Annotated in this window: 106 protein-coding genes, 1 tRNA gene and 1 other RNA gene (2 of these 108 running past the window's edge); 42 read left to right on the forward strand and 66 right to left on the reverse strand. The window is 56.6% G+C overall.

The window, feature by feature from the left end; genetic code table 11:
- The 3 genes in view from gshB to rsmI are tightly spaced (at most 59 nt apart) and all read right to left on the reverse strand, a layout consistent with a single transcriptional unit that may run on beyond the window.
- Positions 1 to 734, reverse strand: partial view of a glutathione synthase gene (gene gshB, locus V6N04_RS01955; protein WP_371168432.1) — the 5' portion only. 208 nt of this gene lie to the left of the window's left edge; the window shows 734 of its 942 coding nt (coding positions 1-734); the start codon lies at positions 732 to 734; the stop codon falls past the left edge of the window.
- Between the two features lie 59 nt (positions 735 to 793).
- Positions 794 to 1,147: a YraN family protein gene (locus V6N04_RS01960; RefSeq protein ID WP_371168433.1), complete on the reverse strand. Its 354-nt coding sequence runs from the start codon at positions 1,145 to 1,147 to the stop codon at positions 794 to 796.
- Entirely contained in the window at positions 1,144 to 2,001 is an 858-nt protein-coding gene (rsmI, locus tag V6N04_RS01965; RefSeq protein ID WP_371168434.1) for a 16S rRNA (cytidine(1402)-2'-O)-methyltransferase, read from the reverse strand. The genes V6N04_RS01960 and rsmI overlap by 4 nt, the downstream gene beginning before the upstream one ends.
- An 81-nt stretch (positions 2,002 to 2,082) precedes the next feature.
- Between rsmI and V6N04_RS01970 the strand changes: the two genes are divergently transcribed.
- The 3 genes from V6N04_RS01970 to murJ are packed head-to-tail and all read left to right on the forward strand — an operon-like array spanning position 2,083 to position 7,563.
- Positions 2,083 to 3,255, forward strand: a complete 1,173-nt coding sequence (locus V6N04_RS01970; protein WP_371168435.1) for a penicillin-binding protein activator — start codon at positions 2,083 to 2,085, stop codon at positions 3,253 to 3,255.
- Positions 3,215 to 6,025, forward strand: a complete 2,811-nt coding sequence (locus tag V6N04_RS01975) for a [protein-PII] uridylyltransferase (protein ID WP_371168436.1) — start codon at positions 3,215 to 3,217, stop codon at positions 6,023 to 6,025. Before V6N04_RS01970 ends, V6N04_RS01975 begins: the two co-directional genes overlap by 41 nt.
- On the forward strand, positions 6,025 to 7,563 hold the full coding sequence (gene murJ / locus V6N04_RS01980; protein WP_371168437.1) for a murein biosynthesis integral membrane protein MurJ: 1,539 nt from the start codon (positions 6,025 to 6,027) through the stop codon (positions 7,561 to 7,563). Before V6N04_RS01975 ends, murJ begins: the two co-directional genes overlap by 1 nt.
- Positions 7,564 to 7,627: 64 nt before the next feature.
- Here the strand turns inward: murJ and V6N04_RS01985 are convergent, their stop codons facing one another.
- A complete protein-coding gene (locus tag V6N04_RS01985) occupies positions 7,628 to 8,314 on the reverse strand; it encodes a rhomboid family intramembrane serine protease (protein ID WP_371168438.1) in 687 nt (228 codons plus the stop codon).
- 99 nt (positions 8,315 to 8,413) lie between these two features.
- Between V6N04_RS01985 and trpS the strand changes: the two genes are divergently transcribed.
- The 4 genes from trpS (at position 8,414) to V6N04_RS02005 (ending at position 11,536) form a co-directional block, all read left to right on the forward strand.
- Positions 8,414 to 9,433 (forward strand): tryptophan--tRNA ligase, encoded by a 1,020-nt coding sequence (gene trpS / locus V6N04_RS01990; RefSeq protein WP_371168439.1) that lies wholly within the window; start codon positions 8,414 to 8,416, stop codon positions 9,431 to 9,433.
- 140 nt (positions 9,434 to 9,573) lie between these two features.
- Positions 9,574 to 10,215 (forward strand): CDGSH iron-sulfur domain-containing protein, encoded by a 642-nt coding sequence (locus tag V6N04_RS01995; protein ID WP_371168440.1) that lies wholly within the window; start codon positions 9,574 to 9,576, stop codon positions 10,213 to 10,215.
- A 106-nt stretch (positions 10,216 to 10,321) separates the two neighbouring features.
- The gene (locus V6N04_RS02000) at positions 10,322 to 10,843 is read left to right on the forward strand and encodes a hemerythrin domain-containing protein (protein WP_371168441.1); all 522 of its coding nucleotides are present in this window, start codon (positions 10,322 to 10,324) and stop codon (positions 10,841 to 10,843) included.
- Positions 10,844 to 10,894: 51 nt separating this feature from the next.
- The gene (locus V6N04_RS02005) at positions 10,895 to 11,536 is read left to right on the forward strand and encodes a DUF2461 domain-containing protein (protein WP_371168442.1); all 642 of its coding nucleotides are present in this window, start codon (positions 10,895 to 10,897) and stop codon (positions 11,534 to 11,536) included.
- Between the two features lie 18 nt (positions 11,537 to 11,554).
- On the opposite strand, the gene hisG is transcribed toward V6N04_RS02005, so the two are convergent.
- From hisG to hisS, 3 genes are read right to left on the reverse strand one after another with little or no spacing between them, the layout of a single operon-like run.
- The gene (gene hisG / locus V6N04_RS02010; RefSeq protein WP_371168443.1) at positions 11,555 to 12,253 is read right to left on the reverse strand and encodes an ATP phosphoribosyltransferase; all 699 of its coding nucleotides are present in this window, start codon (positions 12,251 to 12,253) and stop codon (positions 11,555 to 11,557) included.
- Positions 12,250 to 13,353, reverse strand: a complete 1,104-nt coding sequence (locus tag V6N04_RS02015; RefSeq protein WP_371168444.1) for an ATP phosphoribosyltransferase regulatory subunit — start codon at positions 13,351 to 13,353, stop codon at positions 12,250 to 12,252. The genes hisG and V6N04_RS02015 overlap by 4 nt, the downstream gene beginning before the upstream one ends.
- Positions 13,346 to 14,821: a histidine--tRNA ligase gene (gene hisS, locus V6N04_RS02020; protein WP_371168445.1), complete on the reverse strand. Its 1,476-nt coding sequence runs from the start codon at positions 14,819 to 14,821 to the stop codon at positions 13,346 to 13,348. The genes V6N04_RS02015 and hisS overlap by 8 nt, the downstream gene beginning before the upstream one ends.
- A 158-nt stretch (positions 14,822 to 14,979) precedes the next feature.
- Between hisS and V6N04_RS02025 the strand changes: the two genes are divergently transcribed.
- Positions 14,980 to 15,174 (forward strand): SlyX family protein, encoded by a 195-nt coding sequence (locus V6N04_RS02025; protein ID WP_371168624.1) that lies wholly within the window; start codon positions 14,980 to 14,982, stop codon positions 15,172 to 15,174.
- A 66-nt stretch (positions 15,175 to 15,240) separates the two neighbouring features.
- On the opposite strand, the gene dnaE is transcribed toward V6N04_RS02025, so the two are convergent.
- Positions 15,241 to 18,756: a DNA polymerase III subunit alpha gene (gene dnaE / locus V6N04_RS02030; protein ID WP_371168446.1), complete on the reverse strand. Its 3,516-nt coding sequence runs from the start codon at positions 18,754 to 18,756 to the stop codon at positions 15,241 to 15,243.
- A gap of 48 nt (positions 18,757 to 18,804) precedes the next feature.
- Positions 18,805 to 19,164 (reverse strand): VOC family protein, encoded by a 360-nt coding sequence (locus V6N04_RS02035; RefSeq protein ID WP_371168447.1) that lies wholly within the window; start codon positions 19,162 to 19,164, stop codon positions 18,805 to 18,807.
- Between the two features lie 232 nt (positions 19,165 to 19,396).
- Here V6N04_RS02035 and xdhA point away from each other — a divergent pair, with 232 nt between their 5' ends.
- The 9 genes from xdhA to V6N04_RS02080 all read left to right on the forward strand — a co-directional run bounded on the left by xdhA (position 19,397) and on the right by V6N04_RS02080 (position 30,581).
- Positions 19,397 to 20,764: a xanthine dehydrogenase small subunit gene (gene xdhA, locus V6N04_RS02040; RefSeq protein ID WP_371168448.1), complete on the forward strand. Its 1,368-nt coding sequence runs from the start codon at positions 19,397 to 19,399 to the stop codon at positions 20,762 to 20,764.
- Entirely contained in the window at positions 20,761 to 23,037 is a 2,277-nt protein-coding gene (gene xdhB / locus V6N04_RS02045) for a xanthine dehydrogenase molybdopterin binding subunit (protein ID WP_371168449.1), read from the forward strand. Before xdhA ends, xdhB begins: the two co-directional genes overlap by 4 nt.
- Positions 23,034 to 24,026 (forward strand): xanthine dehydrogenase accessory protein XdhC, encoded by a 993-nt coding sequence (xdhC, locus tag V6N04_RS02050; protein WP_371168450.1) that lies wholly within the window; start codon positions 23,034 to 23,036, stop codon positions 24,024 to 24,026. The genes xdhB and xdhC overlap by 4 nt, the downstream gene beginning before the upstream one ends.
- 4 nt (positions 24,027 to 24,030) lie before the next feature.
- Positions 24,031 to 25,512 carry an ABC transporter ATP-binding protein gene (locus tag V6N04_RS02055; RefSeq protein WP_371168625.1) on the forward strand — a complete coding sequence of 494 codons (1,482 nt, stop codon included), beginning with the start codon at positions 24,031 to 24,033 and terminating at the stop codon, positions 25,510 to 25,512.
- Positions 25,509 to 26,594 (forward strand): ABC transporter permease, encoded by a 1,086-nt coding sequence (locus V6N04_RS02060; RefSeq protein WP_371168451.1) that lies wholly within the window; start codon positions 25,509 to 25,511, stop codon positions 26,592 to 26,594. Before V6N04_RS02055 ends, V6N04_RS02060 begins: the two co-directional genes overlap by 4 nt.
- A gap of 11 nt (positions 26,595 to 26,605) precedes the next feature.
- Complete coding sequence (locus tag V6N04_RS02065) at positions 26,606 to 27,529, forward strand: ABC transporter permease (RefSeq protein WP_371168452.1); 924 nt, start codon at positions 26,606 to 26,608, stop codon at positions 27,527 to 27,529.
- Positions 27,530 to 27,538: 9 nt separating this feature from the next.
- Complete coding sequence (locus tag V6N04_RS02070; protein ID WP_371168453.1) at positions 27,539 to 28,327, forward strand: ion transporter; 789 nt, start codon at positions 27,539 to 27,541, stop codon at positions 28,325 to 28,327.
- Between the two features lies 1 nt (position 28,328).
- A complete protein-coding gene (locus tag V6N04_RS02075; protein ID WP_371168454.1) occupies positions 28,329 to 29,408 on the forward strand; it encodes a BMP family ABC transporter substrate-binding protein in 1,080 nt (359 codons plus the stop codon).
- An 81-nt stretch (positions 29,409 to 29,489) separates the two neighbouring features.
- Entirely contained in the window at positions 29,490 to 30,581 is a 1,092-nt protein-coding gene (locus tag V6N04_RS02080) for an NAD(P)/FAD-dependent oxidoreductase (RefSeq protein ID WP_371168455.1), read from the forward strand.
- Here the strand turns inward: V6N04_RS02080 and V6N04_RS02085 are convergent.
- From V6N04_RS02085 to V6N04_RS02125, 9 genes are all read right to left on the reverse strand, one after another.
- Positions 30,578 to 31,501, reverse strand: a complete 924-nt coding sequence (locus V6N04_RS02085) for a histone deacetylase family protein (RefSeq protein WP_371168456.1) — start codon at positions 31,499 to 31,501, stop codon at positions 30,578 to 30,580. The genes V6N04_RS02080 and V6N04_RS02085 overlap by 4 nt on opposite strands.
- Before the next feature lie 21 nt (positions 31,502 to 31,522).
- Positions 31,523 to 34,204, reverse strand: a complete 2,682-nt coding sequence (locus tag V6N04_RS02090) for a bifunctional acetate--CoA ligase family protein/GNAT family N-acetyltransferase (RefSeq protein ID WP_371168457.1) — start codon at positions 34,202 to 34,204, stop codon at positions 31,523 to 31,525.
- Between the two features lie 114 nt (positions 34,205 to 34,318).
- A complete protein-coding gene (cueR, locus tag V6N04_RS02095; RefSeq protein WP_371168458.1) occupies positions 34,319 to 34,711 on the reverse strand; it encodes a Cu(I)-responsive transcriptional regulator in 393 nt (130 codons plus the stop codon).
- Entirely contained in the window at positions 34,708 to 37,167 is a 2,460-nt protein-coding gene (locus V6N04_RS02100; RefSeq protein WP_371168459.1) for a heavy metal translocating P-type ATPase, read from the reverse strand. Before V6N04_RS02100 ends, cueR begins: the two co-directional genes overlap by 4 nt.
- A 141-nt stretch (positions 37,168 to 37,308) precedes the next feature.
- The gene (gene oppF / locus V6N04_RS02105; RefSeq protein ID WP_371168460.1) at positions 37,309 to 38,295 is read right to left on the reverse strand and encodes a murein tripeptide/oligopeptide ABC transporter ATP binding protein OppF; all 987 of its coding nucleotides are present in this window, start codon (positions 38,293 to 38,295) and stop codon (positions 37,309 to 37,311) included.
- Complete coding sequence (locus V6N04_RS02110) at positions 38,292 to 39,266, reverse strand: oligopeptide/dipeptide ABC transporter ATP-binding protein (RefSeq protein WP_371168461.1); 975 nt, start codon at positions 39,264 to 39,266, stop codon at positions 38,292 to 38,294. The genes oppF and V6N04_RS02110 overlap by 4 nt, the downstream gene beginning before the upstream one ends.
- 12 nt (positions 39,267 to 39,278) lie before the next feature.
- On the reverse strand, positions 39,279 to 40,175 hold the full coding sequence (locus tag V6N04_RS02115; RefSeq protein ID WP_371168626.1) for an ABC transporter permease subunit: 897 nt from the start codon (positions 40,173 to 40,175) through the stop codon (positions 39,279 to 39,281).
- Positions 40,176 to 40,233: 58 nt separating this feature from the next.
- On the reverse strand, positions 40,234 to 41,157 hold the full coding sequence (gene oppB, locus V6N04_RS02120) for an oligopeptide ABC transporter permease OppB (RefSeq protein WP_371168462.1): 924 nt from the start codon (positions 41,155 to 41,157) through the stop codon (positions 40,234 to 40,236).
- 181 nt (positions 41,158 to 41,338) lie between these two features.
- Positions 41,339 to 42,964 (reverse strand): peptide ABC transporter substrate-binding protein, encoded by a 1,626-nt coding sequence (locus tag V6N04_RS02125; protein WP_371168463.1) that lies wholly within the window; start codon positions 42,962 to 42,964, stop codon positions 41,339 to 41,341.
- Between the two features lie 335 nt (positions 42,965 to 43,299).
- On the opposite strand from V6N04_RS02125, the gene deoC reads away from it, so the two are divergent.
- Together deoC and V6N04_RS02135 are read left to right on the forward strand one after the other, a co-directional pair.
- The gene (gene deoC / locus V6N04_RS02130; protein WP_371168464.1) at positions 43,300 to 44,319 is read left to right on the forward strand and encodes a deoxyribose-phosphate aldolase; all 1,020 of its coding nucleotides are present in this window, start codon (positions 43,300 to 43,302) and stop codon (positions 44,317 to 44,319) included.
- Positions 44,320 to 44,329: 10 nt separating this feature from the next.
- Entirely contained in the window at positions 44,330 to 46,681 is a 2,352-nt protein-coding gene (locus tag V6N04_RS02135; RefSeq protein WP_371168465.1) for an aldehyde dehydrogenase family protein, read from the forward strand.
- 64 nt (positions 46,682 to 46,745) lie between these two features.
- Here the strand turns inward: V6N04_RS02135 and V6N04_RS02140 are convergent, their stop codons facing one another.
- From V6N04_RS02140 to V6N04_RS02175, 8 genes are all read right to left on the reverse strand, one after another.
- Positions 46,746 to 47,426, reverse strand: coding sequence for a DUF1523 family protein (locus V6N04_RS02140; RefSeq protein WP_371168466.1), 681 nt, complete (start codon positions 47,424 to 47,426; stop codon positions 46,746 to 46,748).
- A gap of 8 nt (positions 47,427 to 47,434) precedes the next feature.
- Positions 47,435 to 47,707 carry a hypothetical protein gene (locus tag V6N04_RS02145; protein WP_371168467.1) on the reverse strand — a complete coding sequence of 91 codons (273 nt, stop codon included), beginning with the start codon at positions 47,705 to 47,707 and terminating at the stop codon, positions 47,435 to 47,437.
- A gap of 2 nt (positions 47,708 to 47,709) precedes the next feature.
- On the reverse strand, positions 47,710 to 49,071 hold the full coding sequence (locus V6N04_RS02150) for a DUF6638 family protein (RefSeq protein WP_371168468.1): 1,362 nt from the start codon (positions 49,069 to 49,071) through the stop codon (positions 47,710 to 47,712).
- Complete coding sequence (locus tag V6N04_RS02155; protein ID WP_371168469.1) at positions 49,068 to 49,517, reverse strand: hypothetical protein; 450 nt, start codon at positions 49,515 to 49,517, stop codon at positions 49,068 to 49,070. The genes V6N04_RS02150 and V6N04_RS02155 overlap by 4 nt, the downstream gene beginning before the upstream one ends.
- A 143-nt stretch (positions 49,518 to 49,660) precedes the next feature.
- Positions 49,661 to 49,873 carry a hypothetical protein gene (locus V6N04_RS02160; RefSeq protein ID WP_371168470.1) on the reverse strand — a complete coding sequence of 71 codons (213 nt, stop codon included), beginning with the start codon at positions 49,871 to 49,873 and terminating at the stop codon, positions 49,661 to 49,663.
- The gene (locus V6N04_RS02165) at positions 49,870 to 51,807 is read right to left on the reverse strand and encodes an ATP-binding protein (protein WP_371168471.1); all 1,938 of its coding nucleotides are present in this window, start codon (positions 51,805 to 51,807) and stop codon (positions 49,870 to 49,872) included. Before V6N04_RS02165 ends, V6N04_RS02160 begins: the two co-directional genes overlap by 4 nt.
- Positions 51,808 to 51,822: 15 nt before the next feature.
- The gene (locus V6N04_RS02170) at positions 51,823 to 52,992 is read right to left on the reverse strand and encodes a hypothetical protein (RefSeq protein ID WP_371168472.1); all 1,170 of its coding nucleotides are present in this window, start codon (positions 52,990 to 52,992) and stop codon (positions 51,823 to 51,825) included.
- A gap of 246 nt (positions 52,993 to 53,238) precedes the next feature.
- Positions 53,239 to 54,315 (reverse strand): coiled-coil domain-containing protein, encoded by a 1,077-nt coding sequence (locus V6N04_RS02175; protein ID WP_371168473.1) that lies wholly within the window; start codon positions 54,313 to 54,315, stop codon positions 53,239 to 53,241.
- A 198-nt stretch (positions 54,316 to 54,513) separates the two neighbouring features.
- Between V6N04_RS02175 and V6N04_RS02180 the strand changes: the two genes are divergently transcribed.
- Entirely contained in the window at positions 54,514 to 55,794 is a 1,281-nt protein-coding gene (locus V6N04_RS02180) for an acetylornithine deacetylase/succinyl-diaminopimelate desuccinylase family protein (protein WP_371168474.1), read from the forward strand.
- A 173-nt stretch (positions 55,795 to 55,967) separates the two neighbouring features.
- Here the strand turns inward: V6N04_RS02180 and panC are convergent, their stop codons facing one another.
- Together panC and panB are read right to left on the reverse strand one after the other, a co-directional pair.
- Entirely contained in the window at positions 55,968 to 56,804 is an 837-nt protein-coding gene (gene panC / locus V6N04_RS02185) for a pantoate--beta-alanine ligase (protein ID WP_371168475.1), read from the reverse strand.
- A complete protein-coding gene (panB, locus tag V6N04_RS02190; RefSeq protein WP_371168476.1) occupies positions 56,801 to 57,628 on the reverse strand; it encodes a 3-methyl-2-oxobutanoate hydroxymethyltransferase in 828 nt (275 codons plus the stop codon). Before panB ends, panC begins: the two co-directional genes overlap by 4 nt.
- Positions 57,629 to 57,781: 153 nt before the next feature.
- On the opposite strand from panB, the gene V6N04_RS02195 reads away from it, so the two are divergent.
- Positions 57,782 to 59,251: an ABC transporter substrate-binding protein gene (locus V6N04_RS02195; protein WP_371168477.1), complete on the forward strand. Its 1,470-nt coding sequence runs from the start codon at positions 57,782 to 57,784 to the stop codon at positions 59,249 to 59,251.
- A 44-nt stretch (positions 59,252 to 59,295) separates the two neighbouring features.
- On the opposite strand, the gene V6N04_RS02200 is transcribed toward V6N04_RS02195, so the two are convergent.
- From V6N04_RS02200 to V6N04_RS02210, 3 genes are all read right to left on the reverse strand, one after another.
- A complete protein-coding gene (locus V6N04_RS02200; protein ID WP_371168627.1) occupies positions 59,296 to 60,204 on the reverse strand; it encodes a DMT family transporter in 909 nt (302 codons plus the stop codon).
- 92 nt (positions 60,205 to 60,296) lie between these two features.
- Positions 60,297 to 61,037 carry a YebC/PmpR family DNA-binding transcriptional regulator gene (locus V6N04_RS02205; RefSeq protein ID WP_371168478.1) on the reverse strand — a complete coding sequence of 247 codons (741 nt, stop codon included), beginning with the start codon at positions 61,035 to 61,037 and terminating at the stop codon, positions 60,297 to 60,299.
- Positions 61,038 to 61,118: 81 nt separating this feature from the next.
- Positions 61,119 to 61,571, reverse strand: coding sequence for an Lrp/AsnC family transcriptional regulator (locus tag V6N04_RS02210; protein WP_371168479.1), 453 nt, complete (start codon positions 61,569 to 61,571; stop codon positions 61,119 to 61,121).
- Positions 61,572 to 61,642: 71 nt separating this feature from the next.
- Here V6N04_RS02210 and V6N04_RS02215 point away from each other — a divergent pair, with 71 nt between their 5' ends.
- On the forward strand, positions 61,643 to 62,236 hold the full coding sequence (locus V6N04_RS02215; RefSeq protein ID WP_371168480.1) for a LysE family translocator: 594 nt from the start codon (positions 61,643 to 61,645) through the stop codon (positions 62,234 to 62,236).
- Between the two features lie 32 nt (positions 62,237 to 62,268).
- Positions 62,269 to 64,050, forward strand: coding sequence for an SLC13 family permease (locus V6N04_RS02220; protein ID WP_371168481.1), 1,782 nt, complete (start codon positions 62,269 to 62,271; stop codon positions 64,048 to 64,050).
- An 82-nt stretch (positions 64,051 to 64,132) separates the two neighbouring features.
- Here the strand turns inward: V6N04_RS02220 and V6N04_RS02225 are convergent, their stop codons facing one another.
- The 4 genes from V6N04_RS02225 to mgtE all read right to left on the reverse strand — a co-directional run bounded on the left by V6N04_RS02225 (position 64,133) and on the right by mgtE (position 68,824).
- Positions 64,133 to 65,911: an SLC13 family permease gene (locus V6N04_RS02225; RefSeq protein ID WP_371168482.1), complete on the reverse strand. Its 1,779-nt coding sequence runs from the start codon at positions 65,909 to 65,911 to the stop codon at positions 64,133 to 64,135.
- Positions 65,912 to 65,997: 86 nt separating this feature from the next.
- Entirely contained in the window at positions 65,998 to 66,819 is an 822-nt protein-coding gene (locus V6N04_RS02230; protein ID WP_371168483.1) for a TIGR00282 family metallophosphoesterase, read from the reverse strand.
- A 50-nt stretch (positions 66,820 to 66,869) separates the two neighbouring features.
- The gene (locus V6N04_RS02235) at positions 66,870 to 67,430 is read right to left on the reverse strand and encodes a 5-formyltetrahydrofolate cyclo-ligase (protein ID WP_371168628.1); all 561 of its coding nucleotides are present in this window, start codon (positions 67,428 to 67,430) and stop codon (positions 66,870 to 66,872) included.
- A gap of 8 nt (positions 67,431 to 67,438) precedes the next feature.
- Entirely contained in the window at positions 67,439 to 68,824 is a 1,386-nt protein-coding gene (gene mgtE, locus V6N04_RS02240; RefSeq protein WP_371168484.1) for a magnesium transporter, read from the reverse strand.
- 128 nt (positions 68,825 to 68,952) lie between these two features.
- Here mgtE and guaD point away from each other — a divergent pair, with 128 nt between their 5' ends.
- Entirely contained in the window at positions 68,953 to 70,239 is a 1,287-nt protein-coding gene (gene guaD / locus V6N04_RS02245) for a guanine deaminase (protein ID WP_371168485.1), read from the forward strand.
- On the opposite strand, the gene V6N04_RS02250 is transcribed toward guaD, so the two are convergent.
- The 4 genes from V6N04_RS02250 to V6N04_RS02265 form a co-directional block, all read right to left on the reverse strand.
- Positions 70,229 to 70,540, reverse strand: a complete 312-nt coding sequence (locus tag V6N04_RS02250) for a 5-aminolevulinate synthase (protein ID WP_371168486.1) — start codon at positions 70,538 to 70,540, stop codon at positions 70,229 to 70,231. The two genes, guaD and V6N04_RS02250, sit on opposite strands and share 11 nt — an antisense overlap.
- 110 nt (positions 70,541 to 70,650) lie before the next feature.
- On the reverse strand, positions 70,651 to 71,982 hold the full coding sequence (locus tag V6N04_RS02255; protein ID WP_371168487.1) for an 8-oxoguanine deaminase: 1,332 nt from the start codon (positions 71,980 to 71,982) through the stop codon (positions 70,651 to 70,653).
- Positions 71,983 to 72,100: 118 nt separating this feature from the next.
- Positions 72,101 to 72,868: a histidinol-phosphatase gene (gene hisN, locus V6N04_RS02260; protein WP_371168629.1), complete on the reverse strand. Its 768-nt coding sequence runs from the start codon at positions 72,866 to 72,868 to the stop codon at positions 72,101 to 72,103.
- A 96-nt stretch (positions 72,869 to 72,964) separates the two neighbouring features.
- A complete protein-coding gene (locus V6N04_RS02265; RefSeq protein ID WP_371168488.1) occupies positions 72,965 to 73,333 on the reverse strand; it encodes a helix-turn-helix domain-containing protein in 369 nt (122 codons plus the stop codon).
- A gap of 331 nt (positions 73,334 to 73,664) precedes the next feature.
- Between V6N04_RS02265 and V6N04_RS02270 the strand changes: the two genes are divergently transcribed.
- The gene (locus V6N04_RS02270) at positions 73,665 to 74,636 is read left to right on the forward strand and encodes an NADPH:quinone oxidoreductase family protein (protein WP_371168489.1); all 972 of its coding nucleotides are present in this window, start codon (positions 73,665 to 73,667) and stop codon (positions 74,634 to 74,636) included.
- Here the strand turns inward: V6N04_RS02270 and V6N04_RS02275 are convergent.
- On the reverse strand, positions 74,633 to 75,487 hold the full coding sequence (locus tag V6N04_RS02275) for a LysR family transcriptional regulator (RefSeq protein WP_371168490.1): 855 nt from the start codon (positions 75,485 to 75,487) through the stop codon (positions 74,633 to 74,635). The genes V6N04_RS02270 and V6N04_RS02275 overlap by 4 nt on opposite strands.
- A gap of 124 nt (positions 75,488 to 75,611) precedes the next feature.
- Here V6N04_RS02275 and V6N04_RS02280 point away from each other — a divergent pair, with 124 nt between their 5' ends.
- The 3 genes from V6N04_RS02280 (at position 75,612) to V6N04_RS02290 (ending at position 77,486) form a co-directional block, all read left to right on the forward strand.
- Positions 75,612 to 75,824: a DUF1127 domain-containing protein gene (locus V6N04_RS02280; protein WP_371168491.1), complete on the forward strand. Its 213-nt coding sequence runs from the start codon at positions 75,612 to 75,614 to the stop codon at positions 75,822 to 75,824.
- Positions 75,825 to 75,940: 116 nt separating this feature from the next.
- On the forward strand, positions 75,941 to 76,714 hold the full coding sequence (locus V6N04_RS02285; protein ID WP_371168492.1) for a Bax inhibitor-1/YccA family protein: 774 nt from the start codon (positions 75,941 to 75,943) through the stop codon (positions 76,712 to 76,714).
- A 67-nt stretch (positions 76,715 to 76,781) separates the two neighbouring features.
- On the forward strand, positions 76,782 to 77,486 hold the full coding sequence (locus V6N04_RS02290) for an SGNH/GDSL hydrolase family protein (RefSeq protein ID WP_371168493.1): 705 nt from the start codon (positions 76,782 to 76,784) through the stop codon (positions 77,484 to 77,486).
- A gap of 72 nt (positions 77,487 to 77,558) precedes the next feature.
- On the opposite strand, the gene rpmG is transcribed toward V6N04_RS02290, so the two are convergent.
- The 8 genes from rpmG to V6N04_RS02330 all read right to left on the reverse strand — a co-directional run bounded on the left by rpmG (position 77,559) and on the right by V6N04_RS02330 (position 83,017).
- Positions 77,559 to 77,726 carry a 50S ribosomal protein L33 gene (rpmG, locus tag V6N04_RS02295; protein WP_012179442.1) on the reverse strand — a complete coding sequence of 56 codons (168 nt, stop codon included), beginning with the start codon at positions 77,724 to 77,726 and terminating at the stop codon, positions 77,559 to 77,561.
- A gap of 185 nt (positions 77,727 to 77,911) precedes the next feature.
- Positions 77,912 to 78,304: RNase P RNA component class A (rnpB, locus tag V6N04_RS02300), an RNA gene on the reverse strand.
- Between the two features lie 12 nt (positions 78,305 to 78,316).
- The gene (locus V6N04_RS02305) at positions 78,317 to 79,003 is read right to left on the reverse strand and encodes an N-acetylmuramoyl-L-alanine amidase (protein WP_371168494.1); all 687 of its coding nucleotides are present in this window, start codon (positions 79,001 to 79,003) and stop codon (positions 78,317 to 78,319) included.
- Positions 79,004 to 79,726 carry a hypothetical protein gene (locus V6N04_RS02310; RefSeq protein ID WP_371168495.1) on the reverse strand — a complete coding sequence of 241 codons (723 nt, stop codon included), beginning with the start codon at positions 79,724 to 79,726 and terminating at the stop codon, positions 79,004 to 79,006.
- A gap of 41 nt (positions 79,727 to 79,767) precedes the next feature.
- Positions 79,768 to 81,249 (reverse strand): Asp-tRNA(Asn)/Glu-tRNA(Gln) amidotransferase subunit GatA, encoded by a 1,482-nt coding sequence (gene gatA / locus V6N04_RS02315; RefSeq protein ID WP_371168496.1) that lies wholly within the window; start codon positions 81,247 to 81,249, stop codon positions 79,768 to 79,770.
- Positions 81,249 to 81,536: an Asp-tRNA(Asn)/Glu-tRNA(Gln) amidotransferase subunit GatC gene (gatC, locus tag V6N04_RS02320; RefSeq protein WP_371168497.1), complete on the reverse strand. Its 288-nt coding sequence runs from the start codon at positions 81,534 to 81,536 to the stop codon at positions 81,249 to 81,251. The genes gatA and gatC overlap by 1 nt, the downstream gene beginning before the upstream one ends.
- A gap of 106 nt (positions 81,537 to 81,642) precedes the next feature.
- The gene (locus V6N04_RS02325; protein ID WP_371168498.1) at positions 81,643 to 82,560 is read right to left on the reverse strand and encodes an AEC family transporter; all 918 of its coding nucleotides are present in this window, start codon (positions 82,558 to 82,560) and stop codon (positions 81,643 to 81,645) included.
- Between the two features lies 1 nt (position 82,561).
- Positions 82,562 to 83,017, reverse strand: a complete 456-nt coding sequence (locus V6N04_RS02330) for a nucleoside deaminase (protein WP_371168499.1) — start codon at positions 83,015 to 83,017, stop codon at positions 82,562 to 82,564.
- Between the two features lie 72 nt (positions 83,018 to 83,089).
- Between V6N04_RS02330 and V6N04_RS02335 the strand changes: the two genes are divergently transcribed.
- Entirely contained in the window at positions 83,090 to 84,124 is a 1,035-nt protein-coding gene (locus tag V6N04_RS02335; RefSeq protein ID WP_371168500.1) for a pseudouridine synthase, read from the forward strand.
- Positions 84,125 to 84,136: 12 nt separating this feature from the next.
- Here V6N04_RS02335 and xseA read toward each other — a convergent pair whose 3' ends face one another.
- Both xseA and V6N04_RS02345 read right to left on the reverse strand, forming a co-directional pair.
- Positions 84,137 to 85,642 carry an exodeoxyribonuclease VII large subunit gene (gene xseA / locus V6N04_RS02340; RefSeq protein WP_371168501.1) on the reverse strand — a complete coding sequence of 502 codons (1,506 nt, stop codon included), beginning with the start codon at positions 85,640 to 85,642 and terminating at the stop codon, positions 84,137 to 84,139.
- A gap of 1 nt (position 85,643) precedes the next feature.
- A complete protein-coding gene (locus tag V6N04_RS02345; protein WP_371168502.1) occupies positions 85,644 to 86,279 on the reverse strand; it encodes a glycine-rich domain-containing protein in 636 nt (211 codons plus the stop codon).
- 60 nt (positions 86,280 to 86,339) lie between these two features.
- Between V6N04_RS02345 and purD the strand changes: the two genes are divergently transcribed.
- On the forward strand, positions 86,340 to 87,602 hold the full coding sequence (purD, locus tag V6N04_RS02350; RefSeq protein WP_371168503.1) for a phosphoribosylamine--glycine ligase: 1,263 nt from the start codon (positions 86,340 to 86,342) through the stop codon (positions 87,600 to 87,602).
- A gap of 107 nt (positions 87,603 to 87,709) precedes the next feature.
- Here purD and V6N04_RS02355 read toward each other — a convergent pair whose 3' ends face one another.
- From V6N04_RS02355 to V6N04_RS02375, 5 genes are all read right to left on the reverse strand, one after another.
- Positions 87,710 to 88,387, reverse strand: a complete 678-nt coding sequence (locus V6N04_RS02355; protein ID WP_371168504.1) for a VCBS repeat-containing protein — start codon at positions 88,385 to 88,387, stop codon at positions 87,710 to 87,712.
- A gap of 29 nt (positions 88,388 to 88,416) precedes the next feature.
- Positions 88,417 to 88,740, reverse strand: coding sequence for a 2Fe-2S iron-sulfur cluster-binding protein (locus tag V6N04_RS02360; protein WP_371168506.1), 324 nt, complete (start codon positions 88,738 to 88,740; stop codon positions 88,417 to 88,419).
- Positions 88,741 to 88,960: 220 nt separating this feature from the next.
- The gene (locus tag V6N04_RS02365) at positions 88,961 to 89,305 is read right to left on the reverse strand and encodes a hypothetical protein (RefSeq protein WP_371168507.1); all 345 of its coding nucleotides are present in this window, start codon (positions 89,303 to 89,305) and stop codon (positions 88,961 to 88,963) included.
- 112 nt (positions 89,306 to 89,417) lie between these two features.
- Positions 89,418 to 90,287: a 50S ribosomal protein L11 methyltransferase gene (locus V6N04_RS02370; protein ID WP_371168508.1), complete on the reverse strand. Its 870-nt coding sequence runs from the start codon at positions 90,285 to 90,287 to the stop codon at positions 89,418 to 89,420.
- 79 nt (positions 90,288 to 90,366) lie between these two features.
- A complete protein-coding gene (locus V6N04_RS02375; protein ID WP_371168509.1) occupies positions 90,367 to 91,602 on the reverse strand; it encodes an MFS transporter in 1,236 nt (411 codons plus the stop codon).
- Positions 91,603 to 91,734: 132 nt separating this feature from the next.
- On the opposite strand from V6N04_RS02375, the gene V6N04_RS02380 reads away from it, so the two are divergent.
- Entirely contained in the window at positions 91,735 to 92,808 is a 1,074-nt protein-coding gene (locus V6N04_RS02380; protein WP_371168510.1) for a YeeE/YedE family protein, read from the forward strand.
- Here the strand turns inward: V6N04_RS02380 and V6N04_RS02385 are convergent.
- Entirely contained in the window at positions 92,773 to 93,957 is a 1,185-nt protein-coding gene (locus V6N04_RS02385) for an MFS transporter (RefSeq protein ID WP_371168511.1), read from the reverse strand. The genes V6N04_RS02380 and V6N04_RS02385 overlap by 36 nt on opposite strands.
- 234 nt (positions 93,958 to 94,191) lie before the next feature.
- On the opposite strand from V6N04_RS02385, the gene V6N04_RS02390 reads away from it, so the two are divergent.
- The 6 genes from V6N04_RS02390 to V6N04_RS02415 all read left to right on the forward strand — a co-directional run bounded on the left by V6N04_RS02390 (position 94,192) and on the right by V6N04_RS02415 (position 101,187).
- Positions 94,192 to 94,647 (forward strand): SRPBCC family protein, encoded by a 456-nt coding sequence (locus V6N04_RS02390; RefSeq protein WP_371168512.1) that lies wholly within the window; start codon positions 94,192 to 94,194, stop codon positions 94,645 to 94,647.
- A gap of 212 nt (positions 94,648 to 94,859) precedes the next feature.
- Complete coding sequence (locus V6N04_RS02395) at positions 94,860 to 96,581, forward strand: sensor histidine kinase (RefSeq protein WP_371168513.1); 1,722 nt, start codon at positions 94,860 to 94,862, stop codon at positions 96,579 to 96,581.
- Positions 96,582 to 96,586: 5 nt separating this feature from the next.
- Positions 96,587 to 97,927 (forward strand): sigma-54-dependent transcriptional regulator, encoded by a 1,341-nt coding sequence (locus tag V6N04_RS02400; protein ID WP_371168514.1) that lies wholly within the window; start codon positions 96,587 to 96,589, stop codon positions 97,925 to 97,927.
- Positions 97,928 to 98,054: 127 nt separating this feature from the next.
- Positions 98,055 to 99,065, forward strand: coding sequence for a C4-dicarboxylate TRAP transporter substrate-binding protein (locus tag V6N04_RS02405; protein WP_371168515.1), 1,011 nt, complete (start codon positions 98,055 to 98,057; stop codon positions 99,063 to 99,065).
- A 77-nt stretch (positions 99,066 to 99,142) separates the two neighbouring features.
- On the forward strand, positions 99,143 to 99,784 hold the full coding sequence (locus V6N04_RS02410; protein ID WP_371168516.1) for a TRAP transporter small permease subunit: 642 nt from the start codon (positions 99,143 to 99,145) through the stop codon (positions 99,782 to 99,784).
- A gap of 2 nt (positions 99,785 to 99,786) precedes the next feature.
- Positions 99,787 to 101,187 carry a TRAP transporter large permease gene (locus V6N04_RS02415; RefSeq protein WP_371168517.1) on the forward strand — a complete coding sequence of 467 codons (1,401 nt, stop codon included), beginning with the start codon at positions 99,787 to 99,789 and terminating at the stop codon, positions 101,185 to 101,187.
- A gap of 236 nt (positions 101,188 to 101,423) precedes the next feature.
- On the opposite strand, the gene V6N04_RS02420 is transcribed toward V6N04_RS02415, so the two are convergent.
- The 8 genes from V6N04_RS02420 to V6N04_RS02455 form a co-directional block, all read right to left on the reverse strand.
- Positions 101,424 to 101,498 (reverse strand) — tRNA-Gln (locus V6N04_RS02420).
- Between the two features lie 196 nt (positions 101,499 to 101,694).
- Entirely contained in the window at positions 101,695 to 103,146 is a 1,452-nt protein-coding gene (locus V6N04_RS02425; protein WP_371168518.1) for a phosphomannomutase/phosphoglucomutase, read from the reverse strand.
- Positions 103,146 to 103,976: a 3-deoxy-8-phosphooctulonate synthase gene (kdsA, locus tag V6N04_RS02430; protein WP_371168519.1), complete on the reverse strand. Its 831-nt coding sequence runs from the start codon at positions 103,974 to 103,976 to the stop codon at positions 103,146 to 103,148. Before kdsA ends, V6N04_RS02425 begins: the two co-directional genes overlap by 1 nt.
- A gap of 1 nt (position 103,977) precedes the next feature.
- Positions 103,978 to 105,678: a KpsE/RkpR family capsule polysaccharide export protein gene (locus V6N04_RS02435; protein WP_371168520.1), complete on the reverse strand. Its 1,701-nt coding sequence runs from the start codon at positions 105,676 to 105,678 to the stop codon at positions 103,978 to 103,980.
- Positions 105,656 to 106,315 carry an ABC transporter ATP-binding protein gene (locus tag V6N04_RS02440; RefSeq protein ID WP_371168521.1) on the reverse strand — a complete coding sequence of 220 codons (660 nt, stop codon included), beginning with the start codon at positions 106,313 to 106,315 and terminating at the stop codon, positions 105,656 to 105,658. The genes V6N04_RS02435 and V6N04_RS02440 overlap by 23 nt, the downstream gene beginning before the upstream one ends.
- Positions 106,316 to 106,529: 214 nt before the next feature.
- Positions 106,530 to 107,828 carry a Na+/H+ antiporter NhaA gene (locus tag V6N04_RS02445; protein WP_371168522.1) on the reverse strand — a complete coding sequence of 433 codons (1,299 nt, stop codon included), beginning with the start codon at positions 107,826 to 107,828 and terminating at the stop codon, positions 106,530 to 106,532.
- 146 nt (positions 107,829 to 107,974) lie between these two features.
- Entirely contained in the window at positions 107,975 to 109,033 is a 1,059-nt protein-coding gene (locus V6N04_RS02450; RefSeq protein ID WP_371168523.1) for a permease, read from the reverse strand.
- Positions 109,026 to 109,367 carry an ArsR/SmtB family transcription factor gene (locus tag V6N04_RS02455; RefSeq protein ID WP_371168524.1) on the reverse strand — a complete coding sequence of 114 codons (342 nt, stop codon included), beginning with the start codon at positions 109,365 to 109,367 and terminating at the stop codon, positions 109,026 to 109,028. The genes V6N04_RS02450 and V6N04_RS02455 overlap by 8 nt, the downstream gene beginning before the upstream one ends.
- A gap of 98 nt (positions 109,368 to 109,465) precedes the next feature.
- Between V6N04_RS02455 and V6N04_RS02460 the strand changes: the two genes are divergently transcribed.
- Positions 109,466 to 110,077: a uracil-DNA glycosylase family protein gene (locus tag V6N04_RS02460; RefSeq protein ID WP_371168525.1), complete on the forward strand. Its 612-nt coding sequence runs from the start codon at positions 109,466 to 109,468 to the stop codon at positions 110,075 to 110,077.
- Positions 110,074 to 110,862, forward strand: a complete 789-nt coding sequence (locus tag V6N04_RS02465) for an SseB family protein (protein WP_371168526.1) — start codon at positions 110,074 to 110,076, stop codon at positions 110,860 to 110,862. Before V6N04_RS02460 ends, V6N04_RS02465 begins: the two co-directional genes overlap by 4 nt.
- Before the next feature lie 86 nt (positions 110,863 to 110,948).
- On the opposite strand, the gene V6N04_RS02470 is transcribed toward V6N04_RS02465, so the two are convergent.
- Positions 110,949 to 112,508 (reverse strand): alkaline phosphatase PhoX, encoded by a 1,560-nt coding sequence (locus V6N04_RS02470; protein WP_371168527.1) that lies wholly within the window; start codon positions 112,506 to 112,508, stop codon positions 110,949 to 110,951.
- A gap of 124 nt (positions 112,509 to 112,632) precedes the next feature.
- On the reverse strand, positions 112,633 to 112,884 hold the full coding sequence (locus V6N04_RS02475) for an accessory factor UbiK family protein (RefSeq protein ID WP_371168528.1): 252 nt from the start codon (positions 112,882 to 112,884) through the stop codon (positions 112,633 to 112,635).
- Positions 112,885 to 112,976: 92 nt separating this feature from the next.
- Between V6N04_RS02475 and lgt the strand changes: the two genes are divergently transcribed.
- The 3 genes in view from lgt to pgeF are tightly spaced (each overlapping or abutting the next) and all read left to right on the forward strand, a layout consistent with a single transcriptional unit that may run on beyond the window.
- Positions 112,977 to 113,885, forward strand: coding sequence for a prolipoprotein diacylglyceryl transferase (gene lgt, locus V6N04_RS02480; RefSeq protein WP_371168529.1), 909 nt, complete (start codon positions 112,977 to 112,979; stop codon positions 113,883 to 113,885).
- Positions 113,882 to 114,970 carry a class I SAM-dependent methyltransferase gene (locus V6N04_RS02485; protein ID WP_371168530.1) on the forward strand — a complete coding sequence of 363 codons (1,089 nt, stop codon included), beginning with the start codon at positions 113,882 to 113,884 and terminating at the stop codon, positions 114,968 to 114,970. Before lgt ends, V6N04_RS02485 begins: the two co-directional genes overlap by 4 nt.
- Positions 114,967 to 115,343 carry the 5' portion of a peptidoglycan editing factor PgeF gene (gene pgeF / locus V6N04_RS02490; RefSeq protein WP_371168531.1) on the forward strand. 382 nt of this gene lie beyond the right edge of the window, so only the first 377 of its 759 coding nucleotides appear in the window; the start codon lies at positions 114,967 to 114,969; its stop codon lies off the right edge, out of view. Before V6N04_RS02485 ends, pgeF begins: the two co-directional genes overlap by 4 nt.

Raw genomic sequence — 115,343 nt, forward strand, 5'->3', positions numbered from 1 at the left:
CCAATCTTTTCGGGCCGCCCGCCAACATGCATATTGGATCGTGTCTCACCGGCGGCAGGTACACGGTTGATTGCCCCTACGGGTTCACCATCAACTAAGATGATCCGCTTATCGCCATTGGACACATCGGGCAGAAACTTCTGCGCGATCAACGGCTCGCGGTTAATGCCGGCAAACAGCTCGTGCAACGAGGCAAGGTTGCGATCATTTCGATCAAGTCGAAACACTCCTGCACCACCATTGCCATAAAGTGGCTTCAGGATGATGTCTCCATGCTGTTCCTTGAAAGCCTTAATAGTCTCCAAGTCGCGCGCAATCATTGTCGGTGGCGTCAAGTCCTGAAACTGTAACACCAGCAATTTCTCGGGATAATTCCGCACCCAGAACGGATCATTCACAACAAGCGTGTCGGGATGAACCATGTCCAACAAATGCGTGGTGGTGATATAGCCCATATCGAATGGCGGATCCTGACGCAGCCAGACCACATCCATGTCCGCCAGATCGACATCGGTCAGATCGCCAAGTGCGAAGTGGTTTCCTTGCTCGCGCCGGACAGTCAGGGGCCAACCACGCGCCATCACCCGACCTTCACGGTAGCTTAGTTGATCCGGCGTGTAATAAAACAGCGAATGGCCACGGGCTTGCGCCTCTTCGGCAATACGAAACGAGCTATCGGCATTGATATCGATGTGATCAATCGGATCCATCTGGATAGCGACTTTAAGCGACATGGCACATTCTCCTGACTTTTCCCTTACATGGGACAGAGAAGTCGAATGCGCAATGGGCTTCAATATGCCATCGCGTTCTCGATGATATAAGTCTCACCCTGCGCGTTAACCAACGCCACGTCAAAGCGACTTGGGGTCAACTGGCCTTCCGGTTCAGCTTCAAGAAACTCACATGCAGTCGCATAGATACGCTCTAGCTGAGATTTCGTGATCCGCTCTGCCGCGCGCAGAAAGTCACGCGATCTCTTGACCTCAACGAACACGACCGTGTCACCCTCGCGAGTGATCAGATCGACCTCTCCGTGACGACCGCGCCACCGGCGCGCGGTCACTAGATGCCCGCGACGTGTATAATCTGCCTCCACGCATTGTTCAGCCGCTTGCCCCGACAGATAGGACTTAAGGCCGCTCATTTTGCCTTACCTAGCTCAAGAGCTGCTTGATAAACTTTGCGGCGTGGAAGTCCCAACGCATTCGATACCGCGTTCACCGCGTCTTTCATCGACATGTCCTGCATCGCGTGTTTCAACATATCCTCCATCGCGCCTTCATCCTGCACCTCTGCTGCGCGGTTCAGAACAACCACGATTTCGCCTTTGATTGGGTTCTTTTCCAGCCCTTCAGTCAATTCGGCAACCGTTCCACGCTTCACTTCCTCAAACTTTTTGGTCAGTTCGCGGCAAATCGCTGCTTGGCGTGTGCCTTGCCCAGACGAACACAATTCACCTAACAATTTCTGAATGCGTTTCGGACTTTCGAAGAATACCAACGTCGCCGGTATTGGCAAAAGTTCGGCCAACCATTTGGCGCGGGCACCTTTTGTTGAGGGTGGGAACCCCGCAAACAAGAACCTGTCTGTTGGAAGCCCAGACAGGCTGAGCGCAGCCAGTGTCGCCGAGGGGCCGGGGATAGCCGTCACCATATGCCCTTGCGCCACCAGCTCGCGTGCCAAAGCAAACCCTGGATCGGCAATCAATGGGCTGCCCGCTTCGCTAACATAAGCCACGGATTTACCGTCAGAGATCAGCTTCGCGATCCCGGCGCGCGCTGCTTGACTTGAGTGATCATGGTAGGGGATCATCTTTCGCCCACTCAGTGCAACTCCATGAATATCCATCAATTTTCGAGCTGTTCGCGTGTCCTCGGCGGCGATCACATCGGCGGAGGCAAGCGTATCGAGGGCACGCAAAGTAATATCACGAGCGTTGCCGATTGGTGTCGCCACCAGATAAAGGCCTGCATCAAGCGGAGCGGTTTGGGGTTTCACACTGGACCTGTCTGTTGTTGAAGCTATGATACCGGGGTCTGTTAACGCAGTATTGTACCGCGCCCGGGAAAGGATTTTATTATGTTCTCCGTTTTCACTCGTACTCGCAAGGCGTTGGGGGCAGTTACTGCCTCGCTAACTCTGACAGCTCTTGCAGCGTGCGGCATCCAAGGCCCTCAAACCGGGCAGAACATCAATCCTGGCAAACCGATTCCCGTGGCTCTGTTGGTGCCCGGCGGGTCTGGGTCGGCCAATGACGCCAGTCTCGCGGCCTCGTTGGAAAATGCAGCCCGTATGGCGATGTCCGAATTGTCTGGGGTCGAGATCGATCTGCGCGTCTACAACACCGCCGGAAATCCGACGATTGCGGCCAACAAAGCGGCTGAAGCGGTTCAGGACGGTGCTAAAATCATCCTTGGGCCGGTATTCGCACAAAGCGCCAACTCTGCTGGTCTTGCTGTCGCCAGCCGGAACGTCAATGTGCTGAGCTTTTCGAACAATCCAGATATCGCGGGTGGCAATGTCTTTGTGCTTGGAAACACGTTCCAAAACACCGCGAACCGCCTTGTCCGTTATGCCGCACGCAGCGGCAAGGGTCGTATCATGATCCTGAACGGCAATGATCAGGCTGAGAACAAGGGGCGTGCAGCCATCGAATCCGCGATTGCAAATTCAAGCGCAACACTTGCTGGCACGGCATCCTACGAACTGACACAGAATGGGATCGTGAATGCGCTACCGACGATCAGCTCGAAAGTGAAATCCTCTGGTGCGCAATCGGTGTTCATCACCTCCGGCACATCTGGAGCACTTCCGTTCCTTGCCGGGTTGTTGCCGGAAAATGGCGTGAGCCCAGCCACCACCCAATTTATCGGATTGCAGCGTTGGGACATCCCGGCAAATGCGCTTGCGCTGCCTGGCATCCAAGGCGGATGGTTTGCGTTGCCTGATCCGGGCCTGTCAAATCGCTTCGCCAGCCGTTATCGCGCCCAGTACGGCGCGGCACCTCATCCGATTGCCGGGCTGGCCTATGACGGCATCGCTGCGATTGGTGCGCTTGCGAAATCCGGACGCTCGAATGCTCTGACAAGCACCGCGCTTACTCAATCTCAAGGGTTCGTTGGTGTGAACGGCATCTTCCGCTTGCTGCCCAATGGCACCAACCAACGCGGTCTGGCCATTGCCCAAATTCAAAACAATCAGGCCGTCGTGATTGACCCTGCACCCAGAAGCTTTGGCGGTGCCGGGTTCTGAACCCAGCCGGGAGGCTTTTGCCCCGGTCCCGGACCTGATCTGCGCGGCGTCGGATATTTTCGACGCAGCCGTGCTTTGGAAACAGCTAAATGTCGAATTCGAGGATGCCAAAGATGCAGCTGCCGTGCGCAACTGCACGGTCGCAGCACTAAAAACCGCACTTAACTCCGGGCGGGAACGTATTGCCACCGCCCTGTCCGAGCATCCCTTGCAGGCCTATCCCGCCATCGCGTCCTATGCCTATCTGACTGATTGTGTTGTGACCTTTGTCTATCGGGTCGCGGTGGAAAAACTGCATCGCATATCAAACCCCACCGCATCCGAACGGATCGCGTTACTAGCGGTTGGTGGATATGGACGAGGCGAAATGGCGCCGCAATCGGATGTCGACCTGTTGTTCCTGACGCCCTACAAAATCACCCCTTGGGCTGAGAGCGTGATCGAAAGCATGCTTTATATGCTGTGGGACCTGCGCCTGAAAGTCGGCCATGCGTCACGTACCATCGATGACTGTCTGCGTCTGGGTCGCGAGGATTTCACCATCCGAACGGCTCTGCTGGAAAAACGCCCCGTTTGCGGAGACGGCGACCTTGCGCAGGAACTCAGCGACCGACTTTGGTCCGATCTGTTCAAGAACACGCTGCCCGAGTTTATCGAAGCAAAGCTGGCCGAGCGTGATGCACGCCACAAAAAGCAAGGTAATCAGCGGTATCGGGTTGAGCCCAATGTGAAAGAGGGCAAGGGGGGATTGCGCGACCTTCAAACGCTCTTCTGGGTAGCCAAGTACCAACATCCAGTAGCGAGACCTGAGGATCTGATTTCGAAGGGCGTGTTCACGGAAGATGAATTTGCGACCTTCCGTGCGGCCGAAGAATTCTTGTGGGCCGTCCGCTGCCAGCTTCACCTTGTTACACGCCGCCCATCAGACCAACTGACCTTCGACCTTCAGGTCGAAGTGGCTGACAGGCTGGGCTTCAAAGACACGGAAGGCAGACGCGGGGTTGAACACTTCATGCAGGCCTATTTCCGCCACGCCACGCAGGTGGGTGATCTGACGCGTATCTTCCTGACAGCGCTTGAGGCCGCACACCTGAAGAAAGAACCCGCCCTGATGCGCCTTTTGAAACGGCGCAAACGGGTGAAGGCGGGTTACGTGGTCAAACATGGCCGACTTGCCCTGACCAATGACGCGAAATTCCTGTCCGACAAGCTGAACATCCTCCGACTGTTCGAGGAAGGACTGCGCACGGGCATGTTGATCCACCCAGATGCCATGCGGCTGGTGTCTGCCAATCTTGATCTGATTGATGACGAGATGCGCAACGACAAGGAAGCCAACCGGATTTTCCTGGACATGCTGCTGAAACACGGCAACCCCGAACGCGCGCTGCGCCGGATGAATGAACTTGGCGTATTGGGGGCGTTTATTCCTGAATTTGAGCCCATCGTCGCAATGATGCAATTCAACATGTATCACTCGTACACTGTGGACGAGCACACGATTCAGGTGATCTCGAACTTCACGCAGATCGAACGGCATGAGCTTGGGGAAGAGCTGCCCATCTCGACCGAGATCATGGAGCGTGGCGTCAATCGCAAGGTACTGATGGTGGCGATGCTGTTGCATGATATCGGTAAGGGCCGCCCGCAAGATCATTCGATCCTTGGGGCGCAGATCACGCGCAAAGTAGCACCTCGGCTAGGACTGAGTGCCAAGGATTGCGAAACCGTTGAGTGGTTGGTGCGATATCACCTCTTGATGTCGGATATGGCCCAGAAACGCGACATTGCTGATCCACGCACAGTGCGCGATTTCGCCAAGGCGGTGGGCACGATGCAGCGGTTGGAACTACTGACGGTTTTGACCGTTTGTGATATTCGCGGGGTTGGGCCGGACACATGGAACAACTGGAAAGCCACGCTGATCCGTACACTTTACAACCAGACCCAAAGGGCGCTGGAAGACGGGATGGAGGATCTTAACCGTGCCTCGCGCGGGACTGAAGCCAAACGTGCACTGCGCCAAGAACTGTCAGACTGGTCGGCTAAAGATCTTCGGGCCGAAACATCCCGTCATTACGACAGTTACTGGCAAGGGCTTCACGTGACGGCACACAAGGTCTTTGCAAACCTTCTGCGTGACATCAAAGATGACGAAGTGCGCGTCGACATCTATGAAGATGAGGAACGCGACGTGACGCGCGTTTACTTCGCTCTGGCAGATCATCCCGGCATCTTCTCGCGAATTGCAGGCGCGTTGACTGCAGTGCGCGCCAACATCGTAGATGCCCGCACCTATACATCCAAGGACGGCTACGCCACAGCCTGTTTCTGGGTGCAGGATGCGGATGGCCACCCGTTTGATGTCGCCCGCAAAGAACGGATCGAAAAGATGATCCACCGCCTGTTGCAAGGCGAAGTGGTCGCCACCCAAGCGAACGCCAACAGCGACAAGCTGAAAAAGCGCGAACGGGTCTTCAAGGTGCCGACCCATATCACCTTCGACAATGAAGGGTCCGAGATTTACACGATCATCGAGGTCGACACCCGGGACCGTCCCGGCCTGCTCTATGACCTGACGCGGACACTCGCCAACACGAATGTTTACATTGCAAGTGCTGTGATCGCGACCTATGGCGAACAGGTGGTAGATACGTTTTACGTCAAGGATATGTTCGGTTTGAAATTCCACGCCGAACACAAACAAAAGCTTCTAGAGCAGAAATTGCGCACAGCAATTGAACAGGGTGCCGAAAGGGCGACAGCATAATGGCCTCCAGACTGGCGCGCAGTTTCTTGACCGTGGGTGGCTGGACCATGGCCAGCCGCATTCTGGGCTTTGTTCGCGACATCATGATCGGGGCGTTCCTTGGCTCATCCGCAATTGCCGAGGCCTTTCTGATCGCCTTCTCCCTGCCCAATATGTTTCGCCGCTTCTTTGCCGAAGGGACGCTCAACGTGGCCTTCGTGCCGATGTTTTCCAAGAAACACGAAGGGGGCGACGGCGCGCTTGAGTTCGCCCGCGATGCGTTTTCGGGTCTGGCCTTTATCCTGATCATATTCTCGATCATTGCGCAGATTTTCATGCCTGCACTGGTTTACGCCATGGCCTCTGGCTTTTCCGCGGATGGCAGGTTCGATCTGGCGGTCACGTTTGGGCGCATCGCCTTCCCCTATATCCTGTTTATCTCGTTGGCGGCCCTGCTGTCGGGCGTGCTGAACGCCACCGGTCGTTTTGTCGCTGCGGCGGCAGCTCCGGTACTGTTGAACGTGATCTTTATCGCCGCGATGTTCGCCGCGTACAGCCTGGGCTATGACATCGGCACGGCGCTAGCGTGGACTGTTCCCGTAGCCGGGATCGCACAAGTCGCACTGGTCTGGGTTGCCGCCAGTCGGGCGGGTTATCGCATCGTACCGCGCATGCCGCATATGACACCCGAACTTAAACGTTTAGCGATTATTGCCGCGCCCGCTGCCCTCGCCGGGGGGGTTACGCAGATCAACCTTCTCGTTGGCCGCCAAGTGGCCAGTTTCTTCGACGGCGCGGTGGCGTGGCTCTATTATGCGGACCGGCTTTACCAGCTTCCGCTAGGGGTGGTGGGCATTGCCATCGGCATCGTGTTGTTGCCGGAACTGTCGCGCAACCTTAGATCAGGCGAAGCCGCCGCCAGCCGCAATGCCTTAAGCCGCGCCGGCGAACTGTCGCTTGCCCTCACTTTCCCTGCTGCGGTCGCCCTGATGATCGTGCCATTTCAACTGATCGAGGTGCTATTTCAACGCGGCGCGTTCACGGCGGATGACACGGCAAATACTGCGCTTGCCACAGCGATCTACGGTGCAGGCCTGCCAGCCTTCGTGCTGCAAAAGGTGCTGGCGTCAGTCTACTTCGCGCGCGAGAACACCCGCACGCCTTTCTATTTCGCGCTTGTCGGCATGGTGGTCAATCTGGTGGTTGCGATCGGGCTCAGCTATTCGCTGGGTTTCATCGCGGCGGCTATCGGAACGACGCTTGCCGGCTGGACCATCACAGGGCTGACCTGGATCGGGGCCGCGCGCATGGGGGAAACAACCCGCTTTGACGCACGCTTCTGGAAACGCTTCTGGCGCACGGCTGCGGCCAGTTGGGCGATGGGAGCAGTGCTTTGGATACTGGTCATCGTGCTCGGTCCCATGTTTGGCCTGCCCGGTCTGGACATTATCGCCCTTGCTGTCCTCGTGATCGGCGGGATCATTGCATACGGGTTTATCGGACAACTCTTCGGCGCATTCCGCCTGTCCGAGATCAAGGCCTCACTGCGTCGGGGATAAGCGAAAACCGTGCTTTTTTCTTGTTAAAAATATCCCGGGGTCCGGGGCTGGCCCCGGCATGGCTTCACCGCTGGCGCAACCGCTTCAAAACACGCGACCAACCACCCGGGCTGACCAGAAAAGACAGCCCGAACCCAGCGGCAAACCCTGCAAGTTCCGGCACCCACATGCGTCCGCCACCGAACAACATGCCAAAGAGCAGTTGCAAAGCCATCAGAAAAGCGATGATGCGAAAGGCAGAGAGTTGGTTGCCCCCGGTTGCGGCAAGCTTGGTCCAAAGAAGAAACGTATAGGCTCCGATCAAGCCATAGACGGCAGGGAAACCGCCAAACAACACGACCTGGGTATCCCAGACCAGCCAATAGGCAAGCGCCCCGGCGATTGACGCCCCGAAGAACACCACCAGAAAGGCCAATGGCGAAAAGACCTCGCCCACCATCTTCCCAAGCGCCAGCAAAAACACCAACACGAACAGTAGATGCGTGAAACTGAGGTGCAGGAATGGATAGGTCACAAACCGCGCGAGATCGGGCAGTGGATAGCGCCCGTTCTCGACCATCCAGGAAAACAGCGGCGCACGAAAACCCCACTCTTCAATCATCGAGATGCGCCAACCCGCTGCCCGAGGTCCTCCCACGAAACCGGCATTCGCCGCGACAAACACCAGTTCGATCCCGATCAGAAATACCGCCAGCGCAATTACAACCGGGGGCAATGGATTGACCGGACTTTCGTCTCGATAACTGCTCATATTGGGCTCTCCTTGGCCTCTTACTTTCGAGCCTTTCTTGACGGCCCTTGTCCACATGGGTAAGCGACGAAGGATCAGAAATCCAGACGGAGTGATATCATGACCAAGCACACGCCGCGCGTCTTCTCAGGCGTCAAGCCATCCGGCGGGCTGCAATTGGGCAACTACCTTGGTGCCATCAAACGATTTGTGGACATGCAAGGGCAGGATTTCGAGGCAGTCTACTGCGTCGTTGACCTGCACGCGATCACCGTCTGGCAAGACCCCAAAGAACTGAAAGACGCGACCCGCGAGGTCACAGCAGGCTATCTTGCTGCCGGGATCGATCCTACCAAATCGGTACTGTTCAACCAAAGTCAGGTCCCAGCACATGCAGAACTTGCGTGGCTGTTCAACTGCGTCGCACGTGTTGGCTGGATGAACCGGATGACTCAGTTCAAAGATAAGGCCGGCAAGAATGCCGAGAAAGTGTCGTTGGGGCTTTATGCCTATCCCGCACTGATGGCGGCAGACATTTTGCTGTATCACGCGACCCACGTCCCTGTGGGCGAAGATCAAAAGCAGCATGTGGAGTTGACGCGCGATATTGCAGCCAAGTTCAACCACGATTTCGGGGCCGAGGATTTCTTCCCCTTGCCTGAGCCGATCATCGAAGGGCCAGCGACCCGCGTGATGAACCTGCGGGACGGGTCCAAGAAGATGTCCAAATCGGGTGAAAGCGATATGGAGCGCATCAACATGACCGATGACGCCGACACTATCGCCAAGAAGTTCAAAAAGGCGCGCACTGACCCTGAGCCCTTGCCTGACACGCTTGAAGGCCTCAAAGGGCGTCCAGAGGCACGCAATCTGGTGGATATCTATGCCGGACTGTCCGAGACCTCGCCCGAGGCGGTGATCACGGAATTTGCGGGTGCTGGTTGGGGACGCTTCAAGCCTGCGTTGGCTGATCTGGCCGTTGAGAAACTGGGGCCAATATCGACCGAAATGGCGCGCCTGATGAATGACAAGGCCGAGATTGATCGGGTTCTGGCGCTTGGTGCCGAGCGGGCGGACGCAATCGCGCAACCAATCTTGCAACAAGCCTATGACATCGTAGGATTCCTGCGCAGCCGGTGAGATTAACCGGGGCGCTGCCCCGGACCCCGGGATACTTATGGAAAGAAAAAGAGGGTGCGGGGTGATCCGCGCCCTTTTTCGTTATTTGGATATCGCGCCATGGTCGTCTAGGCTGAAGTGCCAGCCAGAAGGAGCCAGCGATGAAACGGAAAGAGTATACCGGTCAGGAGATAACGGTCACTTTTGATTTGGGGCGATGTATTCACGCGCGGAACTGTTTTTTGCAGTTACCAGATGTGTTCGACCCGTCAAAGCGCCCATGGGTTCAGCCTGACAATGCAAGCGGAGAAGAGGTCGCGGCAATGATCCGCACATGCCCATCCGGCGCGCTTGCATTTCGGCGCAATGACGGCGCAGACGAAAAACCGCCGAAGATCAACCGCGTCGCCGTGTTGGAGAACGGCCCGCTGATCTTTGCCGGTGATGTATCTGTCGAAGGCGCGCCGTCGGAAACGCGGGCGGCAATTTGCCGATGCGGAAAATCTAAGAACAAGCCCTATTGCGACTACAGCCACGTAGAAGCCGGGTTCGAGACGACGGGAGAGCCAGCAGCGAAAGTGCCGCCCCCGAGCGAGGACCAAGGCGGAGCGCTGCAATTGGATCGCATTCCCGACGGCCCGCTGAAGGCAGAAGGTAATCTGGAGATCTGCTCTGGCACCGGGAAACGCATCACAACCGCGTCAAAGGCGTTTCTGTGCCGCTGCGGTGCCTCCAAGAACAAGCCGTTTTGTGATGGCAGCCACAAAGGCATTGGGTTCAAAGATTCTGACGAGGAATCATAGCCAAGTACCGAAAGGTCGTGGCGGGTCTTGTATTGTTATATCATAACACTATTTACCGCCAATGACACATCATACACCTATGAGACAGGAGGCATTGCCTGAGGACATGCGCCTTCTGCTTCGGGATTATCCGCGCGACGCTTGGCCGGATCACCCGAATTTCGCCGCCTCGATCCAAAACTGGATGGGCGCCCATGTAATGTTTGGCCAAGTGGCTGAATTGGTTCGTTTGAACACGGAAGGATACTTGGAAAAGCAGATCGCACCCGAGGATCATGCCGGTCGGTTGTCGTATTATGGCAATCTTCTGGTGCGTAATCTGCACGGGCACCATCATTGGGAGGACCGATCCTTCTTCCCCGAATTATCGGCCGCCGATGAGCGGTTCGATACCGGTCTGGAGACTTTAGAAAGCGACCATGTGGTATTGGATAGCCTGCTGGAAAAGATCACACGAAAAGCAAATCGCGTGGTCACGTTGACCCAGCTGGAAGAAGGCAAAGCTCGTGAAGAGGCCCCGGCCCTACGGGACATGGTGGAAACGCTAGAAGGTTTTCTGACCCGCCATTTGACGGACGAAGAGGATTTGGTCGTTCCAATTCTTCTTCATCACAAGATGAGAGGTTAAGATCGTGGCGTCCATACACTTGAATGGGCGCCACGACCCAAAGGAGGCCCCATGTTTGACACCAGCACCGTAACATTTCTGAACGAACTAAAAGCCAACAACACCAAGGATTGGTTTGCGGCGAACAAGCCGACCTATGAACGTCATGTCAAAGATGCCGCCGCCAGTTTCTGCGACGATCTGGCCCCGCGTCTTGCGGCGCGATATCAGACCGACGTGACCAGCAAAGTGTTCCGCATCCACCGCGATCTTCGGTTTTCCAAGGACAAGACGCCCTACAAGACCAATGTTCACGTGAGCTTTCGGGACAGCGCCACTGGGGCCGCATGGATGTTCGGGCTGCAACCCGACACATTGGTGGTCGGCTTTGGACTGTTTGCATTTGATCGGAACGTGCTGCCTCGGTGGCGGGAAACCGTTGCAGGGGCAGCTGGGGACGAGCTTCAGGGAGCGTTGGACAAGGCCGTCGCGTCTGGGCTGCGCCTGTCAGAACTGGATTTGAAACGGGTACCGGCCCCATATGATGCGCAACATCAGAATGCCGACTTGCTGAAACGCAAGGGTTTGGCAGTCTGGCGCGATGGATTGGCGCAAGAAATAGCGTTCGGACCGCAGGCACCCAAACACATTGCGGAAACCATGCAGGTGTTCGATCCCGTGCGAAACTGGCTCCGCACATACCTGCCGGCCTAACAACTTGTTCCGCGTGGTCTAGGTGTCCAGTTCCAACACCTTTGTGAGCTTCTTCAGTGTTGCTCTATCGGCCTCACTCCACGCCGCTCTTCGCGATTTGAACAGCGTTGCCTGACTGCGGTGAACCGGACCGCCAGACAGAATTTTCAAGTGGTTCGCCCGCAGTGTCTCTCCGGTCGACGTAATATCGGCCACAGCCTCGGCTGTTTCGTTTTTGACGGTGCCTTCGGTTGCACCCTGACTGTCCACAAGCTGATAATCGGCAACCCCGTGGTCACGCAAGTGATCACGGATCAGGCGGTGGTATTTGGTCGCGATACGCAAACGGAACCCATGGTGGGCGCGAAAGCTTGCCGCCACTGCATCAAGATCATCTAGTGTGGACACGTCGACCCAGCATTTTGGCACAGCGATCACCAAATCCGCATGCCCGAACCCCATCAAGGCCAGTTCTGAAACCTTTTCTTGCCACGCACCCAATTTCTCGCGCACCAGATCAGAGCCGGTCACACCCAGATGAATGCGTCCCGCCGCCAGCTCGCGCGGTATTTCACCAGCGGACAGCAACACAAGCTCCACGCCGTCGAGACCATCAACGGCGGCAGCGTATTCCCGATCGGACCCAGTGCGAGCAAGGGTAATGCCTCGGCTGCCAAACCAGTCAAACGTCTTTTCCATCAACCGACCCTTAGAGGGCACGCCCAACTTAATCGTCATTGCGTGTCCTTTCGGGTCAGCTCCAACAACAGCTCGGGTCGGATAACACCGCCAACGGCCGGAATATCCCTTGCGCCACCGTTTTGATTGCCCAGAACGCGAGTCAGGGCATCATAACGTCCGCCAGTTGCAACGGGGGGAAGATCGGGCCGTTTCTCGGCGTAGAAACCGAAAACGAAACCGTCATAATACTCCATCGAGGTGCGACCGTAACTGCCTTCGAAATCCAACTTGGCAACGTCTACACCGCGTTTCGCAAGCGCGTCAGCCCGCGCCTCAAGCCTGTCCACAGCATCGGCGATTGCAGGCATATCGACAGAAATGTCCCGGAGGTGTTCCAGCACATTTTCGGTCGTTTCACGCAACGCCAATAGATCATCGAGCAGTTCAACCTCTTGCACCGACAAATGCGCTGCCATCGCATCCTGCCGTAAAGCCGCGATCCGCTGGGCAACTTCATCGGCGCTGCGCAATCCGATCTGCGGCACTGACGGATCGATCGGATCGTCTGCCGCCAGTAACGCAGAGCGACCTTCTGGTACAGGGGCACGGCCCGAAAACCGATCCAGCAATGCGCGAAACCGTCGGGGTCGCCAGATATGGCGCAACAAAGCCTTCTTTCGCAGGTCGGTCGTTTTCAACCCTCGCACAGCCGCCAACAACAGCCCCATATCGCCGGTGGCCGCCCTTAGATCTAGCGGCGACAGCGCCTCTTTGATCAGGGCGAACACCTCAGCATCCGCATCAATCGGAGCGTCGCGATCAAACACCTCATAACCCACCTGAAAGTGCTCGACCGCCCGATTGGACGCTTGCTGCTGCGACCGGAACACTTCACCCATATAAGCGTATCGGGCCGGCTCAGCACCCTCGGCCATGTGCATCTGCACAACAGGCACCGTGAAGTCGGGGCGTAACATCGCCTCGCCCAGATCGGGATCATGAGTCACGAAGGCACGGGCCCGAATGTCTTCACCATAAAGGTCAAGCAACGTCTCTGCTGGTTGCAGGATGTCCGCCTCGACTACGCTTGCACCGTTTGTCTGAAAAAAACCAAGCAATCGGGCGGCTTCTGCGCGGATGCGCGCCTTGTCAGTCATCATTGCCCTCGATGATCTCGCGCACGCGGGCGACCATTTCAGCGCGGTCACATTCAAACTGACTGGGACGTTCTTTCCATTCCTCAAGCGTGGCGTTTTCCGCGATCTTGGCACCCAGCACCAAATCCTTGATCTGCACTTTGCCCGCCTCAAACTCGTCTGATCCAGCGATCACCGCAACGGGCGAGTTACGCTTGTCTGCATATTTCAGCTGGTTCCCAAAGTTCTTGGGGTTGCCCAAATAAACCTCGGCCCGGATACCTGCACCCCGTAGGTCAGAGACCATGACCTGATAATCGGCAAGACGAGATTTATCCATGACGGTGACAACCACAGGACCGACCGCCTTACCACCCATGCGCCCCTTGGCGCGCAACGCAGCCAGTAGACGATCAACACCGATCGAGATACCCGTGGCAGGCACCGCCTGACCGGTGAAGCGCTTGACCAGATCGTCATAGCGACCACCACCCGCGACCGATCCAAACTGACGTGGACGGCCTTTTTCGTCGAGGATTTCGAAGGTCAGCTCGGCCTCAAAAACAGGGCCGGTGTAGTACCCAAGACCGCGCACAACCGAAGGATCAATCTCGATCCGATCAGACCCATAGCCTTGGGCCGCCAAAAGTATGGCGATTTCTTCCAGTTCTTCTACGCCCTCAGCACCGATTGCACTGTCGCCCACAGCCTTACGCAGATTGGCGAGTGTTTCGTTGGCATCCGCGCCTTTCGAGGTCAAGAAAGCAATCACAGGCTCTGCTTGGTCGTCTGACAGGCCCACTCCATCGATGTAAGCGCCAGACGCATCCAGACGCCCTTTACCCAGAAGCGATCGGACCCCCGCCTCGCCAACCTTGTCAAACTTGTCGATGGTGCGCAAAACGGCGTCGCGGGTGGGGCCTTCATCCACGCCCATCACCTCAAGCACACCGTTCATGACTTTGCGGTTGTTTACCCGCACCAGATAGTCACCACGCGGAATACCCACGGTCTCCAGCGTGTCGGCCAAAAGTGCACAAATCTCAGCGTCTGCGGCCATGCTTGCCGTACCAACTGTATCCGCATCACATTGATAAAACTGGCGAAAACGACCCGGCCCCGGCTTCTCGTTGCGCCAAACCGGACCCATCGCGTAGCGCCGATAAGGGGACGGCAGATCGTTGCGGTGCTGCGCATAGACACGGGCCAGTGGCGCGGTCATGTCATAGCGCAGCGCCAGCCAGCTATCGTCTTCGTCCTGCCAGGCAAAAACACCTTCGTTAGGGCGATCCACGTCAGGAAGAAACTTGCCCAGCGCCTCGACCGTCTCCACAGCCGAACTTTCCAGCGCGTCAAAGCCATAGCGATGATACACAGCCGCAATCTGGTCGAGCATCACTTTGCGCTCGTCCACTTCCGCTCCGAAATAGTCGCGAAATCCCTTGGGCGTGATTGCCTTGGGGCGGGGCTGTTTTTTCTGCTTGGCCATGTCTGGTCCCAGTTCCGATAAGTATCGCGGGCGGTCTAGCGGATGGGGGCGTCAGGGGCAAGGAAAGCCTTCTTTTCTTCGCGAATTGCCAAGCATTGGAAAAACATCTGGGTCTTATCCCAAAGACACGCTATCACGCGCATATGACCGATGATCGCCTGACCCAGTTAGAAGAAACCGTTGCCCACCTGACCCGTCAGGTCGAGGAGCTGAACGAAGTTGTCACCCGCCAAGATGATGAACTGTCCAAAATGACCCACCGCGTAAAGATGCTGATGGAACGCGAAGCAGAACGCGAGATGGCGAATTCAGGTGGCGTGGTCATGGGCGACGAACGCCCCCCGCACTACTGACCAGCCCTCATTTTCTTTCCAAAAATATCCTGGGGTGAATGCGCGCAGCGCAGAGGGGCAAAGCGCCTAAACCTCCTCCACATCAATCACACCATTCAGCGATTTCAGCGCGCCTTTGATTTGTGGATTAAGGGGAAACGGCTGGCCCAATGTCATCTCGACTTCACCCGGAAGCGACGGGTCCATCAAACAGACTGAAACCTCGCCCGGTCTGACATTACGTGCCTTCTCCGAGGCATCTCGCAGCAAGTTGGCCACCTGCGTCAGCGCATCGGCTTCGTCCAGATACAGCCGCAATGCCATCCCCCCAGCATCAGCAACCACATTGTCGATGGGCGAGATAGAACGCGCGAGCAACTTCAGCTGATCGGCTTCCATCGTCGCCTCAACCGTCACAACCACATTTGCACCGGTCTCAAGATAATCGCGACACTTCTCAAGCACGTCTGAAAAGATCGTCACTTCATATTGCCCGGTCGGATCAGTCAATTGCGCGAAAGCAAATCTATTGCCACGCGCTGACTTGCGCTCTTGTCGACCGGAAACGGTGCCAGCCAACTTGGCGACCATCGCCCCGCGTTCAGCCTTCTGCTCAAGCTCTGCCAAAGACAGCACCTGTTTGCGTTTCAACGCGGCCATGTAGTCGTCCAGCGGATGGCCAGACAGGTAAAACCCGATGGCCTTATGTTCTTCGGCCAGCCGTTCACTTGGCAACCAATCCCCGACTGGCGACAGGCGCGGTTCTGGCAGGTCATCGCCCGCTTCACCAAACAAAGACACCTGATTTGACGCTCGTTGTTCGTGGATCGCGGCAGAATAGCCAACCAACCCGTCCAAACTGTCAAACACACGCCGCCGGTTCGGGTCCAATTGGTCAAATGCACCCGCACGGGCCAGCATTTCCATCGGGCGTTTGCCCACGCGTTTCAGGTCGACCCGACGGGCCAGATCGTAGAGCGTGGCAAATGGTTTATCGACCCCGTCAATGCGACGCCCTTCGACCACGAGCTTCATGGCTTCCACACCGACGTTCTTCAATGCACCAAGCCCGTAAACCACACGGCCTTCATGCACGCTAAACGTCTCTTGTGAGCGGTTCACGCAAGGCGGCACGATCTCGATATCCATGCCGCGCCGCACTTCGTTGGCATAGACGGACAGTTTGTCAGTCAGGTGGATATCGCAATTCATGACGCCCGCCATGAACTCGACCGGGTGGTTGGCTTTCAGCCACGCGGTTTGGTAGCTGACCACCGCATAAGCAGCCGCGTGGGATTTGTTGAAGCCATAGTTGGCGAATTTTTCCAGAAGGTCGAAAACCTCGGACGCCTTCTTGGCGGGCACCCCATTTTCGGCGGCACCCTTTTCGAATTTCGGGCGTTCGGCGTCCATCGCCTCTTTGATCTTCTTACCCATCGCACGGCGCAGCAAGTCCGCCCCGCCCAGCGAATAGCCCGCCATGACCTGCGCGATCTGCATCACCTGTTCCTGATAAACGATGATGCCCTGCGTTTCGGCCAGGATATGGTCGATCAGAGGGTGAACACTTTCGATTTCACGCAGCCCATTTTTAACCTCGCAATAGGTCGGGATATTCTCCATCGGGCCGGGGCGGTAAAGCGCCACAAGGGCCACGATGTCTTCGATGCAGGTTGGCTTCATACGGCGAAGCGCATCCATCATGCCGGTGCTTTCCACCTGAAACACGGCCACTGTCTTAGCGGCGGCGTACAGCTTGTAGGACGCTTCATCATCCAGCGGGATGGCGTTGATCTCGTTCACCGCGCCTTCGGGTGGCTCGTAAAGCGCCTCACCATTCGGAGACGTATGGATGTCGCGCCCCTGCTCTTTGATCAGATCCACGGCGTTCTGAATGACCGTCAGGGTTTTCAGGCCCAGAAAGTCGAATTTCACCAGCCCCGCCTGTTCGACCCATTTCATGTTGAATTGGGTGGCCGGCATATCCGAGCGTGGATCTTGGTAAAGCGGGACAAGCGCATCCAGCGGACGATCCCCGATCACCACACCTGCCGCGTGGGTCGAGGCATTGCGCAGCAGACCTTCGAGCTGTTGGCCATAGGTCAGAAGGCGGTCAACGACCTCTTCGGCGCGGGCTTCCTCTCGCAGGCGCGGCTCGTCTTTCAGCGCTTTTTCGATCGAAACAGGTTTCACGCCTTCGACCGGAATCATCTTGGACAGGCGGTCCACTTGCCCGTATGGCATCTGGAGCACCCGCCCGACATCACGCACGGCCGCCTTAGACAGCAGCGCGCCGAATGTGATGATTTGCCCCACTTTATCGCGGCCGTATTTCTCCTGCACGTATCGGATCACCTCTTCTCGGCGATCCATGCAGAAGTCGATATCGAAGTCGGGCATCGACACACGTTCCGGGTTCAGGAAGCGTTCGAACAGTAGTGAATAGCGCAGCGGATCAAGGTCCGTCACCGTCAGCGCATAGGCCACCAATGACCCCGCACCCGACCCCCGACCCGGCCCGACCGGGATTTCATTGTCTTTGGACCATTTGATAAAGTCGGCAACGATCAGGAAGTATCCGGGGAAGCCCATTCCTTCGATGATATCGAGCTCGAAATCGAGCCGTTCCTGATATTCCTCGACCGTGACGGCGTGAGGGATCACGGCGAGACGCGCTTGCAGGCCTGCATTCGCCTGACGACGGAGTTCCTGAACCTCATCATCTGCAAATTTCGGCAAGATTGGGTCACGACGATAGGCCATGAATGCGCAGCGCTTGGCGATTTCCACCGTGTTCTCAATCGCTTCCGGCAGGTCAGCAAACAGCGTGACCATTTCCTCGGGGCTTTTGAAATAGTGCTGGGGCGTCAGGCGACGACGCCCTTCCTGTTGGTCAACATACGCACCTTCCTTGATGCAAATCAGCGCGTCATGCGCCTCGTAAAGCTTTTGCTTTGGGAAGTAGGCATCGTTGGTGGCAACAAGTGGGATGGCCATGGCATAGGCCATTTCCACAAAGCCCTGTTCGGTCGCGCGCTCGCCTTCGGTTGTCCGACCACCTTCGCCCGGGTGACGTTGTAATTCGACGTAGAGCCGGTCGCCGAAACAAGTCAAAAGTCGCTTCATCAGGGCTTCGGCCTTGGGGCGTTGGCCAGCCTGCAAAAGCTGCCCTACGGGCCCTTCTGCGCCGCCAGTCAGGCAGATCAGCCCTTCGGAATATCGCTCCAACTCGTCCAGTTGAACCTGCGGAAGCTCACCGTTTTTGTCGATATAAAGACACGAGTTGAGCTTCATCAGGTTCTCGTACCCGCGCTCGTCCTGCGCAAGGAAAACCATCGCCGCTGGTGGGCGTACTTTCTCGCCCGGCGCAGGCGGATCAAATGCGACGTCAACTTGACAGCCCATGATCGGCTGAACGCCGTCACCAGCGGCTGTGACCGAAAACTCAAGCGCCGCAAACATGCTGTTAGTATCCGTGACCGCGACCGCCGGCATCCCAGCGTCAGCACACAGGCCGGGTAACTTTTTGACCGGAATCGCGCCCTCTAGAAGCGAGTATTCAGTGTGAACGCGAAGGTGAATGAATCGGGGTTGGCTCGTCATGGGGTTAAACTAGACGAGCGTTGGCCGAGGGGAAAGCGGTGAAAGCGATTAAGCGGGCTCCAAAAACTCGATCCGATTGCCAAATGGATCTTCTGAATAGAACCGGCGATATCCATCCAGATCTGTGTCCCAATTCACCACAAATGACGCGGCCGCCAACCCTTGTGCCAGATCGTCCAGCCCTTCAACCTGAAAAGCTGGGTGGGCTTTCTTAGCCGGACGAAAGGGCGTCTCCACGCCAAGATGCAGACGGATTGCACCCTTGCGAAACCAAATTCCGCCTCGTTTTGCCAACACCGGCGGTTTTGGTTCGACGTCCATTCCCAACACATCCAGATAAAACGGTGTTGCCCGGTCTTCTTGCCCATTAGGCATCGCAAGCTGGACGTGATGTATTTGAGCTAACATAGGGTTCATTCCGAAAATATATACGGTATACTATTGCATACATTATCACATGCACTCCCAATTGACCAGTCCACAAACGGTGCCATGCCGCTACGCAATGCAGGATTTCCTTGCCACGGCGGCGATTCTCGGCTTTTCTAATCCAAGACCAATAAACCCCGCATGTTTTCTACGCCGCATCGAAGGCATGCAATCCGGGGCCACAACAGGGTAAGGCGGCAGGACGAAATTTATGGACATCGCCTTTCTTCTGAACGGAGAGAGTGTGACCCTACGCGATGTAGACCCGACAAGGTCTACGTTGGATTGGCTGCGCGACACACAAGGACTTACAGGTACGAAAGAGGGCTGCAACGAAGGCGATTGCGGCGCATGTACCATCATGGTCTCCGATGAAGACGGCGCCAAATCGGTCAACGCCTGCATCTTGTTCCTTGGGCAATTAAACGGCAAATCTGTCACAACGGTCGAGGGGCTGTCTGCCGGGGATCAACTGCACCCCGTGCAACAAGCCATGATTGATCACCACGGATCGCAGTGTGGGTTCTGCACACCCGGGATCACTATGTCGATGGCGACAGCGCACTTGAACGGCGACACAGATCACGACGACGTTTTGGCGGGTAACCTGTGTCGATGCACCGGCTACGCGCCGATCATACGTGCCTCGCAAGAGGCCGCGAAGTTGGAAGCGCCAGGCGCATTTATGTCGCAAGTGGACAAGCTGTCCGATCAAGGTGAACCGGATATTGCCCGCCCAGAAACGGTGGACGCACTTGCCCATGCGCTTATGACAGCGCCGCATGCAACGTTGGTGGCAGGCGCGACAGATGTGGGTCTTTGGGCAACCAAAGCGTTGCGCGAATTAAGGCCGGTGATCTTCCTGAACGGCGTGAAGGACTTGCGCTCGTTACATATCACGGATGACGAAGTGCAAATCGGCGCGGGTGTGACGGTCGAGGCATTGCGTCAGGCGATCACGCCCCTCCATCCACATTTTGCGGAAATGCTGCGCCGCTTTGCCTCGCTTCAAGTGCGCAATGTGGCGACTGTTGGCGGCAACATCGCCAACGGGTCTCCGATCGGGGACGTCCCACCAGCATTGATCGCTTTGGATGCCACACTGCACTTGCGTCGCGGGGACGAGGCGCGCTCAATCCCTCTGGAAGACTTCTTCATTGAGTATGGCAAACAAGATCGAAGACCGGGCGAGTTCGTCGGCGCTGTATCCTTCAAACGCCAGCCGGATCGGTTGAGGGTCTATAAGCTTTCAAAACGGTTCGATCAGGATATTTCCGCCGTCTTGGCCGCGTTCAACATCACAGTTGAAGATGGCAAAGTCTCGACTGCTCGTATCGCGTTTGGCGGCATGGCGGGAACGCCCAAGCGCGCCAAGCATGTTGAGGCGGCATTGATTGGGCAGCCGTGGAGCCTTTCCACCGTCGAAGCTGCCCTGCCCGCGTTTTCGGAGGATTTTACGCCGATGACGGATATGCGCGCCTCAGCGGACTATCGTCATAAGACTGCGCAAAACCTATTGCTGCGTTATTGGCACGACGATCAGGGCGCCACCACCTCGGTACTTGAGGTGCAGCCATGAGTGTCGGAAAATCCCTTCCTCACGACGCAGCCCGCCTACATGTGACCGGTGAGGCACGCTATGTCGACGATATCCCGACGCCCGGAAATTGTCTGCATCTCGCCTTTGGTCTCAGCGACACAGCGCGTGGCGTAATCACTCGCGCTGACCTTTCGAAGGTTCGCCAAGCGCCGGGCGTGATAGCGGTCATGACGGCCATCGACCTGCCCCACGATAATGACGTGTCGCCGTCTGCGCATGACGAACCCTTGTTGGCCACCGGCGAGGTCTTCTATCATGGACAGCCAATCTTTCTGGTGATTGCCACCTCTCATCTGGCCGCGCGAAAGGCCGCGCGTTTGGGGGACATCACCATCGATCCCCGCCCCGCCATTCTAACCATCGACGACGCGATGGCGGCGGACAGCCGGTTCGAGGGAGGCCCGGTCATCTGGTCGCGCGGCGATGCTGATGATGCGATCCATACGGCACCGCATGTTATCGAGGGCAGCTTCGAGATGGGCGGACAAGAACACTTTTATCTCGAAGGTCAGGCCGCGCTGGCGATCCCGCAGGAAGCGGGCGACATGTTAGTCCACAGCTCGACCCAACACCCGACGGAAATTCAGCATAAGGTGGCAGAGGCTCTGGGCGTCCCCATGCACGGTATTCGCGTCGAAACACGTCGGATGGGTGGCGGCTTTGGCGGCAAGGAAAGTCAGGGCAACGCGTTGGCGGTTGCCTGCGCTGTCGCGGCGCAGAAAACCGGTCGTCCGTGCAAAATGCGCTATGATCGCGACGACGATATGGTCATCACTGGCAAGCGTCACGATTTCCGCATTACCTATCGCGCCGGTGTTGATGATCAGGGACGTCTGTTGGGACTAGAAGTCACGCAGCTTGCCCGGTGCGGTTGGGCGCAGGACCTGTCTTTGCCCGTCGCCGATCGCGCGATGCTGCATGCCGACAACGCCTATCACCTGCCCGCTGTTCGGATCGAAAGCCACCGGCTGAAGACGCACACGGCCTCGGCCACAGCCTATCGCGGGTTTGGCGGACCGCAGGGCGTTCTGGGGATCGAACGCATATTGGATCACGTCGCGGCCAAACAGGGTCTTGATCCAGTCGCCGTGCGTCGCGCCAATTTCTATGAGGACGGGCAGACAACCCATTATGGCCAGACCATTGATGGCTTTCACGTCCCGGCAATGACTGACGCGCTCTTAGAGCGAGCAGATTATGCGGAGCGGCGGCACAAGATTGATGCGTTCAACGCCGAAAACACCATCTTAAAGAAAGGCTTGGCCTATTCGCCGGTCAAATTCGGAATCAGCTTTACACTAACCCATCTGAACCAAGCCGGCGCTTTGGTGCATGTGTATTCCGATGGCTCGATCCGGATGAACCATGGCGGCACCGAGATGGGCCAAGGTCTGTTCCAGAAAGTGGCACAGGTGGCGGCAAGCTGCTTTGGGGTCGATCTGGGAAGTGTGAAGATCACGGCGACCGACACCGCGAAGGTTCCTAACACGTCGGCCACTGCCGCGTCGTCGGGATCGGATTTGAACGGGATGGCCGTGCAGGCTGCATGCCTAACCATACGCGAACGTATGGCAGAGCATATCGCTCAGCTTTGGCAAGCAAAACCCGGCGATATCTCGTTCGTCGACGGGAAGCTCACCGGCCCAGGCGGCAAAAGCGTCACCTTTGCCAAGGCGGCCCAATCAGCCTACGAGGCCCGCGTTAGCCTTTCCGCCACCGGCTTTTACAAAACCCCCGACATCACTTGGGATCGCGTGAAAGGCCAAGGTCGCCCGTTCCTTTACTTCGCGCATGGGGTCGCGCTCAGCGAAGTTGTGATCGACACGCTAACCGGTGAGAATCGTATCTTGCGCACAGATATCCTGCATGATGCCGGATCCAGCCTGAACCCGGCGCTTGATATTGGACAGGTCGAGGGGGCGTATGTCCAGGGCGCGGGTTGGTTGACCACGGAAGAGCTTGTTTGGGACGATCACGGGCGGCTGCGCACGCATGCGCCCTCGACTTACAAAATCCCCGCCTGTTCTGACCGACCCCGTGTGTTCAATGTCGACCTTTGGGATCAACCCAACCACGAAGATACAGTGTTCCGCTCGAAAGCCGTGGGCGAGCCGCCTTTCATGCTGGGTATCTCGGCATGGCTTGCACTGGCGGACGCTGTGTCCGCCTGTGGCGACGGGTTTCACAACATGAACGCACCGGCCACCGCCGAGGAAGTCCTGAACGCAGTAGACAGGGTGCGTGCGGGATGAGTTTCGACATCACCCAACTGACCGATGCCACCCGGCGTCACGGCACGATCGCCCGCGTGGTTGTCGCTGAGACGGCCGGATCAGTGCCCCGTGAAGTTGGGGCATCAATGTTGGTATGGCCTGACGGACAGATCGGGACCATTGGCGGCGGAGAATTGGAATTTCGGGCCGCTGAGGTGGCTCGCGAGATGCTGACGACTGGACGCAACTCGCAAGTTGCGCGCATTCCGTTGGGTCCGGCGTTGGGTCAGTGCTGCGGGGGCGCGGTAACGCTACTCACCGAGCTTTTTTCGGCTGACAGCATTGCCGACCTTGCACCGGATGGCGTGTTCGCGCGGCCCGTTTCCACGTCACATGACACCAACTTGGCAGTTCAACGGGTTCTGGACCGCGCCCGTGGTCGTGGAGAGCGCCCTATCCCCCAATTGCTTCAGGGATGGATGATCGAACCTGTCGCACAGCCAACGATTCCCGTTTGGATTTACGGCGCGGGTCATGTTGGTCGGGCATTGATTGACGTGCTTTCCCCACTGCCTGATCTGGCGATCACGTGGGTCGACACATCACTGGACCGGTTTCCAGAACAGGTTCCCACTGGCGTCACCGCATTACCCGCTGCGAACCCGGTTAACACCGTGACAATGGCCCCAGATCACGCCCATCACCTTGTTCTGACCTATAGCCACAGCCTCGATCTGGACTTATGCCACGCGATCTTGTCGCGACCTTTCGTCAGCGCCGGTGTGATTGGGTCTGCCACCAAATGGGTTAGGTTCAGAAAACGGCTGGGCAATCTTGGCCACAGCCTTGACAATATTAATAAAATCCAATGCCCAATCGGTGATCCGGGCCTTGGAAAAGCGCCTCAAGCCATTGCGGTGGGCGTTGCCGCCGCGCTACTTAAAAGCGCGGCTAACAATAATGTAACCAACAGGGGAATTCCAAGTGACGGGGGATACGCGCCAAGCCGACGCGCTATTGACACTTGAGGGGATGACGAAAGCCTACCCGGGTGTTGTGGCCAATGACCAAGTTTCGTTTTCGATCCTGCCGGGTGAAGTTCACGCCCTGCTGGGCGAGAATGGGGCGGGGAAATCGACGCTCGTGAAAATGATCTATGGCCTCGTCAAACCAGACGCGGGCCAGATGACGTTGAAGGACGAGGTGTTTACGCCCACCAACCCTGCCGCCGCCCGCAATTCGGGCGTGGCTATGGTGTTTCAGCACTTCAGCTTGTTCGATGCGTTATCGGTCGCCGAAAACATCGCGCTTGGCATGGATAACCCACCGCACCCACGCGAGCTGTCAGCCCGTATTCGCGAGGTCAGTAACGCCTATGGCCTGCCGCTTGATCCAGAACGTGTGGTTGGTGAGTTGTCAGCCGGAGAACGCCAACGGGTCGAAATTATTCGCTGCCTTTTGCAGGACCCAAAGCTTCTTATCATGGATGAACCAACCTCGGTCCTAACGCCGCAAGAGGTTGATATCCTTTTCGAAACCCTGCGCAAACTGACATCTGAAGGCACCGCGATCCTCTATATCTCGCACAAGCTCGAAGAAATCCGCTCATTGTGTGAGCACGCCACTGTCCTGCGGCTGGGCAAAGTCGTTGACACCTGTGACCCGCGCGAGAAGTCCGCACGCCAACTGGCCGAGATGATGGTGGGTGAGACATTGCATGTCCCATCGCGCGAAGCAGCCGAACCCGGCCCCGTGACGCTTTCGATGTCGGATGTGTCTATGAAGTCTCCGACCGAGTTTGGGACCAGCTTGCGCAATGTCTCACTTGATGTACGCAAGGGCGAAATTCTGGGAATCGGCGGCGTGGCCGGCAACGGGCAAGACGAATTGCTTGCCGTTCTGTCAGGCGAGGCCAAGGCCCAAAGCGGCACCATCTCGTTGGATGGCGAGGATATTGGTGCGCTGCATCCAAATGCGCGCCGTATTCGCGGGCTTTTGACTGCCCCGGAAGAACGCCTGGGACATTCCGCAGCGCCCGAGATGAGCCTGACCGAGAATGCGTTGCTGACCGGTGCCATACGCGAAAACTTGGTCGAGCGCGGGTTCCTTAAATGGCGCCGCTCGGAACGGTTCGCGCGGTCAATTATCGAAGCGTTCGATGTCCGCACACCGGGACCATCCAACACTGCAGGGTCATTGTCTGGCGGCAATCTGCAAAAATTCGTCATCGGCCGCGAGGTGTTGCAGCGCCCCGATGTATTGGTGGTAAACCAGCCGACTTGGGGGGTCGATGCCTCGGCGGCTGCCGCGATCCGGCAATCGCTACTTGATCTGGCACATGAAGGCGCGGCGGTCGTGGTCATCAGTCAGGACTTGGACGAGCTCATGGAAATCTCCGACCGCTTTACCGCACTGAACGAAGGTCGCTTGCCTGACCCGGTTTCGACACAAGGTCTGGATGTTGAGACAATCGGCCTGATGATGGGTGGCGGCGAGAAGGAGGCTGCGGCATGATACATCTGGAAAAACGTCCCCAGCCTTCGAAATTCTGGGCAGGCTTCACACCGGTTCTGGCGGTCATCGCGACCATGATCGCTGGTGGCATCATGTTCTGGATGCTGGGCAAAGACCCGTTCGAGGCCATTCGCACGATCTTCTGGGACCCGTTGTTTCATGAGACATTCGGCCCCTACTCGCGCCCTCAGCTTTTGGTGAAAGCAGGACCGCTGATCCTGATCGCCATCGGCCTGAGCCTGGGATTCCGGGCGGGCGTGTGGAACATCGGCGCCGAAGGCCAGTACATCATGGGCGCGATTTGTGGCGCCGGGGTGGGGCTTGCATTCTATCCGTCTGAAAGCGTGTTGATCTTCCCCGCCATGGTATTTGCCGGAGCCTTGGGTGGCTGGGCATGGGCAATGATCCCGGGCACACTGAAGGTGAAGTTCGGCACCAACGAAATTTTGGTCAGCCTGATGCTGGTCTATGTGGCCGAAAACATATTGGCCTCGGTCAGTCAGGGACTTCTGCAAAACCCCGAAGGCCGAGGGTTCCCAGGGTCGCGCAATTTCCGCGACTTTCCTGCCGCATATAACACCGAGATTATTTCTGACTCCGGTATGCACTGGGGCGTGGCGGCAGCGTTCATCGCGGTCATTTTCGCCTATATCCTATTGACCCGGCACCTGTTGGGCTTTCAGGTGCGTCTGACTGGCGAAGCACCACGCGCCGCGCGCTTTGCTGGGGTCAATCCGACGCGTTTGATCCTGTTCTGCCTTGGCACGTCAGGAGCGCTAGCGGGATTGGCGGGATTGTTTGAAGTCTCTGGCCCGTCCGGGCAGGTAACCATCGATTTCAACTCCGGCTACGGATTCACTGCGATCATCGTGGCGTTTCTTGGACGACTACATCCAATCGGCATCTTGTTGGCGGCGCTTTTGATGGCATTGACATATATCGGCGGAGAACTCGCCCAATTGATGCTCGGTCTTCCCGGTGCGGCCATTCAGATGTTCCAAGGAATGCTGATGTTCTTCCTGCTGGCGATGGACGTTCTGTCCAACTACCGCATCCGATTTAACAAACCAGCAGTGGCATAAGGGAGAAAACGATGGATCTAGGTCAAATCAACCCGCTCCTTTTGCTCGCATCCTTGATGGTTGCGGCGACGCCAATCCTGCTGGCCGCAATCGGTGAAGCTGTGGTCGAAAAATCGGGCGTCCTGAACCTTGGGGTCGAAGGGATGATGATCACCGGCGCCGTTGTCGGTTTCGCCATAGGTGTGAACACCGGAAGCTCTGCGCTTGGGTTCGTGGCTGCGGCCATAGCCGGCGCGGCTCTGTCGATGCTTTTCGGCGTGCTCGTGCTCTATCTCATGTCCAATCAGGTCGCGACAGGTCTTGGACTGACTCTGTTTGGGCTGGGGCTGTCGGCGCTTATCGGCAAGCCATATGAGGGGATGAAAGCCCCCGGGATGCCCAAATGGGAAATCCCATTGCTCAGCGATATTCCAGTGTTGGGCCCAATTATGTTCCGGCATGACTACATGGTTTATGTCAGCCTGATCATCGTAGCGGCCACTTGGTACGTGCTGACGCGTACCCGCGCGGGGTTGATCCTGCGCGGGGTCGGAGAAAACCACGATGCGGCCCATGCCTTGGGTTACAGGGTCATCCGCGTGCGCCTGCTTGCCATCGCATTCGGTGGGGCCTGTGCTGGATTGGGCGGCGCCTATGTCAGCCTTGTCCGCGTCCCTCAATGGGTCGAGGGCATGACGGCCGGAGCGGGCTGGATCGCGCTTGCAATCGTTGTTTTCGCAAGCTGGAGACCATGGCGCGTGCTACTTGGCGCATATCTTTTCGGGGGTATCACCGTCCTACAGTTGAACCTGCAGGCCGCAGGGGCCGCGATCCCGGTCGAAATCCTCGCGATGAGCCCATATGTCGTGACAATTCTGGTACTTGTGGTTATCTCTCTGCGTGGAAATCATGGGGCGCCAGGATCGCTCGGGAAGATTTTCCATGCGACGCATTAGGGATATTGGATGACCAGGGCCGAGATTCACGAAATCCTTGACGGTCACAGGCCGATGGCGGGCATCAATGTTGGCCGTGTCATGGATGCGTTGATCATTGCCTCGGCTATTGCGATTGCCATCGAGACCATGCCGGATTTGCCCGGCGGCCTGCATACAATGCTGATCGCCTTTGAAATCTTCGTGCTGACCATTTTTGCCGCAGAGTACATTGTGCGCCTGACGGCATCGCAGAGACCCGTACGCTATGCGTTCAGTTTCTGGGGGATTATCGATTTGCTTAGCATCGCTCCTGCAATCGCTTTCCTTACCCCCCAGTGGCAAGTCATCCGCACCTTCCGATTGTTGCGACTTGTGCGTCTGTTCAAACTGTTTCGCGGATCACATGCGATGGAGCGCCTTGTGGTGGCTTTCAGACAGGTGCGCGGCGAGCTTGCAATTTTTGGTATCATCGCGGCTCTCATGCTCTATGTCTCTGCGGTGGGCATTTATATCTTTGAACATGACGCTCAACCTGATGTCTTCACTTCGATCCCACATAGCCTGTGGTGGGCGGTCGCCAGCTTCACCACCGTGGGCTATGGCGATATGTTCCCCATCACCGCAGGTGGCCGCATTTTCACGACCTTTGTCCTGTTTATCGGGCTGGGTGTGATCGCCGTACCATCTGCAATAGTGACCGCGGCGCTGCTTGAAAGCGATACCAACATCAAAAAACTGCGTGAAGTCGCCGATAGTGGCGAAGACGCAAAAGAACACCAAACAACCAAATCTGCTCAAACCACCAAGGGAGAATGATATGCGTGCAGTAAAAACACTAGTGGCCAGTTTGGCCCTGGCAACCGGTCTGGCCGGTTCAGCTATGGCCGAAGACAAGACGAAAGTTGGGTTCATCTACGTTGGCCCCGTCGGCGATGGCGGCTGGACCTACGAACACAACCAAGGTCGTCTTGCTGTCGAAGAAGCCTTCGGCGACAAGGTCGAAACCATCTATCAGGAAAATGTACCAGAAGGTGCAGACGCCGAGCGCGCGATCACCCAGATGGCGCTTGCTGGAGCCGATCTGATTTTCACAACTTCGTTTGGTTACATGGACCCGACAATTGCAGTGGCCGAGAAGTTCCCCAATGTGAAGTTCGAACACGCAACCGGTTACAAGCAATCGGACAACGTATCTGTCTATTCGGCTCGTTTTTACGAAGGTCGTGCCGTTCAGGGTCTGATCGCAGGCGAAATGACCAAGTCGAACATCATCGGCTACATCGCGTCTTTCCCGATCCCAGAGGTTATCCGGGGCATCAACGCGGCCTACACTTCAGCCAAGGCCGTGAACCCAGACGTGCAGTTCAAGATCATCTGGGCCTACACATGGTTTGACCCGGCCAAGGAAGCGGATGCCGCGAAAGCTCTGATCGAGCAAGGCGCAGACGTGATTTTGCAACACACCGACTCGACCGCGCCCCAGGCCGCGGCGAAAGAAGCCGGTAATGTTGTTACCTTTGGTCAGGCATCTGACATGTCCGAATACGCCCCCTTCCCACGCGTATCGTCGATCATCGATGATTGGGGGCCCTACTACGTTGCGCGCACCAAGGCCGTCATGGATGGCACTTGGGAAAGCGTAAACACATGGGACGGCATTGGTGCTGGCATGGTTGGCATTGGTGAAATCTCTGACGCGGTTCCGGCTGACGTCAAGGCCGCCGCTGAAGCTCTGCGTGACAAGCTCGCGTCAGGTGAAGTGCATGCGTTCACTGGCCCAATCAACAAGCAGGACGGATCGGCTTGGCTGGCTGAAGGCGAAACCGCTGACGACGGCACCCTCGCTGGCATGGATTTCTATGTTGAGGGCATCGAAGGCGCGATTCCTTCGAACTGATCTGATCGTCAGTTGCAATTACAGGACCTCGCCTTCGGGCGGGGTCTTTTTCTTTCACGATCGCCGTGACATTGTCCGATCATGAACGACATGGGAATATCATCCGACTTCATCATCATTGGCGGTGGCATCGCTGGTGCTTCGGCTGGCGGACGCTTGGCAAAGTTGGGCCGGGTCTGCCTGTTGGAAGCCGAAGACGCGTTGGCCTATCACGCCTCTGGTCGCTCTGCCGCGATGTTCGAAGAACATTACGGAACGCCAGCGGTGGTTGCGCTGAACGGGGCCTCGCGCGGTTATCATGAGACCGCGCATGGCGGTGTGTTAACCCCGCGCGGGTTCATGGTCGCAGGGACCAAAGGACAAGAAGCCACACTGAAGGCCAACATTGCGGAAATGAAACTCGCGCCGATCAGTAAGACCGAAGCGCTTGATCTCTTCCCGATCTTGAACCCGGACCGTTTGGCAGGTGCAGGATACGACGAAGACGCTTGGGACATTGATACGGATCGCCTGATCCAGAACTTCGCCCGCGACCTGCGCCAGAACGGCGAAGTGATCACCAGCGCGCGCGCCAAAGCAATCACACGTCTGCGGGACGGTTGGAAGGTTGAAACGGGTAAAGGCTGCTATACCGGCAAGGTGCTGATTAATGCAGCGGGTGCATGGGTTGATGAAGTGGCCACCATGTCAGGCGTCAAACCAATCGGGATTGTGCCCCGACGCCGCTCGGTCGCGCGGATTTCTGCACCAACAGGTCGCGATGTCAGTCGCTGGCCTATGGTGCTGGGCGCAGGCGAGACTTGGTACGCCAAACCAGATGCCGGTGCGCTTATCGTATCGCCTGCCGATGCAGACCCAACCACACCGCATGACGCGTGGGCCGACGACATGGTACTGGCCGAGGGGTTAGCGAGGTACGAAGACATGGTCACGGAACCGGTGACCCGCATGATCTCAAACTGGGCAGGGTTGCGCAGCTTCACCCCTGACGGCAACCTTGCCATCGGACCAGCCTCAGATGATCCCGATTTCATCTGGTTCGCAGGCCAAGGTGGGTATGGGATGCAGTCCAGCCCGGCGGCATCGCAGCTGTTGGCGGACATGATTTCCGGGCGATCTTCAGAGTTGGATGCGGGCACGATCAAAGCGCTTAACGCTGCGCGGTTCGGTTAGCCCAACAGTACATCCAGGTGTTTGACGACCGAGCGGGCAAGCACCTCTGGCTCGTACCCCCCTTCCAGCATGGATATGATGCGACCATCCGCAAACTCGTCCGCAATAGACTTTAACTCTTGTGTGACCCAAACATAATCTGCGTCAGTCAGTTGAACGCTGGACATATCATCGGCCACATGGGCGTCAAATCCCGCTGAAATGAAGATGAACTCTGGCTTGAAATCGCGCAGGTGAGGCAACCAGTGACCGCTTACGGCTTCCCTAAATTCGGCACTTCCAGCGCCTGCGGACAAGGGGATGTCGACAAGGTTGTCGGTCTCTTTTTCGTGGCCGGTGAACGGGTAGAATGGGTGCTGGAAGCTGGAACAGAATAGCACGCGCGGATCTGTTTTGAATATCTCTTCGGTTCCGTTGCCATGGTGGACGTCGAAATCAACGATCGCCACGCGGGCCAACCCGTGGGCGTCCAACGCATGAGAAGCCGCTACAGCGATGTTGTTGAACAGGCAAAACCCCATCGCCTTGTCGCTTTCGGCGTGATGTCCCGGCGGGCGGATCATACAGAAAATCGGGTTCGCTTCTTTCGCCATAATAAGATCAACACCCATCACGCCCGCCCCGGCGGCGCGTTCGGCGGCGCGCAGCGTTCCGGGGCTCATCACCGTATCGCCATCCACCTCGACGCTCTGCATGCCTTGGCCGGGTGCCAACGCATATACCCGGTCCAAATAATCGTGGTCATGCACGCGTTCTAGATGCGCACGCTCTACCAAAGGCGCATCACGATGCTGCACCACATAGTCCATACCCGACATGATCAATTGATTATTGATCGCATCAAGACGCGCCTTGCTTTCGGGGTGCAGCGGACCTGCATCGTGATCCCGGCAATCGGGGTGCGATATGATTGATAGCATAGGACCCTCCTAGTTTTTCCGCTACAGCGCGCGTTCTACAATGACCACATCTCGGTCATCTGGGTCGGGTCGCTGGGTGAAACCAAGCTCCTTCATCAACCGCAACATTGGGGCATTTTTGCGCAGGACGGTGCCTTCGATTACTTCAAGCGCATGGTCTCTGGCCGCATTGAACAATCCTTGCATCAGCGTCGTACCAAGCCCCTGATGTTGAATACGGTCTGAAACGACGATGGCAAATTCACAGCTTTTCCAGTCAGGATTGATGACATAACGGGCAACACCGACTTGTACGGTTTTGCCTTCAATCTCGGCCATCGCGACCAAAGCCATCTCGCGGCGATAGTCGATCTGAGTGAATTGTGCCAACAGTTCGGGGCTGAGTTCGGCCACAGAGCCCATGAAGCGCATTGCCCTCGCCTCACTGGATAAATCCCGCGTGAATTGAGCTTCATGTTCCGCATCTTCTGGACGGATTGGACGGATCGTTAGGGGTGTTCCATCATTCAAGAAGCTCTGTCGCGCAAGATGTCGGGGATAGGGATGGATGGCCATGTGATCGTATCGCCCATCAATCGAGGGTGGCCGCATAACCTTCATTCTGGCATCCACCGCGATCACACCGTCTGGTCCTGCGAAAATTGGGTTCATCTCAAGCTCGGTGACTTCCGGCAACTCGCTGACAATAATCGACACGCGCTTCAGCACATCGACCACCGCTTCCCGATCAACAGGGTCATAATCCCGGTACTGGTCCAGCGCCTCGGATACACGTGTACGGTTGATCAAACGCTCTGACAGAACGGCGTTCAGTGGCGGCAATGCAACTGCACTGTCTTTCAAAATCTCGATCATCGTGCCACCGGCTCCAAACAAAATGGTGGGTCCAAATACCGGATCCCGGCTGGCTCCGATCACCAGTTCGCGGGCCTGTCTATGGTTCGCCATCGGTTCGACTGTCACGCCGTTGATCTGCGCTTGCGGCAGGTTCTTGCGGACGGTCTGCGTGATCTCGTGAAACGCCCGAGTGACCGATGCAGCATGGGCCAAGTTAATCCGTACGCCGCCAACATCCGTTTTGTGCAAGACATCAGGCGAGGCAATTTTCATAGCCACCGGAAAACCGACCGTTTCAGCTGCGATCAACGCTTCGTTCGCACCTGTTGCCTCAATGGTCATATTGACTGGAATGTTGAATGCGCGAAGCACAGCCTTGCTTTCAATATCAGATAATGTGTTGCGTTTGTCGGCCAACGCGTTGGCGATAATCATGCGCGCACCATCTACATCCAACCCTTGTTCAAATGCTCGGGCGCGAGGCACTTCAAGCGCGAGGCGGCGGTTGCGGTGGTGTTGGACGAGGTATGAAAACCCCTCGACCGCCCGTTCGGGCATTTCAAAGGTCGAGATACCCGCTTCAGAGAGAAGCCCGCGCGCTTCGGTCACCCGACCCTCACCCAACCAGCAGGCCAATACCGGCTTGCGATTGCGCCGCGGTATCGCGTCTATGACTGCGCGGGCTACCGCACTGGGATCGGTCATCACGTGTGGCGACAAGATCACCAGAACGCCGTCATTGCCAGCGTCCGCAAGGGTTGCCTTAACCGCTTCGCCATAGATGTCTGGCGTCGCATCCCCCAAAATGTCGACCGGGTTGGTTGAGCGCAATTCATGGGCGAATTGCTTTCCGAGCGCTGTCTGCATGTCCTTAGACGGCACTGGCAGCATAATACCTAAGTCGCACGCGCGATCGGCCGCCAGAGCGCCCGCGGCACCACCATTCGTAACGATGCAAAGCCGATTACCATTGGATTTCCGAGTATTGGCAAGAATCTCAGCTGCGGCGAACAACTGCCCCAAAGTTCTGACCCGGACCGCCCCAACACGCTCAAGCGCTGCATCAAAGACCTGGTCCGATCCGATCAACGCACCGGTATGGGTATGTGTGGCTTCGGTGTTGGCGTCATGCCGCCCAGATTTTAAAACGATCACAGGTTTCAAGCGCGCCGCACGTCGCATAGACGACATGAAGCCTGCCGCGTTGTTCACGCCCTCGATACAAAGCAGAATTGCATCTGTCCTTGGATCATTTGCCAGATGATCTAGAACATCCGCGATATCAATATCGTCGGCTGCACCAAGCGACACCAAAGCCGAGAACCCAGAATGGTGCGCTCCGGCCCAGTCGGCGACGGCCGATAACAACGTGCCGGATTGCGAAATCATCGCAAGCCGCCCCGTGGGAACCGGAGAGCGCAAAAGGGTCGCATTCAACCCAAACCACGGTCGCGCAATCCCAACCGAGCCTGGACCAAGCAGTCTAATACCTGCTTTCTGCGCCTTCGCGACCATATCGACGTCAAACGTTGCCTGCCCAAATCGGCTTCCTGCCAACCCGCCAGTCAAGATGGCCGCTGACTTGACTCCAGACTGTATACAATCATCGATGACATCAGACAGCGCGGATTGCGGAGTGGCGATAACGGCAAGATCGACATCCTTGCCGGTACTGGCCAAAGACGAATGGCATTTCTGATCGCTGATAGCAGAGTGTTTGGGATTGACTGGGATTATTGCCCCCTCAAACCCGCTCGACACAAGATTTTCGTAGCAAATCGCACCAATCGAGCCGCTTGTCGCACTGGCTCCGAAAACAGCAACGGTCTGTGGGTCAAACAGCGAACTAAGCGGGCCACTTTCCATATTCTTGTCCTGAGCACATCACAAGATCATTGGGCGCACAGGTGGTGCCACCCATGTCTTGCTATGCCCCAATCAGGCCCCGCAGGCCTTGATGTGCCTCAAGCTTTGGACGCTTTAGTCGGCCTTATCTTCGATCCCCGCCAAGATCGGGCAATCGGGGCGATCATCGCCTGCGCAGGCCTGCACCAGAGTGGACAGTGTATCGCGCATCGCGACCAGATCACTGATTTTGGCGTCAATCTCTCGCAGGTGCTCAGAAGCGATTTGCTTTACATCCGCGCTTGCCCGCGATTGGTCTTCGTACAGGGCCAAAAGTGTCCGGCAATCCTCGATCGAGAAGCCAAGCGCGCGGGCGCGGGCAAGGAAGGTCAGCTTGTGCAGATGCGTATCAGCAAAGACCCGGTAGCCATTCGTATCCCGATGGGGCGTCACCAGCCCAATCTCTTCATAGTACCGGATGGTTTTTGCTGGCAGGCCAGTCCGGGTTGCAGCATCCGAGATATTCATTTCGCACCCTCCAAGACAGGTTGAATGAAGCGCAAGCGCAACGCGTTGGTCAGCACAAGAACCGACGACAGCGCCATCGCTCCCGCGCCCAACATCGGCGAAAGAAGTATGCCCCAGATCGGATAGAGAAGTCCGGCGGCGACCGGGATCAGAATGACGTTATACCCGAACGCCCAGAACAGGTTTTGTCGTATGTTGGTCATCGTGCGGCGACTGATTTCAACTGCGTTTACCACGCCCGACAACGCCCCAGAGGACAGCACCACATCGGCCGTCTCGATTGCAACGTCGGTGCCGGTACCGATGGCGATGCCGATGTCTGCGCGCGCCAGAGCTGGGGCGTCGTTCACGCCGTCGCCGACAAACGCGACCGGCCCGAAACGCGCTTGAAGCGCTTCGATAACGTCTACCTTCCCACCCGGAAGCACACCAGCATCCACGATGTCGATCTGCAATCGATCCGCAATGGCAGCGGCTGTCGCCGGGTCATCACCGGTAATCATCGCGACCTCTTTTCCCATGTCAAGCAGGGATTGCAGCGCTTGTGCAGTTTCGTCCTTGATCGGATCAGAAACGCCAATCAGAGCCGCCAATGTCCCGTTGATCGCAGCATAAAACACGGTGTGGCCTTGCGCTCGCAGCGGGTCTGCCCGATCCACAAGGTCGGTCAGGACCACACCTTCTTTCGCCATGAATTGCTGTGAACCTATTAGGATCTGAGCGTCACCGGTCTGCGCGCTAAGGCCGAACCCAGCGACAGAGCGCACGTCCTGCACTTTCGCGGGCGTAAGACTCCGCGCTTCTGCCGCCGCCACGATAGCATGGCCGAGAGGATGTTCACTCTGCGCCTCAGCCCCGGCGATCAGAGATAAGATTTCGTCTGCATCCAGGCCCTCGGCGGTCTCAAATGCGGTCAGTTCGGGCCTGCCGCGCGTTAGCGTGCCTGTTTTATCAAACGCGACGACCCGCGCGCCGCCCAAGGCCTGAAGCGCATCGCCTCGTCGAAACAACACACCCATTTGTGCCGCACGCCCGGTGCCGACCATGATGGATGTTGGTGTCGCAAGACCCATCGCACATGGGCAGGCGATGATCAGAACGGACACACCAGCAACAAGCGCCAGACCCAAGGCCGGATCGGGACCGATTGCCAGCCAAACCAATACAGTTACCGCCGCGATGGCAATGACTGCTGGCACGAATACGGCAGTGACTCGATCCACCAAAGCCTGAATAGGTAGGCGCGCGCCCTGTGCGTCCTCGACCATGCGCACGATCTGGGAGAGCACCGTATCTGGGCCAATGGCGGTCACCCGTGCTTTCAGTACCGCAGCGCCGTTGATCGTACCACCGGTGATGTGATCACCGACCGACTTGGAAACCGGCATGGGTTCGCCGGTGATCATGCTTTCATCAACAAGGCTTTCACCCTCAACGATTTCCGCATCAAGCGGCACGCGTTCGCCCGGACGGATGATCACTGTTTCGCCAGTCACGATTTGGGCCACGGGGCGGGCGACGGTCTGACCATCGATATCCACAATGGCTTCGTGCGGAGCGAGGGCGACAAGGGATCGGATTGCGTCGCCGGTGCGTCCTTTGGCCCGCGCCTCCATCCAGCGGCCGACAAGGATCAGGGTCACGATGACGGCTGCGGCTTCGAAATACACATTCGCGGTGCCTGAGGGCAGAATGCCCGGGGCCACCACAGACACAAACGAATAAAGGTACGCCGCAGAGGTGCCTAACGCCACCAGCGCATTCATTTCGGGCGCACCCCGCATCAGCGCGGGGATACCCTTGGTAAAGAAAACCCGTCCCGGTCCGGCCAAAACGAGCGTTGTCAGGATCAATTGAATCCAATGGGACAGACCGAACCCGATGATACGGCCAATCCAGTGATGGAAGGCTGGGAATAGATGCCCGCCCATCTCTAGCACGAAGACTGGCAGGGTTAACATCGCGGCGATCACCGCCTTCTGGCGAAGGGGGTGTGCTCCATCTGTGATGGTGTCGGCGGCGCGGTCCGCCCCCGTGTCGTGGGGATGCGCTGGGTATCCGGCGGAGGTCGCGGCGGCAGAAAGGATTTCAGGCGTGACTGATCCTGCCAGGTAGGTCACAAATGCCTGCTCGGTCGCGAAATTGACGCGGGCTTCCAGCACGCCCGGAATGGCGGCGAGCGCCTTCTCGACCCGCCCCGCGCACGAGGCGCACGACATGGCTTCCACCTGAAGGACTGTGGTCTCTCGCAATGCAGGGTAACCCGCCTTGTCCAACGCTCCCGCAAGCCGATCAGCTGAGGCGGGGGCTTGAAAGTTGACCCGCGCGGTTTCGGTGGCGAGGTTCACGGGCGCGTCGGTTACACCTTCGACCGACGACAACGCACGCTCGGCCCGCCCAACACAGGATGCGCAGGACAGATTTTCCAATTTCAGGGTTATTGAAGTGTCAGACATCCGATTGCTCCGCTCTTTCAAGCATCAGATAAGGGTTCCAGTGACTGGAAGGTCAAGTCCGGTTTTTGCTTTTATTGCCATCAGGACAAAGAAAACCCCAGCGCATCGCCGGGGTTTTAACATTCATATCGTCATTCCACGTTACAAGACGTGGCAGGCGACCTGCTGTCCGTTACCACGATCCGTCAAGGGCGGCTTGGTTTCGGAGCACACGGGTTTGGCATGCGGGCAGCGTGTCCGAAACACGCAACCAGATGGCGGATCGAGCGGCGATGGAAGATCAGCATCCAACAGCATCACCTCTTTGTGCTCGTGTGCTTTTGGGTCCGGGATCGGAACCGCCGAGATCAACGCCTGCGTATAGGGATGGCCAGGCGCGCGATATAGCTGCTCGGCCTCGCTGATCTCGACCACATTGCCCAGATATAGGACCATGACGCGGGTCGAGATGTGTTTCACCACAGACAAATCATGCGCAATGAAGATCAAGCTCAGACCCATCTCCTCTTGAATTTCCATCAAGAGGTTGATCACCTGCGCCTGAATGGACACATCCAACGCAGAAACGGGTTCATCACAAATGATCATCTGAGGTTTGACAATCAGCGCCCGTGCAATCCCGATACGCTGACACTGGCCGCCAGAAAACTCGTGCGGGTATCTGTTGATCATGTTGGGCAGAATACCGACGCGATCCAAAACCTCGCGAACGCGGGTTTTCACCTCGGATTGTGACAAGTTCGGATGGTGCGTCTTCAGTGGCTCAGAGACGATCTGACCAATGGTCATACGCGGGTTAAGCGACGCCAAAGGATCTTGAAAGATCATCTGCATCTCTTTGCGGTGGGCGCGCATTTCGCTTTTGTTCAGCGTCAGAAGGTCATCACCCAACCACATTACTGTGCCTGCCTCGGCAGGTACCATGCGCATGATCGCACGGGCCAGCGTGGACTTGCCGCACCCACTTTCGCCCACAATACCAAGGGTCTCACCTGGCAAAAGCTCGAAGTTTACACCATCTACGGCTTTCAACTTGTCTGCTGCCGTCCATGGCATCGCACCTTGCGGCTTGATGTCGAACCAAACCTTCAGGTCACGAACCTTAAGCAGGGGGGATTGGTCGTTCATGCCAGTTCCTCCATTGTTTTCCAGCAGGCGCGGCGGCGCACTTTGCGCCCAGTCACGCCATCAAGTGATGGGCGCGATGTGACACAGCGGTCGTCCGCAAACTCACAGCGTGGCGAGAATGGGCAGCCCTTCGGCATGTTCATCATGTTGGGTGGGCTGCCGGGGATCGTCGCCAGACGTTCGCTTTCGATATCCAGTCGCGGCACCGCCTTCAACAGACCCATCGTATAGGGGTGAGTTGGCATTTCGAACAGACCCTCGGTCGTGCCGTATTCCATTTGCTGACCGCCATACATGACAAGCGTTTCCTTGCACGACCCAGCAACGACCCCAAGGTCGTGCGTGATTAGGACGATCGACATTCCAAGGTCCTTCTGGAGGTCTTCAAGCAGCGTCATAATCTGCGCCTGAACGGTAACATCCAGCGCTGTTGTAGGTTCGTCTGCAATCAGGATGTCGGGTTTACACAGAAGCGACATGGCGATCATCACGCGTTGGCGCATCCCGCCCGAAAACTCGTGCGGATACATCGTGATACGCTTCTTGGCTTCCGGGATACGCACCGCATCCAGCATATCGATCGATTGGCGGACCGCTTCGTTCTTTGAGATGCCCTTGTGATGCGTCAGCACCTCGGCCATCTGGTCTGACACCCGCAAAAACGGGTTCAGGCAGGTCATGGGATCCTGAAAGATCATCGCGATTTTCTCGGCCCGGATTTTGTTCAGCTTGTTGGTCGAGATGTTAAGTATCTCTTCCCCAGCCAGCTTCACCGACCCGGTGGCTTTGCCGTTCTGCGCCAAAAGGCCCATGATCGCGAATACGGTCTGGCTTTTTCCCGACCCGCTTTCGCCAACAACGCCCAGCGTTTCACCCGCTTCAAGATCAAAGCTGATCTTATCCACGGCAGTAACAGTGCCGTCGTTGGTTTCGAAATGGACGCTAAGGTCACGTACTTCTAAAAGTGTCATATCGCAAATCCCCTAGCGGTCTTTCGGATCCAGCGCATCGCGCAGACCGTCACCGATGAAGAAGAAACAGAAAATCGTAACCACGAAGAAGAAAAGCGGGAACAGAAGCTGCCACAGCGTTCCGTAGTTCATGCTTTTCACCCCTTCCGAGATCAACGCGCCCCAGCTGGTCAGAGGTTCCTGCACCCCAAGCCCAAGGAATGAAATGAAGCTTTCAGTCAGGATCATCGTCGGTACCAGAAGCGTGGCATAGACAACCACGACACCCAGCAAGTTGGGCACGATATGGCGCAGGATGATCCGCCAAGTCGGCACACCAATGGCCACAGCAGCTTCGACATATTCTCGGTTCTTGATCGACAGGGTCTGGCCACGCACGATGCGGCTCATGTCGAGCCATGCGGTCAGCCCAATACCCACGAAAATCATGGTGATCGAGCGGCCCGCCACAACCAAAAGCAGGATCAGCACAAACATGTAGGGGATCGACATGAAAATATCGACAAGTCGCATCATGATCGAGTCCGTGCGCCCCCCGATAAAGCCAGCCGTCGCACCATAAAGTGTACCGACGAGCACGGCGATCACGGCGCCGACGATGCCCACTGCAAGCGAAATCCTGCTGCCTTGAACAACCCGGTTGTAAAGGTCGCGTCCGTTTTCATCGAAACCAAAGAAGTGCCCGTTTTGCAATGACGGTCTACCGACCTCTTTCACGTTGCCCAGCACATCCCAGTCGATCGTCTCGTTGTCGAATTCGCTGAAGTATTCACCGAACATGGCGAAAATCACGACCAGCGTCAGCAGGACAACCGATATCATCGCTGCTTTGTTAGACAGAAAGCGGCTACGAGCGTCTGCCCAAAGCGAGCGGCCTTCCAATTCTTGTTCCAGTATGTGCTCCGCCATTTCGGCGGTCTTAGCTTGCTGAAACGGTTGTGCGAGTTTGTCTGACATGTCGCGCTCCTCACAACCTGATCTTGGGGTCGATCCACGCGTAGAGGATATCAACCACCATATTGAACATGATTGTCATCGATCCAAGCAGGATCGTCAGGCCCATCATCACCGCATAGTCGCGGTTGAAGGCCGAATTTACATAGAAGTAGCCAATGCCACCTGTGCCAAAAATTGAATCGATGATGAACGATCCAGTGACCATGCCAACAAAGGCCGGTCCAAGATATGAAATCACCGGCAGAAGTGACGGCTTCAGCGCGTGACGCCAGATGATCGTGCGATCAGGCAAGCCTTTGGCGCGTGCGGTGCGGATGAAATTCGATCTCAGCACCTCAAGCATCGATGATCGCGTCAAGCGCGCAATCGAGGCCATATAGGACGTCGACAGCGCGATCACCGGCATCACCAGATATTGCCACTGGCCGCCATTCCAGCCGCCACCGGGCAACCAGCCCAGCCATAGGGTGAACACAAGGATAAGCATCGGCGCCATGACAAAATTCGGCAGCACCTGTGCACCGATTGTGACGCCAACGGCGAAATAGTCCAGCCAGCTATTTTGACGAATTGCGGCCGACATACCAAGTATGCCACCAACGATAATCGCCAGGACAAACGAAATCACCCCGTAGGTCAGTGTCACCGGAAAGCCCTGGGCGATGATATCGTTTACCGACCGGTCTTTATACTTGTAGCTTGGCCCAAAGTCGAATTGTGTCACAATGCCAATGACATAGTCCCACAACTGTTTATACATGGGCTGGTCCAGCCCGTACTTCGCCTCAATATTGGCGAGGACCTGCGGCGGCAAGGGACGTTCAGATGTGAACGGTCCACCCGGCGCGGTCTGCATCAGCCAAAATGACGCGATCAGAAGAATGATGAGGGTCGGGATCGCAACCGCAACCCTCCGAATGATGAAGTTAAGCATCTGTTCCCCGTGAGATGCGGCGTTAACGGTGATCGTCGCCCGTATCGTGGTGTGATGACGGATTTTCAGCCAGTTCAGACGTATATCGCAGGGTTTCCCCGGGTCTGCTTTGACTTAAATCATTAACGCGTAAACGGTAAAGGGCACCGCAAATCTGCGGTGCCCCGTTTCAGTTCTGTGATTATTCGGCAACCTTGTAAAGGTTCTTCGAATACCAGTTCTGTTCCACGTTTTTGATCGGCCAACTGCCGACAATTTCCGGGCTCAACATATAATCTTCTGTGTAATGATAGAGCGGGATAAGTGGCATGTCATTGGCGATAATTTCCTCAACCTTAGTGTAATTTGGCTGCGGATTATCCAATGTCTTGGCTTCCTGAAGAAGCGTATCGACCATCGGGTTGGCGTATTTTGCATCGTTGTAGCCGGAGCCAGACTGAACCAGATCCAGGAAGGTCGATGCTTCGTTATAATCACCACACCAACCAGCGCGCGCAATCTCATAGTTTTGCTCGCCGCGGGTGTTCAAGAAAGTCTTCCATTCTTGGTTTTCCAGGGTGACGTTCACGCCAAGGTTCTGTTTCCACATCTGGCTCACAGCCAGCGCAACCTTCTTATGGGATTCATCCGTGTTATAAATCAGTGTTACATCTAACGGATTGTCCTTACCGTAGCCCGCTTCTGACATAAGCGCCACGGCTTTCTCATTCCGTTCAGCCTGCGTCCATGTTCCGTAAGGAACTTCCGGAACTTCGAACCCAGCAGTGGTACCAGGCGTGAATGTATAGGCAGGAATTTGGCCAGCTTGCAGCACTTTATCGGTGATAATTTCGCGGTCAACAGCATAGGATAGTGCCTGGCGCACCCGTTCGTCTTTCAGGAAATCCGGAGCATTATCCGACACATTAATCGTATAGTAATAGGAACATAAACGCGGGAAAACTACGGCCTCTTCAGGGTGTTTTTCCTTCAACGCGGGATATTGACCAGCCGGGATTTCGGTCCGGTCAAGTTCACCAGCCTGATAACGCGTCAAGGCCACGTTTTCATCATTGATAACCAACGCTACGGTCTTATCGATGATGGTGTTTTCGTTGTCCCAGTACATGTCGTTGCGCTCGCGCACCGAGCGTTCGTTGGGAACATGCTCGGTCAGCTTGTATGCGCCATTGACGACGATATTCTCTGGCTTGATCCAGTCAGCACCAAATTCTTCGATCGCCCATTTCGGAGCTGGGAAGGTCGATGCGTGGGTGGTGGTCTTTGCGAAATAGGGAAGCGAGCTTTCGAGGGTCACTTCCAGAGTATGGTCATCTAGGGCTTTCACGCCCAGATCGGACAAAGGCGCATCACCCGCCATGACAGGGCCTGCGTTTTTCAGGTTCATAACTTCAACATACCACTGGTACTCTGAAGCTGTCGCTGGATCGGCCAGGCGCTGCCACGAATAAACAAAATCGTTCGCAGTTACTGGATTGCCGTCCGACCACTTAGCTTCCGGGCGAAGCTTGAAGGTATAGACCGTTTTGTCTTCGTTGGTGGTGAATTCGGTGGCAACACCAGGCACCAAGTTGCCGTCATTGTCTTGGTTGTACAGACCTTCGAACAGGTCACGCACAATCTCAGAGCCCGTGACATCTTCAACTATCTGCGGGTCAACCGACGTATGCTCATCCAGCACGCGGTAGGTGAAGGTTTGGTCCTCAGCAAGCTTTACACCTGTCTTTGGGTGCATCTTTTCGGCAAGTGCGGGACCAGCCAAAGCGATAGCCGACCCAAGCAGGGCCGCTTTGATGGAAATGTTCATGAGGTTCTCCCTTAGTCTGTTTTCCGGGATGGCGCGTTACACAGAACTTTCCCGTTCTGCGAGAGACTCAGCCCCCCGGCGCTCATCGATGCTGCATCCTATGCGCATCTTGCAAGGAGTGACAACTACCTGTCGCGCCGCAGAACTTTCAACGATCGCGGCCTTCACATCGCAGAGGTGATATCAAATTTACCGACGATTTGTCGTCAAAATTGCACAGAATGACGAGGATTCACATCACGTTGCGTCAAGTATAATAGCAATATTGCCAATCGTTATCCCGCATGCGACCCTAAGAAAAACTCAAACCCAATGGAAAAATCCGGGGGAAATCCGTGCAAAGCGAACAGACATCAACCCGTACCACAGGGGTGGATCGGGAGGCGGCGCAATTGCCGCAAGTGGCTCATTCTCGCAATCCGGGAATGGACCTAGACATGAACTGGGTGCGCGCCGTTCAGGCAAACACCTCGGCCATCGAACGCCGGTGTGCGTCCCTTCCCGGGCGCCGCAGTGTTAAGAAGGATCATCAGGCCGCGTGGTTGCTAAAGGCGATCACCATGATCGACCTGACGACGCTATCCGGCGATGATACGCCTGGGCGAGTACGCAGACTTTGCGCCAAAGCGGCGCACCCGGTCCGGCCCGAAATCCTTGACGCACTGGGCGTCGGCCCGATGACAACTGGGGCCGTCTGTGTCTATCACGACATGATCCCAACAGCAGTCGACACGCTGAAACATATGGGATTGAACCTGCCCGTCGCGGCTGTTTCGACCGGGTTCCCGGCCGGGCTAAGCCCGTTTCATCTGCGAGTTGACGAAATCCGCGAAAGCGTACGCGCTGGGGCTGCGGAAATCGATATCGTTATTTCGCGCCAACATGTGCTGACCGGCAACTGGCAAGCACTCTATGACGAGATGCGCGAGTTCCGCGACGCCTGCGGCGACGCCCACGTAAAGGCCATTCTGGCGACCGGTGAACTTGGCTCGCTGCGCAATGTCGCGCGTGCGTCGTTGGTTTGCATGATGGCAGGTGCCGATTTCATCAAGACCTCGACCGGCAAGGAAAGCGTGAACGCCACCCTGCCCGTGAGCCTTGTGATGATCCGCGCCATCCGCGACTATTTCGAGGCCACTGGCCACCGCGTGGGCTACAAGCCAGCGGGCGGTATTTCGAAAGCCAAGGACGCGATCACCTATCTTGCATTGATCAAAGAAGAGCTGGGCGATGAATGGTTAAACAACGAAATGTTCCGTTTCGGCGCCAGTTCACTTCTGGGCGACATTGAACGTCAGCTTGAACACCACGTGACCGGCCAGTACTCGGCCACCTACCGCCACCCGATGGGTTGAGGATTACGACATGACCGTGAAAGAGATATTCGACACTATGGATTACGGGCTGGCACCGGAAAGCGCAAAAGAAGCACTGGCGTGGATCGCTGAACGCGATGGGGCGTTCGGGCTTTACGTTGGCGGTAAGACCACCGCACCGGGCGAACCGTTCGAAACCCGCAACCCCGCAAACGGCGAGCTGTTGGCTACGGTCACACAAGCGACGGCAAGTGACGTGGACGCTGCGGTTTCTGCTGCCCGCAAGGCGCAAAAGAAATGGGCTGGATTGCCGGGACACTCCCGCGCCAAATACCTCTATGCGTTAGCGCGTCTGGTGCAAAAGCACTCGCGCCTGTTTGCTGTTTTGGAAACGTTGGATAACGGCAAACCAATTCGCGAAAGCCGGGATATCGACATTCCACTTGTTGCCCGCCACTTCTATTACCACGCTGGCATGGCGCAACTTCAGGATGCGGAATTGCCGGATCGCGAGGCGCTTGGGGTTTGTGGGCAGATCATCCCTTGGAACTTTCCCCTTTTGATGCTCGCATGGAAGATCGCGCCAGCGATTGCCATGGGCAACACTGTGGTTCTTAAACCAGCCGAGTACACCTCGCTGACGGCTCTGCTTTTTGCCCAGATTTGTGAGGAAGCCGGCCTGCCTGCAGGCGTCGTGAACATCGTGACCGGTGATGGGCGTGTCGGCGAAGCCATCGTCACGCATGAAGATGTCGACAAAATCGCCTTTACCGGATCAACCGAAGTTGGCCGCGTCATCCGCCGCGCAACGGCCGGGTCGGGCAAATCTCTGACGCTCGAACTGGGTGGTAAGTCACCCTATATCGTCTTTGACGATGCCGATCTTGATTCAGCGGTCGAAGGGCTGGTCGACGCCATTTGGTTCAACCAAGGGCAGGTTTGCTGCGCTGGCTCGCGGCTGATCGTGCAGGAAGGTATTGCAGATCGCTTCTATGCCAAGCTTCGCGCACGTATGGACAAACTGCGCATTGGTGATCCGCTGGACAAATCCATTGATGTGGGTGCTGTGGTTGACCCCGTTCAGCACGCCCAGATTACCAAACTGGTCGACGCGGGCGCCGGTGATGGAGAGCTGTACCAATCCCCCTACCCACTTCCAGAGGTCGGTTGCTTCTACCCACCGACCTTGATCACCGGCCTGTCCTCGGCTTCGTCGTTGATGCAAGAGGAGATCTTTGGCCCGGTGCTGGTTGCCACCACCTTCCGCACACCCGCAGAGGCAGTCGAGATCGCAAACAACACACGTTATGGCCTTGCCGCAACCGTGTGGAGCGAGAACGTCAATCTGACGCTCGATATCGCGCCCAAGTTGGTTGCTGGTGTTGTGTGGGTCAACGGCACCAATATGTTTGACGCCGCTGCCGGATTTGGCGGCGTACGCGAAAGCGGTTTCGGACGCGAAGGCGGCTGGGAAGGCCTGCAAGCCTATACCAAACCGCGTAGCAAACCTGCGTCGTTGAAACCCGTCGCGCCGATTGCAGCCCCGAAAGAAGCCAAGGTCGACGCGCTTGACCGAACGGCGAAGTTCTATGTCGGCGGTAAGCAAGCCCGCCCGGACAGCGGCTACAGCACAGCCGTGTGGTCCAAACAGGGTGACCTTCTGGGCCATGTGGGCATCGGTAACCGCAAGGATATCCGCAACGCAGTTGAAGCCGCGCATGCCGCGTCAGGTTGGTCCAAGACCACAGGGCATTTGCGCGCGCAGATCTTGTATTATATCGGCGAAAACCTCTCGGCGCGGGCTGGCGAGTTCGCGAACCGCATTGACGCCATGATGGGCGGAAAGAACGGTAAGAAAGAAGTTGAAGCGGCGATCTCGCGCCTGTTCACCTATGCGGCTTGGGCCGACAAGTTCGACGGAGCGGCCAAGCCAGTTCCCATGCGTGGCGTGGCGCTGGCGATGAACGAGCCGGTGGGTGTAATTGGCGGCTTTTGCCCTGACGAAGCACCACTTTTGGGTCTTGTGTCTTTGATGGCGCCTGCGATTGCTATGGGCAACCGTGTGGTTCTGGCGGCAAGCGAACCGTTTCCGCTGGCGGCCACTGATTTTTATCAAGTGCTTGAAACGTCCGACCTGCCCGGCGGTGTCGTCAACATCATCACTGGCAGCCATGCAGAGCTTGCCGCAACCCTATCTGGCCACCTTGGAGTGGATGCAGTCTGGGCGCAGTCTGGCGCTGATATCTCAGCCATCGTAGAGGGCGAAAGCGCAGGCAATCTGAAACGCAGCTGGGTCAATAACGCCAAAGCGCGCGATTGGATGGGGGCCGCTGGCGAGGGCCGCGAATTCCTAGCCCATGCAACCGAGGTTAAAACCGTCTGGGTGCCCTACGGCGAATAACGACGACCCTGAAATCGAAAGCGCCGCGTTGGGTTCCCCAGCGCGGCGCTTTTCTGTTTGGTCGTTACTTCTTACTGCGCCAACTATCCACCCAGCGCGAGAACCTTCCTTTGGCCTCGCCCGCACGGGCATCGACGGCGTCCCATGCTTCGCTTGCATCCTCGATCGCTGGGTCGATGGAGCGCTCGCGGAACTGCCGCCACAGGGCGCGCACAAACCCGACCACGACAGCAAGGAAGATGAAGAAGAAGATGTTAAACCAAGGAATGATACTGACATCCGGGCCAGGAACCGAACGAACACGTACTGCATTCGGAAAGATCGTAAAGAACCGGTTACGCCAGCCATATTTCGTAATGACGGCCCAGTTGTTACCGTCCCCTTTTCCAGCCACCGCAGCCGCTTCGGCCTGCAAGTCCGAGCTGTCAAATTTGAAGTAGGGCGGCCAAATCCACCCGGTATCCTCGTTTCGGTAGACCATCACCTTCTCGGCGTCGCGCGGAATGAACCCTAACAAAAACGTTTTTCGTTTCACCGTATTGATCAAACGAATATCGCGGGTTGGGTTTTCAGCATTTCCGCTGTCGGCTTGCGCATAGAATATGCGGTTCACGCTTGAAAAGTCCTGCCGAATGATCTCGGTCGAGGTGATGCGCACGACATCATGCTGTGGCAAAACATACGAGAAAAATGCCGCCAGAATCAGGAATATTACGACGCGGAAGGTGGTTTTGATCTTCTTCATAAAGAACCTCAGTTCGAATTTGTAAGGATCACCGACAAGGTGACCAGAATTATCGGCACGATGTAAACCAGCAAGATCAGCTTGGGCCGGAAGCTTTTGTGGTAGTCGTCCATACCTTCGCGTAGCCAAGCCTCGCGGTCAGTTTCATCGCCATCGGGATGTTCCTCGGCCCACTGATCTTCGAGTTTTTCCAACCGGATCGAACGGGAATACATGCTGGCGAGCACATAGATGACGCTCAGCCCCAGAAATCCAAATACGATCAAACGCACAAATCCCATCGTTACCTCCTGTTCACCGCGCCCCAAGGACCCACGACCTTTATCAGGTCCTCACGGTTTCGTTCCCGTGTCACCTTCGGCATTTTTAACGCGTCTTCGCGCCCTCCGAACAGCGCGTCACGCGCACCGGCTTTGTTCGCCATGTAGTCACGATGCAAGAATTCTGCCACAAATTCACGCTTTTCGTCGGGCCATGTGGCATAGGCAGCATAGAAAAACTCTTTATGGCAAATGAAAAGTTGGCGGAAATCCATCGGCGCAAGCTCGGACAATAGGCGGTTGATCAGGTCGCGATCCGGATGATCTGGGCGGGCCCGCAGAGTGTAATAATACGCCGGGTGACGACTGTCGATACGCGGCCATTTGCCACCAGCTTCGGCCCAGCGCACCAACGCGGCCAGCCCATGAAATGCGGCAGGTAAATCACGCCCCATCCGCTGCCCCACATGCCTAAGCGTGCGCGATGACATGTCGCCTAGATCAATCCCGGCCGATGTGGCTGCGTCGACCAAAATAAACTCCATTTTCTGGCGCAGAATGCTTGCGCCATTTACGCCGCGCGCGCGCACCACCGGCTCGACCAGATCGTTCTTTCGCAGAAAGCTGGCGATCCGATTGGGTTCGCTCATGTCGATAAAGGGCATGCTGGGATAACGATCCAACCGGTCCTTATCGCCCGAGACGATCACCGCCGGGCTTTGCACATCGCGGAAGATATAAAGCCCGCCGAAATGCGCGGTCCAGAAATTGCCCTGCTCAAACTCCTGCACGCCCAGATCAACGGGAACCTTGGTCACGTCACCCGTTTCACGGGCAAGCTCGATCATCTCGGCAATCAGTTCGCCATCATACCACGCGCCCGGAGCAGTCTGGAAATGGTCGATCTTCTCGGCCAGCTCACGCGCGTTTTTGACATGGCTTTGGGTGGTATCCGCCTCGATCATAATCTTGCGAATATCAAACAGCCGCGATGGGTCCGAGATATCAAAGACCGAGTTCATCAGCTCGCCCGCCACCGCGTCATGGGCGGTCAGCGCGAACAGCTTCGCCTCGTTATCCGCAATGAACTGCCGCAATATCCCGCGCGAGGTCGAGAACATGGCGTTGAGCAGCGGCGCTTTCTTCTGGTCTACCGTCAGAATGATGAACTGCCGGTTGCAACCATTGGGGTTGAGGTAGAGCGGATCGTCCAGCTCCTGCCCGATTTCAGGCGAGAAACCGGAGACGTCAATATGAAATTCTTTCAACTTCATCTGCTTGCCCGCCAACCCCTTGAGTGCACGGTTATACCGCTCGATCAGCGCCGGGCTGTCGACCCGGATCAGATTGCCAAACATAAGGCCGCGTTGGATGAGGCGTTTCATTTTGTAGCGCCCTTCTCAGCGAGAGTTCTGTTTTCGAACCAGCTATGGCCCCTAGCCGCAGCGATGAATATCGCCCGTCCAACAATAAATGGGACGATCACACAGGCAATCAGTTTGAAACCGAGTTCCCAATAGTTGGGCATTAATCTCGAATCCGACGCCCCAAAGGCCACCATCCAGCTCAGCACAATTCCATAACTGAGTATCAAGAAATTGGATATTTTGGATGCGCTCAGAATCCCATCTTCAGTAGTGTTTAGTCGACGACAAATCCATACGGCACCAGCCGACACAACAAGCGGGACGAGCGAATATAGGCCTAAAACAATAGCGAAAACGCCAAAGTCTCCAAATCGGTAGCTGTTTATACCCAAAAAGAGGCTAGCTGCGACTAAAGGTAGAAGAAGCGCAATGGGAACGAGTAATGCAGTCGGAATCTGGTTCATCAAATACTTCCCTAACTTTTCCACGATGAGCGATGCGTCCGGCCCGAGGGTGGGTGCGGAACGCGCCCGCCCTGTGGGGCGGGTCGGGCGCGTCGCGGCGTTGCCGCGATAGACTGCTCTCTGTTTTTCAAGAGTGCCAAAATTTACGCCCTCTTCGATATCACGAGCCGCACCATGGTGACCAAAGCAAATGCCGCGATCCCTAACGGCATAGAGATGCCAACGACTTGCCCCCACACGGCAGGGATCGACACATTATCCGCAAGAGCGGGTTCAACCAGAAGCCAGAACACCGCCGAACCAACCACAAAAGGCAGCACAAGAAGCAAGAACCACCAACGCATCACAATTCTCACCCTTCCCCCTCCAAATACCGTTTCTTCGCCGCTTCCTGACGGCCGAAGTCTCGCACCAACGCTTCAATGGCGACCTCATCGGACTTGTCGGCATAGCGGAACTCTGAATCGGCGTAGCGGTTCACTTCTTGGATCACCATGTCAGTGGTGATGGGCACGCGCAGCTCTGCGATCATGTCTTTCTTGGTGTCATAGTCTTTGACCAGGAACTGATCGGGGTTCTCCATCCATTCGTCGGGCAGTTCAAAATCCATCGCGCGGACTTTCACGGCGTCGGTGATGTTCTTGATCGAACGACCGGTGAAGCGTGGGTCGGCCTCTTGAATGGCTTTCAGGTACGTGCCCATTTTCGCGATGTCATCAAGCGCGCCAATCTTGTCATGCACCTTGTCAAAGACCGCCAAAAGCCCGTCTTCTTGTGGGCGGTTATGCGCCTCGAAACTGCGGGCGACGGCGGATTTTATCTCTTGCGCGCCATACAGTTCGTGTTTCCCCAGCGGGATGTCGTGGTTCTTGCCCATCAGCAGGTGCAGGATGTCGATATAGTCGTCCCGCGTTTGCGGACCGTCCACGAGGAAGCGCGCGCCGGCACGTTGGCGCAGGGCATCGTCCACATTCTCGGGGTAGTTTGAAAACATGCCAAAGGTGCAGTTCCCGCGCACCACCGTATTGGCGCCCGCGAAGCTTTCCATCAGAACCGCCGTGACCTCTTGCTGGCCCGCAGAAGACTGCCGATCCCCGCGTTTGCCCGCGATCTGGTCGATGTCATCCACCGTGCCAAAGCCAATCACATTGGGGTCGAGCACATTGTTGATAAACGCCTTTGCGTTCTGCCCCGACTTACCCTGATAGCTGTCGATATTGTCGATGCCGAAGTTTTGGTATCGGAACGGATAGCCCGCCACCGCACAGTAGTCATTCACCAGCCCGGCCATCATCTGGATCAGCGTGGTTTTCCCAGTGCCCGGAGCACCATCCCCCATAAAGGTAAAGATGAAGCCGCCCAGTTCTGCGAACGGGTTCAGTTTGCGGTCAAAGTCATAGGCCATCAGCATTTTTGACAGCTTCATCGCCTGATATTTCGCGATGTGGTTTCCGACGACCTCATGCGGTTTTTTGAAGGTCATCGTGATTTTTGAGCCGCGATGTGCGCGCGACGGCGTGAAGCCCGAAATCGTCAAGTCATCCGCCTCGACCCGATAATCCGCCGAAGTAAAGGGGCCAAGATGGCCAGCCGTCTGGGCGCGCAGGGCGACCTTCTCCATCAACTGTTCGACATAGGCCAAAACGGTGGCGACCAGTTTGTCTTCGGATGTCGCGAAGGTGGCGAGTTCCTGATCCAGTTCCCACAACGCTCCGTTCAGGGCAAGCGGTGCGTTGTCGGTCAGAACCTCCTCGACCGCGCCGACTTCAATCGACGCCTCAGTGGCGTGATCCGCCAGCAGATAAGATGTCGCGTTGGCGAAGACGTGCAGGACGATCAGCGCCTCAGCGGTCAGAAGTTCCGAGAACGCCGTGGACTTGTCGGCACCCAGACGCCCCTCAAGGTTGGCACGACGCAGGGCGGCCAGTTCAGTTTGTTCGGCAAAGCCATCACCCACTGTCAACGCAATCGCGATGCCCCGGCGCAACGCGTGCAAAACGGTCGCTTGAAGCGGTGACACCAGCGGGTCATCCCCGTCTGCGCCCTCGATCCGCTCTACCAGATGCACACCTTCGGGACGCGCCGTCGAGCGTGTGACAAGACCCGGTGTGGTCGTGCGAAACCGGCGCGTACGGCTGATACCGGGGCTACGTTCCTGTGTAGGAGCTGCCTCTTTCGGCTTGGCAATTCGGGGCGTGTGATCGAACCCATCCAACAGCCCCGCAGCCGCGCCATAATGCGCGCGGATTTCCTCTTCACGAAGCTCCATCAGGTCAGCGGGTAGAGACATCAAACACTCCTAAAATCAACGGTAAGACAGCACCCGGCCACCCGGGCTAACAACAAATTTGCGCACGTCGTGGAACCCGGCAGGGTTCTTTTCGGCGAGCACCTGAAAGGGGCGTTCCGGCATGATGATGGCACGCTCCATGCTTGAGGCGCCAATGCCCGAGCCAGACCCAGCAAATGGATCAATCGCGAAAATCTCGCGTTCGACTTTACCAAACCAGCCGGACTTCTCTTCCTTCACGCTTTGGCTTTTCAATTCCTCAACCGTCCACGCCAGCGCCCAGTCTTCGCCAGCGGGGCTTTTCGCCTCTTCCAGCACCTCGCGCAACGGGCCGGTTTGGCGGGTAAACGTGTGGCTGTACATCGGCCCCACATGAAACCGGCGCAGGCGTTTTGGGTGCAGGTCGTCGAAGTCCTTGTCGAACCCCGTTGCAATCGTCACCAGCTGTAGCCCCGCCATGCTTTGTGCCATCAAATGCGACTGGACCTGAGGCCAGCGACGTTCGTCCTTGGGCAGCGCAGTGCGACCTGTGTCCTCAAGCTCCATCAGATAGATGGTGGGCAGATTGACCTCGCTGTCATAAACCGCCCAATGCGCCAGATAGACGCGACGCGGATCGCGCCCCTCGCCTTTATTGTACCGCCAGATCACGTCGGGATGCATTTGCGGCCAGAACAGCTCGCCCTTCGCCAGCTCTTCGTAATAGAGCCTCTGCGACAGTGAATATTGCAGCGCTTTCGGCACGGACAGATCGCCCACAATCTGGCTGACCATCTGGCTTTTCAGGTCTTCGACCGTGGCCATGCCTTTCAGATGCGTATCCGCCTGCGCGGCATCCGAGGCCATCTGTAAAAGCTCAGCATGGATCGGGAACCCGCTGTCGCGCCTGTCGAACGTCAACGTCGCCCCGCCCAGCCCATAAGCCGTTTCGGACATATGGTACTTGTTGGCGAGCGCCTTGAAGCTTAGGCCCAGTTGGATGAGGTAGCGCGCCAGCACGTCAACCTCGTCCCGGGTTAACTTCCCCTCAACCTCCATCTGTCCGGCGACACGGGCCAGATGCGCGGTTATCTTCTCGAACTTCGAGAAATACCGCCGCGTGATCCGCGTGTCCGTCAGCTCGGCATGGTCGCGCGGGGCGAAACCGGCAGAGGTGCGTTCGGAGGTTTTGATGTTGTTAGACATTTGGATTAACCGTTGTTTCTTGGTTTTCAGCCTTTTCTTTCAAGTAGCTTGACCTAATGATTTGCCCGAGCATCACACCAATAATTCCTGGGCTTAGAAGCAATAGAAGCCACAAGACAGGAAGCCCAGAAAACCACGCGAGCAGCCCCATCAGCCCTATCGTCCAAACAAGAAACTCAACAAACCAACGCTGTCGGTTATGAAGCCAGAGCCGATCCGTTCTCGATTCCCGCATTAGATTAAGCTTCATTGCCCATAAAGATTCTTGTCATGCTTCTCGACAATCGCCTGGAACCGGCGCGCAAAGCGCTCATCCGCCTTAGCCTTAGCCTCCAACACGTCGCGGGCAAAGATCATCTGATCTTCGTGGGCTTCCATCATGTCAGCCATCCGCTGGTTCGTCGCCGTCCCGATGGACGCCATCGCGGCTTGCGCTTCCTTGTCAGTCTCGACCCCGATTTCGTTGATCCGGTGGGCGACGTCTTGCTGCTGCGCGGTTTTCAACGACTTGGTCAGCGCGTCATACAGCACCACACGTTGCTTGGTGTCAGTCTGCAACTTGTTGATCAGCACCATCTGCGTCGCCGCTTGGTTTTGCAGTGAATCGACCCAGGTCTTACCCTTCTCGATATAGCGCTCCAACGTCTGCGACTTGGCGAGCTTCACTTGCTCGTCTTGCACCATCTCATTGTACTGGGTGTTCAGATCGGCCAGCTGAGTTTCCAGCTGCGTGCGTTTGGCCGCGTCCTGCTCGTTGGCGATCTTGCCCTCAAGCTCGATAATCTTGGGATCCATACCCAGAATCTCAGCGCGCAGAGCTTCCAATTCACCCACGGTCATTTCGCGTTCATCCAGCGTGGTGGTCAGGTTCGCACCAACCTTTTCCTTTTGCTCGTTGAGCATCGCCAACTGGCCTTCCAGAAGGTTCACAATCGAATCCGACTGGGCGATCAGCTCCTGCAACTTGTCGTCGATGGACGCCGTGCGCATACGTTCCTGACGCAGGCTTTCAGACTTGCCCTTGGAGAAGATGCCAACAAACGTTTCCCACCCGGTCTTCGACCGCATCTGATCAAAATCTGTTGAAAAACCGGATGTTACGTCATCAAGCCCCATGATAAGTTCCGCGATATTGGCATTCATCGCCTCGGTATGGGCATGCACATCGTCCAGTGTCGCGTTCTCGATATCAATCGAGATATCCTCGCCCGTCGCCGCCTTCGCGCGCGCGGTTTCAATCCGTGTTGTCAGCTCGGAAATTTTGGACTGCGCTTCTTGAACCTGCGCTTGGCTTTCGCGAATCTGTTTATCAAAACTGGACATATGCCCTCCTATTATTCCACCACATAGCCCGGCTTCGGATCGCCCTGGCTTGATGTTAATTGTTATTACATCTCTATTTAGGTTGAGTTTAGCGCGATTTAAAGACCCACAACAGCGTTTTCGCTCGCCAATTGGTCGAAATGCGCGCGCATAAAAACTCTCGTTGTCTGGGGCGTGCAACCTGCATAGGTTTCACTCATGAAACCCGCAAATGACCCCCTTTTGACCGAGATTGCCCGCCGCCGGGACGATCTGATCAAGCTCACTCGAGACCTGATCCGCATCCCGACCCTAAACCCGCCCGGCCGCGATTACCGCCGCATCTGTTCGTTTATCGCGGAACGCATGGGCGCGCAGGGTTGGCAGGTTGAGATGGTACGCGCAGAGGGCACACCCGGTGACAGCACCGAATACCCGCGCTGGAATGTCATCTGCCGCCGCGAAGGGTCGCATCCCGGTGATTGCGTGCATTTCAACAGCCACCATGATGTGGTTGAGGTTGGGCATGGCTGGACCAAAGACCCGTTCGGTGGCGAACTGGAGGGCGGCCGCATCTATGGCCGCGGCGCTTGCGATATGAAGGGTGGGCTGGCGGCCTCGATCATTGCGGCAGAAGCCTTTGTTGCCGTTCATCCCGATCACAAAGGGGCCGTCGAGATCAGCGCCACGGCGGACGAGGAATCCGGTGGATATGGCGGCGTCGCGTATCTGGCTGAAAAAGGCTACTTCAACCCGGAACGCGTGCAACATGTGATCATCCCGGAACCCCTGAACAAAGACCGAATTTGCCTTGGCCATCGCGGTGTTTGGTGGGCCGAGATCGAGACCAAGGGGCGCATCGCCCATGGTTCGATGCCTTTCCTTGGTGACAGTGCAATCCGTCATATGGGTGCGGTGCTGGAAGAGATGGAGCGCCACCTATTTCCCCTATTGGCAACGAAACAAACCGATATGCCGGTGGTCCCTGAAGGCGCCAAACAATCCACGCTGAACATCAACTCAATCCATGGCGGAGAACCCGAACATGATGCCGACTATACGGGTCTTCCCGCACCTTGTGTGGCCGACCGTTGCCGCATCGTGATCGACCGCCGCTTCCTGATGGAAGAAGACATTTCCGAGGTGAAAGCCGAGGTCAAACGAATGCTGGAAACCATCCGCGCCGAGCGTCCGAATTTCGAGTATGAGATCCGCGACATGCACGAGGTCATTCCGTCGATGACCCAAAAGGATGCCCCGGTTGTCACCTCTACAGCTGCTGCGATCGAAAAGGTTCTGGGTGCGCAGCCCTCTTACGTCGTGTCACCGGGCACCTACGATCAAAAGCATATCGACCGGATCGGCAAGTTGAAGAACTGTATCGCTTACGGGCCCGGCATTCTTGACCTCGCACACCAACCTGACGAATGGGTCGGGGTCCAAGACATGATCGATAGCGCCGGAGTTATGGCATCGGTTTTGCACGAGCTGATCGGATAGCGGCACCCCCCATCGCGGTATCGCGTAACGGCACGGTCGGATGCCTCCGGCGGGGATACTTGAAACAAGAAAAAAGAGCGCAATTGTCTTTTTCTTGTTTCAAGTATCCCGGGGTGAGCCCAAAGGGCGAGGGGCAGCGCCCCTAAGGCTCACAACTTGAGCCACCGCAGGATTTAGACTTCAATATTGTCGATCAAACGTACATCACCCAGCATCGCGGCAACCAATAGTCGCGCGGGTCGGGACCGGTCGGTCACGGGCGCCAGTGTTTCTGCGTCCCGAAGCTCCAAGTACTCGACGGCATCAAAACCGGCATTCTTGATCTGTTGTTTGGCACTGTCCAATGTGACACGAATATCAGCCCCTCGCCGAATTGCCGATGCCGCGCGGTCCATCTCGGATTTCAAAACAGGGGCAATTGCCCGTTCTTCCAGCGAAAGACGCATGTTGCGCGACGACATGGCAAGCCCATCGTCCTCACGCACGGTTGGGCATCCAATCACTTCAGTTTCGATATCCAGGTCCGTTGACAGGCGGCGCACGAGCAACATCTGCTGATAGTCTTTTTCACCAAAACAGGCGACATCGGCACGGGATTGAAGGAACAATTTCGATACGACTGTCGCGACGCCGTCAAAGTGGCCTGGGCGATGGGCACCTTCCAGATCCTCGGTCAGACCTGAAACACGCACATTGGTGGCAAAACCCTCGGGATAGATTTGATCTGGGGTTGGGGCATACAGCGCATCGATGTTGTACGGGGCGAGCTTGGCAGCGTCGTCCTCTTCCGTGCGCGGATATCCATCCAGATCGTCAGGGTTGTTAAACTGCTTGGGATTCACAAAAATCGTAACAATCACCCGGTCGGCACGGGTTTTCGCCGCTTCGACCAGCGACAAATGTCCGGCATGAAGCGCGCCCATTGTTGGGACAACGGCCACACGCTCGCCTTTGAAAATCCAGCTGCGACGCAGGGTGCGCAGCTCGTCCTTGCTACGGATGATCTTCATTTCTTTTTGACCTCTTCGGCAAAGACATGTTCCGGTGCCGGGAAACTGCGACTTCGCACCTCGTCTGCGTATTGGGCAATCGCTTTTTCACCATCTTCACCCAGGGAGGCATAACGCTTGGCAAATTTCGGTTTGAAGGCCGTAAACAAGCCCAACATGTCATCCACCACCAGAACCTGTCCGTCGCATTGCGCCGATGCGCCGATGCCGATTGTGGGGATCGAGACGGCTTCTGTGATTTCATTCGCCAAGCTCTCTGGCACTTTTTCAAGCACGACTGAGAAGGCTCCTGCATCCTCGACGGCTTTGGCATCCGCCATCACGCGCTCGCGATCTTCACCACGACCTTGCACCTTGTAACCGCCTAACGTGTTGATCGCTTGGGGCGTCAGGCCGACATGTGCCATCACCGGGATAGACCGACTGGTCAGGAAGCGGATGGTTTCGGCCATGCTGACACCACCTTCCAGCTTAACCGCCGCCGCACCGGTGGTTCGCATCAGGCGGGCTGCGTTGCGAAACGCTTGTTCCGGGCTTTCTTCATAGGACCCGAAAGGCATGTCGATGACCATCATCGCTTGCGTTAGGCCACGCTTCACCGCGGCACCGTGCATCTCCATCATCTCCATGGTCACGCCAAGCGTATCGGGAAGCCCATGGATCACCATGCCCACGCTGTCGCCCACCAGCACCATGTCGCAATGTGCATCCATCATTTGCGCGGTCGGAGTGGCATAGGCTGTCAACACTACAAGAGGCGTTTCGCCCTTACGTGCCCGAATATCCGACGGTGTCGGTGTTCTGATTTTGGCCGAGGCGCTCATGGTGTCTCCTCCCCTGATCCTCTTCGCTTGCGGCACTATAATGCTGCGTTGCAGAAAATCAAAGGGAAGGTGACGGAACGTCTTTCCCTTGCCATGAGCTGCTTTCACGCGTTTCATATGGCCTATCCCGCCAATCGGGAAAGGAGGACTGCCATGACCAACTTGAAATTCACTGCTGCGGCTTGGGCCCTGATGGCCTCGACCGCGCTTGCCGGAAATGACGCAATCACACTTGGCATGGTGCTGGAGCCACCAAATCTTGACCCCACCGGCGGCGCTGCTGCTGCGATTGATGAGGTCGTGTACGCCAATATTTTTGAGGGCCTCACCCGATTTGGCCCGGATGGCTCGGTGCTGCCCGGCCTCGCCAGCGAATGGTCCGTCAGCGAAGATGGGCTGACTTATATGTTCAAGTTGCGCGATGGCGTGACCTTCCATGATGGCACCACGATGGACGCAGAAGATGTTGTCTTCTCGCTCGACCGCGCGCGCGCTGAAGATTCGACGAATGCTCAGAAAGCGTTGTTCAAGGACATCGAAAGCGTCTCTGCAGTGGACCCAACCACGGTCGAGATCAAGCTTTCCACACCCAACGGCAATCTTCCATTCAACATGGCCTGGGGCGATGCAGTCATCGTGGCCCCCGAAAGTATCGACACCGCTGCCACAAACCCGGTCGGCACAGGGCCATTTACGTTCGTAGAGTGGGCAAAGGGTGATCACGTTACGATCCAGCGTAACGACAACTACTGGGGTGACGCGCCTGCGCTCGAGAAAGCCACGTTCAAATTCATCTCGGACCCGAACGCTGCATTTGCGGCCTTGATGGCTGGTGATGTCGACGCCTTCCCGAACTTCCCGGCACCAGAAACGCTGGCACAATTCGAAGCCGACCCGCGTTTTAATGTCATTGTCGGCTCGACCGAGGGTGAGACGATCTTGTCCACCAACAACATGGCCGAGCATCTTGATGATGTTCGCGTACGCAAAGCGATTGCACATGCCATAGATCGACAGGCGATCATCGACGGGGCAATGTTTGGATATGGCACCCCCATCGGCACGCATTTCGCGCCGCATAATCCCGACTATATGGATCTAACTGCCAATTCTGCATACGATCCCGATTTGTCGCGCCAGATATTGAAAGAGGCGGGCAAAGAAGGGATCAAGCTGCGTTTGATGCTGCCACCGCCGGCCTATGCCCGCCGAGGGGGCGAAATCATCGCTGCACAATTGCGCGATGTTGGGATCGAGACCGAGATCGCCAATCTGGAATGGGCGCAATGGATTGAGCAGGTGTTCAAAGGCAAGGACTATGATCTGACAATCGTCAGCCATACCGAACCCGCAGACATCAACATCTACGCACGCCCGGATTACTACTTCCAATATGATCGGGGTGAGTTTCAAGAGCTGAACGATGTTTTGTCGGTGACAACCAATCCCGCTCAGCGCTCTCAGCTATTGGCGGAAATGCAGCAGATTATCGCCAGCGACTATGTCAACGGATACCTGTTCCAGTTGGCGAAAACCGGTGTTGCGAATGCGAAGATCAACGGGTTGTGGGAGAACGCTCCGACGCAGGCCAACGACTTAACAGGCGTAAGCTGGTCAGAGTGATACACCTGTAAGACTGCAAAGGGGCGCCTCATGCAGGCGCCCTTTTACGTCTTGGGTTCATTCGGATTGGGCGTCACGCGGCGCTTCAAGATGGTTTCGCGCCAAGTGATATAGCTGACCGCGGCCATGATGATACCAGCACCAAGAACCACCCATATATCCACGGGTTCTGCAAACAACACGGCCCCCATCGTGGCTGCCCAGATGATCTGCAAGAACGTCACCGGCTGGGTTACCGACACGGGCGCTTCGGCAAAAGCCCGCGACATTGAATAATGTCCAAGCGTCGCAAAAAACGCGACGAGCAGCAGCCAAGCAAGCTCGGACAATGTTGGAGGCACCCAAACCCACATCGCCACCGGTAGTAGGCCGATCGTCACGGTGATCGACATGATCGAGACGACCACGGCAGCCGTCGTCTCGGTCGCGAGCCGTTTGGCGATCAGATAGGAAATTCCCAGAAAGATGGCAGCAAAGACCATCGCCAAATGCCCGTTTTGCAGCTCGCGAACGCCGGGGCGCAGGATGATCAAAACACCCGCAAAGGCGAACACAACGGCGGCCATACGTCGGGACGAAAATCGCTCGCCCAGAAAGATCGCTGCGCCAAGCATCACATAGATCGGGGTCAGGTAGTTCATCGCGACCACTTCGGCCACGGTAATTTGGGTCATCGCATAGAACCAGCACAACACCGCACCAGTATGCACCACGCCCCTTACCGCAAACAGCCCCCAGATACGCGGAACGAACCTTGCGCGAGACACCTGCCCAAAGGCGGGCAGGACAAACACAAGACCCAGAAGATACCGCAGAAATCCCGCCTGCGACGACGGCAGTGTCTGACCGACATACTTCACCAGAGCATTCAGTGCGACGAAACACATCCCCGCCAAAAGCATCCATGCGACGCCATAGGCGGGGCGGTGTATCTGAGGCACTGTCGCTGTCATCCGGCGACATGACACCGGATGACCGTCAAAGACAAGAGACCCCGGCGCAACATGGGCCACACCGGGGTCTTTTCTTCAAAGATTATATGGATTTAGAGCTGCGCCAGCACTTCGTCTGTCGCTTCAAAGTTTGTTGTCACACGCTGTACGTCATCATCGTCTTCCAGAGCGTCGACAAGCTTCATCAGCTTTTGCATGCCTTCTAGATCAAGCTCTGTTGTCATGTTGGGCTGCCAGATCAGCTTGGTCGACTCGGTCTCGCCCAGTGCGGCTTCCAATGCTGTCGAGACCTCGTTCAGATCAGTGTCAGCACATGTGATACGATGACCGTCCTCCGAGCTTTCGCAGTCTTCTGCTCCGGCCTCGATCGCGGCCTCCATCACAGTGTCTGCATCACCGACCTCGGTCGGGTATGTGACCTCGCCCTTACGGTCGAACATGAAGCCCACGGACCCGGTTTCACCTAAGTTCCCACCGTTCTTTGAGAACGTCGAGCGCACTGTCGACGCGGTACGGTTTTTGTTATCAGTCATCGTTTCCACGATCACCGCCACACCATTCGGGCCGTAGCCTTCATAGCGGATTTCATCATAGTTCTCGGCGTCTCCACCAACGGCCTTCTTGATCGCACGGTCAATTACGTCTTTGGGCAAAGACTGGCTTTTGCCTTCCTTCACGGCCATGCGCAAACGCGGGTTCTTGTCCGGATCCGGGTCGCCCATTTTTGCAGCCACGGTGATCTCTTTTGCGAGTTTCGAGAATAGTTTCGAGCGCAATTTATCCTGACGACCTTTGCGGTGCTGGATGTTTGCCCATTTTGAGTGGCCTGCCATGGCGACCTCCAACTAATTTATTGTTCCGCAGTTCAATAGCCCACGGGCCGGGCGGGCTGCAAGGGGCCATAGCCTATCGGCCTAGGCGCGCTCATCCTTGGGCGACCCCATGACCACATGCGTCACAATCTGATGCACTTGAGGCAAAGTTCCCAGCTTGTCAGTGTGGAACCGTTTATACGCGATCAAATCTTCGGCCTCGACCCGAAGCAGATACTCGACTGTACCGGTGATGTTGTGACACTCCCGCACCTCGGGATAGATCGCGACGGATCGCTCAAACCCCTCTTGCGCGGCTTTGGTGTGGTCTGACAGTCCAACAGTCACATAGGCGACAAAGCCGTTTCCCATTGAAACCGGATCAAGCACCGCGCGGTAGCCTTTGATCACGCCATCGCGTTCCAGCTCTTGCACCCGGCGCAGGCAGGCCGATGGGGACAAGCCAACACGATCTGCAAGCTCGGTGTTGGGCATGCGACCGTCACGCGACAACTCGCGCAATATTCGCTGGTTTATGTCGTCAATTTTCACCATTTGTTGCAAATTTTTCCAGAAAACGCCCAACAACACAACCAAGAAGCCGAAATTCACGCGATTATTGCACCATGTCAATTGATCTTCTCTCGGCCTTCGTGGCCTTTGCCTTTGTCTCGTCCATCACTCCGGGACCGAACAACCTGATGCTTATGGCTTCTGGTGCGAATTTCGGGTTTCGTCGGTCCATTCCGCACATGCTGGGCATTGGGATCGGGTTTACGTTCATGATCGTTTTGGTTGGCGCGGGACTTATGACGCTCTTCGATCTCTATCCGGTCAGCTACACAATCCTGAAAACCGGAAGTGTTGTTTACCTGCTGTGGTTGGCGTGGAAAATCGCACGCGCGTCAGAGCCCGGCACAGGCAAAACTGGCGGGCATCCTATGACATTCCTGCAAGCCGCCGCATTCCAGTGGGTGAATCCCAAAGCTTGGGCGATGGCCCTAACGGCGATCAGTGTTTACGCCCCGGCTCGCGATATGTTTGCCGTTCTATTGGTTGCGTTGATATTTGGGGCGGTAAACCTGCCATCGGTATCTGTATGGACAATCCTTGGGCAGAAAATCCGCGTGATTCTGACCAACTCTGCCCGCTTGCGCGCCTTCAACGTCACCATGGCTGTGTTGCTGGTGGCCACACTTTTCCCCGTAATCTACGGGTGACGTCTGCGGCCACAGACGATAAGCCTTAGGGCATGACAACTGATCAAATTATCCTGTTTTCGCTTTTCGGCGCCGTGTTTGGCCTGCTCCTTTGGGGTCGCTATCGCTATGACCTTGTTGCCTTTGCAGCCCTTATGGTCGGCGTTGTGCTGGGCGTCGTGCCCACCAAAGACGCATTTTCCGGTTTTGGCCACCCGGCCACTCTGGTCGTGGCGCTAGTGCTGGTCGTCTCGGCCGGGCTGGTCCGGTCTGGCGCAGTCTTTCTGATCACCCGCACGCTGGTGGACGCAAGCCGATCGCTGGGCGCACATATCGCCCTGATGGGCGCGATCGGAGGCATCCTGTCAGCCTTCATGAACAACGTCGCAGCCCTTGCACTACTGATGCCCGTCGACATCCAAACTGCCCGCAAAGCAGGGCGTTCGCCGGGTCTCAGCCTGATGCCTCTGTCTTTTGCGACAATTCTTGGCGGCATGGTCACTTTGATCGGTACGCCGCCGAACATCATCATCGCGTCGATCCGGGGCGAGGCCTTGGGCGAACCCTTCCGTATGTTCGATTTCGCCCCGGTTGGTGGCGTCACAGCCATCGTCGGCTTGATCTTTGTCGCACTGATTGGTTGGCGCTTGATCCCCCAACCTGACGCTGCTGCGGAAAACTCTGACCCGATGGAGGATTTTGGCCTTTATGTCGCCGAACTGACACTGCCAGAAGACTCAAAACACATCGGAAAACGAGTAAAAGAACTCTCGGAAGCCGCAGAGAAAAATGACGTGGCAATCCTTGGCCTCGTCCGGGACGGTAAGCGGCGGTACGGCATGCAGCGCTCAACAATGCTGGCTGCTGGCGATGCGCTGGTGATCGAAGCACGCCCTGAGGCGCTGGACGAATTCCGCGCCGCACTTGGTCTGGCATTTGCCGAAGCCGACCGGGAAGAGAAACTGCGCGCCGATGGCGAGGGTCTTTCGAAAATCGAGGTCGTCGTGCCCGACAACGCCCGCATCGTGGGTAAGACCGCACAATCCATCGGCCTGAACTGGCGCAGGCGCTCTGTCCTTCTGGGCATCTCACGCGCCGGCAAACGCATCACCAAACAGGTCCGCAAAACCGAGGTGCGCCCCGGTGATATCCTTTTATTGCTCGTTCCACAGGGAACCGAGGGCGACGTCACCGACTGGCTAGGCTGTTTGCCACTGGCCGAGCGCGGCCTGACTGTCACGCAAGACGACAAGGTCTGGATGGCTATCGGCATGTTTGGTGGTGCGGTTGCTGCGGCCAGCTTTGGCCTTGTGTACCTTCCCGTCGCGCTGGGTCTTGTGGTTGTGGGCTACGTACTGACGAAAATTATCCCACTCTCCGAGCTTTATAACCACATCGAATGGCCCGTCGTCGTGCTGCTAGGCTCGATGATTCCTCTGGGTGCGGCACTTGAAACCTCCGGCGGGACAGAACTGATAGCGGGAACGCTCGTGAACATCACGCAAGGCCTACCAGCTTGGGCGGTCTTGACCGTCCTGATGATCGTCACAATGACGCTGTCGGACGTCCTGAACAACACGGCTACAACCATCGTTGCGGCCCCCGTCGGCATCCAAATGGCCCAAACGCTTGAGAAAAACCCTGACCCATTCCTGATGGCTGTCGCCGTCGCCGCCAGCTGCGCCTTCCTCACCCCCATCGGGCATAAGAACAACACACTGATCCTTGGCCCTGGTGGCTATAGTTTTGGAGACTACTGGCGCATGGGCCTGCCGCTTGAGATCATCGTGGTCGCTGTCTCAATCCCCGCAATCCTCGTCTTCTGGCCGCTCTGATCCCGTTTTTTCTTGTCCAAAATATCCTGGGGTGAGGGCGAAAGCCCGAGGGGCAACGCCCCTCAAATACTCAACCAGATCCTCACAACGGCCAGATGAACGGAATAAGCGCCGAGGCCAACAGACCCACCGACAGGTTCAATGGTATCCCAACCTTCAGGAAATCCGAGAACTTATACCCACCCGGACCATACACCAAGGTGTTGGTCTGATATCCGATGGGCGTCGCAAAACTAGCGGACGCTGCAACCATGACAGCGACAACCAGCGGACGCGGATCCAATCCTAGGGCCGATGCCAGCCCGATCGCGATGGGCGTCACCACCACTGCCACTGCATTGTTGGACACAAGCTCGGTCAGGACCGAAGTTAGCAAGTAAATCGCCCAGACGATCAGGAACGGGGGCAACTGCCCCAGATAGGGCGCGACGCCCTCTGCGATCAACCGAACAGCCCCAGAGTTCTCCAGCCCCGCCCCGATGGCCAGCATCGAGAATATCAGGACGAGCAACCGCCCATCCACGGCCCCAAAGGCCTCGTCCGCATCGATGCAGCGGGTCAATAACACCACTGCAACCGCCAATATCGCCAGATAGAATATCGGCGCCAGTCCCAGCCCTGCCAACGCGACCAACCCAACCAAAGCGGCAATCGCCACAGGTGCGTGGCCACGTCGGTATTCCCGATCTGATGGTTTGGAGACGTCGAGCAAATTTACATCCTGCGCCAAACGCTGGATATCCTCGGGCGCACCTTCAAGCAGCAACGTGTCGCCAACGCGGACCACGAGGTCATCCAATTGCCGGCCAATATTCTGGTTCTTGCGGTGAACGGCCAACGGATAGACACCGTATCGGCGACGCAGGCGCATGCGTCCCAGTTGCTTGCCAACCATTCCGCAATCCGGCGTGATCAAGACCTCGACTGTGGTGGTCTCAACCGCAGACACCTGATCCACCCGTTTCAGGCTTTTGTCCCGTTGAAGGCTCAACAGCTCGGTCATGGCGGTTCGCAACACGACACGGTCGCCAACTTGCAACTCAACGCCGCTCAAATTGCGACGCAACGAAGCATCACCGCGGATCACGTCAATCAACCTGACGCCGTCTCGTTTGAACAACTGCACACCGTTCACCTCACGCCCGATTAGGTTGCTGTCTGGAGGGACCACAGCTTCGGTGAAAAATTTCTTGCGGGATCTGTCCGATAGCAGTGACGCCAAGCTATCGCGATCAGGCAAGATACGCGGCGCGATAAAGTAAAGATAGAACATTCCCCATGCGACCAGCGCTATACCCAGCGGAGTCACCTCGAAGATCGAGAACGCCTCCATCCCATTGGCCCGCGCCACACCGTCGACCAAAAGGTTTGTCGACGTCCCAATCAACGTCAGTGTGCCGCCCAAAATGGCACCATAACTCAATGGGATCAGCAGCTTTGAGGCCGACTGACCAATCTTTTTGGCAAGCTGTACAAAGACTGGGATCATCACGACGACAACCGGCGTGTTCGACACAAACGCCGACGCAATCACGACGAACCCCATCAGTGCCGACAAGGCCATCAACGGGCTTTTCTCGGCGCGCCTTTCGGCAATCTGTGTGAACCACTGAAGCGCACCAGTGCGCACCAAAGCACCCATCACGATGAACATCGCAGCAATGGTCCACGGCGCGGGGTTCGACAGCACCGCCAGCCCTTGATCGTAGTCCAGAATGCCAGTGATCAGCATAATCGCAACACCACCGATGGCGACCACTTCGGTCGGAAAGGCCTCGCGCAGGAACATTACGAACATGCCCAGCACGATCAGCAGCGAAAGAACGGCCTGAGTGTTTTGGCTGAATTCAAAAAATCCCATCGGACGCCCTTGTTTGATCCATACGGCTAGTTTTGCCCCCTTCGCATCTGACGGGCAAGCGACTTGCGCAGATGTTGCAAGAAACCTTAGCTGTCCAGCGGCGTCGACTGTTCCAAACGGCCACCTTCGCGGACCATTTTCACGCGGGTCGCTTTGCCGGTGCGATCATCTGTTTCCACATAAAGCCCAGAGAGGGTGGCCTCTCCTGCCGCAGGGGTGAACCGGCTTTTTGACATGCCTGTTATGAAGCGCCGCATCGGCTCTTCCTTTTGCATGCCGATCACGCTGTCATAGTCGCCACACATGCCGGCATCCGATTGGAACGCCGTGCCCTTTGGCAGGATCTGAGCATCCCCCGTAGGCACATGCGTATGTGTGCCAACCACGACGCTTGCCCGCCCATCGCACCAATGGCCCATACCCATCTTTTCCGACGTAGCCTCGCAGTGGATATCGACAAGCGACGCCTGCACAGCACCGCCAAGCGTGTGCCGTTTAAGCACCAAATCAATTGCCGAAAACGGATCATCGAACGGGCGCTTCATAAACACCTGACCCAAAACCTGCGTGACAAGGATTTTGCGTCCACGCGCATCCGTAAACACGCGCGCGCCAGTGCCGGGGCAGTCTTTGGCGAAGTTCAGGGGACGAATAATGCGCGGTTCTTGCTCGCAATATGTCAGCATCTCGCGTTGATCAAAGGCATGATCACCAAGCGTGATAACGTCGGCACCAGCCTCAAGAAACGTCTTTGCGTGAGCGGCGGTCAGACCCGCGCCGCCTGTCGCATTCTCGCCGTTGACCACAACAAAATCGAGCTTCCATGCCTCACGCAGCCCTTTTAGTCGTTGGGTTATGGCGTTGCGACCAGCACGCCCCATGATATCGCCTAGAAAAAGTATCTTCATGGCCTAAGCCCTAGGGTGGATGGGCAAAAAGGGCAAGACCAAGTGGTTGCTTAGAACCAGTGGATGCCTTCGTCTGTTACGATTGCATCAAGTGGTTGGTCCGTCGGCTCTAACGGTAGATCGTCAGCTCTTTGTGCAGCGTAGGCATAGCCGATCGCTAAAGTCGGACGTTTTGCGCGCAGACCTTCCAACGTCCGATCGTAAAATCCGCCACCGTAGCCAAGGCGACCGCCCTTCAAATCAAATGCGACCAAAGGCGCAATGACGACCTCGGGTTCAACATATTCTGGTTTCTCAGGAATGCTTGCCCCGAATGCACCTTCAACCATCTTGGTGCCGGGATCCCACAGGGCGAACTTCAAAGGAAAACCGGCGGCTTCGATCACGGGCACACAGATCGGTCCATGGGCCGACATTGCCGCCATTACCGGGGTCGGAATGATTTCTGTGCGCATCGGCATATACCCTGCGATCACCTTGCCCTTATGCTCGGTCATCACAGACAGAAGATTGGCCACACCAGCGGTCGAGCGTGCTTCGCTATGCGCTTCTTTTCGGCGTGCAAACGCGGCTTTCCGGGCTGCTGCTTTCACACTGGTCAGGTCATCCAGAGAATTCATCAAAGTAACATCACCGCTGCAAGTCCAAGGAATGAGAAGAACCCCACGACATCGGTAACCGTTGTCACAAATGCCCCCGATGCAAGCGCGGGGTCGATGTCGAGGCGCTCTAACACCACAGGGATCATAACGCCTGCAAGGCCCGCCACCACAAGGTTCACGACCATCGCAACCGCGATCACGACGCCCAGAAGCGGCGTGCCAAACCAGATGACGCCAACGATGCCCATGATCACCGCGAATATCAATCCGTTCACCAACCCCACTATCACTTCGCGGCGCATCACCCGCCAGACGTTCGCAGATGTCAGGTCTTTCGTGGCCAAAGAGCGAACGGCAACCGTCAGGGTCTGCGTGCCAGCATTTCCACCCATAGAAGCGACAATCGGCATCAACACAGCAAGCGCCACAAATTGCGCGATAACTTCGTCAAACATCGCAATGACCAACGAGGCCATGATTGAGGTAACAAGGTTCACGGCGAGCCATGGAAACCGGCGCTTTGTCGTATCAATCACACGGTCGGAAAGCGAGCTTTCTTCACCCACGCCGGCCAATCGCATGATGTCCTCTTCATGCTCTTCATCCAGAATGACCATTGCATCGTCGATGGTGATTACACCGACCAAACGATCATCAACATCCACGACAGGGGCAGAGATCAGGTGGTACTGGTTGAACGCATAGGCCACTTCGGCCTCGTCCTGAAGCACGGGAATGGTACGGAAGCTTTCTTCCATAATTTCAGTCATCTTGACAGCACGCGGGCTGCCCATCAGCCGCCCAAGCGTCACATATCCCGTCGGACGCATCCGCGGGTCGACCAAGATGACGTGGTAGAAATACTCCGGCAAATCATCCTGGTTTCTCAGAAAATCAATGGTTTGACCCACATCCCAATGCTGCGGCGCGACCACCAGTTCGCGTTGCATCAAGCGGCCGGCCGATTCCTCGGGATAGGACAGAGATTGCTCAACGACCACCCGGTCGTCATCATCCAGCGCGTCCAGAACCGCTTCTGCTTGCGGCTCATCAAGGTCTTCGATCAGGTCAACGACATCGTCAGTTTCAAGCTCACGAACCGCCTCGGCCAGCACTTCCGGCTCAAGCGCGCCGACCACGTCTTCACGCAGGCCTTCATCAAGTTCCGACAGGATTTCCCCATCAAACTCGCGCCCATACAGCTGCACAAGCGATACGCGCTCGTCATGTCCAAGCTGCTCTAGAAGGTCGGCAATATCGGCGGCGTGCAAGGGCTCAAGGGCTATGGCAAGCGCGTCGGCATCCTCGGCCTCGACCGCTGCCAGTACCGGGCGGAACGTATCGACGTCCAGCTCATAGTCGCCTTCTTCGGGCACATCGTCGCTTAGTTGGTCGTCCAGCATCACGAGGCCCTCCTAGCTTATGTCCGCGAACATAGGATAAGCCTGATCACAAGGGAACCTCCAGAAACTGATTGCCACGTTAATTTTCCAACCCTATTCTGGCCGACGGTTTAATGACGAGGCGCAACATGGATCTTCTTCTGGGACAAACAGTTCGGTTTTCTTCAGACCCGTTTAAGGGTCCCGTTTCGGACTGTGTTTCGCACGAAACGCGTGGCGCTATCGCAGTTGAAAACGGGCTGATCCGGGATATCGGCACGGCGGATCAGCTTAAATCTGACTACCCACAGGCAAAAATCACAGATTACGGCGACGCGCTGCTGTCACCCGGCTTCGTCGACACCCATGTGCATTACCCACAGACTGCAATCATCGCGTCATGGGGCAAGCGGCTGATTGACTGGCTAAACAGCTATACTTTCCCAGAAGAAAGCCGGTTCGGAGATGCGGGCCACGCCACTGCTGTAGCCGAGACCTATTTCAACCTTGTCACGGCGTCAGGCACCACAACAACCGTCAGCTACTGCACCATCCACCCCGAAAGCGTGGACGCGTATTTCACCGCGGCGCAAAAACGGGGATTGCGAGTGTTGGGCGGTAAGACATGCATGGACCGCAACGCGCCTGACAATTTGGTGGACACGGCTCAGTCGGCCTATGATGACAGCAAAGCACTATTGGGGCGTTGGCATGGGCAGGATCGCCTTTCTTACGTGATCACCCCAAGGTTTGCACCGACGTCCACTCCGGAACAGTTGGAGGCCCTTGGGACGCTCTGGTCTGAAAACCCGGACCTTCTGATGCAAACCCATATCAGCGAGCAACACGAGGAAATCGCGTGGGTTGCGGACTTGTTCCCCGATGCGAAGGACTATCTGGACGTGTATGAGCGCTTCGGCCTGTTCGGCCCCGGCGCACTTTTGGGACACGCCATCCACCTGACAGACCGCGAGCGCGACCGCATTCGCGAAACAGACGCCAGCTTGATCCACTGCCCAACCTCGAACATGTTCATCGGCTCCGGGCTATTCGACATGCACGGATTGATGGAACAGGGTCACCGGATCGGATTGGCGACGGACACCGGGGGCGGATCATCCTTTTCGATGCTGCGCACCATGGCTGCCGCCTACGAAGTCGGGCAGTTGAATGGCCACCCGCTTCACCCGGCACAGCTTTGGTGGCTGGCAACCGAAGGGTCCGCCCGCGCCATCCGCATGGAAGACAAAATCGGAACGCTCGCCCCGGGATCCGAGGCCGACATAGCGGTCATCGACCTGTCTTCGACGCCCGGCATCGCCCAACGGTCAGCCCGCGCCGAGGACATTTGGCAAGCCGTGTTCCCAACCATCATGATGGGTGATGATCGGGCAATCCAAGCCGTTTGGGCAAATGGGGTCTGCCTTAAAAGCTGACCAGCCCCACGCCCACAAGGACAAACGCCGCGCCCGCCATTTCCTGGCGCGTTAACCCTTCGCCGATTGCGAAAGCATACGCCAGAACCAGAAGGGTTTCGGTTGCGATTATCGCGACATAGGCCAAAGCCAGATCGACTTTTCGCAACAGATAGACTTCCGATGCCACCGTGCCCGCTAAAACAGCGACCAGCAGTACAAGTGGAACAAGCGCAAAGCTTTGCGAATAGTGCTTCATTAAGATTGTCGAGACGCCATAACCCAGCGCCGCAGCCAGTGCTAAAAATGTTTTGTCACTCATTACCGAAAGCATGGGCAACCATCCTTTCTGCGGAAAATAACCGCTAGTGAGAATTTAAAATGTAGCTGACTTTACCAGATTTTGGCGTGACCCGCAAAATGGGGCCGTGATCACGTCCTGAGACGTGCCGCCAATAGGTTCTGATCCTCGACCACGCGGGGCAGATCAATTGTGGTCATCTGGCCGTCTCGAACCACTTGCCGCCCTTCAACGAATAGGTCGCGAACTTGCCGGGGCCCAGCCAGAACCAGTGCGGCAGGGTCCCAGCTCCCAGCGCTTTCCAAGTCTGACACATCCCAGATTGCAATGTCCGCGCGTTTACCCACTGCGATCTGACCGCAATCGTGGCGACCCAGAACCTCTGCTCCTCCTCGCGTAGCAATCCTAAGCGCCTCACGCGCGCTCATTTGATCGGCACCGTTGGCGACACGCTGCAACAGCATCACTTGGCGCGCTTCGTCCATCAGGTTGCCCTGATCGTTGGATGCAGACCCGTCGACACCCAGCCCGACCTTAACGCCCGCGTCGCGCATTTGGCGCACTGGTGCGATCCCCGATCCAAGGCGACAGTTTGAACAAGGACAATGCGCCACACCTGTACGGGTGTGCGCAAACAGATCGATCTCGGCGCTGTCCAGCTTGACGCAATGCGCGTGCCAAACATCATCCCCGACCCAGCCCAACTCCTCGGCATATTGGCCGGGGCGGCACCCGAATTTTTCCTGGCTGTAAGCGATGTCCTCATCGTTCTCGGCCAAATGGGTGTGCAACATCACGCCCTTATCGCGGGCAAGCAATGCGGCGTCACGCATCAAGTCACGGCTGACTGAAAACGGCGAACATGGCGCCACGCCAACGCGAACCATCGAGCCGGCTGATGGATCATGGAAAGCATCAATCACGCGGATACAGTCTTCTAGGATCGCACTTTCCTTTTCGACCAAGTTGTCCGGCGGCAAGCCCCCATCGCTTTCCCCAATTGACATCGCACCCCGCGTAGGATGGAACCGCAATCCAACCTCGCGTGCGCCGTCAATCGTGTCCTCAAGCCGCGCACCGTTTGGATAGAGGTACAAGTGATCAGAACTCATCGTGCAACCCGACAGCGCCAGCTCGGCTAGCCCAACCATTGCAGAGACACGCATCTCATCCGGTCCAAACCGAGACCAGATGGGGTATAACGTCTGCAGCCAACCGAAAAGCAGCGCGTCCTGCCCTCCGGGCACAGCGCGGGTCAGTGTCTGGTAAAGATGGTGGTGCGTGTTGACGAGGCCGGGGGTTGTCACGGCATGGGACGCATCAATGACCTCGTCACCCGATTGCAGGCCAACGCCGATCTCGGCAATCACGCCATCCTCAATCCGAATATCTGCGCCCGTAAGCTCTTGGCCAGCATCGTCCATCGTCAAAATGGTATGCGCATTTCGAATGATATAGCCCATTGTTGTCTCCTTAGACCCATTTCGGTGAGACAACCAAGGCGGCGACAGAAAGGGCAAAGGACTCGCGCGCAGCCATATATTGCACCACGCAACGTCGATCAGACAAGTGTTTTACGTGTTAAACAAGTGACAAAACTTCGAGCGCTGAGGCGTGGATGTCGGCATTTGCCGCGGCGACCACACGCCCGCCCTGATGTACCGGGCCGCCCTGCCAATCCGTCACAATTCCGCCTGCGGCCTGAATGACAGCCATTGGTCCTTGAATATCGTAAGATTGCAGACCGGCCTCGACCACAAGATCAACCTGACCGGAAGCAACCAAACCGTAAGCATAACAATCCATTCCATAGCGGGTCAGCTTGACCTGCTGCGAAAGTTCATGGAACGCGCGGCCTTCTTCAAGGGTGCCAACTTCAGGAAACGTAGTGAATAGGATCGCGTCAGCTAGGTTGCGGGTGTCCCGTGTCTTCAACGGCCGGGTGCCCATCGGGCCGGTAACGTGTGCCTGTCCGAAACCGCCTAGAAAACGCTCGCCGATATAGGGCTGGTCAATGATTCCAAGTTGGGGTCCGTCTTCGCCACCAACTGCAATCAGAACGCCCCAAGTCGGCGTACCCGACAAAAAGGCACGCGTGCCATCGATGGGGTCCAGAACCCAGGTCAGACCGCTATCGCCTGCTTTGAGCCCGTATTCCTCGCCCAGAATTGCGTCCTGAGGGCGGAGTTCAGCCAGCACCTCTCGCATGGCGCGTTCGGCAGCGCGGTCGCCTTCGGTGACGGGGTCAAATCCCTCGGTCAGTTTATTTTCGGCAGCCAGATCGTCCGCACGAAAGAAGGGCAAAACAGCTTTGCGCGCCACATCGGCCAAAGCCTCGGCAGCGCACATTAATTCTTGTTTGGTGTCGTTGTCCAGTTCGGTCACTGTCCTGCCTCCTCAGATCATCTAAGCGGCGGTAACAGGGTAACCAGTCAGGCGTCAAGCTTAGGCGACATCCGACAACACACGTGCCAGTTCGAACAGACGGCGACGCTGATTGTCAGGGATGGCATAGTAGCTGCGGATCAGCTCCAGCGCTTCTTTGTCTGCTAGGATATCACCGGGCAATGCATTGCTAGCATCTGCATCTGGCGTTTCCTCGAGTCCTTCGAAGAAAAAGCTAACCGGCACGGACAATGCAGCTGCAATGTCCCAAAGCCGAGAGGCTGACACGCGGTTCATTCCCGTCTCATACTTTTGGATTTGCTGGAATTTGATTCCAACCTTCTCTGCCAGTTGTTGCTGGGTCATACCCACCATCCAACGGCGGTGACGGACGCGTTTACCGACATGGACATCCACCGGATGTTTCATAGTGCCACTCCTCGTTACTAGATTGAATTACGCAACCAGAGACCATGTAGAGGCGAGTACGCTCAACCTGTCTTTTTGGTCAAACTGGAGCATCGAACCAACATATGTCCCAATTACAATGACTTAAACGTCAACTTCGCGCTAAACACCCCCTCCACTCAAGCGAAAGTGATCAGTAATGAGACACACGCACAGGGTGAGTAGCAGGTTTTTTTGCATTTTGCAACAACACAACGTGAGGGAGAGTTGGTGATTCTCCACTATCCCGCTCGATTTTTGGACGTGAACGGCATATGGATTCGCGCAACAATAATGTCCCGAAAGTGCCTGTATGAAAACCTATCGCGTCACAGATTTTGACACCCCAGCCGGACTTATCGAAACCGCAAGCCCGCGTCCTGAAAAAGGTCAGGCACTGATTGACATTCGCGCCTGCGGTTTGAACTTCGCTGATCTTCTGATGTCCAAGGGGACGTATCAAGAAACTCCTGCCCTGCCCTTTTCACTTGGTATGGAGCCTGCCGGTGTTGTAATGGCCCTTGGGCCCGACACCAACGGACCAGCCCCCGGCACCCGCGTTGTGGTATTTTCAGGACAGGGCGGTTTGGCCGAACAGGGAGCATTCGACGCAACCCGCTGCCTGCCCTTGCCCGACAGCATGAGCTTCGAAGACGCCGCCGCCTTCCAGATCGCCTATGGCACCAGCCATATGGCATTGGATGACAGAGCGCGGCTTATGCCTGGCGAGACGCTGGTCGTACTGGGCGCCGCGGGAGGTGTCGGTCTAACCGCTGTTGAGATCGGAAAGGTGATGGGCGCGCGCGTCATCGCTTGCGCCCGTGGGGCCGACAAGCTCGAAATCTGTCGAAGGGCCGGAGCGGATCACCTGATCGACACCGATACCCAAGACATTCGCGAAGAGGTAAAGGCACTGGGCGGAGCGGATGTCGTCTATGATGCTATCGGCGGCGAACAGTTCAACGCGGCCTTCCGCGCGTGCAATCCAGACGCACGCATCCTTTTGATCGGGTTCGCAAGCGGAGACCTGCCGGAAGTTCGCCCAAACCACATGCTGGTCAAGAACATCACTCTGATCGGCTTTTACTGGGGTGCATACTTAAAGATTCGCCCGGCCGCCCTGACCAGCAGCCTCCGCCAGCTGTTGACGTGGTACGACGAAGGCAAGATCAAGCCTCACGTAAGCCACACTGTTCCCTTGGATCAGGCCGACCAGGCGTTGGAATTGCTGCGCACCCGCAAATCCACCGGCAAGGTCGTCGTTACAATGGAACCGACGCCCTAAAGATCGCGAAACGCCCGCCTGATCATTCCCTGAAGATCATCCATCGCCTGCCCACCGTTGTTCTTGGCGGCATACATATTAACTCGCGTTGTCGCCAAGTCGGGTAAGGCGCCGCCGTGATCAATCTGTTCCAGATATCGTTGCGCCGTGCCCTCGATCACGGCGTGGACAGCAAGGTCCGCGGATAGCGACGCCTCAATGGTGCGCGTAGAATCGCTCTCTACGCCCATCTCCCAAGGAATGCTGACAGCGTCCAGCGCCTCCTGAACACCTTGCCGGAAGATACAATTGTGCTCAAACGCCAGCCGCAAGGGGCGCGCGCGCCAAGCCTGCCCATCGGGCGCGCCAACCCAGACCAGCGGCAAGGCCGTCAGGGTCTCTGCGCCCGCGTCTTTTTCCTCTTCGGTGGTTAGCGTGATATCGCATTCGCCTCGGGCGAACATCGACTTCAAGCGGCTGGTGTAAGACGAAATCAGCTGCACGCGCATCCGGGGATATTCTGCGTGAAACTGGCGCAACACCTTGGGGATCGCCGGATAAACCACATCTGCTGGAACGCCCAATACGATCTCACCCTCGTAGGCCTGATCGGTCAGACGTGCGTAAACCTCATCGTTCAAGCGCATCATCCTGCGAGCGTATCCCAAAAGCTGCTCGCCATCGGCGGTCAGGGATACACCCCGGCCAGACCGATCCAGCAATGCCCGCCCCAAGCTCTCCTCAAGTCGCTTCAACTGCATCGATACGGCCGACTGGGTCAGGTGCAGCAAGCCAGCGGCCCGGGTGACACCACCTGCGTCGGCTACGGTCATGAAACTGCGTAAAGCGGTGAGGTCAAGATTTCGCGGCATATCAATCCTTGTGATGCTTTATCGAATAAACATTCATTTTACTAATAGATACGCCTCTAGCATAAAGATCAAGAAATTTGATGCAACCAGCACGAACCATATCAATCGATGAAGGAGAGATGAGATGACTGCCGTAACCTGTACAAACGCCCCCGCCGTAAAACCGCACTTCTCGCCATTGGCTTGGCTGTCGCATGCCTTCGAAACACACCGCGAGCGCCGCGCCCTTGCACGGTTGGACGCCCAGCGCCTTGAGGACATCGGCGTGAACTACCGCGAAGCCCAACGCGAAGCCAACCGACCCGTTTGGGACGTGCCATCCCATTGGACACATTAAACATCTGTCACACCTAATGTGCTATTCCTCTTGAAAACTTCGCCGCCCTTGCCGATATTAAGGCCAAGGGCGGTTTCCGTTTGGAGCTGCCACAATAGTTATATTTGGAGGTCTTGATGGCTGAATACGACACAGTCCGCGCTGGTGTTGGCACCCGTGCTGCAATAGATGAAGGGCTTCGCGCCCATATGAACAAGGTCTATGGCCTGATGTCCGTAGGTCTTTTGATCACCGCTTTGGCAAGCTGGGCCATTGCGGGTCTGGCGGTGACCACCGATCCCACAGGTGCCACGGTCGCCTTCCGTGACGGTCAATACCTGACCGGTTTGGGCCAAGCGATCTATATGTCGCCTCTTAAATGGGTCGTAATGTTTGCACCCCTCGCCATGGTTTTTGCCTTCGGTGCGATGATCAACCGGCTGTCGGCTTCGGGCGCACAGCTGTTTTTCTACGCATTCGCAACGCTCATGGGCGTATCGATCAGCTCGATTTTCCTGGTCTTTACCGGGATCTCGATCGTGCAAACTTTCCTGATCACTGCGATCGCATTTGCGGGTCTTAGCCTCTACGGATACACCACCAAACGCGATCTTGGGCCACTGGGTGCGTTCCTGATCATGGGCCTGATCGGCATTATCATTGCTTCGATCGTGAACATCTTCATCGGATCAACCATGATTCACTTCGCAGTGTCGGTACTGGGTGTGCTGATCTTTGCTGGTCTGACCGCCTATGACACGCAAAAGATCAAGAACGACTACATCGCCCATGCACACGCGATGGACAGCGAATGGTTGGCAAAATCCGCGATCATGGGTGCATTGAACCTGTATCTGGACTTCATCAACCTGTTCATGTTCCTGCTCCAGTTCCTCGGCAACCGCGAGTAATCTGGTGCTGCACTGACAAAGATAAGGCCGGTCCGTATGGATCGGCCTTTTTTGTTGAGAGGTCACAGTGCTGCTAATACTTGAGACAATTGCAAAGCTGCTTCTTAGCCCGCTTCTGATGGCCCAGGCCTTAAGGGTGCGTAAAACCGCAAGACTGCTTCCAGAACCTTTAGGGCACAGGTCGGGCCAGTTTGGTGAGGGCAGCCCCCTCAGCCTCATCATCGTCGGCGACAGCTCAGCTGCAGGCGTCGGTGCCACACACCAGCACGAGGCGCTCTCAGGCCAGCTTGTGACGGCTCTAGGAGGCTCGCACCGGATCGACTGGAAACTGATCGCACGGACGGGCGGCACCACCAAATCCACACTTCCCCTGTTGCGCGCGCAAACGGCGACTGCCACCGATATTGCGCTCGTCATTCTTGGCGTGAACGATGTGACCAGCCAGACACCACTTAAGCGCCTGCTAAAAGGGCGCATCAAACTCTACGAGCATTTGTTTAGTGAGTGGGGGGCAAAACGTATCATCGCAGCGGGCATCCCGCCGCTCGGCGATTTTCCACTTCTGCCACAACCTCTCCGCTGGTTTCTGGGACTACAGGCCCGCCGGTTCGATGCAGCACTGGCTCAACAAGCTTCAGAGATCGGTGTCGACTATGTCCATTTCGACGTGCCGCTAACGCCCGAGATGATGGCCGAGGACGGGTTTCACCCAGGCCCCAACACCTACTACTTAATGGGTGAACGCGTGGCCCAACGCATATTGCATCAATAGGTGTTGTCGCAGCCCATCAACAAAAAAAGCCGCACCAATTGGTACGGCCGTTTTTCGCAAAGTCAGGCGATCTTACTTGATCTTACCTTCTTTGTATTCGACGTGCTTGCGCGCAACCGGATCGTATTTACGAACAACCATCTTCTCGGTCATGGTACGTGCATTTTTCTTGGTCACATAAAAGTGGCCGGTATCCGCGGTCGAGTTCAGGCGGATCTTGATTGTGGTCGGCTTCGCCATAACTACAGCTCCTCATCGGACGGGCGAATGCCGCCCGGGTAAATCTCTGGAACCCGCCTTTTAGCGCCATTGACACCCGAGTCAACCACAAAGCCGGGGAATCTCGCGCACAGTGTTTTTTCTTGTCGAAAATATCCCCGCCGGAGGCTCCTACCGCCGCTCATCGTGCAATGATCCCAGAATATACGCGCGGATGGCCTGTAAGCCGGATTCTGTCCAGGTGTTGCCACCCTGGATGACCATTCATCTACGATGCCTGTTACCAGACACCTTTAGCTGCCAACCCGGACCTGCAAGAGCCAAAGCAGCTCTGGGGGCAAGCCCCCGTGCGGTCCCTATTAGGCATTGCTCCTGGTGGGGCTTGCCATGCCGCCCTTGTTGCCATGGGCGCGGTGGGCTCTTACCCCACCGTTTCACCGTGACCTGCGCAAGCGCGGGCCGTCTTTTCTCTGTGGCGCTTTCCCTCGGGTTTCCCCGGCCGGGCGTTACCCGGCACCATTGCCTTGTGGAGTCCGGACTTTCCTCGCGTCACGAAAGGGCACGCCCCAACAGTCACCCGCGGTCATCCAGCCATCCGCGCGAATTTGGGCTTAGGCGATAGGGGGGATGGGGTCAACGGGAAAGCGGGTCGCAAGGTCTGCAATGATTCCCATGTCGCGCGCATCCAGCGGCCCAGTTGCCCAAGGGCGAAAGCGTTGGCGTAGGACATCCACCAGGGTATTGATGTCAGCATCACACGGATATCCGAACGTCACCGCATATTTCAAAAACGCGGCTTCATCGACATCCATTACCGCGCGATCGGACCAAACGGACAGATGCTGCCGCGCAAGTCTGCTCCATGGAAATCGCCGCCCGGGGTCGGACTTCCGGTCTGGAGCCATGTCGCTGTGGCCGATGATACGCGCAGCAGGTATCCCCCACCGCTCCATCACTCCGGGCAGCAAGCGCTCCAATGTTGCCAGTTGCGGTTCGCTGAACGGCGAACACCCGTCATTGTCAATCTCGATCCCTATGGATTGCGAATTGACGTCGCCTTGCCCACCCCACGATCCAGCGCCGGCATGCCATGCGCGCATATCTTCATCCACAAGCTCGAACAGACGCCCATCACGATGGATCAGATAATGTGCCGAGACTTCATGCTCTGGCGCACACAACCGCTCCAGTGCTTCCTCTGGGTCGCGCATCGCGGTGTAATGAAGTACGATCAGAGATGGTTGCAGCCCATCCCGCCTTGGTCCGAAATTAGGGGACGGGTGACAGACAGTTTCCATCTATTCGGGCGAGATATTCAGCGTATCGCCGGGCAGTGGAACAGGGTCAGACACCGCCGGGGTTTGTTCTGTCCCAATTCCAAGCGCTTCTAAGTCGGCTGCACTGACACCAGTATCTTCAACGACCGCAGCTTGGGCCACCCCTGCGCGCGCGTTTCTAAATGGTGCGGGGTTCCACCCGCAGGCAAACCCATCACCATCCGGGTCCAGACCCATCTTGTCGCGCTTAGGCCCACCTGCTTCTAGGAATGCAATCTGCGCGAAATCAGCGGAAGTGTACTTCGCACAATTGCGTTCCGCACGCGACGCACCTGAAAGCGACGAACGGGAATAGATGGATTGCCCAACCACGTTATTCGTTGAAAGCGCGTATTGTACGACAGAGGCCGAATTCCCACCCGGACGCTCCGGCACAGCAACCGCTTCCGCTTGGACGTAGGCCGTTTGATAGTTCTGCAATCGCGCAGCATCGCTTTCGATACTCTCGCGCGCAGAAACTGCACCGAAGTCCTGTTCGTCCGAGATGCCACCCGTCGTCTGGACAGGTTGCGCACCATCCAACGGCTGGCTGGTTACGGAACTACCCTCGATCATCGCGGACAAGGGGGCACCTGACGCCGTTTGTTGCGTTTGCAAAGCAGCGGATGGCGACCGGCTGTCGGGCAGTGGCGCTGCACAAGCGGCAAGCGATGCCAAAGCCATAGAACCCACGAGAATACGCATAGAACCCTCTTTCACAGCGTCAGAACCTCAGTTGCGCCGAGTTACCACCATTTTTGCGGCTTTGCCACAAATCCGGCGCGCGCTTCGACTTCGTGAGCGATATTCAGCAAGTCGCCTTCTTCCCACGGACGTCCGATTAGCTGCAGACCAAGCGGCAAACCCTGATCATCAACACCCGCTGGAATCGAAATCCCCGGCAGACCAGCGAGGTTCACGGTCACGGTGAACACGTCGTTGAGGTACATTTTGATCGGATCAGCATTCGCCATCTCGCCCAAACCAAAAGCCGCAGATGGCGTGGCTGGGGTCAAGATCGCGTCGATGCCTTGTGCGAAGACGTCGTCAAAGTCCTTCTTGATCAGCGCGCGAACACGGCGGGCACGGTTGTAATAGGCATCGTAGAAACCTGCCGACAGCACATATGTGCCAACCATCACCCGGCGCTGCACCTCGTCGCCAAAGCCTTCAGCGCGAGTTTTTGCATACATCTCGTCAATGCCATCACCAGCGGCGAGCTTCGCGCGGTGCCCGTATTTCACACCGTCGTAGCGGGCAAGGTTCGAAGACGCCTCGGCCGGTGCAATCACGTAATAAGCAGGCAGCGCGTATTTTGTGTGCGGCAACGAAATATCGACGATCTCGGCCCCTGCATCACGCAACATCTCGGCACCTTTGGACCAGAGCGCTTCAATCTCGCCCGGCATGCCGTCCATGCGGTATTCCTTGGGGATACCGATTTTCTTGCCTGTGATGTCGCCCGTCAGCATGGCTTCAAAATTCGGCACGGCCAGATCCGCCGAGGTCGAGTCCTTCGCGTCATGGCCACACATGGCTTCCAACATGATCGCCGCGTCGCGCACCGATTTTGTCATCGGACCGGCCTGATCCAGCGACGACGCAAATGCCACCACGCCCCAGCGCGAACAACGGCCATATGTGGGCTTGATGCCGGTGATGCCAGTAAAGGCCGCAGGCTGACGGATCGAGCCACCGGTGTCGGTGCCGGTCGCCGCAAGGCACAGATCAGCAGCAACTGCCGAGGCCGACCCGCCCGAGCTGCCGCCCGGTGTCAACTGACGGTCATCAACTTTCCACGGGTTCACCGCGTTGCCATAGACCGAGGTTTCATTCGACGAACCCATCGCAAACTCATCCATGTTGAGCTTGCCCAACATGACGGTGCCATTGTCCAAAAGGTTTTGGCTGACCGTCGATTCGTATTCGGGAACGAAGCCCTCAAGAATGCCTGACCCCGCCTGTGACGGTACGCCCTTGGTGCAGAACAGATCTTTGATGCCCAACGGAATTCCACACATATCAGGCGCATCACCCGCTTGGATACGCGCGTCCGCCGCTTTGGCTTGGTCGCGCGCCAGATCCGGTGTGTTGTGTACGAATGCGCCCAGCGCGCCTGCGCCTTCGATTTCGGTCAGGCAAGCATCGGTTAGCTCGGCGGAGGTCAGGTCACCTTTACGCATTGCATCACGCGCATCGGCAATCGTCAGTTTGTTCAGATCAGACATTATTCAACCACCTTCGGCACGGCAAAGAACCCCTCGCGCGCATCGGGCGCGTTCGACAGAATTTTCTCGGGCATATTGCCGTCTGTCACCACGTCCTCGCGACGTTTCAGGCGCATCGGCGTGACCGAGGTCATCGGCTCCACACCTTCGACATCAACTTCGTTCAATTGCTCGATAAATCCGAGGATCGCATTGAAGTTCTCGGCCAGTTCCGGCAGGCGGTCGTCTTCGACCTTGATGCGGGCCAGATGCGCAACTTTGCGCGCGGTTTCGATATCGATCGACATGTTCATGTCCTCGCGAGATTCGTTGTGGTTTCGTAGCGATTATATTTCGTCGGGTCTGCTTTAGCCGCTTCGCGGACGACCAGCAAGAGATCGGAGACTGTTTGGGTCAAGGCAACAACCAAATCGCCATGGCAGGAAGGACAATCAACGAAATCACAGTCTGCCAAGTCATGATATCTGCGTAAAGCTCTGCATCGCCGCCCATCTGGCGCGCAACAACATAGCCATTGGTGGCGCAAGCCACACCAAACACAAAACACGCAGCAAGCGTTTGCTGAGGCGTTAGTCCAAATACAGGCGCGATGACGACAAGCAGACCGAGGGTCAGGCCGGGACGAAGAATCACCCCCAGCAAAACTTGCCAACGCGGGACAAGCAGGCGTCTTAGCGAAATTCCCGCCCCAATCGCCAGAATACCGACACCCAACGCGGCGCGCCCGATCAGTTCCAGCGTGTCATCTATTGGCTTGGGGATGTGAATACCCAAGAGGTTAATTGCCAACGCTAGGATCGTTGCTTGAATAAGAGGGTTCTTCACCAAGCTCACCGCGATGCCTCGAACGCTGGCTTTCTGCGGGCCAAACGCGGTGAGAAGCAGAATATTGACCACATTAATTGGTGCAATCAGGACCGCCATCGCAACAGCGATCAGCGCAGCACCCTGAGTGCCCAGAAAAAGTTCGGCCCCCGCGAGCGCAACAAACCCGTTCACGCGGGTCGTGGTTTGAAACAGCGTCGTGAAACTGGGATCGGAAAGCTTGGATTGCGGGATCAAGCGCAATCCGAACGCCACCAAAGCGGCCAACGCGCAAACCGTACAAAGTGTGATAACAAATGGGCCGATTGCGCCGGATGACAGGTCCACCTGCGCAATCAGACGCAGTAAGATAACAGGGATGAGAAGGCGGAATGACAGCGTTTCGATTGCGGGCCAATCGGCACTTGGCAGTATGCGGGTAAGCACCAACAGGTATCCGACGGCCAATGTCAGGAGGATCGGAAGGATTGACAGCGCAAGTTCCATCCTAGTCGCGCCGATCTTTAAAAAACTCGGATAAAAGCGCCGAGGATTCGTCTTCGCCAATACCGTCATAAACTTCGGGCACATGATGGCATTGGGAATGGCTAAAAATACGCGGCCCCTGGGCAATGCCACCGGATTTTGGATCGGCCGCACCATAATAAACCCGCCGGATACGCGCGGCGGAAATCGCGGTGGCGCACATCGGACATGGCTCCAACGTGACATAAAGATCGTGATTGGGCAGGCGTTCTGATCCAGCTTGTGCACAGCCCTCTCGAATAACCAGAATTTCGGCGTGGGCCGTGGGGTCGTTCAGCTCTCGCGTCCGATTGCCGGCGGTCGCGACCACCTCACCCGACGGCGACACCAGCACTGCGCCCACTGGCACTTCGCCGCGTTCGGCGGCGGCGCGGGCCTCGTCTAAAGCTGTGTTCATATGACTGATAAAGCGGCTCATGGCTCCTACATGCCCGTTGCACTGTCGCTTGCCAAGGCTTCCCCTTTGCCCCCACCCACGTTATGCGGGGGCATGACTGACAAGAAACGCCCCCCCGTCCCCAAAACGGCCCGCAAGCCCGCACCGCAAAAGCCGGAAGCCGCAAAAGCCGATCCGTCGAAGGGTGATCGCATCGCCAAAGTGTTGGCGCGCGCTGGAGTGGCCAGCCGCCGCGAAGCAGAACGCATGATCGAAGCAGGGCGTGTGACGGTGAATGGCAAGGTGATCGACAGCCCCGCGCTGAACGTCACCGACAAAGACGTAATTCTGTTTGACGAAGCGCCGCTGGCCGCACCAGAACCGCCCCGGATGTGGCTTTACTATAAGCCCATCGGCCTTGTGACCACCGAGCGTGATGAGAAAGGCCGCGACACCGTTTTCGCTGCCCTACCGGAAGATATGCCCCGTGTCATGAGCGTCGGGCGGCTCGATATTAATTCCGAGGGTCTGCTGCTTCTGACCAATGACGGCGAGGTGAAGCGCAAGCTTGAACTGCCGTCGACCGGTTGGTCGCGCAAATATCGCGTTCGCGTAAACGGCCGACCGACCGACGACACGCTTGCCCCCGTGCGCAAAGGGATCACGGTTGATGGCGAGCGTTTTCAGCCGATGAGTGTGTCGCTGGACCGCCAACAAGGTGCGAATGCGTGGCTGACCATCAGCCTGCGTGAGGGCAAGAACCGGGAAATCAGACGGGCGATGGAAGCTGTCGGCCTGTCTGTGAACCGTCTGTTGCGCGTCAGCTATGGCCCGTTCCAGTTGGCAGAACTGAAGCCGGGAGAGGTCGAGGAAATCCGCCAACGCGTCGTGCGTGACCATTTGGGTCTGGAAGATGCCAAGCCCGTCCCTGTACGTACCCGAAGTGAAATTCCGCGCGGCAAACATGGCAGCAAGCCGGGTGCCAAACCGGCGGCCAAGCGATCTGGTCGCGCCACAGGGAAACCGGATGGCAAAACCAGTGGTAAACCTGCGGAGCGCCCAGCGGGCAAAAACCTTGGCGGCAACGGATCGCGGGGCAGGACCAATGGCGGTAGGCCTCAAGGCCGACCGGGTCCACGCAAGAAATAAATCTGTTACGCTTTAAAACAGCGATCCTTGATCAGGCGCGTCCTTCTTGGGCGCTGCCTTGCGCTGGGCTTTCGCGGGTGTTTCCTTAGGCGTCGCTGATCCGTCTAGTGCCAAGCGACCATCGGCAAATTCGATTTCAAGCGCCTTTGCCTGCGTCGCCGCAGCTTGAGTGGTCACAACATCCCCGTCCCCGCGCACCACTGCATAGCCGCGCTTGAGCGTCTCGGTATAACCGAGGGTTTGCCGCATGCGCTCTAAGGCAGTCAACCGGTCTTGGTGACGTTTGGTGTTGGCGAGATAAGCGCGATCCAAACGCCCGGCCATATTTGCTACATCCATAGATCGACGTTTGTTCGTCTCAGTGATCCGGCCGGGATCCAACCGAGCGGCAGCCTTCTCAAGACTATCGCGCATCGGCTGAAGGCGCGCTGTCAAGACGCGAGGGCGCAACCCGGCAGATGCCTCGGCCAGTTTCACGCGCCTAAGCTGCGCAACATTGCGCAGGGCCGCAGGCAATTTATGGCTGGCGGTATCAAGCCTTTGTCGGGGCGTATCCAAAAGCGTATCGGGGCGGGGCAAAGCCCGTGCAACATCGCGCAATCGTTGACCACGCTGGCTTAACGCTTGCTCCAGAGACCGAGTCAGGCGGGTGCCTTGTTCTTCGGTCCACGCTAGCAGTTCCAACCGGACCGGCACCGCGTGTTCGGCGGCGGCGGTCGGCGTGGGCGCGCGCAGGTCTGAGACAAAATCGATCAGTGTCGTGTCCGTTTCGTGACCCACAGCGGAAATCAGAGGAATGTCAGACGCCGCCGCCGCACGCGCGACAACCTCTTCGTTGAAGCCCCAAAGGTCTTCGATGGACCCACCACCCCGTGCGACGATCAATAGATCCGGACGGGGCAACGCCCCCCCCGGGCTCAACTTGTTGAAACCCTCAATGGCGGCCGCAACCTGAGGCGCACAGGCATCGCCCTGAACCGCAACGGGCCAAATCAGAACCTTGCGCGGGAAGCGGTCGCGCAAACGATGCAGGATGTCGCGGATCACGGCACCAGATGGCGAGGTCACAACGCCGATCACTTCTGGCAGGAAGGGCAGCTTTTTCTTACGCTCGGGCGCGAAAAGGCCTTCGGCTGCCAATGTTTTCTTGCGTTTTTCCAACATCGCCATCAACGCGCCTTCGCCTGCAACGACGACATCATCCACGTTGATCTGGTACTTTGACTGGTTGCCAAAGGTGGTGATCTTGCCCGAGACGATCACCTCCATGCCTTCCTCGGGCATGATGGACAGGCGGCTGACCTGCCCTTTCCAGCTAACCGCGGCAATGACCGAGCGATCATCTTTCACGTCGAAATAGAGGTGCCCTGAACGCGCCAGCATGACCCGCCCGACTTCTCCGCGCACTCGGACGCGACCAAACGCGCCTTCGATGGTTTTCTTCACGGCTCCTGAGATTTCAGAGACCGTAAATTCCGGCGCGTTCTCGCCGGGTTGAGGGTCGTCGATTAGGTCCATGTCAGTCTCCTCCGCATCCGCCGCCACCGCAGCTGGAACCGCAGTTTGCACAGTTTGCGCGGCCTCTGCCACCGCTCTGGTTCGTATTCGTGTTCATGACAAACAGAGGCATGCCACCCATTTCCCAGATCACGACCACAAGCAACAGGCTTCCCACCATGACGTCGGTGCGACCAGTCGCGAGCGCGACCAAAATGGTGACCCCAGATGCCGCAAGTAGGGTCAGCCTTTTTCGCAACGTGGATGGCCGAGATGTTGCCCAAAATTCATCTGGGGGCGTCTGATCAAAACACAGCACATAAAGTGCCCTCGTTTTCTGAAACTGTTCGGTATGGCGCGCCGTATCAGCTGGCGTGCGACCCGGTTCATGGTGCAATGGTTTGCCCAAGATATCTTTGCACAAAACGTCCCAGTACTCTCGAGTATAGGTCATGTGCTCATGCCAAACCTTGTCGATAATGATCGACGGCGTAACGGGTGTTTCAGATACTTGCGACAGGAACAGAAACTTGCGGTATTCGGCAATCGCACGCTCCGTAAACGCACTGTCCCAACGATTCTTCTTCGCGAGAGAGGATGCAAAAGCGTTGTCGAACTTAAATGCCTGTATCGCCTTCCATAGCTTTTCGTTCTGCATGCTTGTCGCCGCCTCGCGTGTTCTGTATCCCGTCCACAACTAGCAAAGGGAGAGCCGGTCGTGAACATCCTTATTCTGGGCAGTGGTGGACGTGAACACGCGTTGGCTTGGGCGGTGATGCAGAACCCCAAATGTGATCGGTTGATCGTGGCGCCCGGTAATGCCGGGATGGCGCAGATCGCGGAATGTGCTGATCTGGATATCGAAGATGGCGCAGCGGTTGCCACGTTTGCACAAGAAAACACCATCGACTTTGTGATCGTTGGCCCAGAAGCACCACTGGCAAAAGGTGTGGCGGATCGTCTGCGAGAGGCCGGGATCAAAGTGTTTGGACCCTCGGCCGAGGCAGCAAAGCTGGAAGCATCGAAGAGTTTCACCAAAGAGGTGTGCGATGCGGCGAATGCTCCGACGGCCGCTTACGGCCACTTCACCGATGCCGATGCCGCCAAGGCCTATATCCGCGATCAAGGCGCCCCTATCGTCGTAAAGGCCGATGGTTTGGCCGCCGGTAAAGGCGTGATTGTCGCGATGGATATCGACACCGCGCTGGACGCTGTGGACGATATGTTCGGTGGGACGTTCGGCGGCGCGGGCGCCGAGGTGGTCGTCGAGGAGTTTATGGAGGGCGAAGAGGCCTCGTATTTCATCTTATGTGATGGCAAGACCGCGCTGCCCATCGGGACCGCACAAGACCACAAGCGTGTGGGCGATGGCGACACAGGGCCGAATACGGGCGGCATGGGGGCCTACTCACCTGCTCCCGTTCTGACGGATGAAATTGCCGCGCGTGCGATGCGGGAAATCATTGAACCGACCGTCGCCGAGATGGCAAAGCGCGGCACCCCTTACCAGGGGGTTCTATATGCAGGCTTCATGATCAAAGACGGGCAAGCCCGGCTTGTCGAATACAATGTTCGGTTCGGTGACCCAGAGTGTCAGGTGCTGATGATGCGACTTGGTGCGCAAGCTTTGGACCTGATGCTGGCCTGCGCCGAGGGACGTTTGGAGGAGGCTCAGGTCAACTGGGCAGACGACCACGCCGTCACAATCGTGATGGCGGCAAATGGATACCCCGGAACCTATGAGAAAGGATCGGTCATCCTTGGACTGGACGCTTTGCCCGAGGACAGCATGAATATGGTGTTTCACGCCGGAACCAAAGTGGTTGATGGCAACGTGACCGCCTCGGGCGGGCGGGTGTTGAACGTAACGGCGCGTGGTGACAGTTTGCAAGACGCCCGTGATCGCGCCTATGCGATGGTTGATGGGATCGACTGGCCAGAGGGGTTCAGCAGAGCAGACATCGGTTGGCGGGCACTGTAGTTGGTGTATGGTGGCTCACTTCGTGAGCCTGAGGGGCGCTGCCCCTACGAGTGACACCTGCGGCGTCACTCTACCCCGGGATATTTCTGGAAAGAAAATAGAGCGGCCTACGAACAGTTCAGCGCGTGATCGACCGACTGCCGACCTGTGTATCGCCCGACTGCGCGTGACGTAGGTTCATCGGAGTGGAAGCTCGTCACCATCACATTTTGCCAGCTTGCGTCCACGGTTACGACCTCGTCTTTGCCAGCGCATGAACGAATGCCACCAACTATGAAGTCGTCTCCGATCCGGTGACTGGTAAGACCACCAAACTGACCAGCCGTAACCAATTGTCCATCTTTGTAGCGCCACAGGCGGAGAGTTTTTGCCAGATGTGGCCGATCAATATAGGCGACTATCTGATCGCCGTCGCCCAGCAGATCCCCTGCTCCCAGTGGGGCAAGCCACCGATTGCGTTTGCCGATATGGGGCGTTTGGGCGATCAATCCGTCCGGTCCGAATATGGCCAGGGCTGCTCCTTTGTCCATATGGGTCAGAACCGTAATCACTTCGGGTGACCCATCGCCATCAAGGTCATGCAGACGGGGCGCGAGATCTTCGAATACCATGTGGTCGGGCAGTTCGAACCGTTCGTACGTTCCGTCGGCAAGTGAGAGCTGCAGGGCACCCCATTCAATGGCGTCCCCGAGAACACCGTGAGCATAGCGATTGGTTGGGGAGGCGTATTCTGCCCCTACAATAGGCTCGCCAAAAGCAGGCACGGCCAGCATGCCAGCCGCCATTGTCACCACCCAAGAGCACCGCCCGGACACTAGATCTGTTTTTCAGGCATCTGTACCACGAGACCTTCCAGATCGTCAGTCACTTTGAGTTGGCAGGTGAGGCGTGAACGTTCGGCATCAGGTTCAAAGGCAAAGTCGAGCATGTCTTCTTCCATCGCATCTTTAGCAGGAAGTTTCCCCACCCAGGATGCATCCACATAGACATGGCATGTCGAGCAGGCACATGCGCCGCCGCAATCAGCCTCGATGCCTGGTATGTTATTGTCACGCGCCCCTTCCATCACGGTCAGACCATTTGCAACGTCAACTTCGTGTTTGGTCCCGTTGTGCTCGATATAGGTGATTTTCGCCATCTCGTAACTCCATCTCAGGCGCGGCCGCCACACCCTTCAGGTCTGGCGTTGGACGCATTGGTTCGAACCTTTCTAGACAAGGCAGATGGGCAACGCCAAGAGCAATTGCGACGTTTCTTGTGCAATAATTGTTAACAAGGCCGTGACGTCATGAATGAGGGGTTCAGAAATGCAGAAACCCGCGACGGATCGCGGGTCTCTGACATCGCATTAAGCATGACTAGATGAGGCCAGACATCCAGTTCGAGATGGCCACCGTCAAGACGTCGGCTTGCATGATCCAGCTCCCTGCCTTTTCAAGCACCGTGCCTTGTCCCAGCGTATCGATCCGGTCAGTATAGTTAACGGCACCAACCTGATTGAACAAAAACGCTTTGAAAGCAACGAAGCCCACAATCGTCGCCAAAAGTCCCTTAATTGGGAACCCACGGCGCACCTTAGACGTTTTTGGAACCAACAGGCCATTACGCTCGACCAGTTGTACATATCCCCGAGACAACCTGCGGTGTTGGCGGCTAACGCCCCTTACACGCTTTTGAAAGTCTTGAACTTGTGCATCGCTCACTTTCAGTTCCTCCCCTCAATAAATAAATTAAATAAAAATATACCCACGACCTCAGATTACGGCAAAAAAGTGTTTGTGGCTAGAAAACTGTGCAAAAAATGTGCCGATAACCTTAGTTTTTCTGGAGCAACAGCGTCGTCCAGTCAACAATCTGGGTCCGTTCGACCAGATTGAAGCCGTTTTCAGAATAAACCGCGACAACTTCGTCAGCCTGAGGATTCAAGATGCCGGACAGAATCGCATAACCCTTGGTAGAAACGTTGTTTTTCATATCCGGAGTAAGCCCAATGAGCGGGCCTTTCAAGATATTTGCAAATACCAGATCAAAGGGTGCGGCTTGTTTAAGTTCTGACGCATTGAAACCCGCAGCTTCGACACAATGAACGCGTTCCGACAAGTTGTTTGCGGCGACATTCGCGCGTGCAACGTCTACGGCGACCTCGTCGATATCACTTGCAAGGACCGGATTGGGCCAGACCCGCGCGGCTGCCATCGCCAAAACGGCCGTCCCACAGCCGATATCAATGACATTCTGTCCGACCACACCTTTGTCGATCAAACGGTCCAGTGCCTGAAGGCAGCCCAAAGTGGTTCCGTGATGTCCCGTACCGAACGCCATGGCCGCCTCGATCAACAAGGCGATCTTATCCTCTGGCACCTGATCGGCATAGTGGCTGCCATGGACAAAGAAACGACCGGCCTCGACCGGGGACAGTTCACGGCGGACATGGGCGACCCAGTCAACCTCGGGCAATTCCGAGACCGTAAAGTCCTTTGCGTGGTGCACGGCGGCCAACAAAGCCAGACCGGCGGCATCGGGCTCTTCGACGAAGTAGCCGCCGACCTCCCACTGGCCACTGCCATCTTCGATTTCGAATACGCCTATCCCAGTGGGTTCCGGGGTCAACGCCTCCATCGCGGTGCCAAGCGCCTCTGCGGCGTCTTGCCCGCTCAGGGTGGTCAATGCGGTCCAGGTGGGCATGATGTATCCTTTCAGCTCTGATAGCGGGCGTAGCGAGCGACTGGGGCTAGGTCAACGCCTTGCGTAACGCTTTCGGGGCTCATTCTGCAGCTTGTGCGGACATACGTGAGAATATCGTCTCGTTCCCTTTTTCGGGATGGCGCGGGATAAGCAGCGCCAATACCAGCGAGCCCGCAGCCATGGCTGCTGCAAACCCAAAAACCGCGCCCGGAGAAATCACCCAAAGATACCCGAGAAGCGCGGGCAGGAACACTGCGGCGATGTGATTAATGGTGAAGGCAACGGCTGCAGTTGGCGCAAAATCCTGTGGGTCTGCGATCTTTTGGAAATAGGTCTTCAGTGCGAAAGCCAGTGCGAAGAACAAGTGGTCGAGAACATAAAGCACTGCGGCCAGAACGACGCCCCACCCAAAGAAATAAATACCGCCATAAGCAAAAAAGACGCAGATCAGCCCAGTATATTCGAAAATCAGCGCCCGACGCTCGCCCCATTTGGCAACGGCTTTTCCCATCAAAGGGGCGAAAAAGATGTTGGCAACGTAGTTAAATAGAAACAGCGCGGTAAGTTCGTGCACTTCAAAGCCAAAGCGCTCGACCATCATGAAGGCGGCAAAGACAATGAAAATCTGGCGACGGGCCCCAGCCATGAACTGCAACGCGTAATAGAGCCAGTACCGGCGGCGGAGCAGAAGCTTTTTAAGTTGGGGTTCAGGGCTTTCGAATTTCGGATAGGCGAAGTAGCAGAACACTGCGATCGCCACGGTTACACCACCGGCAATCATGTAAACAAGATTGTAGCTTAGATCGAAGGTCTTCCACGTCAGAACCAGCAACCCATAGCTCACAAGTGCTGCGCCAGACCCGACGGCCATAATCCAGCCAAGCGTCTGCGGTGCGCGTTTCTTATCGATCCACTGTAGTTGTAGCGACTGATTGACGGTTTCAAAGTAGTGAAATCCGATGGATGACAACATCGTCACAGTCAAAATGCCGCCGAAGCTTGGAAACCATGCGGTGATCGCCGTGGCCACACCCAGAAGGCTCAGTGACACCAAAGCCAACATTTGCTCGCGAATAAACATCAAAAGCGCGATCACTCCGATGGCCAGAAAGCCGGGAATCTCGCGCACGGTGTGCAACCACCCAATTTCGACGCCAGTGAAACCCGCGACCTCGATCACAAAGTTGTTCAAAAGCGCTGACCACGTCATAAAGGCGATCGGCATCGCCGCTGCCATCAGCATCAGCAAAAAGACAGGTTGCCGCCAAAATGGCAGCGTCTGTGCTTGTTCAATGGTTAGAGTCTGTCGTCTCATAGGCCCCGCCTTACGCTCCTTTTTCTGGCAAGGCGAGCGCTAACGCATTCATTTAGTCATATATGATTATGATTTATATCAAGGCGGACCCCGTCCCTTTGGCTCATGTTACGCCGACTTGAAGGAGCCACCATGGACATCGTCCCCCTTATTGACCACATCGGAGAAGCGCAAACCGCCGCATTTTTTGGACTGATCACCGGCGTGGTCTTTGGCGTCGCTGCACAAAGATCGCGCTTCTGTCTACGTGCCGCCACTGTCGAGTTTGCGCGCCGCAAGATGGGCAGTTCGGTGGCAATCTGGCTTTTAACATTCTCCACCGCACTGGTCTGGGTACAGGGCGCAACTTTGTTGGGACTGATGCGGCCCGAGGACGCGCGGATGATGGCCGTCACGGGCAGTTGGTCCGGCGCGATCATTGGTGGACTAGTATTTGGCGTCGGAATGGTACTGGCGCGCGGGTGCTCGGGGCGGCTGCTTGTGCTTGCCTCGACCGGTAATCTGAGATCCGTCGTGGCGGGTCTTATCTTTGCCGTCGTCGCACAGATGAGCCTGCATGGCTGGCTTGCCTCAACCCGCGATCACCTTGCCCGTCTTTGGATGACCGAGGGCGGGGTCAATTTGAACCTGCTGACCGCGCTTGGATTGCCCGACTATTCTGGACTGGGATTGGGGTTGGCCATCGCCGTCTTTGCCATACTAATCGCGCGCAGATCAGGGATCGGGTATCGGCGGCTGATCTTTGGGTCCGGGGTCGGGTTTGCCGTCGCGTTGGGCTGGGTGTTGACTTATGAACTGTCACTTGCCGCATTTGATCCGGTTTCTGTTACCTCGGCGACATTCTCGGGTCCGTCGGCCAACACGCTTATGTTCTTCCTTATCCCCGAGCCGATTCTGGGCTTTGATGTGGGGCTGATCCCAGGCGTCGTTATCGGCGCGTTTGCAGCCAGTTGGCTTACCAGAGAGTTTAAGTTCCAAGGGTTTGAGGGCGAGGCGAATATGCGTCGCTCGATGACCGGCGCCGTCATGATGGGATTCGGCGCAATGCTTGCAGGCGGTTGCGCGATTGGCGCCGGTGTAACGGGCGGCTCTATCTTTGTCGGCACAGCGTGGCTTGCCCTGTTGTGCATGTGGATCGGCGCAATGGCGACCGATGCAGTTCTTGATCAATCAAGACGCAGAAGACAAACGCGCGCGACGCTCTGACGCCGAGCGGGTCGACAAGTGCCGCGCAAGGATGAAGCTAATGATCAGACCCGGGAACAATAAAACAAACGCCCGATCAAGCGATGTTGCCTGTGCCGCGAACCCAATTGCAGGGGGACCGATCAGAAAACCACTCAGCGCCCCAAAAGTCATAATCGAGACATTGCGTGCCTCGCCGGTTTTACTAAGCGCTGCACTTGCAGATACGCCAAGTGGGAAAATAGTCGAAACGCCAAGTCCAACCAATGCAAAGCCCAAGAACGACGGATAGGGGCCCAAATCAAAGACCAGAACCGCAAGGCCAACGATCGCAGACCCGATGCACATGCGCGCCAGAATCGTTGCCCCAAATCGTGTGTTGATCGCATCACCAGCAAAACGTCCAACAGTGACAAAACCCGAGAACACCGTGACCGCCAGACCTTCGCGACCGGGTACGTATTGTGCCACCTCGCGCATGTAAACAGTGGCCCAGTCTATCATTGCCCCCTCTACCAGTGTCGCACCCAGCACGATCAGCATGATCACATAAAGCGTTTTCGGAATCGGAGCTTTTGCAGCAGGCGCTTCATCATTTGAAGAGGTCAGATTGATCTCGGGCAGTGCAAACGCCACCGCCATTGTGATGGGAAGCAACACAAGGCCGCCAACGGCAAGACTCCGCGCGGCATCCAGATCGACCGTGACCAGCTGAACACCAATGAAGCTGCCTGCCATCACCCCTAGGCTCCAAAACCCGTGAGCACGGTTCATAATCGACTTGTCGCAGGCCTTCTCGACCCGTGCGGCGTAGACATTCAGCGCCACCTCGGTAAAGGCGACGACGGCTCCGAACAAGACCAGCGCCATGAAAAGCTGGCTCAGCCCGCCTGCCAGCCCGGGCAACACACCGATGGCCAACATCGGAGGGAATGCCCATAGCAGCGCCTTGCGCGGGCCGATACCGTCGACCACGCGCCCCGCCACATAGAGCGTCGGCAACAGGCCAACCGGCATACCCACAAGCGCCAGCGCCAGATCGGCTTTGCTTAGCCCTAGGGCATACTGAACCTCTGCAACCCGCGACAGCCAAATCCCCAGCCCAACCGGCTGAATAAAGAACACAAACATGCAAAGCCAAACTGCCCTGCGTGTTGCCAGATGTTCCATTTGGTATCCTTTCTCAGCCCAGGTCGGCCGCAGTCTCAAGCCATGCCTATGTCGTACGCTTGGCGTAGACACGAACCAAACCTGTAAGGAATTAGCGCTAACATGTCGACGTTGAAGTTGTGCTGGTTTAATGGGAACCATCTACATCCTTCTCCAGTAAGAAATACCTCCTGACAGAATGCTGTCAGGAGGGTTCTGCTAGTTTCTCACCAGAATCAAATTTGGACCGAAATCATGATACAGATTGAAAGAACCTACGAGATCGATGCTACTCCCGAGGCCGTCTGGGCCGAACTAAGTCGTTACATGCATCTTGATGACATCGCCCCGCTTGTCGTCAAAGTTGATGCACTAACAGATTTCAGCGAGGGGCTGGGCGCACGGCGAAGGGCATATTTCGAAAATGGAACGTCGCTGGTGGAAGAGGTGGTCGACTGGCAACCGAACCGCGAAATGAGCATCGACTGTTCTGACCTTGATCCACTGCCAATGAAAGCGCTGGCGACCACGATCCGCATCGAACCACTTGGCAAGGGTAGATCGAAAACCATTTGGCGCACCGGATTTCAGGTCAAATATGGCCCATTCGGCTGGCTCCTTGGACAGCTAATGATGAAACGCGCACTTGGCAAAGTCATTGAAGGGAACTTGGAGGGGTTGGATAAAAAGGTCGGCGAGCGCTCAAACTGACGAGACTGTCGCCCTCGCCCGGGTTGAACCGCCACGTGAAGTAACCGATGACGCGGTCGCAAAAAATGGATGCCGACCCGTGATGGAAAGTACCAGCCCATGTACTGATTGATGGTCAGCGCATAATTTAGACCCGATTCGGTACGATTTTCGACAACGGATCAGGCAACTAATCTCTTGCTTTCTTGGTCGTTTCTGGCCAAGCGGTTTTTATGCGATTGCTGTCACTTGTATTTCCAGCGATTGCGACGGCCGTTGTCGCGATCAGCGTTTTCAAGGTATCCTATGGGTATTTCCTGTCCGAGGAGCTTACGAAAGCGCAGGGGAGACTTTCACTCTATCAAAGCTCGGTGTCCAGTGAACTTGAGAGGTTTTCTCATCTGACGTATGTGCTCGCACGCGATCCAATCGTAATCGAGGCCGCAGTTGGCGGTTCTCCCGACGCACTCAACGCTAGGCTTGAGGGGTTTGCGAGGCAGGCTGGACTCGATGCCATCTACCTTATCAAGCGTGATGGCCTGACAGTCGCGGCGTCCAACTACAATGATCAGGGTAGCTTTGTTGGGCAGAACTACGCGTTTCGCCCGTATTTTCAGGATGCGCTGGGCGGTGAACAGGGACGATTTTACGCAATTGGCGCTACAACTGGCCTACCAGGGTATTTCATTGCGGACGCTGTGTATGGACGGCGGGATGAACTGTCCGGCGTCATCGCAATCAAGATTGATCTTACCGAATTGGAAGAAAGCTGGCAGGGTTCTGATGAACAGATATTCCTGGCCAATCAGGATGGCGTTGTAGTGCTCTCGTCCGATCCAAGATGGCGATACAAAGCCCTTTCCCCCTTATCGGCCGAGCGCAAGCAAGAGATCGCGGATACAAGGCAGTTTTCCGGACAGGATCTCGGCCCGCTTGACTGGTCGATCCTATCTGAGCAGCGCGTCCGCATCGCAGGCACCGAACGCCTCCACCTAGAAACCAGTGATTTGCCGCACGGCTGGACCCTGCATTTCTTGGCGCGCAATGATCAGGCCGTCACTCGATCGTGGTTGCTGACGGCGATTGTCGTTATCCTTGCAGCTATCATGTTCATTGGTTTTCAAATCCAACGGGCGCGGCGCGTCGAAACTGAGTTGAGGAGATCAGCACGCGAAGAAGCTGAACTACGACAAGCCAATGAACGCCTAGCAACGGAAGTACAAGAACGGATGACCGCCGAACGTCGTCTAAAGCGTACGAAAAGTGACTTGGAAAGCGCGAGTAGGCTGGCTGCCCTAGGGCGACTGGCAGCATCTGTAACGCATGAGTTAGGGCAGCCAATCGCGGCGATGCGGAACCATCTTGTCGCCGCGGAAATGGGCGGCGACAAGCGCAGCAAATTGACGGCAAACTTCGGAAGCCTCGTCGATCGGATGGAAGGCATCACACGCCAACTGAAGTTCTTCGCAAGTTCAAGTACCGAGGACTTCAAGGAAATTGACCTAAGGGACGCCATTCGGACATCGCTTGACCTTGTAACCCCTAACCTAGCGTGTTCGGGCGCCGAGGTTCACCTCTCACTGCCAGACGATCCGGTGCTGGTCAGGGGAATCCAGTTGCGGATTGAACAGGTCATGACCAATCTGTTGCGTAACGCCATCGATGCAACCGAAGACAGTGACACCCCACAGATCGAAGTGCGCATATACCGGGCTGATCGCAATGTTTTGGTCGAGATCGAAGACAACGGCCACGGTCTGGGTTCTGCCACATTGGCCGACCTAAAGGAACCGTTTGTCACCACTCGCGAAAGTGGTCGAGGTATGGGTCTAGGGCTTGCGATTTCGGCCAGCATTGTAAAAGACCACGATGGTACGATGACGGCTAGCGACGCCGAAACAGGCGGGGCTATCTTTCGGGTCATCTTCCCAAGGATCGTGCTAGAAGAAGTATAATACCAATGGAAAACACTTATCCCTTTAGCATCTTGGTTGTCGACGATGACAAATCCATGCGGCAATCTTTGATCGACCTACTAGATGCAGCCGGCTGGAAAGTGGACGCGATATCGCGTGCAACCCAAGTTGCGGCAAAGCTGAACGACCCGCTACCGGATGTGATCCTTTCCGACGTGCGGATGCCCGGGATGACGGGCCTTGAGCTTCTGGCGTCTCTGGATCAAAACACGGCCCCACCCCTAGTTTTGATATCGGCTCACGGGGATATCCCTATGGCGGTTCAGGCGATGCAGGACGGCGCCTATAGTTTCGTTGAAAAACCGTATCAGCCACGTCGGCTGCTGAGTATCCTGAGACATGCCGCCGAGCAAGCGCGGATGCGGCAGGACAATGCGCGGTTAAAAAGGCGCCTCATCCGTTTGTCTGGGTTGGACCGTATTTTTGTAGGACAGACCGAAGAGATCGTCACATTAAGGCAGGACATCCTTGACCTTGCTGACACGCAGGCAACCATCTTGGTTACCGGCGAAACCGGCACCGGTAAGGAATTGGTGGCGCATGCGCTGCATGATTTGGGCAGCCACGGACAGGCTCCGTTTCTGGCACTTAACTGCGCCGCCCTGTCGCCGGATACTTTCGAGGCGGAAATGTTTGGTGTTGCCGAGAAAAACGAGGGCAGATTGGTAAGCGCCTCTGGTGGAACACTGTTCTTAGACGAAATATGCGCTTGCCCACCTGCAGTTCAGGCAAAGCTACTGCGCGTCTTAGAAGATAGGCAAGTGCTTCCAGTTGGTGCCTCAAACACGGTCAAGGCCGAGTTCCGAGTAATTTCCGCCACCAGCGAGGATGTGTCAGAAGCGGTACGTGACGGTCGTCTTAGGCAGGATCTTTTGTTTCGCATCAACACTGCCGTTCTAAGCCTTCCCTCACTGCGACAAAGGCGCGACGATCTCGCACTTTTGACGAGACACTTCCTCGAGCATTATGCACAGGTCTACGAAGTGGCTGCTCCCGAAATTTCTCACGATGATCTGGCCGCCCTGTTGGCCCATGACTGGCCGGGCAATGTGCGCGAACTGCGCAATGTCTGTGAACGCCGGGTTCTTGCTGCGCGGCGTGGCGGCGGGTCTATAGGGCTGTCCATTCAGGCTGACCAACATCTAGATGACGTGCCCGGCACGCTACGCGAGGCGGTCGCTGTGTTCGAGCGCGAACTGATCGGCAAAGCAATCCAGGCGCACGAGGGGCGCATGGATGCTGCCGCCGAGGCTTTGGGGATTGGACGTCGGACCTTGAACGAAAAGATAGTAAAACTGGGGCTAGACAAAGACTCATTGCTCTGACGGCCATGCTCTGCGGGAATCCGCAGGCACACTCTCGTCAGCCACGCAATTTCCCTCATATGCAGGCAGACGTGAGCGACGGATACTGGGGACGCAAATAATTCTGCATGCATCTGGGAGGTATATCATGCAAAAACTTCTAAGCCGCACCGCATTCGCTGCTGTGTCACTTGCTTTCGCGACGGAAGCGATGGCGACCGAGTGGAATGTTTCGCTTTGGGGAAAACGTCGGGCATTTACAGAGCATGTTGAGAAGCTGGCCGAACTGGTAAGCGAAAAAACCAACGGCGAGTTCACCCTGAACATCAGTTATGGCGGACTGTCAAAGAACAAGGAAAATCTGGACGGCATATCCATCGGCGCATTTGAGATGGCGCAGTTCTGTGCGGGGTATCACCGCGACAAGAACCCCTCGATCACCGTTTTGGAATTGCCCTTCCTTGGTGTTTCGTCGCTAGAGCAAGAGATCGAACTGTCCAAAGCTGTTTATGCCCATCCGGCCACGCAAGCCGATCTGGCACGTTGGGACGCGACTCTGCTGATGCCGTCGCCACTGCCGCAGTACAATCTGGTTGGTGTGGGCGACGCGCCTGCGTCTTTGGCCGATTTCGAAGGCCTGAGCGTGCGCGCCACCGGCGGTATCGGCAAAGCGATGGAGACCGTCGGGGCCGTTCCGACGTCAATGTCCGCAACCGAAGTGCGTCAGGCAATGGACAGTGGCGTGGTCAAGGCCGTCGCCTTCGCCCCACATGCCCACATGTCATTTGGCACGATCGAGAACGGCAAATGGTGGACCACCAACTTGAATCCAGGCACCGTAAACTGCCCGGTTGTGGTGAACACGCCCGCCTTGGAAGCACTTCCCGACGATCAACGCGAGGCGTTGCTTAGCTCTGTCGATGAGGCGCTGGACTATTATGTCGACACCTACAACAACAAGACCATGGAAGCTTGGGGCCCTGCGCTTGAAGAGCGTGGGATCACGCAAGTCACCTTCACTGACGAAGAGATTGCAGCCTTCAAAGAAGCCGCCGCCGCACCGGCTGCTGCAGCTTGGATCGAAGACAACAACGCGCGCGGGCTACCTGCGCAAGAGTTGTATGATCTTGTGACAGGCATGATCGCCAAGACCAACTAAGAGCTTTCCCCTGCGCCTGTACAAAGCGGGCGCAGGGGATCTTAAGACACTTACCTATCATCTAACGGAGACGACGTATGGCCGGATCCTCGCTGGTGCTGTCGGATGACAGCAAACTGAGTTTGTTTGACCAACGCCTGTACAAGATTGAGACCCTGTTGGCGCTGGTCAGTGGCCTGGCTGTGTTCTCGTTGATGGTCCTTGCGGTCGTGTCCGTCGGAGGGCGCAACTTTTTTCAACAACCCCTGCCCGGCTACGTCGATTGGATCGAGCAAGCGATGCCGCTGATCGCCTTTATGGGCATCGCCTATGCGCAGCGCGATGGCGGGCATATCCGTATGGATATGCTGGTCGGGGCGCTCAAAGGGCGACCGCTCTATCTGGTCGAATTTATCACTACCTTCGCGATCTTGACCCTGATGATCTTGATGGTTTGGGGCAGCTGGGCCCATTTCGCGCGCAGCTTTGATTTCGCAGCCCCCCTGTGGAGCCGTGACAGTTCCATGGACATCGCCCTGCCGCTCTGGCCCGCCAAGCTGTTGGCCCCGATAGCGTTCGGCGTGTTGTGCCTGCGCTTGTTGTTACAACTCTATGCCTACGCACGCGCTTTTGTTCGCGGCGAAGCCCATCCAATCGCCGTCCCTTTGGTCGCCGATGCCGCAACCCAAGCCGCAATGGAAGCCGAGCATGTCTCGGGCCATAACGAGACGGGAGCATAGCCATGGAGCCTATCGAAATTGGACTGATCGTTTCGGGCGGGATGCTCGTTCTGGTCGTGCTGGGAATGCGTGTGGCGTTTGCCGCCGGGCTTGCCGGTTTAATCGGGCTTATCTGGATTTTCTGGGCCAAATTTGGCTACGATCCCGCGCGCTTTGGCAAAGCCATGACCATCGCGGTGAAAACCGCTGGTCAGGTACCCCACTCGAAAATCTCGTCCCAAGCCCTCAGCTTGATCCCCACTTTCATTCTGATCGGATATTTAGCCTACTACGCAGGTCTCACCAAAGCACTATTCGAAGCCGCCAAACGCTGGCTGGCCTGGGTGCCCGGAGGGTTGGCCGTATCCACCGTCTTTGCAACCGCAGGGTTTGCCGCCGTGTCGGGCGCTTCTGTTGCCACGTCCGCCGTCTTTGCGCGGATCGCCATCCCCGAGATGCTGAAAATCGGCTATGACAAACGCTTCGCGGCGGGTGTTGTGGCGGCGGGTGGCACGCTTGCCTCGCTCATTCCGCCCTCTGCCATCTTGGTGATCTACGCCATCATCGTTGAACAAGACGTGGGCAAACTTTTGCTCGCAGGCTTCATCCCCGGCGCGTTCTCGGCGGTGATTTATGGGCTGCTCATCATCGGCATGGCGGTCACCATCAAAGGCTTCGGACCGCCCGTATCCGGCTTCACATGGAGGCAGCGTTTCGCCTCTCTCCCTCCCGCATTGCCCATCGTCTTTGTCGTCGTGACCATCATCTTCTTCGTCTACAACCCGTTTGGCGGCGACGCTTGGGGCACACCCACAGAAGGCGGCGCGATCGGCGCATTTGTGGTCTTTCTGATGGCCGTTTATCAGGGCATGCGCTGGTCCCAGCTGAAAGATGCCCTTCTGGAAACCGCCAAACTGTCAGTGATGATCTTCACCATCATATGGGGCGTGCTCGTCTATGTTCGTTTCCTTGGCTTTGCCGAACTGCCCAGCGCATTTTCTGACTGGATCACTTCGTTGACCCTGTCGCCCATGCTGATCCTCGTCTGCATCCTGTTGGCCTATGCGGTGTTGGGTATGTTCATGGATGCCATCGGCATGCTCCTTTTGACCCTACCCGTTGTCTACCCCGCCGTCATGGCCCTGAACGGAGGCGAGGCCGTGTCTGCCGCAGACAGCACTTTCGGCATGTCAGGTCCCATGTGTGCGATCTGGTTCGGAATCCTCGTCGTGAAAATGGCCGAGTTCTGCCTAATTACCCCTCCGATCGGCCTGAACTGCTTTGTCGTCGCCGGTGTGCGCGATGACCTTAGCGTGCAGGATGTGTTCAAAGGCGTCACGCCCTTCTTTATTGCCGATGCCATCACAATCGCACTTCTGGTCGCATTCCCAATCATCGTCCTCTGGCTTCCAAGCCAGGTCTGACAAAAACAGAGCGGGACGTCATCAAGCTCGACAAAACGGTGTAACCTCGGTTGGGCTTTGTGCGGGTTCGCGGCTATTGACCGTTAGATCAGGAAAGAGCGGACCCTCTGTTGGTAGATTGGCCATAGACCAATCCAATCCAAGACTCTGCAAAGGGGCAGAAAGCGGGGCACTTTCCGACGCGAAGGCAAGTGAGTCGACGAGGCAGATATCTGAGCTGTTCGAAGGGAAAAGCTTGGCTGGGGTGGTAGGATTCGAACCTACGGTACACTGTACCAAAAACAGTTGCCTTACCACTTGGCTACACCCCAACGGTGCGCGCTTTCCTAGCCAAAGCGCCGCTAGGGTGCAACCCCCAAACAGAGGAATTTTTCAGAATCAGATATCTATTGAACCGGGCCAGTTGGAGGAGCAGCGCACTGCATCAACCGCTTGACCTACAAAGCTGAAAGTCTCCGACATACAACGGCCCCAACTCGAGGCTCGCTGGGTACCACAGCGCTGCGATCAGTCTATCAGCTGATCGTATGCTCCGAAATCGCATGTGCTGCGGAGAACGGTGTCGAACGCGTTAAATAACGCGGCTAAATCGGCGTGGCTGTGCTGGCTCTCGCATACGACCACAAGGTTGGGCGTGTTCGATGATGCTCTGACCAGCGCCCAGTCGCCGTCTGCAAATTGCACCCGCGCACCATCGGCCGTGAGAATTTGTACGATCTCTCGATGGGCAATAGGTTCGCTGTTGCGACACATCTGTTCAAGCCGGCTGGTGAGCTTTTCGACCACCTTGTATTTCTGATCGTCCGGGCAGAAAGGCGAAAGGGTCGGCGATGTCCAACACTGTGGAAGGTCGGCAGCCAATTGGGAGACAGAATCGGACTTACGCCGGTCCATCAACTCGCAGAGACGAAGTGCAACGGCCGGGGCACAATCGTAGCCGCGACCGAGTGGCGGAGCGAAATAGAAATGCCCGGACTTCTCGAACGCGGCAAACGCCCCAGATTGCCGCAGGGCCTGTTTCATGTGGCTATGCCCAGTCTTACAATAGCTTACATGTACATCATTTTTCGCCAGCACTGGGTCAGTCCCGTAAAGCCCGGTTGATTTCACGTCCACCAGAAGGCGCGCGCCCAGAAATCGCGGCGCAAGGTCTCGGGCAAGTAACAGGCCCAACCGGTCCGAGAAAATCTCTTCACCGTTCTCGTCCACGATACCAATTCGGTCCCCATCCCCGTCAAAGCCCAAACCAAGATCTGCGCTGTGTTCGCGGACAACTTCCCCCATATCCCGCAACATCTCCAGATTCTCGGGGTTGGGGTTATAATGCGGAAAGGCATGGTCAAGGTTGCAATGCCGCTCGATCACTTCGACCCCAGCGCGGCGCAGAATTTCGGGCACAAATGCGCCCGCCGTGCCGTTTCCCGTGGCACACACAACCCGCAAGGGGCGAGCGATCGAGACGCCTGTGACAAGATCGTCAATATAGGCTTTTTTCAGGCCTGACACTCGGGTTATCCCACCACCTGATCTAGGCTTGAACGCCTGCGTCATGACGATGTGTTTTAACTCAGCAACATCTTCTGGACCGAGCGTCGAAGAGAAATCGCAGCCAAATTTCACACCGGTCCAACCATTTGGATTGTGGCTGGCCGTTACCATTGCAACATTGTTAATGCCTAGGTGATATTGGGCGAAGTAGGCGGCAGGTGACAAAACCATGCCGATATCGGAGACCCAAAGACCCGCCGCAGTTAAGCCCCCTGCAAGCGCATCCTTCGCATCAGCAGAATAGCTTCTATAGTCGTGCCCCAGCACAATCTCCAACCCGTTCCCGCGGTTCTGGAGCAAAGTACCAAAGCCAAGTCCGACACGGTAGAGGCCTTCTAAGTCAATATCCTCTGGATAGCGCCATCTAACATCATATTCACGAAATCCGCTTGGGCAAATTCGCACATCCATCAGCGCAGGGGCCTTTGCTTTGCAAGCCGGTCGAACGCTGCAAGATCGGCGACAATCTGATCCATCTGATCCAGCGGCACCATATTTGGTCCGTCCGACGGCGCGTTGTCCGGGTCAGGGTGTGTCTCCATGAACACCCCAGCGATTCCAAGCGATACCGCCGCGCGGGCCAAAACCGGTACGAACTCTCTTTGCCCGCCAGACGACGTCCCCTGCCCGCCCGGCATTTGCACTGCGTGTGTGGCATCCATGATGACAGGGAACCCCGTTGTCATCATACGTGGCAATGCACGCATGTCTGTAACCAGAGTATTGTAACCAAAGGAAGTTCCACGCTCGGTCAACATGATCTGTTTATTGCCGGCTGAAACGACCTTTTCAGCGACATGATCCATGTCCCACGGCGCCAGGAACTGTCCCTTCTTAATATTGACCGGGCGTCCCGTCTTGGCGGCTGCAATTAACAAGTCTGTTTGCCGGCAAAGGAAAGCGGGTATCTGTAAAATATCGACGACGCTTGCCACTTCGTCGCACTGATCGGGCAAATGGACGTCAGTCAGAACCGGCAGATTCAATCGCTTTTTTACTTCGGCAAGAGCAACAAGGCCGCGATCCAGGCCCGGGCCACGGCGCCCTGACACTGAAGTTCGGTTGGCCTTGTCGAACGAAGCCTTAAAGACGTAGCCGACGCCTTGTCTCGCACAGACTTCCGATACGAAGCCTGCTATGTCGACCGCGTGATCGACGCTCTCCAACTGGCAAGGGCCAGCAATGATCGTCAACCGTTGATCGTTGCCGATTTGGATATCGCCGACGCCAATACGCTTCATATCAGGCTGACACCTGTTCGCGCAGAATAGAGCCTGTGATCGACGCCATCAAATACACGCCCGAAAAGATCAGGAACGCGAGTATCGTGTTCTCAAACGATCGGGGATAGGTTGGTTCGTCGGGCGCAACAGGCCGCACGCCAAGCTCCAGATACCGTGTCTGCTTGTTGGCTTCGACTCGTGCAACTTCGAGCTGCTGGAGGGACTGTTGCATCAGCACCGTACGTGTTTCCAGATTGGTCTGTGCGATTCTAAGCCTACCGCTAATCGACGCGAGTGACCCGTTTTCTCCACCAGCTTCAGTTAGCCTGCCACGAAGTTCGGCGATCAAGGCCTCAAGTCGTCCGATATCACCGCGAAGGCCATCGACCCGGGCCTTGTTCGGTCTGGTGTTGTCGAGAAGCTGCTGAAGGCTCAGTCGTTTTTCTTGCAGCTGACTTTCAAAACCCGTGACCTGAGCCATCAGCGCAGAAGCATCCGAGGTGGCATCGAAAACCCCCATTTCTTCCTGTAGTCGCAGCACTTCAGCCTGCGCTGTCAGCATGTCCCGCTCTGCCTTGTCATAGCTCGCAATAGACCCTTCCATTTGGTCTTCGCGCAGGCGCTGGGTCAGATTGTCAACGCGCTGTTCAGCATAAGAAATCAGAGCTTCCGAGAAATCCTCGCTGAGTGCAGGAGTGGGCGCGACAACTTCCATTCGCATGATACCTTCTGTTGGATCATACCCGATCTTTACGTATTTCTTGTAAAGTTTGTAGGCCTGCTCGTTCGACGCATCGGGACCTAACCGTTGAATAACATCGATGTCAGGCGCCGAGAACACCGCCTTATAACCAAGGTCTTGGTTCAATCGGAGCATCGCATCGCGAGAGGTTAGATAGCTCTGCACGGTAATACTGTCCTGCGACGTGGCAAGCCCGGACCCCGCGAACAAACCGCCCAAGCCCCCTCCCCCAGCGCCATCGGCTTTTTGGATCACAAACTCAGTCTTCGTGGCGTACATCGGCGTTGCATAGTTATAATAATAAATGCCCGCGATGATCGTCGGCAGAAACACAAAAAACGCGAGCCGCGCAAAGAGAAATGCGAGCTTGCGCCGTCGTCTGCGCACGATATCCATTTGGATTTCACGCACTGTCCTTGCCCGATCCGTATCATCGTAAACGTGGTTTGCGGGCAAGCGAGGAGCATTTAGAGGCTGAGGCAGATTGCTGGAGCCCCCCAATCCTCGGCCACCGCCATCGGCGCCTACCAGCTCCAGCATGTTCGACCGCTTAAAGGGGTCAATCCCTGCACGACGTAGCTTCAACACTGCGTCGAAATCCGACTCCACCGCAATACCATGCTTCTGTGCAACCCGACGTGCCATGCGCAATTGACGGCCTGTAAGACCCTCTTTTCGTATCGCTTCAATCTCAGCATAGTCAGTGTCTTCTGCCTCTCCGGCAGTCGCAGATGGTTTTTGTGTGAAACCTTCTTTAGGGAATCCATCCTCGGTTGGCGCTTGGGCAAGCTCTTCCAGAGGGTTAGGTTTTGACGAACTGTCCGAAGCGGCAGTGGCTTCGCCGTTGTTTTGTTCCGTCGCAGCTTGCAAACGCTGCGCGAATACGTCGCCGCCTTTTGCACCCGCAGGGGCATCGGGATTGCCCAAACGCGACGAGCGGCTGATGCGAAATTTCTTAGCCCTGGGTTTGGTAGTCATACAACCGTTTCGCTTCTTCCAAAGTTTCGAACATATAAAACTGGCCATCCCGCAACACGGCTGCGGACTGACAAAACTTCTCTAGCGTTTCTGCCTGGTGTGAGACGACGATCACTGTCGAGCGTTCCAACCGCTCCCGCAGGACATTACCCGCCTTTCGGTTAAATTCAGCATCTGTCGCCTGTGGCATCCCTTCGTCGATCAAATACATATCAAAATCCAACGCTAGCAGAAGTGAAAACGTAAATCGCGACATCATCCCCGAACTGTAGGTCGATACAGGAAAGTCGTAGTATTCTTCTAACCCACACAACCAGCGCGTAAACGCTTCGATATAATCCGGATCCAGGCCATAAATCTGAGCGATATACCGCGCATTTTCCTTGGCCGAGAGCTTCTTAATTACGCCACCCATGAAGCCAAGCGGGAAGGATATCCGGCAGTTGCGGTGGATTTCACCCTCGTCCGGTTTCTCAAGCCCCGCCATCATATTGATCAAAGTCGTCTTGCCCGTACCATTGGGGGCCAGAATGCCCAGAGACTTCCCCAGCTCAACCCGAAAGGACACATTGTCGAGAATGACCTTGCGTTGTTGTCCCGTCCAAAAGGACTTGCTGACATTGTCAAATTCGAGCATTCGCGGCTCCGGCACTGCTATCACCTGTTGTTTCTACACAGGCTTTCTTAACGTAGCGCTATAATCGCTTACTTAGGCAGCATTATGTCGAAAACCACCGCGAAAACTCAATGGCCAGGTAGAAAACGCGGGGAATTATTCAAGAAAAATGTCATCATTTAAACCGCTAGATCGACCCAACATGGGTAATATGCAACCGTGTTAGGCCTGTTGACTAGTTGTTTTGCTTTTGCACTCGAAAGACTTTTCCCGCTGCGATCGACAAGAATACAGCGCCAAAGCTGAACAGCGCACCCATTTTCGCTCCGTCCTGAACCGGGCCAGCTGGGAAGGCGACGGACGCAATAAACAGCGAAACCGTAAAGCCAATAGCCGCAACAAAACCAATGACTATCAAATCAATCGAACGCATACCGGCAGGCAACCCAAGCCGCATAGGATAGGCCGCAAGCCATCCCATTAAAAAGATCCCAACAGGCTTACCGATAATAAGACCAGCAAGGACCAGCCATGTCGCTTCGGAGATCGCGTTGAACTCTACCCCCGCATTCAGCAGGCCGAAGAAGAATAGGACGATGTCGACCGGAATAGCCAACGCATGCTCCATCTGGTTCAGCGTATCGGTTAGGTATTTTTCAACCTCAGCAAACAATCCAAACGCGCGATCGGCGTGCGGGATTGCCGGGATCACGGGCAGCAGACCCAAAGCTGGGTGAATGCCAGCTTGGGCAAATCCATACCAGCTCAGACACCCTGCAATGGCGTAAGGGTGCCAGCCGAAGTTTTTTCGAATCCATGTTGAACGAGGGCGCAGCTGATTGCCGCGATCCAAGTACCGAGGCAGATAGTTGAACAGCAGGTATACCGAAGCAGAGGCCGTAACTGACAACAGTAGCCAGATCGGTGCCAGCTCTCCTGTGGGATAAAAAATCGCCAGAATAATCAGCCCTGCCGCATCATCAGCGATGGCCAATAACAACAAGAAGCGAACAGCCGGGTGTCCTGCTCCGAATACAATCCGGCCCACAAGATAACTGAAGGCGATGTCGGTCGCTGTCGGAACCGCCCAGCCACGGGCCACAGCATCGAAGGTCGACGACCCAAGAAAATATGCAATTCCCAGATAGACCGCAATCGGCCCAAGCATGCCACCGGCCGTTGCCACCAACGGTGTCGCGGCCTTCTTACCACGTAATGATCCGTTCTTAAGGATAACGGCTTCCCACACTTCTTTACCCGCAATAGCAAAGAACAGCGCCATAAGCATGTCATTGATAAGATAGTGAAATGTGACAACTTTCTCCACGTCACCATATTCGAAATGATGCGCCGCGTTGCCGTAAGCGTGTTCCCAATGGTGGATGTCCACGCCGATCCAACCGTTAAACCAAAGTGGGTATTCCACCACATGATGATAAGAGTGTGGATCAATATTGGCCCAAACCAGTGCAACAACAGCGCCACTGATCAGAAGAATCGAATAGGTCGAAACGAAATTCCAAACGCGATACATGAATTGCCTTATCCTGTTTTGATGAACAGGTCGCGGCCCAGCGGCTTGCATCCAAGGCACGACCAGCCATTTTCGTTAACATCTGAAAATACTGCAACAGAAGTGAAACGACAATGGCTGACCGGCAAGCCCGGGCTTAGATGTGGTCAGGCGATGGCTCCCCATGCCAAGCCAGCAATTACCGCTCCGATCATCGCCAACCCAAGATACGCGGCAAAAACACGGGGTTTGACCAACGCCCACACCGCAATAGCCGCAGGGATGCAACTGACGCCACCAGCGATGACAAAGGACATCGCCGCGCCGTTTGACATGCCTTGCTCAAGCAAAGCTGCAACCATCGGTACAGCGGCATAGCCGTTCAAATAGGCCGGCGCGCCGACGAGGGCCCCCAGCAAGATCGGACCGATACCCGAGCCACCCAACACCTGTGCCACCATTTCAGCGGGCACATAGCGCAACATCAACGCCTCGATCATGTAGGCCAACAGCAGCCACTTGCTGAGAAAGAGCATGTTTTCAAGCGCAGTATCGCGGAAAGTTTGGCGGCGATGAGCCTGATGCCAGAACTTCCAGTTCACATCGCCCGAATAGACATCGGCCCCTGAACCTGTCCCACAGCCTGACGACGCGCAGCAAGACGACACTGGCGCGTTCTTCAGTGGGTCTGCAAACAGCGCGGTTTTCGCAAAGGCGCGCACCGTGAACCCTCCAAACAGCCCGATCGAGATCGCGGCAGCCGCCTTGGCAATCGCGAAACCGCTGCCCAAGGTGCCCGCCGTAATCGCGAACATCGCGGGATCCATCAAAGGTGAAGACAACCAAAAGGCCATGACAGCAGACAAAGGCGCTCCGACGGCCAGAAGTGCGGCGATGAAGGGAATAACCTCGCATGAACAGAATGGAGACAGACCGCCCGCGAAAGCCGCTAGTGCGATCATTCGCACCTCTCGCCCTTCAAAAGCACGCGCCAGCAGGTTCTCGGCGCCCGTGGCCTTCAAGTATGCGACGGCCAGAATTGCAAACAGGATAAACGGTGCTGTGTGCATCAACGCAGTTAATGCGAAGGTAATCATCGGCCAAACTTCGGCCGGTGCGAACACCGCCAGCACCGCTGGGATCAGTAGGATAGTGACCCAGGCCTTATCGATCTTCCACTTTTTCGTGGGTGGATGTGACGGATGCGAATGGGTTGTGTCAGCCATGATCGTGACCCTTTCCTTCTGGGCAATCTGCGCAGCATTCTGAAAGGAGGTAGTCAGACAATGCACGCATAACGTCGTATTCTGCGGCGGCGCAAATGATGCTGCGCCCCTGCTTTTCTTGTGTGACCAATCCCGCTGCCGCGAGAATTTTCATATGATGGGTAAGCGTGGACCCAGTGACGCCGCAGCGTTCTCCAAGCGCTCCGATGGACAAACCATTGGGGCCTGCACGTACCAACGTACGCAGGACAGAGAGACGATGTTCGGAGCCTAAGGCTGCGAACTGAGATGCGGCGATATCGACATTCAACGGGTCAAAAGATTCTTGTTTCATATTTCTAGAAATATAGAAATGAATTCGAAACGCAACTCTTATTTCTATAATTATCGAAATATTGCATCCTCGCCCCCCTGACCCTACCTTCGTGAACCATGAGCACCCTCATCCAAGACATTGAAACCTGCCGAATTTGCACACAACGTTTTGCAGAGACAGAAACCGCGCATGCGCCACGTCCTGTAGTGTGGTTTCGACCCAATCCTCGGCTGCGGATAATCGGACAAGCTCCGGGGTTACGGGTTCATAAATCTGGCCTGCCCTTCGATGACCCGTCGGGTGATCGATTGAGGGACTGGATGGGCATCAGCCGGGACGTGTTCTATGACAAGTCGCGGATAGCTATTACGCCGATGGGGTTCTGCTTTCCCGGGTATGATGCCAAGGGCTCAGACCTTCCACCCCCGAAAATCTGTGCTGAGACCTGGGGGGATCGCGTTGACGCCGCACTTACCAATGTGCCGCTCACCCTTGTTGTCGGGGGCTATGCGCAAGCGCGTCACCTGGGCGGAAAGTCTGGCGTTACGACAACCGTCGCAAGTTGGCGTGATCATGCGCCACAGCTCTTTCCCTTGCCACATCCGTCTTGGCGCAATACCGGTTGGCTTAAGAAAAATCCGTGGTTTGAAGCCGACCTTCTGCCCGCCTTGCGCGCATGCGTATCCAAGGTCTTGGCACAGCCCACGCACCACAAGGACCCAGAATGACCGACCAAACCCGACTTGATGTTGCCCATGCCGCGATGCAGGCCGATCTGGACGATGACACCGCGCGGCTAGGGTTCTATGAGCGCCTTGCCGATGGCGAGTTGTTTTTGCTTTTGAAGCAAGAACCCGTGAACGACGATGTCGAACCCGAGGTTTTTGAGCTTGAGGATCGATCCTATGTGTTGGTGTTCGACCGCGAGGATCGGCTGGCCGAGTTCGTTGGTGCCGCCGCACCCTACGCTGCCCTGCCCGGTCGCGTCATAGCGGGAATATTGGCGGGGCAAGACATCGGGCTTGGTGTTAATTTAGGTGTTGCACCCTCATCAATCCTGATCCCGGCAGAGGCTCTGTCCTGGCTGTCAGACACTTTGGGGACCGGGCCAGAAACGGTGGACGCGCGCATTGCCGAGGTTCACGGCCCGTCTGCTCCAGCCGCATTGATCGCCGCTTTGGATACCAAATTGTCAAGCGCAGGTGGGCTTGCGCGCCACGCCTGCCTTGCAGGTGTAACGTATTCAGATGGCCGCAAAGGACATCTATTGGGCTTTATAGACGCCGCTTTCGGTGCCGAAAATGCACTGGCAGGTGCGGCGCAGGAGGCGCTGACATTTTCAGGGCTAGAGGCTGGCGTGATGGATGTCGGGTTCTTCAAAGGTGATGATCAGATTGCGGGCAAGCTTGAGGTCTTTGGCCTTCGCTTTGATCTGCCTGTACCCGTTGAACCCCAGCGGATTGAACCGGTCGCGCCCGGATCAGATCCAGAAAAGCCCCCGATTTTGAAGTAACGTGTGCTGGCAAAATAGGGGCTCTGTGACAAGAAAAACCGGGAGCTACCGGGCACAAGCTGCGCCCGGTATTTGAGTAATGACGATCAACCCTGTCCACGGGTCCAGACCCACATGGCATTGTTTTCGTGGTTACCGGTGTCTTCGCCGATGACAACTGATCCGTCCTTACGGACGATCAAATTATCGGGGTTGGAAATAGAGCTCACCGGGCAAGCGTTGGGCGCGTTGTCTTTGTTGTAGCCGTGGCCCGCCACAACCGGCACCATGGATGCGACATCGAAATCAGCATCGAGCTTCATTTCGTAAACCACACCGCACTTATTGGCTTCGAGGCGTACATCACCTTCGCCATCGGCCATGGTTTTCCCGATAGAGGACATCGCCACATACATATATGGAACCGAGCCGTCCTTTGCGCCATCATAGTTGATATTCACACCTTCCATCTTGCGAAATTCTGCCGTGGCACCTTTCGCGGCTGCGGCCTTGCGGCTTTCTAGGAAAGCGACACGGTCATCGTCGGCCTTACCGTCAGCCCAGGCCGCTACGTCGGCTTCAGTGATGTAGCTGTTTTGACCTTCGACAAAATCCGCAGGTGAAATGCCGTCATAGGCGCGTATCCAATCCTCGATTTTCTCGTTTGTGCCGTGGGCCAGTTCGATCCACTCGATATCAAATCCCGTCGTGGCGCTGTCGGCAGCGTTGCCGTCAACTTGCTGGGTCGCCTTCGCGGCATAAAGCGTTCCTGCGCTAAGGTCCCCGGCCACGTCAGCAATGAACTTGAAAAACACAACACCGGTACCATCATCGGACAAGTAGACCGTGCGGTTGTCGGGCATTACCACCGCATTTTCATGGCTGAAGCGACCAAGTGCGAAGTGTTTTACTGGAGCGGCAGCACCAACCGGGTCCGTAATCTCGACTATGTAGCCGTAGTCATATGGATTGGGATAGCTGCCCAGATAGGTCGCAAGATCCTGCTGTCCATCATGGTATTTGTACCCGGGATTGTTCCAGTCTGAAGAATTGTCGAAGTATAGTTCCTCTGAGGAAAGCGGTGTCTTCCATGGCGACATTGTGCCGAAACAGTTGACCCAAGTGCCGCGAACACCAGAAAAGTCGATCATCGACACGTCGCCGACTGACCAAGTCCCATCCGGGCTGCGGGTCAAAGCCGCGCGGCTCATCCCACCTGGGCGGTTCTCCCAGTTGGTAAACAAAAGTCCCGAGCTTTCGCCCGTTGGCACAAAGCCGTTGAAATCCGGGTCGTTTGAGGAGATCAGGTCTTTGCCCGCGATGGTTTTGATAATTCCGACGATCCCGTCATCGCCTTCCTGCATCAGAATCTGATAGTCGCCAAGGGTTGACACAACCCGGGCCTTATCAGCGGCTGCGATCGGAGCAGGCAAGTTGGCAGCCTGCCAATTCACATTTGAAATAACGCCCACACTGGCCTTAGAGAATGGCCCTTGCAGGTCTTTTTCGGGATGTTGCGTGTTGAAAAATAGGTCTGGACCTTGCTCATAGATGCCTGTGATCTCGGCACCAAGCTGCACGGTAGCAACGCGGGTCAGGCTATCTGCGAAAAGGGCGGCGGGTGTCAGCGACGTGGCAGCCAGAAGGCAGGCGAGCGTCTTTCTCATCGGTGTACTCCTGAAGTTGGCAGCGCGCGTGTTGCGCGCTTGCCTGCCAACTAGCCGCGATATGTAACACCTGAAAAACAGACGAGTAACAGAATGATCACGATCACCTGTCTGCCTGTCCGTATCAGCCCTTGGACTTCTTCGTTTCCAACGCGTCAATGCGCGCGCGAAGGGCTTCGTTTTCCTCTCGGGCTTTCTGCGCCATGGCGCGTACTGCGTCGAATTCCTCGCGGGTGACGAAATCTCGGTCAGCCAGCCAGCGGTCCATCCAGCTTTTCATCGCTGTTTCTGCTTCGTCCTTTGCGCCCTGAGCCACGCCCATCGCGTTTGTCATCAACTGGGACATATCGTCCAAAATTTTGTTGCGGGTTTGCATCGGCATCTCCTTGCTTGTTGAAACCTATATGGGGGTTGGGTCGCGCAGAGACAAGCTTGACTTGCCCCACCTGTCAGGGTCAGGAATGCGCCATGTTGTTGGCCATCCCCTTTCCCGCCCTGTCGCCCGAGATCTTCTCGATCGAGATTGGTAGCTTCTCGTTTGCCCTTCGCTGGTATGCAGTGGGGTATCTTATCGGAATCGCCATCGGATGGTGGATCATTGCACGCGCCATCGCACGGTCTGATTTGTGGACAAATGACCCACCAATCACCCGCGCGCAGCTGGAGGATCTGGCAACATGGGCCATTCTGGGCATCGTCTTGGGTGGCAGGCTTGGTTACGTGCTGTTCTACGAACGCGCCTATTTCATAGAGAACCCATGGGATGTTCCCAAGGTATGGACCGGTGGGATGTCTTTTCACGGTGGGTTTTTGGGCGTTATTCTCGTTACTTGGGTATTTGCGCGCCGTCATAACATTAAAACCGCAGAACTTGCCGATCTCATGGCGATCGCGGCCCCGATCGGCATCGGATTGGTCCGCATCACAAACTTCATCAATGCAGAGCTTTGGGGGCGTCCGACGACTGTGCCGTGGGGTGTCATTTTTCCCGGCGAAGCAGCGCAAACCTGTCCGGGTTGGGATGCAGCACTGGGGGCCTGCGCGCGGCATCCAAGCCAGCTTTATGAAGCCTTGCTTGAGGGGATCGTGCTGGGTGTGGTCCTGCTAATTCTCGCCTTCCGTCACGGGTGGTTTAAGCGTCCCGGGATGCTGACTGGAATGTTCTTTTTGGGGTACGGACTGGCAAGGTTCGCGGTCGAGTTTTTTCGGCAGGCCGACGCGCAGTTCATCACGATGGATAACCCCTTCGGATACGTCGTCCACATTGGTCAGTGGGGTCTAACCATGGGACAGACCCTAACCTTGCCGATGATCGCGATTGGCATCGGAACACTCATCTGGGCCTCACGACGCACACCTGAAAAGGCGCCCCAGTGACCGCGCTTGCCGATATATTGCGACGCCGGATCAGCACGATCGGGCCGATATCCATCGCAGACTACATGGCCGAATGCCTCATGTATCCAGACCATGGCTACTACGCGACCCGAGACCCGTTCGGCGCATCCGGTGACTTCATCACGGCCCCTGAAATCACTCAGATGTTTGGCGAGATGTTGGGATTGGCGGTGGCCCAGGCTTGGGTTGATCAGGGATCACCTGCCCGTTTTTCGTTGGTGGAACTTGGACCCGGACGCGGTACATTGATGGCCGATATGCTGCGCGCTACGGCTGGGGTGCCGGGCTTTCAGAAAGCGATGGATTTACATCTGATCGAAACCTCGCCCGTCCTACGCAGCGCCCAAACCACGGCGCTCGCCCCCTACTCCGTCACGCATCATGACACAGCGGATACGTTACCCAATTCACCCTTGTTTGTTGTTGCAAACGAGTTCTTCGACGCCCTGCCTGTTCGACAATTTGTCCGGGACGGCGACGGTTGGCGCGAACGGCAGGTTGGCTTGACAGAGGGACAACTTGGGCTTGGTTTGACGGCACCTTTACCTGTGCGTGATCTAAGCCATCGGTTAAACGACACACAGGATGGCGACATTGTTGAACTCTGCCCGGGCGCATCTGCGATTATAGCTCAGATTGCGACTCGGATCGAAACATATGGCGGAGCCGCCCTGATCCTTGATTATGGAGATTGGCGGTCGGTCGGGGATACGCTGCAGGCGGTGTCGGCGCACAAATACGTCGATATACTTGCCGCACCGGGCGAGGCTGACCTGACCGCTCATGTCGATTTCGAGGCGCTGGTCCATGCCGCCCCTGCCCTGACACCGCATCTGTTAACCCCACAAGGGGTATTCCTTGAACGGCTGGGCATCACCGGACGCGCCCAAACACTTGCAGAGAAACTCAGCGGAGAGGCGCTTGAGGCGCATATCGCCGCACACCGGCGCTTGACGCATCCGGATGAAATGGGGACGCTCTTCAAAGTGCTGGGACTGACTCGCGCAGATGCGCCACACCTGCCTGGCCTTTCTCGAAACGCTATGAAAACCGGCCTTGAATGACCCTTGAAATCATCACCTCAGACGCGCTCTTGCCTGTAAAGCACGGTTTCTTCACTCGGCGCGGCGGCGCCTCGTCTGGCGTTTATGCTGGACTGAATTGCGGGACAGGGAGCCAAGACCAAACCGAGGTGGTGTCGATCAATCGCGCCCGTGTGGCCGATGCGATGGACGTCCAACAGGACCACCTATGTGGTGTTTGGCAGGTGCACTCCGCAGACGTCGTATCCGTCGATGACACAATGACCGGAGAAAAACCGAAAGCCGATGCTATTGTAACGGCGACGCCGGGACTGGCGCTCTCTATTCTAACGGCCGATTGCCAACCTGTTCTGTTTTCGGACCCGGACGCTAGTGTGATTGGCGCAGCGCATGC

Origin of the sequence: Aliiroseovarius conchicola, assembly GCF_041403445.1 — a bacterium.
Lineage (GTDB): Bacteria > Pseudomonadota > Alphaproteobacteria > Rhodobacterales > Rhodobacteraceae > Aliiroseovarius > Aliiroseovarius conchicola.

Coding starts and splice junctions, on each gene's coding strand:
- V6N04_RS02275 (WP_371168490.1), bottom strand. CDS start 75,487: ATGCCGCGAAATCTTGACCTCACCGCTTTACGCAGTTTCATGACCGTA.
- V6N04_RS02335 (WP_371168500.1), top strand. CDS start 83,090: ATGACTGACAAGAAACGCCCCCCCGTCCCCAAAACGGCCCGCAAGCCC.
- V6N04_RS02080 (WP_371168455.1), top strand. CDS start 29,490: ATGAACGACATGGGAATATCATCCGACTTCATCATCATTGGCGGTGGC.
- V6N04_RS01960 (WP_371168433.1), bottom strand. CDS start 1,147: ATGAGCGGCCTTAAGTCCTATCTGTCGGGGCAAGCGGCTGAACAATGC.
- guaD (WP_371168485.1), top strand. CDS start 68,953: ATGGATCTTCTTCTGGGACAAACAGTTCGGTTTTCTTCAGACCCGTTT.
- V6N04_RS02330 (WP_371168499.1), bottom strand. CDS start 83,017: ATGAGCCGCTTTATCAGTCATATGAACACAGCTTTAGACGAGGCCCGC.
- V6N04_RS02375 (WP_371168509.1), bottom strand. CDS start 91,602: ATGAGACGACAGACTCTAACCATTGAACAAGCACAGACGCTGCCATTT.
- V6N04_RS02460 (WP_371168525.1), top strand. CDS start 109,466: ATGAGCACCCTCATCCAAGACATTGAAACCTGCCGAATTTGCACACAA.
- V6N04_RS02395 (WP_371168513.1), top strand. CDS start 94,860: ATGCGATTGCTGTCACTTGTATTTCCAGCGATTGCGACGGCCGTTGTC.
- V6N04_RS02085 (WP_371168456.1), bottom strand. CDS start 31,501: ATGCTATCAATCATATCGCACCCCGATTGCCGGGATCACGATGCAGGT.
- V6N04_RS02155 (WP_371168469.1), bottom strand. CDS start 49,517: ATGAACCAGATTCCGACTGCATTACTCGTTCCCATTGCGCTTCTTCTA.
- V6N04_RS02100 (WP_371168459.1), bottom strand. CDS start 37,167: ATGTCTGACACTTCAATAACCCTGAAATTGGAAAATCTGTCCTGCGCA.
- V6N04_RS02360 (WP_371168506.1), bottom strand. CDS start 88,740: ATGGCGAAAATCACCTATATCGAGCACAACGGGACCAAACACGAAGTT.
- lgt (WP_371168529.1), top strand. CDS start 112,977: ATGTTGTTGGCCATCCCCTTTCCCGCCCTGTCGCCCGAGATCTTCTCG.
- gatC (WP_371168497.1), bottom strand. CDS start 81,536: ATGTCGATCGATATCGAAACCGCGCGCAAAGTTGCGCATCTGGCCCGC.
- gatA (WP_371168496.1), bottom strand. CDS start 81,249: ATGTCTGATCTGAACAAACTGACGATTGCCGATGCGCGTGATGCAATG.
- V6N04_RS02250 (WP_371168486.1), bottom strand. CDS start 70,540: ATGAGTGACAAAACATTTTTAGCACTGGCTGCGGCGCTGGGTTATGGC.
- V6N04_RS02270 (WP_371168489.1), top strand. CDS start 73,665: ATGAAAACCTATCGCGTCACAGATTTTGACACCCCAGCCGGACTTATC.
- V6N04_RS02090 (WP_371168457.1), bottom strand. CDS start 34,204: ATGGAAAGTGGCCCGCTTAGTTCGCTGTTTGACCCACAGACCGTTGCT.
- V6N04_RS02005 (WP_371168442.1), top strand. CDS start 10,895: ATGTTTGACACCAGCACCGTAACATTTCTGAACGAACTAAAAGCCAAC.
- V6N04_RS02445 (WP_371168522.1), bottom strand. CDS start 107,828: ATGTATCGCGTTTGGAATTTCGTTTCGACCTATTCGATTCTTCTGATC.
- V6N04_RS02400 (WP_371168514.1), top strand. CDS start 96,587: ATGGAAAACACTTATCCCTTTAGCATCTTGGTTGTCGACGATGACAAA.
- murJ (WP_371168437.1), top strand. CDS start 6,025: ATGGCCTCCAGACTGGCGCGCAGTTTCTTGACCGTGGGTGGCTGGACC.
- V6N04_RS01995 (WP_371168440.1), top strand. CDS start 9,574: ATGAAACGGAAAGAGTATACCGGTCAGGAGATAACGGTCACTTTTGAT.
- V6N04_RS02475 (WP_371168528.1), bottom strand. CDS start 112,884: ATGCAAACCCGCAACAAAATTTTGGACGATATGTCCCAGTTGATGACA.
- V6N04_RS02060 (WP_371168451.1), top strand. CDS start 25,509: ATGATACATCTGGAAAAACGTCCCCAGCCTTCGAAATTCTGGGCAGGC.
- V6N04_RS02015 (WP_371168444.1), bottom strand. CDS start 13,353: ATGACTGACAAGGCGCGCATCCGCGCAGAAGCCGCCCGATTGCTTGGT.
- V6N04_RS02230 (WP_371168483.1), bottom strand. CDS start 66,819: ATGAAGATACTTTTTCTAGGCGATATCATGGGGCGTGCTGGTCGCAAC.
- xdhC (WP_371168450.1), top strand. CDS start 23,034: ATGAGTTTCGACATCACCCAACTGACCGATGCCACCCGGCGTCACGGC.
- V6N04_RS02465 (WP_371168526.1), top strand. CDS start 110,074: ATGACCGACCAAACCCGACTTGATGTTGCCCATGCCGCGATGCAGGCC.
- V6N04_RS02345 (WP_371168502.1), bottom strand. CDS start 86,279: ATGCAGAACGAAAAGCTATGGAAGGCGATACAGGCATTTAAGTTCGAC.
- V6N04_RS02385 (WP_371168511.1), bottom strand. CDS start 93,957: ATGGAACATCTGGCAACACGCAGGGCAGTTTGGCTTTGCATGTTTGTG.
- V6N04_RS02180 (WP_371168474.1), top strand. CDS start 54,514: ATGAAACCCGCAAATGACCCCCTTTTGACCGAGATTGCCCGCCGCCGG.
- V6N04_RS02075 (WP_371168454.1), top strand. CDS start 28,329: ATGCGTGCAGTAAAAACACTAGTGGCCAGTTTGGCCCTGGCAACCGGT.
- V6N04_RS02150 (WP_371168468.1), bottom strand. CDS start 49,071: ATGAAACGCCTCATCCAACGCGGCCTTATGTTTGGCAATCTGATCCGG.
- xdhA (WP_371168448.1), top strand. CDS start 19,397: ATGGACATCGCCTTTCTTCTGAACGGAGAGAGTGTGACCCTACGCGAT.
- V6N04_RS02140 (WP_371168466.1), bottom strand. CDS start 47,426: ATGAAGAAGATCAAAACCACCTTCCGCGTCGTAATATTCCTGATTCTG.
- V6N04_RS02305 (WP_371168494.1), bottom strand. CDS start 79,003: ATGGAAACTGTCTGTCACCCGTCCCCTAATTTCGGACCAAGGCGGGAT.
- kdsA (WP_371168519.1), bottom strand. CDS start 103,976: ATGAAGCGTATTGGCGTCGGCGATATCCAAATCGGCAACGATCAACGG.
- rpmG (WP_012179442.1), bottom strand. CDS start 77,726: ATGGCGAAGCCGACCACAATCAAGATCCGCCTGAACTCGACCGCGGAT.
- V6N04_RS01970 (WP_371168435.1), top strand. CDS start 2,083: ATGTTCTCCGTTTTCACTCGTACTCGCAAGGCGTTGGGGGCAGTTACT.
- V6N04_RS02425 (WP_371168518.1), bottom strand. CDS start 103,146: ATGGATGTGCGAATTTGCCCAAGCGGATTTCGTGAATATGATGTTAGA.
- V6N04_RS02405 (WP_371168515.1), top strand. CDS start 98,055: ATGCAAAAACTTCTAAGCCGCACCGCATTCGCTGCTGTGTCACTTGCT.
- V6N04_RS02205 (WP_371168478.1), bottom strand. CDS start 61,037: ATGGCAGGCCACTCAAAATGGGCAAACATCCAGCACCGCAAAGGTCGT.
- V6N04_RS02410 (WP_371168516.1), top strand. CDS start 99,143: ATGGCCGGATCCTCGCTGGTGCTGTCGGATGACAGCAAACTGAGTTTG.
- trpS (WP_371168439.1), top strand. CDS start 8,414: ATGACCAAGCACACGCCGCGCGTCTTCTCAGGCGTCAAGCCATCCGGC.
- V6N04_RS02165 (WP_371168471.1), bottom strand. CDS start 51,807: ATGTCTCTACCCGCTGACCTGATGGAGCTTCGTGAAGAGGAAATCCGC.
- V6N04_RS02370 (WP_371168508.1), bottom strand. CDS start 90,287: ATGCCCACCTGGACCGCATTGACCACCCTGAGCGGGCAAGACGCCGCA.
- V6N04_RS02220 (WP_371168481.1), top strand. CDS start 62,269: ATGACAACTGATCAAATTATCCTGTTTTCGCTTTTCGGCGCCGTGTTT.
- V6N04_RS02070 (WP_371168453.1), top strand. CDS start 27,539: ATGACCAGGGCCGAGATTCACGAAATCCTTGACGGTCACAGGCCGATG.
- V6N04_RS02455 (WP_371168524.1), bottom strand. CDS start 109,367: ATGAAACAAGAATCTTTTGACCCGTTGAATGTCGATATCGCCGCATCT.
- V6N04_RS02280 (WP_371168491.1), top strand. CDS start 75,612: ATGACTGCCGTAACCTGTACAAACGCCCCCGCCGTAAAACCGCACTTC.
- V6N04_RS02285 (WP_371168492.1), top strand. CDS start 75,941: ATGGCTGAATACGACACAGTCCGCGCTGGTGTTGGCACCCGTGCTGCA.
- xdhB (WP_371168449.1), top strand. CDS start 20,761: ATGAGTGTCGGAAAATCCCTTCCTCACGACGCAGCCCGCCTACATGTG.
- V6N04_RS02450 (WP_371168523.1), bottom strand. CDS start 109,033: ATGGCTGACACAACCCATTCGCATCCGTCACATCCACCCACGAAAAAG.
- oppF (WP_371168460.1), bottom strand. CDS start 38,295: ATGAACGACCAATCCCCCCTGCTTAAGGTTCGTGACCTGAAGGTTTGG.
- V6N04_RS02380 (WP_371168510.1), top strand. CDS start 91,735: ATGGACATCGTCCCCCTTATTGACCACATCGGAGAAGCGCAAACCGCC.
- V6N04_RS02135 (WP_371168465.1), top strand. CDS start 44,330: ATGACCGTGAAAGAGATATTCGACACTATGGATTACGGGCTGGCACCG.
- V6N04_RS02195 (WP_371168477.1), top strand. CDS start 57,782: ATGACCAACTTGAAATTCACTGCTGCGGCTTGGGCCCTGATGGCCTCG.
- V6N04_RS02390 (WP_371168512.1), top strand. CDS start 94,192: ATGATACAGATTGAAAGAACCTACGAGATCGATGCTACTCCCGAGGCC.
- V6N04_RS02415 (WP_371168517.1), top strand. CDS start 99,787: ATGGAGCCTATCGAAATTGGACTGATCGTTTCGGGCGGGATGCTCGTT.
- V6N04_RS02145 (WP_371168467.1), bottom strand. CDS start 47,707: ATGGGATTTGTGCGTTTGATCGTATTTGGATTTCTGGGGCTGAGCGTC.
- hisG (WP_371168443.1), bottom strand. CDS start 12,253: ATGACGATTAAGTTGGGCGTGCCCTCTAAGGGTCGGTTGATGGAAAAG.
- V6N04_RS02470 (WP_371168527.1), bottom strand. CDS start 112,508: ATGAGAAAGACGCTCGCCTGCCTTCTGGCTGCCACGTCGCTGACACCC.
- V6N04_RS02065 (WP_371168452.1), top strand. CDS start 26,606: ATGGATCTAGGTCAAATCAACCCGCTCCTTTTGCTCGCATCCTTGATG.
- V6N04_RS02110 (WP_371168461.1), bottom strand. CDS start 39,266: ATGACACTTTTAGAAGTACGTGACCTTAGCGTCCATTTCGAAACCAAC.
- V6N04_RS02440 (WP_371168521.1), bottom strand. CDS start 106,315: ATGCTCGAATTTGACAATGTCAGCAAGTCCTTTTGGACGGGACAACAA.
- V6N04_RS02355 (WP_371168504.1), bottom strand. CDS start 88,387: ATGGCGGCTGGCATGCTGGCCGTGCCTGCTTTTGGCGAGCCTATTGTA.
- mgtE (WP_371168484.1), bottom strand. CDS start 68,824: ATGCTGGACGACCAACTAAGCGACGATGTGCCCGAAGAAGGCGACTAT.
- V6N04_RS02225 (WP_371168482.1), bottom strand. CDS start 65,911: ATGGGATTTTTTGAATTCAGCCAAAACACTCAGGCCGTTCTTTCGCTG.
- V6N04_RS02115 (WP_371168626.1), bottom strand. CDS start 40,175: ATGGCGGAGCACATACTGGAACAAGAATTGGAAGGCCGCTCGCTTTGG.
- V6N04_RS02435 (WP_371168520.1), bottom strand. CDS start 105,678: ATGACTACCAAACCCAGGGCTAAGAAATTTCGCATCAGCCGCTCGTCG.
- V6N04_RS02265 (WP_371168488.1), bottom strand. CDS start 73,333: ATGAAACATCCGGTGGATGTCCATGTCGGTAAACGCGTCCGTCACCGC.
- oppB (WP_371168462.1), bottom strand. CDS start 41,157: ATGCTTAACTTCATCATTCGGAGGGTTGCGGTTGCGATCCCGACCCTC.
- xseA (WP_371168501.1), bottom strand. CDS start 85,642: ATGGACCTAATCGACGACCCTCAACCCGGCGAGAACGCGCCGGAATTT.
- V6N04_RS01985 (WP_371168438.1), bottom strand. CDS start 8,314: ATGAGCAGTTATCGAGACGAAAGTCCGGTCAATCCATTGCCCCCGGTT.
- V6N04_RS02175 (WP_371168473.1), bottom strand. CDS start 54,315: ATGTCCAGTTTTGATAAACAGATTCGCGAAAGCCAAGCGCAGGTTCAA.
- V6N04_RS02035 (WP_371168447.1), bottom strand. CDS start 19,164: ATGTTAGCTCAAATACATCACGTCCAGCTTGCGATGCCTAATGGGCAA.
- V6N04_RS02200 (WP_371168627.1), bottom strand. CDS start 60,204: ATGACAGCGACAGTGCCTCAGATACACCGCCCCGCCTATGGCGTCGCA.
- V6N04_RS02170 (WP_371168472.1), bottom strand. CDS start 52,992: ATGTCTAACAACATCAAAACCTCCGAACGCACCTCTGCCGGTTTCGCC.
- V6N04_RS02000 (WP_371168441.1), top strand. CDS start 10,322: ATGCGCCTTCTGCTTCGGGATTATCCGCGCGACGCTTGGCCGGATCAC.
- V6N04_RS02055 (WP_371168625.1), top strand. CDS start 24,031: ATGACGAAAGCCTACCCGGGTGTTGTGGCCAATGACCAAGTTTCGTTT.
- V6N04_RS02215 (WP_371168480.1), top strand. CDS start 61,643: ATGTCAATTGATCTTCTCTCGGCCTTCGTGGCCTTTGCCTTTGTCTCG.
- cueR (WP_371168458.1), bottom strand. CDS start 34,711: ATGAATATCTCGGATGCTGCAACCCGGACTGGCCTGCCAGCAAAAACC.
- V6N04_RS02310 (WP_371168495.1), bottom strand. CDS start 79,726: ATGCGTATTCTCGTGGGTTCTATGGCTTTGGCATCGCTTGCCGCTTGT.
- panC (WP_371168475.1), bottom strand. CDS start 56,804: ATGAAGATCATCCGTAGCAAGGACGAGCTGCGCACCCTGCGTCGCAGC.
- V6N04_RS02210 (WP_371168479.1), bottom strand. CDS start 61,571: ATGGTGAAAATTGACGACATAAACCAGCGAATATTGCGCGAGTTGTCG.
- V6N04_RS02325 (WP_371168498.1), bottom strand. CDS start 82,560: ATGGAACTTGCGCTGTCAATCCTTCCGATCCTCCTGACATTGGCCGTC.
- V6N04_RS02125 (WP_371168463.1), bottom strand. CDS start 42,964: ATGAACATTTCCATCAAAGCGGCCCTGCTTGGGTCGGCTATCGCTTTG.
- hisN (WP_371168629.1), bottom strand. CDS start 72,868: ATGTGCGCTGCCGAGGCTTTGGCCGATGTGGCGCGCAAAGCTGTTTTG.
- V6N04_RS02255 (WP_371168487.1), bottom strand. CDS start 71,982: ATGGGCTATATCATTCGAAATGCGCATACCATTTTGACGATGGACGAT.
- panB (WP_371168476.1), bottom strand. CDS start 57,628: ATGAGCGCCTCGGCCAAAATCAGAACACCGACACCGTCGGATATTCGG.
- dnaE (WP_371168446.1), bottom strand. CDS start 18,756: ATGACGAGCCAACCCCGATTCATTCACCTTCGCGTTCACACTGAATAC.
- hisS (WP_371168445.1), bottom strand. CDS start 14,821: ATGGCCAAGCAGAAAAAACAGCCCCGCCCCAAGGCAATCACGCCCAAG.